Source organism: Enterobacter cloacae complex sp. IR5441 (genome assembly GCF_049238215.1).
Lineage (GTDB): Bacteria > Pseudomonadota > Gammaproteobacteria > Enterobacterales > Enterobacteriaceae > Enterobacter > Enterobacter hormaechei_C.
In genome coordinates this window covers 1-93,669 of record NZ_JBMKIA010000016.1, presented here as the reverse complement: position 1 = coordinate 93,669, position 93,669 = coordinate 1, and the positions used below count along the sequence as shown (strand labels likewise).

86 protein-coding genes, 9 tRNA genes and 1 pseudogene are annotated in these 93,669 nt (G+C 56.0%); 27 read left to right on the top strand and 69 right to left on the bottom strand.

Annotated features, from left to right (window positions below; translation table 11 throughout):
* The 5 genes from ACOTX5_RS17215 to ACOTX5_RS17195 all read right to left on the bottom strand — a co-directional run.
* A partial coding sequence (locus ACOTX5_RS17215; RefSeq protein WP_421625545.1) for a GTP-binding protein occupies positions 1 to 679 on the bottom strand: 679 nt, incomplete at its 3' end.
* Positions 680 to 797: 118 nt separating this feature from the next.
* A tRNA-Thr gene (locus ACOTX5_RS17210) sits at positions 798 to 873 on the bottom strand.
* A 6-nt stretch (positions 874 to 879) separates the two neighbouring features.
* Positions 880 to 954, bottom strand: a tRNA-Gly gene (locus ACOTX5_RS17205).
* A gap of 116 nt (positions 955 to 1,070) precedes the next feature.
* Positions 1,071 to 1,155, bottom strand: a tRNA-Tyr gene (locus ACOTX5_RS17200).
* 8 nt (positions 1,156 to 1,163) lie between these two features.
* A tRNA-Thr gene (locus ACOTX5_RS17195) sits at positions 1,164 to 1,239 on the bottom strand.
* Positions 1,240 to 1,556: 317 nt separating this feature from the next.
* Here ACOTX5_RS17195 and coaA point away from each other — a divergent pair.
* Entirely contained in the window at positions 1,557 to 2,507 is a 951-nt protein-coding gene (gene coaA / locus ACOTX5_RS17190) for a type I pantothenate kinase (RefSeq protein ID WP_015569977.1), read from the top strand.
* Positions 2,508 to 2,549: 42 nt separating this feature from the next.
* Here the strand turns inward: coaA and dppF are convergent, their stop codons facing one another.
* The 9 genes from dppF to ACOTX5_RS17145 form a co-directional block, all read right to left on the bottom strand.
* On the bottom strand, positions 2,550 to 3,563 hold the full coding sequence (gene dppF, locus ACOTX5_RS17185) for a dipeptide ABC transporter ATP-binding subunit DppF (RefSeq protein ID WP_017383568.1): 1,014 nt from the start codon (positions 3,561 to 3,563) through the stop codon (positions 2,550 to 2,552).
* Entirely contained in the window at positions 3,560 to 4,543 is a 984-nt protein-coding gene (gene dppD / locus ACOTX5_RS17180; RefSeq protein WP_015569978.1) for a dipeptide ABC transporter ATP-binding protein, read from the bottom strand. The genes dppF and dppD overlap by 4 nt, the downstream gene beginning before the upstream one ends.
* 10 nt (positions 4,544 to 4,553) lie before the next feature.
* Positions 4,554 to 5,456: a dipeptide ABC transporter permease DppC gene (gene dppC / locus ACOTX5_RS17175; RefSeq protein WP_017383569.1), complete on the bottom strand. Its 903-nt coding sequence runs from the start codon at positions 5,454 to 5,456 to the stop codon at positions 4,554 to 4,556.
* Between the two features lie 9 nt (positions 5,457 to 5,465).
* Positions 5,466 to 6,485 carry a dipeptide ABC transporter permease DppB gene (gene dppB, locus ACOTX5_RS17170; RefSeq protein WP_006810536.1) on the bottom strand — a complete coding sequence of 340 codons (1,020 nt, stop codon included), beginning with the start codon at positions 6,483 to 6,485 and terminating at the stop codon, positions 5,466 to 5,468.
* Between the two features lie 177 nt (positions 6,486 to 6,662).
* Positions 6,663 to 8,270, bottom strand: a complete 1,608-nt coding sequence (dppA, locus tag ACOTX5_RS17165) for a dipeptide ABC transporter periplasmic-binding protein DppA (RefSeq protein WP_003860756.1) — start codon at positions 8,268 to 8,270, stop codon at positions 6,663 to 6,665.
* A gap of 621 nt (positions 8,271 to 8,891) precedes the next feature.
* Positions 8,892 to 8,968, bottom strand: a tRNA-Pro gene (locus ACOTX5_RS17160).
* A gap of 91 nt (positions 8,969 to 9,059) precedes the next feature.
* A complete protein-coding gene (gene eptB, locus ACOTX5_RS17155) occupies positions 9,060 to 10,754 on the bottom strand; it encodes a kdo(2)-lipid A phosphoethanolamine 7''-transferase (RefSeq protein WP_017383570.1) in 1,695 nt (564 codons plus the stop codon).
* Between the two features lie 238 nt (positions 10,755 to 10,992).
* Complete coding sequence (locus tag ACOTX5_RS17150; protein WP_045911850.1) at positions 10,993 to 12,195, bottom strand: L-lactate MFS transporter; 1,203 nt, start codon at positions 12,193 to 12,195, stop codon at positions 10,993 to 10,995.
* 237 nt (positions 12,196 to 12,432) lie between these two features.
* Entirely contained in the window at positions 12,433 to 12,975 is a 543-nt protein-coding gene (locus ACOTX5_RS17145; protein ID WP_047727044.1) for a lipase, read from the bottom strand.
* A 160-nt stretch (positions 12,976 to 13,135) separates the two neighbouring features.
* On the opposite strand from ACOTX5_RS17145, the gene tag reads away from it, so the two are divergent.
* Positions 13,136 to 13,717 (top strand): DNA-3-methyladenine glycosylase I, encoded by a 582-nt coding sequence (tag, locus tag ACOTX5_RS17140; protein ID WP_017383572.1) that lies wholly within the window; start codon positions 13,136 to 13,138, stop codon positions 13,715 to 13,717.
* Complete coding sequence (locus tag ACOTX5_RS17135) at positions 13,695 to 14,135, top strand: N-acetyltransferase (RefSeq protein WP_015569985.1); 441 nt, start codon at positions 13,695 to 13,697, stop codon at positions 14,133 to 14,135. Before tag ends, ACOTX5_RS17135 begins: the two co-directional genes overlap by 23 nt.
* Here the strand turns inward: ACOTX5_RS17135 and ACOTX5_RS17130 are convergent.
* A complete protein-coding gene (locus ACOTX5_RS17130) occupies positions 14,104 to 16,473 on the bottom strand; it encodes a molybdopterin guanine dinucleotide-containing S/N-oxide reductase (protein ID WP_044488942.1) in 2,370 nt (789 codons plus the stop codon). The genes ACOTX5_RS17135 and ACOTX5_RS17130 overlap by 32 nt on opposite strands.
* A gap of 122 nt (positions 16,474 to 16,595) precedes the next feature.
* On the opposite strand from ACOTX5_RS17130, the gene ACOTX5_RS17125 reads away from it, so the two are divergent.
* From ACOTX5_RS17125 to ghrB, 6 genes are all read left to right on the top strand, one after another.
* Positions 16,596 to 17,258: an OmpA family lipoprotein gene (locus ACOTX5_RS17125; RefSeq protein ID WP_015569987.1), complete on the top strand. Its 663-nt coding sequence runs from the start codon at positions 16,596 to 16,598 to the stop codon at positions 17,256 to 17,258.
* Positions 17,259 to 17,437: 179 nt separating this feature from the next.
* Entirely contained in the window at positions 17,438 to 18,454 is a 1,017-nt protein-coding gene (locus ACOTX5_RS17120) for a LacI family DNA-binding transcriptional regulator (RefSeq protein ID WP_015569988.1), read from the top strand.
* A gap of 102 nt (positions 18,455 to 18,556) precedes the next feature.
* Positions 18,557 to 19,306: a sugar phosphate isomerase/epimerase family protein gene (locus tag ACOTX5_RS17115; protein ID WP_040117075.1), complete on the top strand. Its 750-nt coding sequence runs from the start codon at positions 18,557 to 18,559 to the stop codon at positions 19,304 to 19,306.
* A 3-nt stretch (positions 19,307 to 19,309) separates the two neighbouring features.
* Entirely contained in the window at positions 19,310 to 20,248 is a 939-nt protein-coding gene (locus tag ACOTX5_RS17110) for a sugar kinase (RefSeq protein ID WP_045142457.1), read from the top strand.
* 117 nt (positions 20,249 to 20,365) lie between these two features.
* Entirely contained in the window at positions 20,366 to 21,646 is a 1,281-nt protein-coding gene (locus ACOTX5_RS17105) for an MFS transporter (RefSeq protein ID WP_001089079.1), read from the top strand.
* Positions 21,647 to 21,673: 27 nt separating this feature from the next.
* A complete protein-coding gene (gene ghrB / locus ACOTX5_RS17100; protein WP_045329437.1) occupies positions 21,674 to 22,648 on the top strand; it encodes a glyoxylate/hydroxypyruvate reductase GhrB in 975 nt (324 codons plus the stop codon).
* Positions 22,649 to 22,706: 58 nt separating this feature from the next.
* Here the strand turns inward: ghrB and cspE are convergent, their stop codons facing one another.
* On the bottom strand, positions 22,707 to 22,919 hold the full coding sequence (gene cspE, locus ACOTX5_RS17095) for a transcription antiterminator/RNA stability regulator CspE (protein ID WP_003860775.1): 213 nt from the start codon (positions 22,917 to 22,919) through the stop codon (positions 22,707 to 22,709).
* Positions 22,920 to 23,163: 244 nt separating this feature from the next.
* Complete coding sequence (locus ACOTX5_RS17090; RefSeq protein ID WP_017383576.1) at positions 23,164 to 23,874, bottom strand: DUF3053 domain-containing protein; 711 nt, start codon at positions 23,872 to 23,874, stop codon at positions 23,164 to 23,166.
* Positions 23,875 to 24,204: 330 nt separating this feature from the next.
* On the opposite strand from ACOTX5_RS17090, the gene ACOTX5_RS17085 reads away from it, so the two are divergent.
* Entirely contained in the window at positions 24,205 to 24,492 is a 288-nt protein-coding gene (locus ACOTX5_RS17085; RefSeq protein ID WP_003860776.1) for an HTH-type transcriptional regulator, read from the top strand.
* Between the two features lie 38 nt (positions 24,493 to 24,530).
* Here the strand turns inward: ACOTX5_RS17085 and ACOTX5_RS17080 are convergent, their stop codons facing one another.
* The 3 genes from ACOTX5_RS17080 to ubiD all read right to left on the bottom strand — a co-directional run bounded on the left by ACOTX5_RS17080 (position 24,531) and on the right by ubiD (position 28,604).
* Positions 24,531 to 26,150: an ABC-F family ATP-binding cassette domain-containing protein gene (locus tag ACOTX5_RS17080; RefSeq protein ID WP_045911853.1), complete on the bottom strand. Its 1,620-nt coding sequence runs from the start codon at positions 26,148 to 26,150 to the stop codon at positions 24,531 to 24,533.
* 216 nt (positions 26,151 to 26,366) lie between these two features.
* A complete protein-coding gene (gene fre / locus ACOTX5_RS17075) occupies positions 26,367 to 27,068 on the bottom strand; it encodes an NAD(P)H-flavin reductase (protein WP_003860778.1) in 702 nt (233 codons plus the stop codon).
* Between the two features lie 39 nt (positions 27,069 to 27,107).
* The gene (gene ubiD / locus ACOTX5_RS17070) at positions 27,108 to 28,604 is read right to left on the bottom strand and encodes a 4-hydroxy-3-polyprenylbenzoate decarboxylase (RefSeq protein ID WP_032652159.1); all 1,497 of its coding nucleotides are present in this window, start codon (positions 28,602 to 28,604) and stop codon (positions 27,108 to 27,110) included.
* A gap of 169 nt (positions 28,605 to 28,773) precedes the next feature.
* Between ubiD and rfaH the strand changes: the two genes are divergently transcribed.
* Positions 28,774 to 29,265, top strand: a complete 492-nt coding sequence (gene rfaH / locus ACOTX5_RS17065) for a transcription/translation regulatory transformer protein RfaH (protein WP_003860779.1) — start codon at positions 28,774 to 28,776, stop codon at positions 29,263 to 29,265.
* Here rfaH and tatD read toward each other — a convergent pair.
* The 9 genes from tatD to udp all read right to left on the bottom strand — a co-directional run bounded on the left by tatD (position 29,262) and on the right by udp (position 37,171).
* Positions 29,262 to 30,044 carry a 3'-5' ssDNA/RNA exonuclease TatD gene (gene tatD, locus ACOTX5_RS17060; RefSeq protein ID WP_017694739.1) on the bottom strand — a complete coding sequence of 261 codons (783 nt, stop codon included), beginning with the start codon at positions 30,042 to 30,044 and terminating at the stop codon, positions 29,262 to 29,264. The genes rfaH and tatD overlap by 4 nt on opposite strands.
* Positions 30,045 to 30,085: 41 nt before the next feature.
* Complete coding sequence (tatC, locus tag ACOTX5_RS17055; RefSeq protein WP_015569997.1) at positions 30,086 to 30,856, bottom strand: Sec-independent protein translocase subunit TatC; 771 nt, start codon at positions 30,854 to 30,856, stop codon at positions 30,086 to 30,088.
* Between the two features lie 2 nt (positions 30,857 to 30,858).
* On the bottom strand, positions 30,859 to 31,401 hold the full coding sequence (gene tatB / locus ACOTX5_RS17050; RefSeq protein ID WP_003860783.1) for a Sec-independent protein translocase protein TatB: 543 nt from the start codon (positions 31,399 to 31,401) through the stop codon (positions 30,859 to 30,861).
* Positions 31,402 to 31,404: 3 nt separating this feature from the next.
* Positions 31,405 to 31,659, bottom strand: a complete 255-nt coding sequence (tatA, locus tag ACOTX5_RS17045) for a Sec-independent protein translocase subunit TatA (RefSeq protein ID WP_003860787.1) — start codon at positions 31,657 to 31,659, stop codon at positions 31,405 to 31,407.
* Between the two features lie 76 nt (positions 31,660 to 31,735).
* Positions 31,736 to 33,376 (bottom strand): ubiquinone biosynthesis regulatory protein kinase UbiB, encoded by a 1,641-nt coding sequence (ubiB, locus tag ACOTX5_RS17040; RefSeq protein ID WP_017694740.1) that lies wholly within the window; start codon positions 33,374 to 33,376, stop codon positions 31,736 to 31,738.
* Positions 33,373 to 33,978 (bottom strand): ubiquinone biosynthesis protein UbiJ, encoded by a 606-nt coding sequence (gene ubiJ, locus ACOTX5_RS17035; protein WP_045348415.1) that lies wholly within the window; start codon positions 33,976 to 33,978, stop codon positions 33,373 to 33,375. Before ubiJ ends, ubiB begins: the two co-directional genes overlap by 4 nt.
* 13 nt (positions 33,979 to 33,991) lie before the next feature.
* A complete protein-coding gene (gene ubiE / locus ACOTX5_RS17030; protein ID WP_003860790.1) occupies positions 33,992 to 34,747 on the bottom strand; it encodes a bifunctional demethylmenaquinone methyltransferase/2-methoxy-6-polyprenyl-1,4-benzoquinol methylase UbiE in 756 nt (251 codons plus the stop codon).
* Between the two features lie 66 nt (positions 34,748 to 34,813).
* The gene (gene rmuC / locus ACOTX5_RS17025) at positions 34,814 to 36,271 is read right to left on the bottom strand and encodes a DNA recombination protein RmuC (protein ID WP_017383581.1); all 1,458 of its coding nucleotides are present in this window, start codon (positions 36,269 to 36,271) and stop codon (positions 34,814 to 34,816) included.
* Between the two features lie 138 nt (positions 36,272 to 36,409).
* Positions 36,410 to 37,171: a uridine phosphorylase gene (gene udp, locus ACOTX5_RS17020; RefSeq protein ID WP_047727042.1), complete on the bottom strand. Its 762-nt coding sequence runs from the start codon at positions 37,169 to 37,171 to the stop codon at positions 36,410 to 36,412.
* A 259-nt stretch (positions 37,172 to 37,430) separates the two neighbouring features.
* On the opposite strand from udp, the gene ACOTX5_RS17015 reads away from it, so the two are divergent.
* Entirely contained in the window at positions 37,431 to 38,237 is an 807-nt protein-coding gene (locus ACOTX5_RS17015; RefSeq protein ID WP_045911856.1) for a dienelactone hydrolase family protein, read from the top strand.
* A 47-nt stretch (positions 38,238 to 38,284) separates the two neighbouring features.
* Here the strand turns inward: ACOTX5_RS17015 and metE are convergent, their stop codons facing one another.
* The gene (gene metE / locus ACOTX5_RS17010; RefSeq protein ID WP_045911857.1) at positions 38,285 to 40,546 is read right to left on the bottom strand and encodes a 5-methyltetrahydropteroyltriglutamate--homocysteine S-methyltransferase; all 2,262 of its coding nucleotides are present in this window, start codon (positions 40,544 to 40,546) and stop codon (positions 38,285 to 38,287) included.
* A 116-nt stretch (positions 40,547 to 40,662) separates the two neighbouring features.
* Here metE and metR point away from each other — a divergent pair, with 116 nt between their 5' ends.
* Entirely contained in the window at positions 40,663 to 41,616 is a 954-nt protein-coding gene (gene metR / locus ACOTX5_RS17005) for an HTH-type transcriptional regulator MetR (RefSeq protein ID WP_045333508.1), read from the top strand.
* Here metR and ACOTX5_RS17000 read toward each other — a convergent pair.
* The 3 genes from ACOTX5_RS17000 to pldB form a co-directional block, all read right to left on the bottom strand.
* On the bottom strand, positions 41,504 to 42,403 hold the full coding sequence (locus ACOTX5_RS17000; RefSeq protein WP_023295736.1) for a carboxylate/amino acid/amine transporter: 900 nt from the start codon (positions 42,401 to 42,403) through the stop codon (positions 41,504 to 41,506). The two genes, metR and ACOTX5_RS17000, sit on opposite strands and share 113 nt — an antisense overlap.
* Before the next feature lie 82 nt (positions 42,404 to 42,485).
* Complete coding sequence (gene yigL / locus ACOTX5_RS16995; RefSeq protein WP_015570001.1) at positions 42,486 to 43,286, bottom strand: sugar/pyridoxal phosphate phosphatase YigL; 801 nt, start codon at positions 43,284 to 43,286, stop codon at positions 42,486 to 42,488.
* A 31-nt stretch (positions 43,287 to 43,317) separates the two neighbouring features.
* Entirely contained in the window at positions 43,318 to 44,310 is a 993-nt protein-coding gene (gene pldB, locus ACOTX5_RS16990; RefSeq protein WP_045343862.1) for a lysophospholipase L2, read from the bottom strand.
* A 111-nt stretch (positions 44,311 to 44,421) separates the two neighbouring features.
* Here pldB and rhtB point away from each other — a divergent pair, with 111 nt between their 5' ends.
* Positions 44,422 to 45,042, top strand: a complete 621-nt coding sequence (gene rhtB, locus ACOTX5_RS16985; RefSeq protein ID WP_006812363.1) for a homoserine/homoserine lactone efflux protein — start codon at positions 44,422 to 44,424, stop codon at positions 45,040 to 45,042.
* On the opposite strand, the gene rhtC is transcribed toward rhtB, so the two are convergent.
* From rhtC to pldA, 3 genes are all read right to left on the bottom strand, one after another.
* Positions 45,039 to 45,659, bottom strand: a complete 621-nt coding sequence (gene rhtC / locus ACOTX5_RS16980; protein WP_006179256.1) for a threonine export protein RhtC — start codon at positions 45,657 to 45,659, stop codon at positions 45,039 to 45,041. The genes rhtB and rhtC overlap by 4 nt on opposite strands.
* A 61-nt stretch (positions 45,660 to 45,720) precedes the next feature.
* The gene (gene recQ, locus ACOTX5_RS16975; RefSeq protein WP_017694743.1) at positions 45,721 to 47,550 is read right to left on the bottom strand and encodes an ATP-dependent DNA helicase RecQ; all 1,830 of its coding nucleotides are present in this window, start codon (positions 47,548 to 47,550) and stop codon (positions 45,721 to 45,723) included.
* 90 nt (positions 47,551 to 47,640) lie between these two features.
* The gene (pldA, locus tag ACOTX5_RS16970) at positions 47,641 to 48,510 is read right to left on the bottom strand and encodes a phospholipase A (RefSeq protein ID WP_003860803.1); all 870 of its coding nucleotides are present in this window, start codon (positions 48,508 to 48,510) and stop codon (positions 47,641 to 47,643) included.
* Between the two features lie 160 nt (positions 48,511 to 48,670).
* On the opposite strand from pldA, the gene yigI reads away from it, so the two are divergent.
* Together yigI and rarD are read left to right on the top strand one after the other, a co-directional pair.
* Positions 48,671 to 49,138, top strand: coding sequence for an acyl-CoA thioesterase YigI (gene yigI, locus ACOTX5_RS16965; protein ID WP_006812366.1), 468 nt, complete (start codon positions 48,671 to 48,673; stop codon positions 49,136 to 49,138).
* 51 nt (positions 49,139 to 49,189) lie between these two features.
* The gene (gene rarD / locus ACOTX5_RS16960) at positions 49,190 to 50,086 is read left to right on the top strand and encodes an EamA family transporter RarD (RefSeq protein WP_017694744.1); all 897 of its coding nucleotides are present in this window, start codon (positions 49,190 to 49,192) and stop codon (positions 50,084 to 50,086) included.
* Between the two features lie 428 nt (positions 50,087 to 50,514).
* Here rarD and corA read toward each other — a convergent pair whose 3' ends face one another.
* The 8 genes from corA to lptM all read right to left on the bottom strand — a co-directional run bounded on the left by corA (position 50,515) and on the right by lptM (position 57,446).
* A complete protein-coding gene (gene corA / locus ACOTX5_RS16955) occupies positions 50,515 to 51,465 on the bottom strand; it encodes a magnesium/cobalt transporter CorA (RefSeq protein WP_126489830.1) in 951 nt (316 codons plus the stop codon).
* Positions 51,466 to 51,615: 150 nt separating this feature from the next.
* Positions 51,616 to 51,672, bottom strand: a complete 57-nt coding sequence (gene ysgD / locus ACOTX5_RS16950; protein WP_212743980.1) for a YsgD/CorL family protein — start codon at positions 51,670 to 51,672, stop codon at positions 51,616 to 51,618.
* 149 nt (positions 51,673 to 51,821) lie between these two features.
* Complete coding sequence (gene uvrD / locus ACOTX5_RS16945; protein ID WP_017383586.1) at positions 51,822 to 53,984, bottom strand: DNA helicase II; 2,163 nt, start codon at positions 53,982 to 53,984, stop codon at positions 51,822 to 51,824.
* Positions 53,985 to 54,063: 79 nt separating this feature from the next.
* Positions 54,064 to 54,780: a 5-amino-6-(5-phospho-D-ribitylamino)uracil phosphatase YigB gene (gene yigB / locus ACOTX5_RS16940; RefSeq protein WP_017383587.1), complete on the bottom strand. Its 717-nt coding sequence runs from the start codon at positions 54,778 to 54,780 to the stop codon at positions 54,064 to 54,066.
* Positions 54,780 to 55,682: a tyrosine recombinase XerC gene (gene xerC, locus ACOTX5_RS16935; RefSeq protein WP_015570006.1), complete on the bottom strand. Its 903-nt coding sequence runs from the start codon at positions 55,680 to 55,682 to the stop codon at positions 54,780 to 54,782. Before xerC ends, yigB begins: the two co-directional genes overlap by 1 nt.
* Positions 55,679 to 56,386 carry a DUF484 domain-containing protein gene (locus ACOTX5_RS16930; protein ID WP_015570007.1) on the bottom strand — a complete coding sequence of 236 codons (708 nt, stop codon included), beginning with the start codon at positions 56,384 to 56,386 and terminating at the stop codon, positions 55,679 to 55,681. Before ACOTX5_RS16930 ends, xerC begins: the two co-directional genes overlap by 4 nt.
* On the bottom strand, positions 56,383 to 57,207 hold the full coding sequence (dapF, locus tag ACOTX5_RS16925; protein WP_032672143.1) for a diaminopimelate epimerase: 825 nt from the start codon (positions 57,205 to 57,207) through the stop codon (positions 56,383 to 56,385). The genes ACOTX5_RS16930 and dapF overlap by 4 nt, the downstream gene beginning before the upstream one ends.
* Before the next feature lie 35 nt (positions 57,208 to 57,242).
* Positions 57,243 to 57,446, bottom strand: a complete 204-nt coding sequence (gene lptM, locus ACOTX5_RS16920) for an LPS translocon maturation chaperone LptM (RefSeq protein ID WP_003860815.1) — start codon at positions 57,444 to 57,446, stop codon at positions 57,243 to 57,245.
* 135 nt (positions 57,447 to 57,581) lie between these two features.
* On the opposite strand from lptM, the gene cyaY reads away from it, so the two are divergent.
* On the top strand, positions 57,582 to 57,902 hold the full coding sequence (cyaY, locus tag ACOTX5_RS16915; RefSeq protein WP_045910940.1) for an iron donor protein CyaY: 321 nt from the start codon (positions 57,582 to 57,584) through the stop codon (positions 57,900 to 57,902).
* Between the two features lie 278 nt (positions 57,903 to 58,180).
* Here the strand turns inward: cyaY and cyaA are convergent, their stop codons facing one another.
* On the bottom strand, positions 58,181 to 60,724 hold the full coding sequence (cyaA, locus tag ACOTX5_RS16910) for a class I adenylate cyclase (protein WP_017383591.1): 2,544 nt from the start codon (positions 60,722 to 60,724) through the stop codon (positions 58,181 to 58,183).
* 350 nt (positions 60,725 to 61,074) lie between these two features.
* Here cyaA and hemC point away from each other — a divergent pair, with 350 nt between their 5' ends.
* Genes hemC through hemY form a run of 4 tightly spaced genes read left to right on the top strand, consistent with a single transcriptional unit; the run spans position 61,075 to position 65,169 of the window.
* Positions 61,075 to 62,016, top strand: coding sequence for a hydroxymethylbilane synthase (gene hemC / locus ACOTX5_RS16905; protein ID WP_045910941.1), 942 nt, complete (start codon positions 61,075 to 61,077; stop codon positions 62,014 to 62,016).
* The gene (gene hemD / locus ACOTX5_RS16900; RefSeq protein ID WP_017383593.1) at positions 62,013 to 62,753 is read left to right on the top strand and encodes a uroporphyrinogen-III synthase; all 741 of its coding nucleotides are present in this window, start codon (positions 62,013 to 62,015) and stop codon (positions 62,751 to 62,753) included. Before hemC ends, hemD begins: the two co-directional genes overlap by 4 nt.
* Before the next feature lie 20 nt (positions 62,754 to 62,773).
* The gene (gene hemX, locus ACOTX5_RS16895; RefSeq protein ID WP_015570012.1) at positions 62,774 to 63,967 is read left to right on the top strand and encodes a uroporphyrinogen-III C-methyltransferase; all 1,194 of its coding nucleotides are present in this window, start codon (positions 62,774 to 62,776) and stop codon (positions 63,965 to 63,967) included.
* A 2-nt stretch (positions 63,968 to 63,969) separates the two neighbouring features.
* Positions 63,970 to 65,169 (top strand): protoheme IX biogenesis protein HemY, encoded by a 1,200-nt coding sequence (hemY, locus tag ACOTX5_RS16890; protein WP_026080629.1) that lies wholly within the window; start codon positions 63,970 to 63,972, stop codon positions 65,167 to 65,169.
* A 537-nt stretch (positions 65,170 to 65,706) separates the two neighbouring features.
* Here hemY and ACOTX5_RS16885 read toward each other — a convergent pair.
* The 17 genes from ACOTX5_RS16885 to trxA all read right to left on the bottom strand — a co-directional run bounded on the left by ACOTX5_RS16885 (position 65,707) and on the right by trxA (position 80,862).
* Positions 65,707 to 65,783: transfer RNA gene (locus ACOTX5_RS16885), tRNA-Pro, on the bottom strand.
* 44 nt (positions 65,784 to 65,827) lie between these two features.
* A tRNA-Leu gene (locus ACOTX5_RS16880) sits at positions 65,828 to 65,914 on the bottom strand.
* Between the two features lie 21 nt (positions 65,915 to 65,935).
* A tRNA-His gene (locus ACOTX5_RS16875) sits at positions 65,936 to 66,011 on the bottom strand.
* A gap of 67 nt (positions 66,012 to 66,078) precedes the next feature.
* Positions 66,079 to 66,155 (bottom strand) — tRNA-Arg (locus ACOTX5_RS16870).
* 102 nt (positions 66,156 to 66,257) lie between these two features.
* A complete protein-coding gene (gene thrP / locus ACOTX5_RS16865) occupies positions 66,258 to 67,643 on the bottom strand; it encodes a bifunctional threonine/serine APC transporter ThrP (RefSeq protein WP_017693946.1) in 1,386 nt (461 codons plus the stop codon).
* Positions 67,644 to 67,840: 197 nt separating this feature from the next.
* Entirely contained in the window at positions 67,841 to 68,581 is a 741-nt protein-coding gene (wecG, locus tag ACOTX5_RS16860) for a lipopolysaccharide N-acetylmannosaminouronosyltransferase (RefSeq protein ID WP_015570015.1), read from the bottom strand.
* A gap of 12 nt (positions 68,582 to 68,593) precedes the next feature.
* Positions 68,594 to 69,946: an ECA oligosaccharide polymerase gene (gene wzyE / locus ACOTX5_RS16855; RefSeq protein WP_045910942.1), complete on the bottom strand. Its 1,353-nt coding sequence runs from the start codon at positions 69,944 to 69,946 to the stop codon at positions 68,594 to 68,596.
* Entirely contained in the window at positions 69,943 to 71,022 is a 1,080-nt protein-coding gene (locus tag ACOTX5_RS16850; protein WP_045910943.1) for a TDP-N-acetylfucosamine:lipid II N-acetylfucosaminyltransferase, read from the bottom strand. Before ACOTX5_RS16850 ends, wzyE begins: the two co-directional genes overlap by 4 nt.
* Positions 71,019 to 72,269 carry a lipid III flippase WzxE gene (gene wzxE, locus ACOTX5_RS16845; protein ID WP_017383597.1) on the bottom strand — a complete coding sequence of 417 codons (1,251 nt, stop codon included), beginning with the start codon at positions 72,267 to 72,269 and terminating at the stop codon, positions 71,019 to 71,021. The genes ACOTX5_RS16850 and wzxE overlap by 4 nt, the downstream gene beginning before the upstream one ends.
* 1 nt (position 72,270) lies before the next feature.
* Complete coding sequence (rffA, locus tag ACOTX5_RS16840) at positions 72,271 to 73,401, bottom strand: dTDP-4-amino-4,6-dideoxygalactose transaminase (RefSeq protein ID WP_045910944.1); 1,131 nt, start codon at positions 73,399 to 73,401, stop codon at positions 72,271 to 72,273.
* Positions 73,402 to 73,405: 4 nt separating this feature from the next.
* Complete coding sequence (gene rffC / locus ACOTX5_RS16835) at positions 73,406 to 74,083, bottom strand: dTDP-4-amino-4,6-dideoxy-D-galactose acyltransferase (protein WP_032646798.1); 678 nt, start codon at positions 74,081 to 74,083, stop codon at positions 73,406 to 73,408.
* Positions 74,080 to 75,342: a UDP-N-acetyl-D-mannosamine dehydrogenase gene (gene wecC / locus ACOTX5_RS16830; protein WP_015570020.1), complete on the bottom strand. Its 1,263-nt coding sequence runs from the start codon at positions 75,340 to 75,342 to the stop codon at positions 74,080 to 74,082. Before wecC ends, rffC begins: the two co-directional genes overlap by 4 nt.
* The gene (gene wecB / locus ACOTX5_RS16825; RefSeq protein ID WP_006812390.1) at positions 75,339 to 76,469 is read right to left on the bottom strand and encodes a non-hydrolyzing UDP-N-acetylglucosamine 2-epimerase; all 1,131 of its coding nucleotides are present in this window, start codon (positions 76,467 to 76,469) and stop codon (positions 75,339 to 75,341) included. Before wecB ends, wecC begins: the two co-directional genes overlap by 4 nt.
* Positions 76,470 to 76,525: 56 nt before the next feature.
* Complete coding sequence (gene wzzE / locus ACOTX5_RS16820; protein WP_017693953.1) at positions 76,526 to 77,572, bottom strand: ECA polysaccharide chain length modulation protein; 1,047 nt, start codon at positions 77,570 to 77,572, stop codon at positions 76,526 to 76,528.
* A gap of 13 nt (positions 77,573 to 77,585) precedes the next feature.
* Positions 77,586 to 78,689, bottom strand: coding sequence for a UDP-N-acetylglucosamine--undecaprenyl-phosphate N-acetylglucosaminephosphotransferase (wecA, locus tag ACOTX5_RS16815; protein WP_047727040.1), 1,104 nt, complete (start codon positions 78,687 to 78,689; stop codon positions 77,586 to 77,588).
* A gap of 242 nt (positions 78,690 to 78,931) precedes the next feature.
* The gene (gene rho, locus ACOTX5_RS16810; RefSeq protein ID WP_001054528.1) at positions 78,932 to 80,191 is read right to left on the bottom strand and encodes a transcription termination factor Rho; all 1,260 of its coding nucleotides are present in this window, start codon (positions 80,189 to 80,191) and stop codon (positions 78,932 to 78,934) included.
* Between the two features lie 341 nt (positions 80,192 to 80,532).
* Positions 80,533 to 80,862, bottom strand: a complete 330-nt coding sequence (gene trxA / locus ACOTX5_RS16805) for a thioredoxin TrxA (RefSeq protein ID WP_006812392.1) — start codon at positions 80,860 to 80,862, stop codon at positions 80,533 to 80,535.
* A gap of 144 nt (positions 80,863 to 81,006) precedes the next feature.
* Here trxA and rhlB point away from each other — a divergent pair, with 144 nt between their 5' ends.
* The gene (gene rhlB / locus ACOTX5_RS16800; protein WP_006812393.1) at positions 81,007 to 82,275 is read left to right on the top strand and encodes an ATP-dependent RNA helicase RhlB; all 1,269 of its coding nucleotides are present in this window, start codon (positions 81,007 to 81,009) and stop codon (positions 82,273 to 82,275) included.
* A gap of 5 nt (positions 82,276 to 82,280) precedes the next feature.
* Positions 82,281 to 83,765, top strand: coding sequence for a guanosine-5'-triphosphate,3'-diphosphate diphosphatase (gene gppA / locus ACOTX5_RS16795; protein ID WP_047727038.1), 1,485 nt, complete (start codon positions 82,281 to 82,283; stop codon positions 83,763 to 83,765).
* Between the two features lie 51 nt (positions 83,766 to 83,816).
* On the opposite strand, the gene rep is transcribed toward gppA, so the two are convergent.
* Positions 83,817 to 85,841: a DNA helicase Rep gene (rep, locus tag ACOTX5_RS16790; protein ID WP_015570023.1), complete on the bottom strand. Its 2,025-nt coding sequence runs from the start codon at positions 85,839 to 85,841 to the stop codon at positions 83,817 to 83,819.
* An 85-nt stretch (positions 85,842 to 85,926) separates the two neighbouring features.
* Here rep and ppiC point away from each other — a divergent pair, with 85 nt between their 5' ends.
* Positions 85,927 to 86,208 (top strand): peptidylprolyl isomerase PpiC, encoded by a 282-nt coding sequence (gene ppiC / locus ACOTX5_RS16785; RefSeq protein WP_006812396.1) that lies wholly within the window; start codon positions 85,927 to 85,929, stop codon positions 86,206 to 86,208.
* Between the two features lie 54 nt (positions 86,209 to 86,262).
* On the opposite strand, the gene cysE is transcribed toward ppiC, so the two are convergent.
* From cysE to ACOTX5_RS16760, 5 genes are all read right to left on the bottom strand, one after another.
* Entirely contained in the window at positions 86,263 to 87,084 is an 822-nt protein-coding gene (gene cysE / locus ACOTX5_RS16780; protein WP_022646641.1) for a serine O-acetyltransferase, read from the bottom strand.
* A gap of 75 nt (positions 87,085 to 87,159) precedes the next feature.
* Positions 87,160 to 88,179: an NAD(P)H-dependent glycerol-3-phosphate dehydrogenase gene (gene gpsA, locus ACOTX5_RS16775; protein ID WP_006812398.1), complete on the bottom strand. Its 1,020-nt coding sequence runs from the start codon at positions 88,177 to 88,179 to the stop codon at positions 87,160 to 87,162.
* Positions 88,179 to 88,646 (bottom strand): protein-export chaperone SecB, encoded by a 468-nt coding sequence (gene secB / locus ACOTX5_RS16770; protein WP_014168079.1) that lies wholly within the window; start codon positions 88,644 to 88,646, stop codon positions 88,179 to 88,181. Before secB ends, gpsA begins: the two co-directional genes overlap by 1 nt.
* 31 nt (positions 88,647 to 88,677) lie before the next feature.
* A complete protein-coding gene (gene grxC / locus ACOTX5_RS16765; RefSeq protein WP_003860837.1) occupies positions 88,678 to 88,929 on the bottom strand; it encodes a glutaredoxin 3 in 252 nt (83 codons plus the stop codon).
* An 11-nt stretch (positions 88,930 to 88,940) separates the two neighbouring features.
* Positions 88,941 to 89,372, bottom strand: coding sequence for a rhodanese-like domain-containing protein (locus ACOTX5_RS16760; protein ID WP_017383604.1), 432 nt, complete (start codon positions 89,370 to 89,372; stop codon positions 88,941 to 88,943).
* Between the two features lie 248 nt (positions 89,373 to 89,620).
* Here ACOTX5_RS16760 and gpmM point away from each other — a divergent pair, with 248 nt between their 5' ends.
* From gpmM to ACOTX5_RS16745, 3 genes are read left to right on the top strand one after another with little or no spacing between them, the layout of a single operon-like run.
* Positions 89,621 to 91,165, top strand: coding sequence for a 2,3-bisphosphoglycerate-independent phosphoglycerate mutase (gene gpmM / locus ACOTX5_RS16755; protein WP_017383605.1), 1,545 nt, complete (start codon positions 89,621 to 89,623; stop codon positions 91,163 to 91,165).
* Positions 91,166 to 91,198: 33 nt separating this feature from the next.
* A complete protein-coding gene (gene envC, locus ACOTX5_RS16750; protein WP_026094345.1) occupies positions 91,199 to 92,458 on the top strand; it encodes a murein hydrolase activator EnvC in 1,260 nt (419 codons plus the stop codon).
* Positions 92,459 to 92,461: 3 nt separating this feature from the next.
* The gene (locus ACOTX5_RS16745) at positions 92,462 to 93,394 is read left to right on the top strand and encodes a divergent polysaccharide deacetylase family protein (RefSeq protein WP_017383607.1); all 933 of its coding nucleotides are present in this window, start codon (positions 92,462 to 92,464) and stop codon (positions 93,392 to 93,394) included.
* Positions 93,395 to 93,405: 11 nt separating this feature from the next.
* Here the strand turns inward: ACOTX5_RS16745 and ACOTX5_RS16740 are convergent.
* A pseudogene (locus ACOTX5_RS16740) lies at positions 93,406 to 93,561 on the bottom strand (glycosyltransferase family 2 protein); the annotation flags it as partial.
* Positions 93,562 to 93,669: the final 108 nt, after the last annotated feature.

The window sequence follows — 93,669 nt, the reverse complement described above, 5'->3', positions numbered from 1 at the left end:
CGGTACCACGACCGGAGATGGAGAATACGTCTTCGATTGGCAGCAGGAATGGCTTGTCAATCGCACGCTCTGGTTCTGGGATGTAAGAATCCAGGTAGCCAGCCAGTTCGATGATTTTCGCTTCCCACTCTGCGTCGCCTTCCAGCGCTTTCAGCGCGGAACCACGAACGATTGGAGTGTCGTCGCCTGGGAAATCGTACTGAGACAGCAGTTCACGAACTTCCATCTCTACCAGTTCCAGCAGCTCTTCGTCATCAACCATATCGCATTTGTTCAGGAACACGATGATGTAAGGAACGCCTACCTGACGACCCAGCAGGATGTGCTCACGGGTCTGAGGCATAGGGCCGTCAGTCGCAGCAACAACCAGGATCGCGCCGTCCATCTGCGCAGCACCGGTGATCATGTTTTTAACATAGTCGGCGTGGCCTGGGCAGTCTACGTGTGCGTAGTGGCGAGTCGGGGTGTCATACTCAACGTGAGAGGTGTTGATGGTGATACCACGAGCTTTTTCTTCTGGTGCGTTATCGATCTGGTCGAAAGCACGAGCAGCACCGCCGTAGGTTTTAGCCAGTACGGTAGTGATTGCAGCGGTCAGCGTTGTTTTACCATGGTCAACGTGGCCGATAGTACCGACGTTAACGTGCGGTTTTGTACGTTCAAACTTTTCTTTAGACATCGATTGTCCCTCTAAGACACGGATAAATCGGTGATATCACCACATCAACCAGGCGAAAATGCCTGAACTGTTGAATACATTTACATTGAAACAGAGAGAAAGGGAGGGAGAAGTGAAGTGGTGCTGATACCCAGAGTCGAACTGGGGACCTCACCCTTACCAAGGGTGCGCTCTACCAACTGAGCCATATCAGCACGTATTGGAGCGGGCAGCGGGAATCGAACCCGCATCATCAGCTTGGAAGGCTGAGGTAATAGCCATTATACGATGCCCGCATCCTGAAACTCGGCTACCCAGTTCTTTCTGTAACAAAAAAAGAGATTTCTCTCTTTTCTGTTCGAGCTGGTCAATTTTTCCAACCAGCTCCGGCGGCGTTGTCGCTGCCAGAAAGTGGTGGTGGGGGAAGGATTCGAACCTTCGAAGTCTGTGACGGCAGATTTACAGTCTGCTCCCTTTGGCCGCTCGGGAACCCCACCGGACTTGATGGTGCCGACTACCGGAATCGAACTGGTGACCTACTGATTACAAGTCAGTTGCTCTACCTACTGAGCTAAGTCGGCATCAAGTAGCGCGCATTCTATGGAGACCTGCGCAGTCATGCAACTAAAAAATTGCATAAAACGTTCTTTCGCTCACATTTTATTCGAAACCAGGGCTAACCGCTGTAAATTCATCCGCTCACGGTTAAAAATTCAACATGAACGCCTGATTTCGGCACGCTATAGCCCCAGGTGATGCCTGCCCGGTTAAGCATCGCTTTCCCATATTTTTTCTTATTATTCCTCTCATCTGGTGTTAACCTCCTGCCCATTGTCCAAAATTAACTATGTGATGAGCCCGCACCCGCCGTTTCGTGATGGTTCACAGAAGCATGCTTATGAGCAAAAAAGAGCAAACGTTAATGACGCCCTATCTTCAGTTTAACCGTAGCCAGTGGGCAGCCCTGCGTGACTCCGTCCCTATGACACTGACGGAAGGTGAAATCGCACGGCTAAAAGGGATAAACGAAGATCTCTCCCTGGAAGAGGTGGCAGAAATCTATCTCCCCCTCTCTCGCTTGCTTAACTTCTATATCAGCTCCAATTTGCGTCGTCAGGCCGTACTGGAACAGTTCCTCGGCACGAACGGTCAACGTATTCCTTATATCATCAGTATTGCGGGCAGCGTGGCAGTGGGTAAAAGTACCACCGCGCGCGTGCTACAGGCGCTGCTGAGCCGCTGGCCGGAACACCGCAGCGTGGAGCTGATCACCACCGACGGCTTCCTGCATCCCAACGAGGTGTTGAAAGAACGCGGCCTGATGAAAAAGAAGGGCTTCCCGCTCTCTTATGATATGCACCGCCTGGTAAAGTTTGTTTCAGATCTAAAATCGGGCGTACCTCACGTTACCGCGCCGGTTTACTCGCATCTGATCTACGACCGCATCCCGGATGGCGACAAAACGGTTGTGCAGCCCGACATCCTGATTCTGGAAGGCTTAAACGTCCTGCAAAGCGGGATGGATTATCCTCACGATCCGCATCATGTGTTTGTCTCTGACTTTGTCGATTTCTCAATTTATGTCGATGCGCCGGAAGATTTGCTGCAACGCTGGTATATCAACCGCTTCCTGAAGTTCCGCGAAGGCGCGTTCACCGACCCGGATTCCTACTTCCACAACTACGCCCAGCTCTCTGAAGAAGAGGCTATCAGCGTGGCGACCGGGCTGTGGAATGAGATCAACTACGTCAACCTCAAAGAGAACATCCTGCCAACGCGCGAACGCGCAAGCCTGATCCTCACCAAGAGTGAGAAACACGCCGTCGACCAGATTCGTTTACGGAAGTAGACCTCAGACGTAAAAAAACCGGCTTAACGCCGGTTTTTTTCTTTATGCCTGCGGCTTTTCGCCGTTTTCATCCTGATCGACCGCGAAGCAGGCCACCAGCTGTCCGCCATAATCCTTCAGCTGTGGCTGCAACTGCGTGCACGGGCCGAAGCGGCGACGGCAACGGGCGTTGAACGCACATCCCGGCGGTGGGTTAAGCGGGCTTGGCAACTCGCCGGTCAGCTTAATGCGCTCCCGGCGGTCATCCGGGTTCAGTCTCGGCGTTGCAGACAGCAGCGCCTGCGTATACGGATGACGCGGGTTAGTAAAGATCTGATCTTTCGTCCCCTTCTCCACGCAGCGTCCCAGATACATCACCATCACCTCATCGGCAATGTGCTCAACCACGGACAGGTCATGGGAGATGAAGACGTACGACAGTCCCAGATCCTGCTGTAAATCCATCATCAGGTTAAGCACCTGCGCACGAACGGACACGTCAAGCGCTGAGACCGGCTCATCGGCAATCACCACGTCCGGGTCAAGCATCAACCCACGGGCGATGGCAATACGCTGACGCTGGCCGCCAGAGAACATATGCGGGTAGCGATCGTAATGCTCGGTTTTAAGCCCCACCTTCGCCATCATCGCCAGCGCTTTTTCACGACGCTGCTCTTTGCTCAGATTGCTGTTAATCAGCAGCGGCTCTTCCAGAATTTGCCCGACTTTCTTCCGCGGATTCAGAGAGCCGTACGGGTTCTGGAATACGATCTGGATTTTCTGGCGGCGCAGCTTCTGCGCCTGCGGATCGTGCTTGAGCAGATCCTGACCCTGATAGTAAAGCTCGCCGCCGGTTGGCGTTTCGATCATCGTCAGCAGACGGCCCAGCGTGGATTTCCCACAGCCCGACTCCCCGACGACCGCCAGCGTTTTACCGCGTTCAAGGCTGAAGGAGACGCCGTCCAGCGCTTTCACCAGGCGCTCAGGGGCAAAAATCCCCTTCTTCACCGGGTAATGTTTTTTCAGGTCGATAGCCTGCAACAGCGGCTGTTGCGTGGTGGCCTCGTGCGTACTCATAGTGTTGGCCTCCCGGCATCATCGAGTGGGTAGTGGCATTTTGACTGCCGACCATCGGCCAGCAGATTCAGCTCTGGCTCCTCGGCGCGGCATTTGTCCGTCGCATACGGGCAGCGCGGATTCAGCAGGCAACCCTGTGGACGGTCATATTTACCCGGAACCACGCCCGGCAACGACGCCAGACGCGCTTTGTCCTGGGCAAACTCCGGCAGCGCGCGCAGCAACGCCTGCGTATACGGATGACGCGGCGCGCGGAAGATATCGTGCGAACTTCCGGTCTCCACCACCTGACCCGCGTACATCACGATGATTTTGTGTGCCGCTTCCGCCACCAGCGCCAGGTCGTGCGTAATCAGCACCAGCGCCATATTCTCTTTCTGCTGCAACTCCAGCAGCAGCTCGATGATTTGCGCCTGGATGGTCACGTCCAGCGCGGTAGTTGGTTCATCCGCAATCAGCAGTTTTGGTCGACAGGCAATCGCCATGGCGATCATCACGCGCTGGCTCATGCCGCCGGAAAGCTGGTGCGGGTAAACGTCCAGACGCGATGCCGGGTCAGGTATCCCCACCAGGTTCAGCAGATCGATAGCACGCTGGCGACGGGTTTTCTTATTCCCGCCCTGATGCACCTTAATGGCTTCCATAATCTGGAAACCCACGGTGTAGCACGGGTTCAGGCTGGTCATGGGGTCCTGGAAGATCATCGCCACTTCCGCGCCCACCAGCTGGCGGCGCTGTTTTTCGGAAATGCGCTTCAGATCCTGACCGTTGAACTCCAGATTTTCCGCCATCACGCGGCCGGGGTAGTCAATCAGCCCCATAATCGCCAGCGAACTCACTGACTTACCGGAGCCCGACTCTCCTACAATCCCGACCACTTCGCCCTGATTAACGCTGTAGCTGATGCGGTCCACGGCGCGAAACGGTGTGCCTTCGTCGCCAAAGTGCACGGATAATTTATCTACATTTAATAACGCCATCTCGTGCCTCTTACTGCTTCAGTTTGGGATCAAGTGCATCACGCAGACCGTCACCCATCAGGTTAAATGCCAGCACCGTCAGCAGAATCGCCAGACCCGGGAAGGTGACGACCCACCAGGCGCTTTGCGCGAACTGCAACACGTCGGAGAGCATGGTGCCCCACTCCGGTGTTGGCGGCTGCGCACCCATGCCAAGGAAGCCAAGAGCGGCCATATCAAGAATGGCGTTAGAGAAACCGAGCGACGCCTGAACAATCAGCGGCGCAAGGCAGTTTGGGAAGATATTGATAAACATCTGACGCATCGCACCGGCACCCGCCACGCGAGAGGCGGTAACGTAGTCGCGGTTCACTTCCACCAGCACCGCCGCACGGGTCAGACGCACGTAATGCGGTAGCGCAACAAACGTCAGCGCAAGCGCGGCGTTACCAATCGACGGACCAAAGATCGCCACCAGCACCAGCGCCAGCAGCAGGCTTGGCAATGCCAGCATAATGTCAACGACGCGCATGATGATGTTATCAACAATGCCGCCGAAGTAGCCTGCCACCAGGCCGAGTACGATCCCCATGATCAGCGACAGTACGACAACGAGGCAGCCAACCAGCAGCGACAGGCGTGCGCCGTACATCAGGCGCGACAGCACATCGCGGCCCACGTCGTCGGTGCCCAGCAGGTGCGTCAGACTTCCGCCGTCCTGCCATGCAGGAGGTGCCAGCAGCGCATCGCGGAACTGATCAGCCGGGTTATACGGCGCAAGGAAGTTCGCAAACACCGCAATCAGGATCATGATGGAAACATACACCAGCCCGACGACCGCGCCTTTGTTGCGCTTGAAGTAGTGCCAGAACTCCTGCATCGGCGTCATTGGCACCGGTGCGGTGACCACTTTATTTTGAGTAACTTGTGACATGATGGCCCCTTACTTCTTATGACGAATACGCGGGTTCACCACGCCGTACAGCAAATCGACCAGCAGGTTGACGAGGATAATCATCGTCGCGACCAGCAGTACACCGCCCTGCACAACCGGATAGTCACGGCGTTGCAGCGCATCAATCAGCCAGCGTCCAAGACCCGGCCAGGAGAAGATGGTTTCGGTCAGGATCGCCCCCGCCAGCAGCGTACCGACCTGCAAACCGATAACGGTTACCACCGGCAGCATAGCGTTACGCAGGGCATGAATGATGATGACGCGCATACGGGTCAGGCCTTTAGCGCGGGCAGTACGAATATAATCCTCGCCCAGCACTTCCAGCATGGAGGAACGGGTCATACGCACGATCACCGCCAGAGGGATGGTGCCCAACACCATTGCAGGCAGGATCATGTGCGCAACCGCATCAATGAAGTTGCCCTCTTCGCCCCAGATCGCCGTATCAATCAGCATAAAGCCGGTTAACGGGTTGGTGTCGTCAAGGAAAACCATATCGCTGACGCGTCCGGAGACCGGCGTCAGGTTCCACTGCACCGAGACCAGCATGATCAGCATCATGCCCCACCAGAAGATAGGCATGGAGTAGCCGGTCAGTGCCAGGCCAACAGCGGTGTGGTCGAAAATAGAGCCACGCTTAACGGCAGCCAGTACGCCAACGGGGATCCCTACTGCGGTCGCGAAGATCATGGCGCAGATACCGAGCTCCAGCGTCGCTTTAAAGCGCGGTACGAACTCGTCCCACACCGGAAGACGGCTTTTCAGTGAAATCCCTAAATCGCCGTGCAACACACCCCAGATATAGTGGAGATACTGCTGCCACATCGGCTTATCAAGGCCGAGCTCAGCCAGCAGTTGCGCATGACGTTCAGGGGAGATACCACGCTCGCCCGCCATAATCATTACCGGGTCACCCGGGATCATATGGACGAAGGCAAAAGTGAGAAGGGTGATACCGATAAACGTCGGGATAACCAGTCCCAGACGTCGGAGGATGAACTGCAACATAACCCGGATTCTCTCTGATGACGCACGCCCAGTGGCGTGACGTCTGTATTGCTCACAAATCTTATTCCCTCCCCTTTTAGAGAGGGAATAAAGCACTGCTGCCGGGTGGCGCTACGCTTACCCGGCCTACATACCGTAGGCCAGTGCAAGCGCAGCGCCGCCTGGCGTTGCTTTTAATTATTCAACAGACACGTTTTCGAAGTGGTGTTTGCCCAGTGGATCGACCACGTAGCCCTTCACTTCTTTACGCACTGGCTCGTACACGGTGGAGTGAGCAACAATCAGCGCCGGAGCCTGATCGTGCATGACAACCTGAGCTTGCTTGTACAGTTCGATACGTTTGTTGTGATCGTCGGTCGCACGCGCCGGCTGGATCAGATCTTCAAACGGCTTGTAGCACCAGCGAGAGTAGTTGGAACCGTCTTTCGCTGCCGCACAGCTGAACAGGGTCGCGAAGAAGTTGTCCGGATCCCCGTTGTCGCCGGTCCAGCCCATCATGACCGCCTGGTGTTCGCCCGCTTTAGCGCGCTTCAGGTACTCGCCCCACTCGTAGGTTACAATTTTGGCCTGTACGCCAATCTTCGCCCAGTCAGCCTGAACCATTTCCGCCATACGACGTGCGTTCGGGTTGTAAGGACGCTGTACCGGCATCGCCCACAGCTCGACGGTGAAGCCTTTGTCCTGGCCCGCTTCTTTCAGCAGCGCTTTCGCTTTCTCAGGATCGTAGGTGTAGTCCTTAATGTCGTCGTTATAACCCCACATGGTTGGTGGGATCAGGTTCTTGGCCGCAACGCCCGCGCCCTGGTAAACGGCTTTGATGATCGCTTCTTTGTTCACCGCGTAAGTCAGCGCCTGACGCACTTTCACGTCATCGAACGGTTTCTTCTCGGTGTTGAAGGAGAGATAACCCACGTTCAGGCCCGCCTGCTCCAGCAGGTTGATATTTTTGTCCTGCTTCATGCGCGCGATGTCAGCCGGGTTTGGATATGGCATCACCTGACATTCGTTTTTCTGCAATTTTGCGTAACGCACGGATGCGTCAGGCGTGATGGAGAAGACCAGACGGTCGATCTGCGGCTTGGTGCCCCAGTAGCCCGGGAAGGCTTTATACAGAATACGGGAATCTTTCTGGTACTGAAGCAGCTGGAACGGGCCGGTACCGATTGGGTTCAGGTCCACTTTTTCCGGCGTGCCGGCTTTCAGCATGTTGTCAGCGTACTCTTTAGAGAGAATCGAGGCGAAGTCCATCGCCAGGTCAGCCAGGAATGGCGCTTCCGGACGCGTCAGCACAAACTGAACGGTTTTATCGTCCACTTTTTTCACTTCAGCGATCAGGTCTGGCAGACCCATCCCTTCGAAGTATTCATAGCTGCCGCCAGACACTTTATGGTACGGGTTCTGGGCATTTTTCTGACGGTCGAAGGAGAACACAACGTCGTCGGCGTTAAAGTCGCGCGTAGGTTTAAATTCTTTGCTGTCCTGCCACTTCACGCCCTGGCGCAGGTGGAAGGTATAGGTTTTACCGTCTTCGCTGATATCCCACTTTTCAGCCAGGCCAGGAATTACTTCCGTGGTGCCGGTTTTAAATTCAACCAGACGGTTATAGATCGGTACAGAGCTTGCGTCGTAAGTCGTACCAGAGGTAAAGAGCTGTGGGTTAAAGCCTTCCGGAGAGCCTTCAGAACAGTAAACCAGGGTTTTTGCCTGTACGCTTGCTGCAACGGTCATGGCCACCAGGCTCAGACCAAGCTTCAGCATCCCTGACTTCTTCAAGGAAATACTCATTATTGTGCTCCAATGTGATGTTTTGCTTTGTTGTGTTACGCCGCCTGACCTTTATTTATTTTTTACCCGGTCCGGTCGGTGATGCCCGAAGGCGTTAAAAGGGATAGAGAATCCTTTCAGAAGAGCGTTTGAGTTGCAGCGCAGATCCTCCCTGAAATGCCCCTCGTGCCCTACAATCTGTCAACAGAATGTGAAAACGTCAATACAGGTGGCGGGGATTTACGTGGAGTGTGAGAAACCGCAAACAAAGATTAAAAAAACCCTGACCGTGAGTTTTCAGCAGAGAAATTTATGCTACTCGCCATGATGCAGCACAATTATCTTCATATTTCGCAACACTCAGTGATTAAGTTTTATTCAGAATGGGTAAATTTTCTTACAGAATGGTGATTATCTGAGCACTAAATACCGCGAACGTTAAAACGCACAGCGAAAAATGCTGAGGTTATCCATAAGCAACGCGAAAAAAGATCAAACTATATATAAAAAAATACAATGGATTATGTCACAAAACCGCAAGCAGGCAGGGGGAAGCAGGGCTAAGGGGTATTTTGAGGACTCGTGCGGGGTAACGCGTTAATGCAAAAAGGGCTAACCTTGCGGTTAGCCCTTTTTAGAATGTGGTCGGCGAGAGAGGATTCGAACCTCCGACCCACTGGTCCCAAACCAGTTGCGCTACCAAGCTGCGCTACTCGCCGAATGCGGAGCGCATCTTACTGCTGAGGTGCGCCCCCGTCAATCCCTTATTTTCAAAAAGCCATTCAACTGGCGATATTCTCGCCAGACCAGCTACTGCGCGGCTTTTGTGGTGTTATCAGGGAGTTTACACCAGTTGTTGTTTTCGTTAATCCCACCGTTCGGTGAGGTATAGCCGAGACAACCCATAATGGTGTCGTACAGCTCAACGTGACGGCGCGGTACCTTGATCTCTGCCTGCTGTTTCAGATGGGCAAACATTTTGGCTTTGTCCGGGTTTTCCAGGTACTTATCCGACATCCACATGATCATCGGCACGCGGAACTGCTCAGGCGGGGCCAGCTTACGCGGCGTGCCGTGTAAATGCTCTTTCTCGTTGATGGACTCGCCGTGGTCGGCCGCGTAAATCACAATCGCTTTCTTATCGCGAAGCTGGTCGATCACCCGGCTGAGGAAGGTATCCACATACAGAATCGAGTTATCATAGGCATTGATCAGCTCCTGCTTGCTACAGTTCTTGTTAATGCCGACGCACTCAGGCGTCCATTTGGCGAAATCGCGCGTGTAACGCTGATAGTAGCTGTAGTGTGAACCTTTGGTATGCAGAACAATAAGGTGCTTACCCTGCGGATGGTTTTTCAGCGACTGTTCCATCTCAGAGAGCAGCAGCATATCATCAACGTTCTTTCCGCGGTTACGCGGCTCGGCGCCAATCTGCTCGCGGTAGGCGATGTTATCCGCCATGGTGTTGGTGTAGAACCACATCTCACTTTGCATGGCGAACAGATCGGAGCTAAATCCAAGCTGCTTCAGAACAGCAAACACGTTTTGCTCTTTCAGCGTGCGCTGAGGATTATCACTCGCACCGCCCTCACGAACAAACATACAGCGCAACGAGAGCTTCGTGGCGGTATCGCAGGAGTAGCCGCGGTATGCCACCAGGTTCTTTTCCTGCGCCAGTTTCGGGGTGGTATCGCGGTCATAACCGAGAATACCCATATGATCCCAGCGCGTCGTTTCGCCGATAACGAAGACCACGTAAGTATCATCCAGTCCGTCAGCCGGAGCCTGGTAGGTGAACTTTTTGGTTGGGTTAATCAGCGATTTCACATCGCTGGATTCGTCCGCCTGAGCCCAGGCATAGAGACCTAACGCCGACAGCCAGTTAGACGGCAGATACGAGTTAGCCACCACGCCGCCGTAGCTTGGCATATCTACGCCTGTCGCTTTTTCGATCCGCTTTTGTTGTTTTTCCATCAGGCGAATAGGCGCCCATACCAGCAGACCCGCCAGAAGAACGACGGCGACGTTGCGGATGCGTTGCCCACGGGTACGCAGCTGGCGTAACAGGGTATAGCGACAGGTATTACTCCAGATAAAGAAGAGCGGGATCAGGCAGGTCAAAATCGTCCACATGATGAACCCTTGCCCCACCACCTCTTTCGAGAGGTCGATGTCCGTGGTCATCACCGAGGCCACAATACCGTAGCCAATGACCACATTCATGAATGTCATGTAATAGCTTGCGGCGGCAGAGATAATCACCACCAGCGAGGCCAGAACCTGCCATGTACGTCTGCCAAAAAGCGAGAGCAGACGTAGCAGGAAGAAGGTTGCCAGAATTGAGCCGAACACTTCAATCGCGGCGAAAATCCCGTTTCTTACGGTGAGGTGTTCAAAATAACCTTCCACTCTTCTGAACAGCACCGCGCCATTCAGAAACAAACCGATATAGACAGCCAGCATCAGACACAATCTTTGCTGGGTAAGAGACCTGATATATTTCATGCAAACAACCCTGGGGGAAGGGGTATAAAGACCCGCCGAATCTCATTGAGAAAGCAGACAGAGTAAGTAGGTGCGAGATAAACCGTTATCAGAAACGTCTACAAGCGCGATAAGTAGACCACAGCGAGGAAGAAAAGTGGCAGCAGAGAATGTGAATCGATGAAAATTTTTACAAAATAACAAGTCCGGAAGTGATATTGCGATAAAAAAAGAGGCCCTGCGGCCCCTTTTTATCGAATCATGCATGCGCTTCTTTATATACCTCGCGCTGCGGCTGACGAATCGTGGTGGACAGCGCCAGTGAAATAATCAGCAAGGCAAATATCACGCAGAATGTCACGTAGAAGCCACCAAACAGCGAGGCAATCAGCGATCCGCAAATACTGCCGATACCGAAGCCGAGATAAATCACACCGTAGTTTTTCGCCAGATTGTTCAGCCCGAAGAACTCGCTCACCAGCGACGGGAAGACGGTAATGGTGCCGCCAAAGTTAAAGGCTACGCAGGCTATCGCCGCAAAGAATGTCGCTTCGTTCAGCGGAGCGAACAGCAACGCTGCCATCCCCACCAGGGATATCACCTGCCCCAGCGTAATCACGCGGATCCTGGCGATTTTGTCAGACAGGATACCCAGTACCAGACGACCCGAGAGGTTAGCGATGGAGATGACCGTTACCGCGTTCGCCGCCGTCGCCGCGTCCAGTTTCACCATTCCCTGCGCGATATCTTTCGCCACGCCGATGACATACAGACCGCTCATGCAGGCCGTCAGGAACATCACCGCCAGCATCCAGTACTGCGGTTTACGCATGGACTGTGCGAGGGTGAAATCATTCTCCACCACACCGTTAACGGTTTTCACTTCCTGCTGCGGGGCATCTTTCATCAGCGTTGCGCCGAAGAGGATCATCACCAGCACAATCACGCCCCAGATCATAAAGGTTTTCTCAAGCCCCACCGAGGCCAGCAGTTGCGCATCGATGAATTTGAAGCCGAGGCTGCCCAGGCCATATGAACCAATGGCAAACGCGGAGATAAGCCCTTTACGCTCCGGGAACCACTTCACGCAGTTAGACAGCGTCAGCAGGTAACCTGCGCCGTCCGCCAGCCCCACCAGCACCCCGGCGCTCAGCCACAGCATCATCAGGTTGTCGGAATATGCCGTCAGGAAGAAGCCAACGCCCAGTAAGATCCCGGAGGCCATGGTTACACGCTTCACGCCGAAGCGCTCCTGAAGTTTACCCGCCACGGAAGAGGAAATTGCTAACCCAAGACTCAGCAAGCCGAAGGAGAACGCCACCTGGCTTATCGGCGCGCCGAGCTTATCAGACAGGGCGCTGTTAAACAGGCTCCAGGTATAGACCGATCCCAGTGCGAACTGAGTAACGATGGTGCCGAATAGCGTCAGCCAACGCGTGCGGTTATAAGTTGATGTGTTCATGGCAGTGTCCTGCAAGATAAATTAAGGAAATTCGCTGAGGACACGATAAACAAAACCTTAGTAGCGCTGAGGGAAAATGGCATGAAATGCAGAAGAAGCGGAATGAAATGCCTGGGAACCGGAATGAATGACCTTGCCGGGGAATGAAGCGCTGTCCTGTTAGTGAGTACTATCGCTCCAGACCCCGTCATCATTGTATGAAATATGTTATCGTAGCGTTTAAAAAAATAACAACCTTTAGAATTTGGCGCTCAATCCCAGCGTATATAAATATTCTTCTTCAGCTTGCTGGTTATAGCTGATCTTCGCCCAGGGATGTAAATCACCATACTGCGTATCGACACGCCACCCCAACGAGTTCACGCTGGCATGCCAGAGTGGATCGGTAAGCGACTGCGTGGTGGTTGTATCCTCAAATGCATTCACTGGTGCGGGGGGAGCGCCATCAGTGCGCCACGCCATGACGGGCCCAGTGGTGAAATGTCCCGCCACGGGAAAATTCCAGCCAACGCTCAGAACGGTTTCCGCATCTGAACCGGATGGGTCGTTCAGGGCAAACCCCGCAGCATTCTGCGAATGGTTAATACGCTCCGCGAGAATATCTTCATAACGAGGTTGGTGATCGGCGTCCCATGTATAGCGTTCCGTCGTATTACTTTTAGCATCTGAAACGATATATTCCTGTTGCCACGCAAAAGCGGTGTTACAAAAAAGCAGGCAGGCTGAAACACCCACCAGGCCAGAAGCAGCATGGCGACCACTGATTTTTTTTATCATCATCAAAGCGACTCCAGAAAGAGCCGAGTTCGGCGATATATGTCATTGTTCGAAGAGGTATTAGGGCGTATAGCCCTGTATTAACTATTGTCTCTTTAGCAGACACGTCAAGCCGGGCAGATTGAAATTTTTGCGTTTACCGTATCAGGAAGGGAGATGACCTATGCAACGTTGCGGCTGGGTAAGCCAGGATCAGCTTTATATCGATTATCACGACAAGGAATGGGGCGTACCGGAAACCGACGGTAAAAAACTGTTTGAAATGATTTGCCTTGAAGGCCAGCAGGCCGGACTGTCGTGGATCACCGTTCTGAAAAAGCGTGAGAACTATCGCAAAGCCTTCCACCAGTTCGATCCGGCTGCGGTTGCCGCCATGACCGACGACGACGTGGAAAGGCTGGTTCTGGATACCGGTATCATCCGCCATCGCGGTAAAATTCAGGCCATTATTGGTAACGCGCGTGCTTATCTGGCGATGGAGCAAAACGGCGAACCCTTCTCAGCATTCGTCTGGTCGTTTGTGGATAACGAGCCGAAGGTGACGCAGGCCGCCACGCTTGCAGAGATCCCAACGTCGACCCCCGCCTCAGATGCCCTGTCGAAAGCGCTGAAAAAACGCGGCTTTAAGTTTGTGGGCACCACCATCTGTTACTCCTTTATGCAGGCCTGCGGGCTGGTCAATGACCACATTACGGGCTGCTTCTGCCATCCGGAGGGCCACCATGATCCGCAAATGGCAAAGTGAGGACACCGCTCCGCTTTTGAGTCTGTGGCTGGAGAGCACCACCGAGGCGCATCCGTTTATCGACGCAAGTTACTGGCAAGCGAATGAAGCGGTAGTGCGGGATGAATACCTTCCCGCCGCCGAGACCTGGGTCTGGGAAGAAAACGGTACCCTGTGCGGTTTTATCAGCGTCATGCAGTTCCAGTTCGTGGGGGCGTTGTTTATCGCCCCGGCGTTCATCGGAAAGGGGATCGGGCGTGCGCTGCTGAACCACGTTCAGCAGCACTATCCGTATTTAACTCTGGAGGTGTATCAGAAAAACGTGCGGGCGGTGAATTTCTATCATGCTCAGGGTTTTCGCATCGAAGACAGCGCCTGGCAGGATGATACCCAACACCCGACGTGGATCATGAGCTGGCAGGCGGATCAAACGCCGTAAGGGTAAGCGCCGGCCCCTCATATTTCTCCACCCATGCCAGCGCCGTATTCCCCGCGCAGCCATTCCCCAGCTTCGAGCTGGGGAGATCTTTGGTCAGCACGTTTACGGCGCCGTTCTTACAAATACCGCCCTCGTCCAGCGCCAGATCCGGCCATGCGCCCTGATGAATGCAGAAAACGCCAGGGCGGATCCCGTCACTCACCACGGCGCCTGCCAGCACCTGCCCGCGCGCGTTCCAGACCCGAACGAGGTCGCCGTGGTTAATCCCCCGCGCCTTTGCGTCATCGCTGTTCAGCGCAATCGGCTCACGACCCGCCACCGCATACTGCTCGCGCAAAGCCGAATAGTTGAGCTGGCTGTGCAGACGATGGGCGGGATGGGCAGACAGCAGCTGAAGCTGCCCCGGCTGCGCATTGCCATGCCATTCGTCCGGCTCCAGCCACGCCGGATGTGGCGGACAGTCCGCGTAGCCAAAGCTGGCGATGCGTTCGCTGTAGATCACAATCTTCCCGCTTTCGGTTTTTAGCGGGTGATTCTCCGGATCGCGACGGAAGTCAGCAAAGCGCACAAACCGCGCATTCTGCTCGCTTTCCGGCATTTCGAAGAGTTGATTCGCCTCCCAGAACTCAGCGAATGGCGGCAGCGTCACGCCCTGCGCAGCCCCGCGCTGGCTGGCAATCTGGTAAAACGTTTCCAGCCATTGCAGATCGGTTTTGCCCTCGGTGAAACGCTCCCGACCGCCCGCTTCCCACATTTCACTCAGGTCGGCAAAGACATCAAAATCATCCCGCGCTTCATCCCGGGGAGCCACGACGCGCTTCATCGGCACCATATGCTGATTACTGTAATCCCCCGTCATGGTGAGATCGTTACGCTCGAACGAGGTCGTGGCGGGCAAAACGATATCGGCATGTTTCGCTGACGCGGTCCAGAAGCACTCCGAGATCACCACCAGCTCCGGTTTCTGCCAGGCGCGGATCAGGCGGTTAGTATCCTGGTGATGGGTGAAGTTGGCCCCACCCGCCCACCAGACAAACTTAATATCCGGGAAATGCCGATCCTGGCCGTTGTGCTGATAAAACCCGCCTGGGTTCTCCAGGGCTTCAACAATGCGTGCCACCGGAATTTTATCTACCGCGTCCACGCCACCCTGCACCGAGCCCTGCATGGAGGCCAGCACCGCGGCTTTTCGCGTCGGGTTGCCGCCGTTAGCAAAGTGATAGGAAAGCCCAAAACCGCCGCCGGGTGTGCCAATCTGCCCGAGCATCGCGGCGAGCGTCACCAGCATCCAGTGCTTCTGCTCGCCAAACTGCTGGCGCTGCATCCCCCAGCCGGACATGAGCATCGTGACACGGCTATGGAATAACGTCGCCAGTTCGCGGATTTTAACGGCATCAACGCCGCAAATCGCCGCAGCCCACTCTGCGGTTTTGGCGATACCGTCGGTTTGTCCCGTCAGGTAGTCGGCAAATTTATCGAAGCCCGTGGTGCAGCGCGCCAGAAATTCCGTATCGTGCCAGCCGTTCTCCACCAGGGTGTGGGCGATGCCCAGCATCATCGCCACGTCGGTGCCCATATGCGGCGCGATCCACTCGGCGCTGTCGCCGAAGAAATCCAGCGTTTCAGAACGCATCGGATCGATACAGATGATGCGCTTGCCGCTTTTGCGCAGCGCATCAAAGTAGGAAACGCCCTGCTCGTCGGACGCATTCCAGGCAATTTTCAGGGTATTGAGCGGGTTGGCGCTCCAGAGCACCACCACCTCCGCATGCTCCAGCACCAGCGGCCAGCTGGTCTGCTGCTGATAAACCTCATTCCCGCCCACGACATACGGCATGATTGCCTGCGCCGCGCCGGTCGAGTAATCGCCCAGATGGCCGGTGTATCCTCCGGCCAGGCTCATATAGCGTTGCAGCAGGGTTGCGGCCTTATGCAGCACGCCGTTCGAGCGCCAGCCATAGGAGCCGGCAAAAATGGACGACGGGCCATAGCTGTCGCGAATGCGTTTATGCTGGGTATGGATCAACGCCAGCGCGTCGTCCCAGCTCACGCGTACGAACTCATCCTGCCCACGAATACCCTGCGGCTTATCCGGTGACGCCAGAAAGCCTTTACGCACCATCGGCCAGCGGACGCGGGTTTTACTGTGTACCTGATCGCGAACGACGGTCTGTAAAGAGTTGAGATGGCGCGAAGGCAAAGCCCCGCGAGACGACAGCACAGTGTCGCCATCGGTTTCGACCAGCATCGGCCCCCAGTGGGCGGCGGTCAGAATGGTTTTTGTTGAGGTGCTCAAAGCGTGCGCTCCTGGTTGCGTGCAGGTGTTTCGGCCTTTCATTGAGGCAGTTTATCGTTTGTGACAAATTTCAGAGTTATACACTGAATTTTCTCCGTATCCGGACGTCATAATCCACTGCCACGTCCATCGTGGCAAAGAATAAAAAGGATTAAGGAAATAAGATGAAAAAACGCGTACTCGTTATTGCCGCTCTGGTGAGCGGCGCACTGGCTGTTTCTGGCTGCACAACCAACCCTTACACCGGTGAACGCGAAGCGGGCAAATCCGGCATTGGCGCGGGTATTGGTTCCCTGGTGGGCGCTGGCGTTGGCGCACTCTCCTCCTCCAAGAAAGATCGCGGCAAAGGTGCGCTGATTGGCGCAGCGGCAGGCGCAGCCCTGGGCGGCGGCGTGGGTTATTACATGGACGTGCAGGAAGCAAAACTGCGTGACAAAATGAAAGGTACGGGCGTGAGCGTAACGCGCAGCGGTGACAACATCATCCTGAACATGCCAAACAACGTGACCTTTGACAGCAGCAGCGCGACGCTGAAACCCGCAGGCGCAAACACCCTGACCGGCGTGGCCGCGGTGCTGAAAGAGTACAATAAAACTGCCGTGAACGTCATTGGCTACACCGACAGCACCGGCAGCCAGGATCTGAACATGCGTCTGTCCCAGCAGCGCGCCGATTCCGTGGCCAGCTCGCTGATCGCCCAGGGCGTAGAAGCGAACCGCATCCGCACCAGCGGCATGGGTCCGGCTAACCCGATCGCCAGCAACAGCACGGCGGAAGGCAAAGCGCAGAACCGCCGCGTTGAGATTACGTTAAGCCCGGTGCAGTAGGTAAAAGCAAAACGGCAACCCCGTTGCCGTTATTAGTGTTTGCGCCCTCTCCCGTGGGAGAGGGTTGGGGTGAGGGCATCAGACCGCAACCTCCGGTAAGCGCAGCGCCACCCGGCAAATAGCTTGATTCGCCAGATTTTCCCGCTAAGGTATTCTCACTAAATTCAGGGAAATCAGCGATGATCAAACCAACCCGGGCCACCATCAGCGACGTGGCGAAAGCCGCCAAAACCGGTAAAACCAGCATTTCACGCTACCTCAACGGCGAGAAACACCTGCTTTCCGATGCGCTGCTGGCGCGAATCGAACAGGCCATTGCCGATCTCGACTACCGTCCCAGCCTGATGGCGCGCGGCCTCAAGCGGGGCCGCACCCGTCTGATTGGCCTCATCATCGCCGATATCACCAACCCCTATTCCGTTAACGTCCTCAGCGGCATCGAAGCGGCGTGCCGTGAAAAAGGCTTTACCCCGCTGGTCTGTAACACCAATAACGAGGTTGATCAGGAGCTGCATTACCTCGATCTGCTGCGCAGCTATCAGGTGGAAGGGATTGTGGTAAATGCCGTCGGGATGCGCGAAGAGGGGCTAAATCGCCTGCAACAATCCTCTCTGCCGATGGTGCTTATTGACCGCAAAATCCCGGAATTTGCCTGCGATGTGGTCGGGCTGGATAACACCCAGGCGGCCACCACCGCCACCGAGCACCTGATTGAACAGGGTTTCGAAGCCATTCTGTTCCTGAGCGAACCGCTGGGCATGGTTAATACCCGCCGCGACCGCCTGGCGGCATTTCGTGCCACGCTGGCGCGATATCCCGGTGTGATCGCCGAAAATGCCGAAATCCCCCTGCATGAAGCCGGGCAGCTGGATAATACCCTGCGCCAGTTCCATACCCGTCATCGGGGTATGCGTAAAGCGGTGATCTCCGCGAACGGGGCGCTGACGCTTCAGGTTGCCCGCTCGCTTAAACGCATTGGCCTGCACTGGGGCAGCGACATCGGCTTACTCGGCTTTGATGAACTGGAGTGGGCAGAACTTGCTGGCGTAGGCATCACCACCCTCAAACAACCCACCTGGCAGATCGGCTATGCCGCGGTTGAACAAGTGGTTCGCCGCATTGAAGGCACCCGCGACGCCGTACGCGAGCAGGTTTTTTCCGGCGAGCTGATCGTTCGCGGCTCTACTGCCCGTTAATTTCCCCTTCGTGACAGCGATCATAAATTCAGCATCCCGATCTTTTCTTTGGAACCGGTTCCATCTAGCGTAATACTATCGATTACGCTCTGGAGTCAGGAAATGAGCAGGAAAATTATGGTGGTCACCGCCGCGTATGGTGCGGATCAGGTGCGACAGGCAGGCGGTCAACGGGCAATGCTTCCCGTTATTGCCGGCGCGGGAGCTGATGGCGTTGAAATCCGCCGCGAGCTCTTCAGCAACGACGAGTTAATGGCCCTGCCTGCGCTCGGCGAGTCCATTGAACTGCTGGGTTTACTGGCGTGCTACTCCGCCCCGGCCCCCCTGTTTATGCCCGATGGCACCCTCAACACAGATCTCCCGCGCTACCTTAGCGAAGCCAGCGCCCTGAACGCGCTGTGGCTTAAAGTCTCGCTGGGTCATTTCAGCGACAAACAGCCGCTTGAAGCCCTGCGCGCACTGCTGGATGAAAGCGGCATGACGCTGGTGGTGGAAAACGACCAGACCGACTGCGGGCAGCTCGCGCCGATGCAGCGCTTCAAAGCCGCCTGCCGGGTAATGGCGCTGCCGGTCACGCTGACGTTCGATATGGGCAACTGGCTGTGGGTTGGCGACTCCCCGGAAGAGGCTGCACGTCAGCTGGCTCCCGCCGTGAGCTATATTCATGTGAAGGCCGCAGTCCCGCATAAGGCGCAGTTCCGCGCCGTCGCACCGGATCAGACCGATTCTCGCTGGCGGGATCTGCTTAATCAACTCCCTGCCGATGCGCCACGCGGTATCGAATTTCCGCTGGAAGGGACGGATCTCACCGCCGTCACCCGCCATTACGTCAACCTGCTGCGCGAGGAGTAAACCATGCACAAGACGCTGGATGTCATCACCATTGGCGAGGCCATGGCGATGTTTGTCGCCACCGAAACGGGCGAGCTGAGCGCAGTGGAGCACTTCATTAAACGCGTGGCAGGTGCCGAGCTGAATGTTGCTACCGGACTTGCGCGGCTGGGGCTGAATGTCGGCTGGGTAAGCCGCGTGGGAAATGACAGCTTTGGCCATTTTGTTCTCGACTCGCTGAAAAAAGAGGGCATTGATGCCGCAGGCGTGACCCTCGACGGACGCTTTGCGACGGGCTTTCAGCTGAAATCTAAAGTTGAAAATGGAACCGATCCCATCGTGGAGTATTTCCGCAAAGGCTCAGCGGCAAGCCATCTCTCCGTGGATGATTATCACGCCGCGTATTTCTCCTCCGCGCGCCACCTGCACCTGAGCGGCGTGGCGGCGGCGCTCTCGGCCAGCTCGTACGATTTACTGGATCACGCGGCTTCGGCAATGAAAGCACAGGGCAAAACGATCTCTTTCGATCCTAACCTGCGCCCGGTGCTGTGGAAAAGCGAAGCGGAGATGGCTGAGAAACTCAACCGACTGGCGTTTCAGGCGGACTGGGTTCTGCCTGGCATAAAAGAGGGAATGATCCTTACTGGCGAAAGCACGCCCGAAGGCATTGCCGATTTTTACCTCAACAAAGGGGTAAAAGCCGTGGTGCTGAAAACCGGTGCCGACGGCGCATGGTTTAAAACTGCCGACGGCGAGCAAGGTGCCGTCGCTGCGGTAAAAGTCGACAACGTGGTCGATACCGTGGGCGCGGGCGATGGGTTTGCCGTCGGGGTCATCAGCGCTCTGCTGGAGGGCAAACCGCTGTCGCAGGCCGTGGCGCGAGGCAACAAAATTGGTTCGCTGGCGATTCAGGTGCAGGGCGACAGCGAAGGATTACCAACACGAGCAGAGCTCGGCGTCTAAATTCCCTCTCCCTGTGGGAGAGGGCCAGGGTGAGGGCAGCAATCCGCACCAGATAATTAAGCCACCGTGTACCCTACAGACAACGGCGGCAACAACCTCAACAACAGAGGCAAGCCTATGAACAGTTCGACCAATGCAGTAAAACGCTGGTGGTACATCATGCCAATCGTGTTTATCACGTACAGCCTGGCGTACCTGGATCGTGCCAACTTCAGTTTCGCATCCGCCGCCGGGATCAACGAAGACCTCGGGATCACCAAAGGGGTCTCCTCCCTGCTGGGTGCCCTCTTCTTCCTGGGTTATTTCTTCTTCCAGATCCCCGGCGCGATTTACGCTGAACGCCGCAGCGTGCGAAAGCTCATTTTCATCTGCCTGATCTTATGGGGTGCCTGTGCGTCGCTTACTGGCGTGGTGAATAACATTCCTGCTCTGGCGGCTATTCGCTTTATTCTCGGCGTGGTTGAGGCGGCCGTCATGCCAGCAATGCTGATTTACATCAGCAACTGGTTCACAAAATCTGAGCGTTCACGTGCTAATACGTTCCTGATACTCGGTAACCCGGTCACCGTGTTGTGGATGTCGGTGGTTTCCGGCTACCTGATCCAGTCCTTCGGCTGGCGCGAGATGTTCATCATCGAAGGGGTTCCCGCGATTATCTGGGCCTTCTGCTGGTGGGTGCTGGTGAAAGATAAGCCAGCCCAGGCAAAATGGCTTTCTGAGGACGAAAAAGCCGCGCTCCAGGCGCAGCTGGATAAAGAGCAGCAGGGGCTGAAAGCGGTGCGTAACTACGGTGAAGCCTTCCGCTCCCGGAACGTTATTCTGCTGTGCGCACAGTATTTTACCTGGAGTATTGGCGTGTACGGCTTTGTGCTGTGGCTGCCGTCGATTATCCGCAGCGGCGGTGAAAACCTTGGCATGGTGGAAGTGGGCTGGCTGTCATCGGTGCCTTACCTGGCTGCGACCATCGCGATGATTATCGTCTCCTGGGCATCGGACAAGCTGCAAAACCGTAAGCTGTTCGTCTGGCCACTGCTGCTGATCGCTGCTTTTGCCTTTATTGGCTCCTGGGCCGTGGGCGCGAACCACTTCTGGGCTTCGTATACGCTGCTGGTGATTGCGGGTGCGGCCATGTATGCCCCGTATGGTCCGTTCTTTGCCATCATCCCGGAAATGCTGCCGCGTAACGTCGCTGGGGGCGCGATGGCGTTGATCAACAGTATGGGTGCGCTGGGTTCGTTCTTTGGCTCGTGGTTTGTGGGCTATCTGAACGGCGCCACCGGCAGCCCATCGGCCTCTTACATCTTTATGGGGGTGGCGCTTTTTGCCTCGGTATGGCTTACTCTGATTGTTAAGCCTGCTAATAATCAACAGCTACCCGTCGGCGCACGCCACGCCTGAATCCTTTTAAAATCAACGGAGATTAGCATGAAGCCGTCCGTCATTTTGTACAAAGCACTGCCTGAAGATCTGCAAAAACGCCTGGAAGAACACTTTACCGTTACCCGGGTCAAGAACCTCAGCCCGGAAACCGTGGCGCAGCACGCCGACGCGTTTGCCAGCGCCGAGGGTCTGCTGGGTTCGAGCGAAAAGGTGGATGCAGCGCTGCTGGAGAAAATGCCGAAGCTTCGTGCTACCTCAACCGTTTCGGTGGGATACGACAATTTCGACGTGGATGCGCTAAACGCGCGCAGCATCCTGCTGATGCACACGCCGCATGCCTTGACGGAGACCGTCGCCGACACGCTGATGGCGCTGGTGCTCAGTACCGCGCGTCGCGTGGTGGAAGTGGCCGAGCGCGTGAAAGCGGGCGAATGGACGAAAAGCATTGGCCCGGACTGGTTCGGCGTGGACGTTCATGGCAAAACGCTGGGGATTGTTGGGATGGGCCGTATCGGTCTGGCACTGGCACAGCGCGCGCATTTCGGCTTCAACATGCCCATCCTGTATAACGCACGCCGTCACCACACTGAAGCTGAAGAACGTTTCAATGCCCGCTACTGCGAGCTTGATACGCTGTTGCGGGAAGCCGACTTTGTCTGCCTGATCCTGCCGCTGACGGATGAAACGCGTCATCTCATCGGCAAAGCGGCGTTTGAAAAGATGAAGAAATCGGCCATTTTCATCAACGCGGGTCGTGGTCCGGTGGTCGATGAGAAGGCGCTGATTGAGGCACTGCAAAACGGTGAGATCCACGCCGCTGGTCTGGACGTGTTTGAACAGGAGCCGCTGCCGGTAGATTCTCCGCTACTGACCATGCCGAACGTCGTCGCCCTGCCCCACATCGGCTCTGCCACTCATGAAACACGCTACAATATGGCGGCGACCGCCGTGGATAACCTGATTGCCGCGCTCGGCGGTAAAGTGGATAAAAACTGCGTTAACCCGCAGATACAGCAGTAGAAACGAAAAAACCCGCCAGAAGGCGGGTTTTTGAATTTTGTGCTACTGGGTTGGAAGCTTACAGGCTTACAACGTTACCAGCTGCTGGGCCTTTAGCGCCGCTTTCGATGGTGAAGGAAACTTTCTGACCTTCATCCAGAGATTTGTAGCCATCGTTCTGGATAGCAGAGAAGTGTACGAACACGTCTTTAGAGCCATCGTCAGGAGTGATGAAGCCGAAACCTTTATCAGCGTTGAACCATTTTACCAGACCAGTCATTTTAGCAGACATAGAAATTACCTTATTAACAAATATATTGTGCCTTCCGGCTTGATGGATTGCGTTACAGATTTTTAAGCGATGAAGGAAGGGTCACTACGAAGGGTATCTATGGATAACAATCTGGACTGCTTTACTAAACTGCTTTAGGTCTGTGTAACAAACCGACGGACATAGTTATACCGATGTGGTAGATGAATGACAAGCGTTATTTTCATCAAGCATAAAAAAAACCCCGCCGAAGCGGGGGTTTTTCTTATTCCGTAGCAGCGACCGCTGCGCTCCATGCCTGGCTAAAGGCCTGATGCTGGGACGCGAGCGGCCCGATCAGCGCGTTATACTGGCTCGCCTGCTGGGAGGTCGGGAACTGGATACCGTTAGAGACGAAGCTCACCTGCGTACCTTGTTCACTAATAAAGTCACCCACCTGAACCAGCTGCTGAGTAAAGACCTGCGCCGCCGGGATCAGCGGTTGCAAGGCGTTTGACGGCTTGGTCACGACTTTCTCATACACCTGGTCATAGACCGGTTTGAGATCCTCGCCCTGCTTCAACGCGGAACGCGACGCATCAGCCTGCATTTTGGCATTTTGCAGCTGCTGGCTCAGTACCCCAAGCGCGCCATTTGACTGGCGCAGCGGTTCGCGCTGGGTCATATAATCCTGTGGAACGCGGATGGCATTCACGCTATCCACTACCGGGCGAATACCGGAATCCATCGCCTGGCTTACCTGCTGTGAATAGCCATACAGAATGGCGTAATCCGACACGAATGGACCAAACTGTTTTTTCTGATCCGCAGTCAGCGTTGGTAAACGCTCGCCGCTACGCATCACTGTATTCTGTAGAAAATCGATAAACGCTTTGCGCTGATCGCCTTCTTTATCGAAACACCCACTCAGGCTAACAACCATCAACAACGCCGCAATAGGCGCAAACCAGCGAGAGCAGGACTTTCCTGTCGCCATTTTATTACTCCTTTCACCCAAAAAGCGCACACCGGCACACGCGTGCCCAACGCTGACAAGGATAGTCCAGGTCAGCCTTGCAAGATAGAGTTTTCATGCAAAACGGGTATTCCCGTTTTTGTACTGACTATTTACAAAAAAATACCTGTGCATCCCTACATATGACTTATCAGGTAATTAGCATAACTATCCATATAGCTGAAACGCGTAAAGCGATCGTTATCGCACAATTAATCACAGCCGTGACGATCCTGTGTCTGGTTTAGGGACTATTCTTAACAGGCTCTCTGATGTTCATGATCCCGATGTGTGATTTATGAGGAGTTCTCAATGGAATTAAAAGATCCTGAGTTTGAGCTGCTGAGCAGCCTGGAACAGATTATTTTTAAAGATGTACCGCCGACGGTTACCCTGAATCAAAAGTCCAATCCTTTTAGTGAATTTGAGCGTTTACGCAAAGGATCGGGCCTGAAAACAGATGAATTCGCAAGAGCGATGGGTGTCAGCGTAGCGATGGTGCTGGAGTGGGAGTCAAAACGTGAAAAACCAACCCCAGCCGAGCTAAAGCTGATGCGCCTGATCCAGGCAAACCCTGACCTTCGCAAGCAGTTAGCCTGATAAAGTTTGTTTGCCCCCGCCCTTGCGGGGGCTTGTGTTTACAGGCTTTCACATCGCCATCCCGTCTCTTCCCACACCAGTTCATGCGTCAACTTCAGCCCTGCCAGAAAGGCTTCATCATGCGACACCACCAGCAGCGCGCCGGGGTAATCGGCTAAGGCCGCTTCTATAGCCTGAACAGAGGCCAGATCAAGATGGTTGGTTGGCTCATCCAGAAGCAACAGCTGCGTTGCCGCTTCACGCCACAATACGCAGGCCAGCGCGGCCTTCAGGCGCTCGCCGCCACTCAGTTCGGCCAGTGGTAGTGTTACTTTCTCTGCGCCCAGCTGAAGCTGCGCTAAACGGGTACGCAGCGCCCCTTCTTCGAGCGGCGTATTGCCCTGGCTAAGGTGTGTCATCACCGACTGCGACAGATCCAGCCGGGAAAGATGCTGATCGAGATACGCACACCTGACGGAGACCTTACAGGTTCCCGTGACAGGGGCGGTTTCGCCCAACATCACTTTCAACAGCGTGGATTTTCCACAGCCGTTCGGCCCGCGTAGCGCCACGCGCATCGGGCCATCCATTCGCCAGTTTATCGGGGAGACAGGCACGTGCGGAAGCACCAGTTCTTCCAGCACCAGCACCTGTTTTCCTTCCGGGATTTCACTGCCCGGCAGGGTAAACATCACCGCGTTATCCTCTTCAACCCGCTCGCGTGCCTGGTTGACCGCAGCGTTCAGAGCATGATTTTGATCGCTATGCTGTTTTTTCCAGGAACCAATACGCTCTTTCGCCGCCCCTTTGTATTTGACCCGTTCAAACGAGGCGATGTTAAGGCTGTCGACCGTGCGAAGCGTTTTGGCTGAACGCCGCAGGCTGTCGTCATGCTCTTTATGCATACGGGCGCGGGTACGCTTGCGTTCGGTGGCAGCATGCTCCAGCGCGGCGCGGGCAGCCAGCTGCTCAGCATCACGCTGGGTTCGATAGCCAGCATAATTCCCACCGTAGCTGCGCAGGCCCAATGCGCTCAGTTCAAGGATACGCGATACCTGGGCCAGCAACTCACGGTCGTGGGAGGCCACCAGCACCCCGCCCTGATACCGGGAAAGCTGCTCGTAGAACCACACGCGGCCTTGCCTGTCGAGGTGGTTGGTCGGTTCGTCCAGCAGCAGGTAATCAGCATCTGCGGCGAATGCGCCGCACAGCAAGGCACGAATGCGCTCGCCGCCGCTCAGCTCTGCCGCGCGTTTATTCGGGTCAAAAGGGGGAAGTTTTGCAGTGATAAAAGCCTGGCTCAGCCGTTCAGCCAGATCCCAGTAACCATCGAGCGTGTCGAGATCGTCGGGTTCATAATGACCGCTGTCGATGCGCGTGCGCGCCGCAAAGATCGCGTCGTAACCAAGCAGTCCGGCAAGAGTCGTATCCGCAGAAATATCCTGCTGCTGCGCCACATAGACGTGTGTACCAAAGCGCTCAATATGACCGCTGGCGGGTTCATCAACCCCTGCCAGCAGCCGCAGAAGACGTGTTTTACCGCTGCCGTTGCGGCCAACCAGCGCGCACACTGACGCATCCAGAGAAAGATTCAGCGGACCAAAAAGGATATCGCCCGTCGCAAACTGACAGGTGACCTGATGCAAAATAAAAGAGGGGGACTGCGTAAAATGAGCCATAAGCACTCCTGAATGAAATCAAAACATCCCCTGCCGACGCGGTGCGTTGAGCAAGGATCGAAATTCATCAGTCGTGTTCGTTCATTTTTGGGGGGCGCTCCTGAGGGCGAAATTTAACGGGAACAAGAATAACGGCAATGCGCCGCCCATTTCAAGGTTAAATTTTCACCAGGCTAATGCCCGAGCGTAAAAAACCCGCCGAAGCGGGTCTCTCAATCAGATAAACGCAAACGCATCGCCAAACAGACGATCTTCCCGCGCGTCACGCTCGTTGCAGAACAGGTCGCGGGCAATTTTTGCCATTTCAAAGCGACCGGCAATATAGATATCGTGCCCGGCCAGCGTCCCATGATCCTGCAATACCGCAGTCAGCACCGTACCGCTGCGCCCGCGCCAGCCCTCTTCAGGCTGCTCGACAACCGGCTCGATGCGCAGGTTTGGATGATTTACGCTCAGCGCTTCCAGCTCAGACAGATCGTAAAGATGCTTCTCTTCACGGCCGCCCCAGTAGATGGTGATATCGCGATTCGGGTTGCGCGCCAGCGCGGTCAGCAGAATAGAGCGGACATAAGAGAAGCCCGTGCCACCGGCAATCAGGATCAGCGGACGGTCTTCGTCTTCACGCAGCCAGGCCTCGCCATGAGGAATATCGACCACGATTTCACGCTCTTTCAGGATGCGGTCCATCACGGCCATCGCGTACAGGTTAAGCTCAGACGCACCAATATGCAGCTCAATAAATTCCTTCTCTGCTGGCGTTGAGGCCATAGAGAAAGGACGCTTATCACGCTCGTCCATCACGACCATCAGGTACTGACCGGCACGGAATGAGAAGGCCGCTTCAGGAACCAAACGGACGCGATATACGGTGTCGGTAATAGCATCTACCGACGTCACTTTACAGCTTAAGGTTGTCATTCGCTCTCTCTGTCGGGAAGTCTATAGGGCTAAACGGTCTTATTCTGCCTTACCGTTATTCATTATGGCCAGCTCGTCCCAGATCGCGTCAATTCGCGCGGTCACGGCAGGATCTTTTTCGATCGGGCGACCCCATTCACGGTCGGTTTCGCCAGGCCATTTGTTCGTGGCATCCAGTCCCATTTTTGAGCCAAGGCCGGAAACCGGCGAGGCAAAGTCCAGATAATCAATCGGCGTGTTTTCCACTAACACCGTATCACGCGCCGGATCCATACGCGTGGTGATGGCCCAGATGACGTCATTCCAGTCGCGGGCATTGACGTCATCATCGCAGACAATCACAAACTTGGTATACATAAACTGGCGCAGGAAAGACCATACGCCCATCATCACGCGCTTAGCGTGACCGGCATACTGCTTCTTCATCGTCACCACCGCCAGGCGATACGAACACCCTTCCGGCGGCAGATAAAAATCAACGATTTCCGGGAACTGCTTTTGCAGGATCGGCACAAACACTTCGTTCAGCGCCACGCCAAGCACCGCCGGTTCGTCGGGTGGACGGCCGGTATAGGTGGAGTGATAGATGGCATCTTCACGCTGGGTAATGTGGGTGACGGTGAACACCGGGAAGTTATCCACTTCGTTGTAATAGCCGGTGTGGTCGCCGTACGGCCCTTCGGGCGCCAGCTCGCCCTGTTCAATGTAACCTTCCAGCACAATCTCTGCGCTGGCCGGTACTTCCAGGTCACTGGAGATGCACTTCACCACTTCGGTTTTGGTGCCGCGCAGCAGCCCTGCAAAGGCATATTCAGACAGCGTATCAGGAACAGGCGTCACCGCGCCCAGAATGGTTGCCGGATCGGCACCCAGCGCGACGGAAACCGGGAAGCGTTCGCCCGGATGGGCCGCGCACCACTCCTGGAAATCCAGCGCCCCACCGCGATGGGACAACCAGCGCATGATGAGCTTGTTCTTGCCAATCAGCTGCTGGCGGTAAATGCCGAGGTTTTGGCGCTCTTTATGCGGCCCACGCGTCACGGTTAGGCCCCAGGTGATCAGCGGTGCGGCATCGTCAGGCCAGCACTGCATGATGGGAATTTTGGTCAGATCCACCGCATCGCCTTCCAGCACTTTTTGCTGGCACGGCGCACCGCGCAGGCGTTTGGTGGGCATGTTCAGCACCTGCTTAAACTGCGGCAGCTTGTCGAACAGGTCGCGGAACCCTTTTGGCGGCTCCGGCTCTTTAAGAAAGGCCAGCAGTTTGCCCACTTCACGTAACGCCGTGACATCTTCCTGTCCCATCCCCAGCGCAACGCGGCGAGGTGTGCCAAACAGGTTGCACAGCACCGGCATGGCGTAGCCTTTTGGGTTTTCAAACAGCAACGCCGGGCCGCCCGCGCGCAGGGTGCGGTCAGCGATTTCTGTCATTTCCAGATACGGATCAACAGGAAGCGTAATGCGTTTGAGTTCACCCTGCTTTTCCAGCAGCGCCAGGAAGTCGCGTAGATCGTGGTATTTCATGCAGTTAATCATGGCCTCTCTGTAAGCGCTTCATTATACGGCGTAAGACCGCGTGATGCTGTAATTTTGTTAAATTAGCGTGAACTTCCACGACTTACTCTCTTTTTCGCCATTATAATCACCTTAGCGATCCCGCCAGGGTTTTGGTATGCTTGCGCCCCGAACAATGGGAAGAGTGATTATGCAGGCCTGGTATTTACTGTATTGCAAACGCGGGCAACTTCAGCGCGCGCAGGAACATCTTGAACGTCAGTCTGTTAACTGCCTGACACCCGTGATCACGCTTGAAAAAATGCAGCGTGGAAGACGCACGACCGTCAGTGAGCCTCTTTTCCCGAACTATCTGTTCGTCGAGTTCGACCCCGAAGTGATCCATACCACGACGATCAGCGCCACGCGCGGCGTCAGCCATTTTGTGCGTTTTGGCGCCCATCCGGCAAGAGTACCGTCATCGGTTATTCATCAGCTTTCTGTCTACCAGCAGCCTGAAGATATTACCGATCCGGAAACCCCTTATGCCGGCGACAGCGTGGTGATCACCGAAGGCGCCTTTGAAGGGTTACAGGCCATCTTCGCTGAGCCGGACGGTGAAGCGCGCTCCATGCTGCTGCTCAACCTGCTGAACAAAGAGGTGTTGCAGAGCGTTAAAAACACCGATTTCCGCAAAGTTTAGAACTGCACGCCGAACAGACGACGCACGTTATCATCGGTTTGTGCTGCCAGCCACTGGGCATCTTCTCCGCGCCAGTGCGCCACTCGCTCAGCAATATGCCCCAGGTAGGCCGGTTCATTACGTCGTGATGGCGGTTTGGGCTGCATATCCCGGGGCAACAGATACGGCGCATCCGTTTCCAGCAGCAAACGATCGGCCGGGATAACGGGTAACAGCTCACGCAGTTCCAGCCCACGACGCTCATCGCAGACCCAGCCAGTGATACCCAAATACAGCCCGCGGTTCAGGCAATCCAGCGCTTCCTGACGGGAGCCCGTAAAGCAGTGCAACACCGCGCCCGGCAGTTTCTCCAGCCAGGGTTCCAGTAGCGCCATAAAACGTTCATGCGCATCGCGACAGTGCATAAACACCGGCATCTCCAGCTCTGCTGCCAGCGCGAGCTGGGCGGTAAATGCCTTCTCCTGCTCTTCAGGCGTCGAGAAGTTACGGTTGAAATCAAGCCCGCATTCGCCAATGGCAACCACTTCTGGCGTTTGTGCCAGACGATGAAGCGCCTCAGCGCTTTCATGCGTCCACTGGCTGCTGTCATGGGGATGCACGCCTGCGGTGGACCAGCAGTGTTGATAGCGTTGCGCCAGCTGCCGTGCCTGCTCACTCTCATGCAGATTCGTTCCCGTCAGTAGCAGCCCACCCACGCCGGCGGCAAAGGCGCGCGCCACCACCTCATCGTGGTCTTTCGCAAACTGGGCGCTGGTGAGGTTAAGCCCGATATCAAACATACGTATCCCCATATGACAACCGCCCTGACGGGCGGTTGGTTTTATTCTTTAGTAGTCTCTTCAGACGGCTCGTCTTCTTCGTCCCGGGTACGCCCCTTTCCGACGTAGAAACGAGCGAAGAACACGCCGACTTCAAACAGGCAGTACATAGGTATCGCCAGTAAGGTTTGCGAGAAGACGTCCGGTGGCGTTAACAGCATACCTACGACAAATGCCCCCACCAGGATGTACGGGCGCTTCTTACGCAGATCGTCAGGCGTGGTCACCCCCACCCAGCAGAGCAGGACAATTGCTACGGGCACCTCGAAGGCGACACCAAAGGCCATAAACAGCGCCATCACGAAGCTGAGGTAGCTGGCGATGTCCGTCGACACCTGTACCCCTTCCGGTGCGGTATGCGTCAGGAAACCGAAGGCCAGCGGGAAGACAACGAAGTAGGCGAACGCCATGCCGATATAAAACAGCAGCGAACTGGACACCAGCAGCGGAATAACCAGCTTGCGTTCATGCTTGTACAGCGCGGGCGCCACAAATGCCCAGACCTGATACAGAATAACCGGCGCAGAGGCAATCAACGACACCCAGAAGGTCAGTTTGATCGGGGTAAAGAACGGTGAAGCAACGTCTGTTGCAATCATCGTCGCGCCCAGAGGCATCTGTTTAATCAGCGGCGCGGAAACCACCTGATAGATATCGTTGGCAAAATAGACCAGACATAAAAAAATGAGGAAAACCGCAATAATGCAGTTTAACAGGCGCTTACGCAGCTCAATGAGGTGCGTAATAAGCGGTTGAGTATCATCTACTGCCATGTTTACGCTTTATCACTCGACGAGGGGGATGATTCGGAAACGGGCGCGGCGGGTTTTACCTCAGCCGTTTTGACCACGGGCTCTTCCGGCGGCACCTGCTTTTTCACTTCGGGCTCCTGCGGCGATTGCTCTGGCGAAGCAGCCTGATGCTCCGCGCTGGAAGGCGTTACACCCTCGCGCTGCTCTTCGCTACCCTTCACCACCGGATTGTGGATGGTGTTTGCTTCATCGCTCGCCTTCTCAGGATCGTTAATGCTGTAAGAACGCTTCATGGATTCCGCCGCTTCGCGCAACTCATCCATTGATGCTTTCAGCTCCGGCGTCAGGTTGTCCATGCTCGCCTTTTCAACCTTTTTCAGGCTGTCCTGAAATTCCTGAAGCTTCAGCTCCTGCGCCAGTTCGTTCTGCACGGTAGTTGCCAGCGAGCGAAGCGCCCGCACCCAGCCCACGACGGTTTTCACCGCAACGGGTAAACGCTGCGGCCCCAACACAATCAGACCAATCACAAAGACCAGCAGTAACTCACCAAAACCAATGTCGAACACGAATTACACCTGCTCTTTATCGTGACGTTTAGCCTCTTCCTTTTTGGCTTCGTCCTGCTTATCGGCGATGGATTTAGCGGTAAAATCAGCATCCTGACTGGTTTTTTCCTGCTTATTCTCATCATCGCTCATGGCTTTCTTGAAACCTTTGATTGACGCGCCCAGGTCGGAACCAATCGATCCGAGTTTTTTCGTGCCAAACAGCAGCACAACGATGACGGCAATGATCACTAACTGCCAGATACTGATACCACCCATGCGTGTTCCCCAGTGATAGATGATTAATTAGTCAGATCGCATTATACGTATGCAATCTCTCGATAGCGACGCTAATTCAGCGCGTTTTTCGCCAGCCAGCAAGCCAGACAACCACACCGGCAGCCATAATCCAGGCTGGCATCATTTCCCAGTCCGGACGATTGATCAACAGCAACGTGCCGCTTATCAGCAGCGTCGCGCCAATTCCGAAGAGATAGCGGGACTGCCCCTGACGCACGCGACTGGATTGAAGCTCGTGCGCGATTTTATCCATGCTGTGCTGAAGGTTCTTGCTCTGACGCAAACTGTCGTAAACCAGTTCAGGAATTTCAGGCATTTTTTCAATCCAGAACGGGCCTTTCTCTTTAAGCGAGCGAACCAGGGCTGGAATACCGACCTGATCCTTAATCCAGGATTCGAGGAACGGTTTCGCGGTTTTCCACAAGTCTAACTGAGGATAGAGCTGGCGGCCTACGCCCTCAACGTAAAGTAATGTTTTCTGAAGTAAAACTAATTGTGGCTGCACTTCCATATTGAAACGGCGTGCGGTGTTGAACAGGTTGAGCAGGACGTGTCCGAAAGAGATCTCCGAGAGCGGCTTTTCAAAAATCGGCTCACAGACGGTGCGAATCGCAAATTCAAACTCTTCCACGTTGGTATCTGGCGGAACCCAGCCTGAATCCACGTGCAGCTCGGCCACCTTACGGTAGTCGCGATTGAAGAAAGCGATAAAGTTCTCAGCGAGGTAGCGCTTATCCTCTTTATTCAGCGAGCCGACAATACCGCAGTCGATGCCGATGTATTTCGGATCTTCCGGGTGCTCATAGCTGACGAAAATGTTGCCCGGATGCATGTCTGCATGGAAGAAGCTGTCGCGGAAAACCTGAGTAAAGAAGACCTGCACGCCACGCTCGGCCAGCAGCTTCATGTTGGTGCCCTGTTTTTCCAGCGCCGCCACGTCCGAGACCGGAATACCGTAGATACGTTCCATCACCATCATGTTCTGACTGCAATAGTCAGAATAGACTTCAGGAACATACAGCATCGGGCTGTCTTCAAAGTTTCGACGCAGCTGAATGGCGTTCGCCGATTCACGCAGCAGATTAAGCTCGTCAATCAGCGTTTTTTCGTATTCCCGAACCACTTCCAGCGGACGCAGACGGCGACCATCCGGCAACAGACGCGGCACCCAGCGAGCCAGGCGATAAATCAGCTTCATGTCTGCTTTGATAACCGGCAGGATATCCGGACGAATCACTTTGATGACCACCTCTTTGCCATTTTCCTTCAGGCGCGCGGTGTGAACCTGCGCAATAGAGGCAGAGGCCAGGGGCTGAATATCGAAATCATCAAACCAGGTCTCGATGGGGATATTGCCCATCGCTTCTTCGATTTGTTTCTTCGCTCTCTCTCCGTCAAACGGAGCAACGCGGTCCTGCAATAGCGCGAGCTGATCGGCAATCTGCGGTGGGAAAAGGTCGCGACGTGTTGAGAGCATCTGCCCAAACTTGATCCAGACCGGGCCCAGCTCCTGTAACGCAAGACGCAGGCGTGCGCCCAGCTCCTGATCCTTATGGCGATTCGGCATCCAGAACAGCGTGCGACGCCAAAGCCGAAGCGGCAGGGTGATACGCATTCTGGGGATAAGCTCGTCGAGCCCGTAGCTCAAAAAGGTGCGAACGATAAAATAGAGGCGCCGAATTTCACCAGGCGTCATTTGCCCTCCAGTTTTTCCAGCCGTTTGGTTAACGCATCAACTGCGCGCTCAACTGCCGCGGTCTCTTCTGCAAACCAGGCGACTTCTAAAGGCCCAGGCGCCATACGCCACTCTTCGGTCAGCACCTCGGCAGCGTAGCGCTGTTGACGGAGCAGACCTTTACGAAGGAAAGCGGAACCCGTGCGCAGCGTTTTGCTTATACCTTCAGCCGCGATGTCGCCGATATAGGGCGCCATCAGTTCCGCCGGGTCGAGTTCAGCCTGATCGCTGAGTGCAACGAAGTTCTGTACCACCTGAATATCGCCTTCGACCTCCAGCTCACCGCTGCGAATAAGCGCCGTCATCTGCTGACGGTCACGCAGTTTTGGCAATACGCTCATGTGCGTAATCACCGAGCAGTCAGCCTCGCCTTCCCACTCACCCAGAACGTCAAGCTGGCGTTCGCTGAAGACCAACACAAGCGGCGTCGAGAACTCCTTTAAAACGATGCGCAGCACCTTTCCGTTAAGCCGCTGACGTGCGGTTTTCAGCGCCGGAGCGCGATACAGAAAGGCATTCAGCACATTCTCGATGCCAGCGGTGACTAAGGGTTTAATGGGCACGGGAAACCTCCACTCAGAACTTGTAACCACGATGCAGCGCGACGACACCCGCCGTCATATTGAAGTATTCCACGTTTTCAAACTCCGCATCCTGCATCATCGCTTTCAGCGTGTCCTGATCCGGGTGCATTCGGATGGACTCGGCCAGATAACGGTAACTTTCTGCATCGTTTGCCACCAGCTCGCCGATGCGCGGCAGAACGTGGAAGGAATAGGCATCGTAAGCTTTGCTCAGCGGGTCGATAATCGGTTTAGAAAACTCGAGTACCAGCAGTCGACCGCCCGGCTTAAGCACGCGGTACATGGAGCGCAGCGCTTTATCTTTATCGGTCACGTTACGCAGACCGAAAGAAATGGTGATGCAGTCGAACGTATTATCCGGGAACGGCAGCGCTTCGGCGTTGGCCTGAACATATTCAACGTTGCCTACCACGCCGATATTACGCAGCTTTTCGCGTCCCATTTTCAGCATGGAGTCGTTGATATCCGCCAGCACCACGCGGCCGGTTTCGCCAACCAGACGGGAGAATTTAGCGGTCAGATCCCCTGTGCCTCCGGCTAAATCCAGCACCGTTTGTCCACGGCGCACGCCGCTGCAATCAATAGTGAAGCGCTTCCACAAGCGATGAATGCCAAATGACATCAAATCATTCATCACATCGTACTTCGCCGCCACGGAATGAAATACGTGGGCCACCATGTCAGCTTTCTGCGCTTTGGCGACAGTCTGAAAGCCAAAGTGCGTTGTGTCTTGTGAATCGTCAACCATCTCAGAGCCTGCTAATCAGTCAAATGTTCGTGAAGTGTAACAGATTGGGCGCATTTGCCCTACGTTTCAACCACCGTGAAAGAAACGCGCCGGCTGCGCTTCGGGGGATAAACTCGCCGCTAAATCGTTGTCTTCATTGCGGCTATTTTGCTTACCGTCGCCTTCACGCAGACGAAACTCTTCGTCCTGAGCGGTAGCCTGCTCCACCAGTTCCGGATTAATCTCGCGTTTAACTTCCACCCCCAGGCTGCGAAACGCCTCCGCCTGCGCCAGCAAATTGCCACGCCCGGAGGAGAGTTTTTTCATCGCCTGGCGGTAGTTATCCTGCGCGCGATCCAGGCTTTGCCCCACCGAGGACATATCGTCCACAAACAGCCGCATTTTGTCGTACAGCTTGCTGGCGCGATCGGCAATCTGCTGCGCGTTACGGCTTTGGTGCTCATAGCGCCACAGGTTGGCAATGGTACGTAACGCCACCAGTAGCGTGGTGGGGCTGACCAGCATAATGTTATTTTTCAGCGCTTCGGTGATCAGTTCGGGCTGTCTGTCGAGCGCCAGCAGGAACGCAGGCTCGACCGGAATGAACATCAGCACATAATCCAGCGATCGCAGCCCCGGCAACTGCTGATAATCTTTTCTGCCCAACAGACGGATATGGTTACGCACGGAGGCGATGTGCTCCTGCAACGCTGTTTCGCGGGTGTAGTCATCCTCAGCGTTGAAGTAGCGCTCATAGGCCACCAGCGTCATTTTGGCGTCGATAACCACATCTTTGCCCTGTGGCAGACGAACAATGACATCCGGCTGCATCCGCGAGCGCGCATCGTTCTCAATGCTGACCTGCGTTTCGTATTCGTATCCTTCGCGCAGGCCAGAGGCCTCCAGCACGCGCGTCATGACCACTTCGCCCCAGTTTCCCTGCGCTTTGTTATCACCTTTCAGTGCGCGCGTCAGGTTAACCGCCTCCTGCGCCATCTGCGCATTCAGCTGCTGGAGATTACGAATTTCATGCGCCAGCGTGTGGCGTTCGCGGGCTTCCTGACCAAAGCTGTCCTGTACCTGACGGCGAAAGCCATCCAGCTGTTCACGCAGCGGCGTCAGCAGGCTGTTCAGGCTCTGGCGGTTCTGCTCATCCACGCGGCGATTGCTGTGCTCAAAAATGCGGTTCGCGAGGTTCTCAAACTGCTCGCTAAGACGCTGCTCGCTGTTGATCATCTGACGGATTTTGTCTTCGGCGTGCAGTTGGGTGGACTCAAGACGGGTGGTCACTTCACGGAGATCGGCCTCCAGCGAGGTATTGATATCACGCAGATTGCGCAGTTCGTTATTGAGCAGTTCGCATTCGTCGCGCCAGTGGTCACTCAGCGCAAGCTGTTGTTTCGTCGCGCTAAGTTCAGCGACGATCTCCTCGCGCTCTGCCAGCTGTTCGGCTTTCTGCTGCGCATGCTGGTAGCCGGAAATGAGCCAGCCAATTCCCACGCTCACCAGCGCAATCACTGCATAAATCAGGATTGAGATATCCACAATGCCCCCTGCATCAACGTATTACCGCACAAAATAGAATTGTGCTGTATGAACGTCCAGTTTGAAAGGGTTTTCCTGCGAGGCGTTACGCAAAAAGAAAAGGCCGAGCATGTCGACCTTTCAGCACTGAAGAGAGAATTAGATCAGGCGGCGCGCCGCTTCAACCACGATTTTCACCGCATGGCTTTCAGTCTGCTTCATGGTTTCAGCGTTCGGGATCTCCTGCTGAGTACGGTTGACGATAACGCCCGCCACCATACCGGCACGCAGACCCTGGCTTGCGCACATGGTCAGCAGCGTCGCAGATTCCATTTCGTAGTTCATGACGCCCATCGACTGCCACTCTTCCATGGAGCCTTTGAAACGGCTCACCACGCGACCAGAGAAGGTGTCGTAACGCTCCTGGCCCGGGTAGAAGGTATCGGAAGAGGCAGTTACGCCCACGTGGGTGGTTGCGCCCACGGACTTCGCGGCTTCAACCAGCGCGGTGGTGCATTCGAAATCGGCCACTGCCGGGAATTCCATCGGTGCAAAGTGCAGGCTTGCCCCGTCCAGACGCACGGATGCGGTGGTAACCAGCACGTCGCCCACGTTGATGTGCGGCTGAATGGCGCCTGTGGTGCCGATGCGCAGGAAAGTACGAATGCCCAGCTGCGCCAGCTCTTCAACGGCGATAGAGGTAGACGGGCCACCAATACCGGTAGAGCACACGATCACCGCTTTACCGTCCAGCTCTGCGCGCCAGGTGGTGAATTCGCGATGCGCTGCCAGCTTAACCGGCTTATCCATCAGCGCGGCGATCTTTTCCACACGCTCAGGATCGCCAGGGACGATAGCAAGCGTAGCCCCTTTTAAATCGTTTTTAGTGAGGCCGAGATGAAAAACATCAGACTTAGACATAGGTGACTCCTCTGTGGGTCGGTTTGTCAGAAGAAGTAAAACGGTACTTTACAGAAGCAATGTGCATTATTTCGTGACACACCTCACCATGAATGAAAATGATTGCAGTTAATTTCCATAAAATAGTGATTCACATCACATTAACAAGTTATATCGCCGGGTGCTGCACAAAAGATAGACGCTATAAGGCACTGTGGATTGTTAACCTGGTGTCTATATTTATCTTTGCGCTAATCCATTCATTGGTACGGAGAATGCCATGACTGAAAAAACCGGTTTTGCACCTGCTGCGGCCCCGCATGCTTCAACCATCGTCTCAACCCATGAAGAGGCCATTACCGCAGGCGAGACCTCCATTCCCTCCCAGGGAGAGAACATGCCAGCGTACCACGCGCGGCCAAAATCCGCCGATGGCCCGCTGCCCATCGTGATCGTGGTGCAGGAAATATTTGGCGTTCATGAACATATTCGCGACCTCTGCCGCCGTCTGGCGCTGGAAGGTTACCTGGCCGTTGCGCCGGAACTCTATTTCCGTCAGGGCGATCCGAATGATTACAGCGACATCCCGACGCTGTTCAGCAACCTGGTCAGCAAAGTGCCGGACGCGCAGGTGCTGGCCGATCTCGACCACGTTGCCAGCTGGGCGGCGCGCAACGGTGGCGACCCGCACCGTCTGATGGTGACCGGCTTCTGCTGGGGCGGACGCATTAGCTGGCTGTATGCCGCGCACAATCCGCAGCTGAAAGCCGCTGTGGCCTGGTACGGTAAACTGGTGGGTGAAAAGACCCTGAACTCGCCGAAACATCCAGTTGATATCGCCACCGATTTAAATGCCCCGGTGCTAGGGCTGTATGGCGGCCAGGATACCGGCATTCCGCTTGATACCGTCGAGACCATGCGCCACGCGCTGCGGGCGGCAAACGCGAAGGCCGAAATCGTGGTGTACCCGGATGCGGGACACGCGTTTAATGCCGATTATCGTCCGAGCTATCACGCAGAATCGGCGAAAGATGGCTGGCAGAGAATGCTGGCGTGGTTCAGCCAGTACGGCGGGAAGAAAGCGTAATACAAAAAGCCCGGTGGCGGCTGCGCCAACCGGGCAATCCAGCCCCACTACGCCTGACGCAAATTCTGCGCCGCCTGCACCATGTTCGCCAGCGCCGCGCGGGTTTCAGGCCAGCCGCGAGTTTTCAGGCCGCAGTCCGGGTTTACCCACAGGCGTTCCGCCGGAATGCGCCGGGCGGCTTTTTGCAGCAGCGTTTCAATCCACTCCACGCTCGGCACGTTAGGGGAGTGAATGTCATACACGCCCGGCCCGATTTCGTTCGGGTAGTCGAACTCTTCGAACGACTCCAGCAGCTCCATGTCTGAACGCGAGGTCTCGATGGTGATCACATCGGCGTCGAGCGCGGCAATGGAGTCCATGATGTCGTTAAATTCGCAGTAACACATGTGGGTGTGGATCTGCGTGTCGTCCTTCGCGACGGCCGCGTTGAGGCGGAACGCCTCCACGCCCCACGTCAGATAAGCATCCCAGTCGCTGCGACGCAGCGGCAAGCCTTCACGCAGCGCCGGTTCGTCGATCTGAATGATGCCAATCCCCGCCGCTTCCAGATCCGCCACTTCATCACGCAGCGCCAGGGCGATCTGTTTGGCGATGGTTTCCCGGGATACATCTTCACGCGGGAACGACCAGCAGAGAATGGTCACCGGCCCCGTCAGCATGCCTTTTACCGGTTTGTCGGTCAGAGACTGGGCATACTTCGCCCACTCCACGGTGATCGCTTCCGGGCGGCTGACGTCACCGATCACCACCGGCGGCTTCACGCAGCGGGAGCCGTAGCTTTGCACCCAGCCGCTCTGGGTAAAGACAAAGCCGTCCAGGTGTTCACCGAAGTATTCCACCATATCGTTACGCTCGGCCTCGCCGTGCACCAGCACGTCCAGACCCAGACGTTCCTGCTCGACGATCGCCTGTTTGATGTGTTCCGCAATGCCGGTGCGGTAGTGATTCGCATCCAGATTGCCCTTTTTGAAGTCCAGGCGCAGGCCGCGGATCTCGGTAGTCTGCGGGAAGGAGCCGATGGTTGTGGTCGGCCATGCGGGCAGGTTAAAGCGCGCACGCTGGGCTTCGGCGCGCACTTTATACGGGCTCTGGCGCTGGCTGTCCCGGGCAGTGATGGCCGCCAGACGTTTTTCCACCGCCGGGTTATGCACGCGCGTCGAGTGACGGCGCGCCTGGATCGGCGCGCTCCAGTCAGTAATCGCTGCCGTGTCGCCGCTGTTCAACGCGTCGCGCAGCAGAGCCAGCTCCTCACACTTTTGCAGGGCAAAGGCAAACCAGCTTTTCACCTCAGGGTCGAGTCGGGTCTCCACGCTCAGGTCGATCGGGCTGTGCAGCAGGGAACAGGAAGAGGCTACCCACAATTCACGTTTACCGACAATGTCCTTGATTTGTGCATATTTCTCGGTGAGATCGGCACGCCAGACGTTACGACCATTCACCAGACCGGCAGAGAGCAGCCACTCCGCAGGCAGACGCTTGTGCAACTCTGACACATCGTCTTTGCCGTGAACGAGATCAACGTGCAGACCCTGAACCGGCAGCGCGGTAATGGTGTCGAGGTTCGGCGTTACGCCCTCGAAATAGGTGGTCAGCAGCAGCTTCACCTGGCCCGTGAGCGCGTCATACGCCGGTTTGAAGGCATCCAGCCACGCCTGCGGCAGCTCAAGCACCAGCGCCGGTTCATCGATTTGCACCCACTGAATACCGCGCTTACCCAGCTCAATCAGCACCTGCTTATAAACCGGCAGAATATCGTTCAGCAGGCTGAGGCGGTCGAACTGCTCACCTTTCACTTTGCCCAGCCACAGGTAGGTGACCGGCCCCAGCAGCACGGGTTTCACCTGGTGACCCAGCGCCAGCGCTTCGTCCACTTCATCCAGAAGCTGGGTCCAGGTCAGTTTGAACTGCTGGCCCTTAACGAACTCCGGCACCATATAGTGATAGTTAGTGTTAAACCACTTGGTCATTTCCGCCGCTGCCGCTGGCTCACCCGTTGGCGCGCGGCCACGGCCGATGCGGAACAGGGTATCGATATCCACCGATCCATCGTTGTTCTGATGACGAGCCGGCACGTTGCCAAGCAGCAGGCTGGTGGTCAGAACATGGTCGTACCAGGCGAAATCGCCCACCGGCAGCAGGTCTACGCCCGCCTGTTTTTGCTGATCCCAGTGACGCGCGCGCAGCTCGCGCCCCACCGCCAGCAGTTCTTCGCGGGTGGCGTTACCCGCCCAGTAGCTTTCTTGCGCTTTTTTCAGCTCGCGACGCAGGCCAACGCGAGGGAAACCGAGAGTGTGAGTGCGGATTGTCATGGCATACCCCTTGTAGAAATTCGTTATTTAGACGTCCAGATGTTTACACTTCTATAATTGGCAGGTACTGTATATTCCTCAAGCGCAAAATGTTCATGGCGAAGTGAAGGACTTTCATGATCGAGATAAAACACCTGAAAACGCTACAAGCGTTGCGGAACTGCGGTTCTCTTGCGGCGGCAGCGGCCACGCTGCACCAGACTCAGTCTGCCCTTTCTCACCAGTTCAGCGATCTGGAACAACGCCTCGGCTTTCGTCTTTTTGTGCGTAAGAGCCAGCCTTTGCGCTTTACGCCGCAGGGCGAAATTTTGCTTCAGCTGGCGAACCAGGTGTTGCCGCAGATTGCCAGCGCGTTGCAGTCCTGCAACGAGCCGCAGCAGACCACCCTGCGCATCGCCATTGAGTGTCACAGCTGTATTCAGTGGCTGACCCCCGCGCTTGAGAACTTCCGCCAGAAGTGGCCGCAGGTGGAGATGGACTTCAAATCCGGCGTCACGTTTGATCCGCAGCCGTCGCTTCAGCAGGGTGAGCTGGATCTGGTGATGACCTCAGATATTCTGCCGCGCAGCGGTCTGCACTATTCGCCAATGTTTGATTTTGAGGTGCGTCTGGTGCTGGCCCCGGACCATCCGCTGGCCGCTAAAACGCGTATCACGCCGGAAGATCTGGCAACGGAGACGCTGCTGATTTACCCGGTACAGCGCAGTCGTCTGGATATCTGGCGCCATTTCCTGCAACCCGCGGGCATCAGCCCACAGCTGAAAAGCGTGGATAACACGCTGCTGTTAATTCAGATGGTGGCGGCCAGAATGGGGATTGCGGCGCTGCCGCACTGGGTGGTCGAGACGGTTGAACGCCAGGGTCTGGTGGTCACCAAAACCCTGGGTGAAGGACTGTGGAGCCGGCTGTACGCCGCCGTGCGCGACGGCGAGCAGCGTCAGCCGATTACGGAAGCGTTTATTCGCTCAGCGCGGAACCACGCGTGCGACCATCTTCCGTTTGTGCGGAGCGCGGAGCGACCCAGCGGCGATGGACCCACAGCGAAGCCAGGATCACCGTTCCCCCAATAAGGAAACTCGGCCAGTGCGGCTGCTCCTGCCAGATGGCGAGGTTCACCAGTAGCCCCGCCGGCACGTGCACGTTGTTCATGATCCCCAGCGTCCCGGCGTCTACCTGCGTAGCGCCGTAGTTCCACATAAAATAGCCCAGCCCCGACGCCACCACGCCCAGCCAGACCAAAACGCTCCACTGCACGGAGGTAGTCGGCAGCTTTTGCGGATTGCCGAGCAGAAACCACGCCGCTACCGCGACAATCGCCGCGCCCATATAGAACCACGCAAACGCGTTATGCTGCGGCATAGGGCGGGTCTCCATCAGGCGTTTGTAGCCCACCATGCCGATGGCGAAACTAATGTTGGCGAGCTGGACGAACATCAGCCCGGTCCAGAAGTGATCGCTTACCTTGTCATAGCGAATAATCGCCGCGCCAATGACTGCCAGCGCAGCGCTCAGCAGATATCCCCAGCGCAAACGGCGCCTGCTGAGCAAGTCATAAATCAGCGTGATGTAGAGCGGCGTCAGCACGGTGAAGAGCAGAAATTCCGAGACGGACAGGTAAACGTAGGCCCGGAAGCTGAACAGGTACATGATGCCGAGCTGCATCGCGCCTACCAGCATGTACAGCAGTATCGTTTTTAGCGACTGCCCGCGGGTACGCAGGAACGGCAGGAACACCAGCGCCGCCAGCCCCACGCGCATCAGTACCGAGAAGTAGCTGTCGACCGATCCGGCAAGGTATTCGCCAATCAAACTAAAGGAGAAGGCCCACAGGATAGTGGTGATAATGAGTAGCGCCACAATGCTTGTCTCTCAGAAAGAAGGAGAGGCATTGTAGCGAACTCTTTAGTTGACATCTGAACAATAAACAATCAATTGAAGATTATTCAAGGAACAGTTTGCGCAGATACTTAGGCACGGCGTTATCGCCGTTGGTGCCGATCACTTCCAGCTCCGGGTGCAGATCTTTCAGGCGCTGGTGCGCGTTCTGCATGATGCAGCCTTTACCCGCCATGGAGAGCATCTCGGCATCGTTCATGCCATCGCCAAAGGCAATACAGTCTTTCAGATCAAAGCCCAGCCGTTTCGCTACCGCTTCCAGCGCGTGACCTTTGGACACCCCGCCCGCCATCACTTCCAGACAGGTCAGCGTGGAGAAGCTCACGTTCACGCGGTCGCCCCAGCGGGCGTTGATCGCCTGCTCCAGCGGCAGTAACTCCTCATGATTTACACAGGTGAAGAACACCTTACTGATCCCTTCCGGCTCCAGCAGACCCGGCTCGTACAGTGAGTACTGGAATACGGCTTCCTTGAAAAAGCGCATCTCTTCCGGGCGGTGGCGGTTCATAAACCACTCGTCGTCGCGGTAAACGTTAGTGACGATATCCGGGTTGTTATGCACAATGCCGAACAAATCGGTGGCGATGTCGCGATCGAGATTGTGGGTAAAAATCAGGTTGCCGTCCGTGTCATGTACGCGCGCACCGTTGGAGGTGATCATGTACGACTTGATCTCCAGGTTATCGCGGATCTGCCCCACGTCCACGTGGTGGCGGCCAGTGGCGAAGACAAAGTTCACGCCACGGGCAGTCAGGAGTTTTAAGGTCTCTTTCGCATAAGGCGACAGGGTGTGGTCGGGGGAAAGCAGCGTGCCATCTAAATCAGATGCAACAACCTGGTACATAGGGATTTCAACCTCTGGTGGAAAACAATAATCAGTTATGCCTGTTGAAAAATTCAACAATGGCGTTGAGCGCGACTGAGCGCATAGCGTCCTTTTCAAAAAGGATCTCATGGTACGCACCGTTGATGACCAGCGGTTTACCCCCTTCACAGGGATGGCCCGCAGCGGCGCGAAGTTCACAATAGCGGTCATGCATGCGGTTATCCACCACACGCTCTTCTTCCGCCTGGATCAGGAGCGTCGGCGTGTCATCATCGCCTACGCCCGCCAGCACCTGCTCACCGGCATGAATACCTTCCCGCACCCAGTGCCAGGTAGGGCCGCCGACCCGCAGACGCGGTTCATCGGCATAAAAACGCAGGTTGCGGCGATAACGCTGCCGACTGTGGGTTAAGACGTTGATGGCAAACGGCAATGCCCGCCAGCGTCCTGTTCCGATGGCATAGCCTTCTCGAATGCGCTGATGGCCCTCAGCCCAGTCGAGAAGATGGCGCACCATCCAGTCAGGAAAACGTATCACAATGCCGTACATCGGCGCGGTCAGCGCAATGGCGTCACACTGGTGCTTATGGCGCTGCAAAAACAACGTCGAGATCGCGCCCCCCATGGAGTGGGCAAGAATATAACGCTTGCGCCACGGTCCGGGCTCCACTTCCTGCTGCCAGAACGCGGCCAGATCGTCGACGTAATCGCTGAAGTTATCCACGTGGCCGCGATGGGTATCCGGCAACATCCGGCCGGAAAGCCCCTGCCCGCGATGGTCGATAATTAACACATCAAAGCCCAGATGGAACAGGTCATACGCCAGCTCGGCATATTTGATATAGCTTTCGATGCGCCCGGGGCAGACCACAATCACCCGGTCATTTTTTTCATCACGGAAACGAACGAAGCGTACCGGGATTTCCCCGACGCCCATAAACTCATCTTCCTCACGCTGGCGCCAGAAATCGGTCAGCGGCCCCATGGAGAAAGCAGCAAATGCGTTTTCTCGTGTTTCCCAGTCCTTTTTCTGCTGAAACATTGGGTTTCCACCCCCCGTAATTCAGGGAATATCGTTTTTTTCGTCACCGGTCACAAAATGACTCAACAATAGCGTATTGTGGCATAAAAACAGACGATCCGGGAGTTTCAAATGACCTTCGAATGGTGGTTCGCCTACCTGCTGACATCCATCATCCTCAGCCTTTCACCTGGCTCGGGCGCAATCAACACCATGACCACCTCCATTAATCACGGCTATCGCGGCGCGGCGGCGTCAATCGCCGGTTTACAGACCGGGCTTGGCATTCATATTGTGCTGGTGGGGATTGGTCTGGGCACGCTGTTCTCCCGTTCGGTGCTGGCCTTCGAGGTGCTGAAATGGGCTGGCGCAGCGTATCTTATCTGGCTGGGTATTCAGCAGTGGCGCGCCGCAGGCTCGATTGATCTGCATACGCTCTCCCGGACGCAAACACGCGGCCACCTGTTTAAACGCGCGGTGTTCGTTAACCTGACCAACCCGAAAAGCATCGTGTTCCTCGCCGCCCTGTTCCCGCAGTTTATCGTGCCGCATCAGCCACAGGTGATGCAGTACGTGGTGCTGGGCGCGACTACCATTATTGTCGATATCATTGTGATGATTGGTTACGCGACGCTGGCGCAGCGAATTGCGGCGTGGATCAAAGGGCCTAAACAGATGAAGGCCCTGAACAAAGTCTTTGGTTCGCTGTTTATGCTGGTTGGCGCGCTGCTTGCGTCAGCGCGTCATGCTTAGCGAGAAATGATGAGATGAATGCCGAAGCCGGCGAACAGCGCGCCGGCAAAGCCGTCGATCCACTTCGCGATGCGCTGGTAGCCGCGACGCATCGCCGGTAAGGCAAACAGGCTTGCCACAACGGTAAACCAGGCGAACGTCTCAACAACGATCAGCAGGAAGATCCCCCAGCGCGCGCCCGCGCCGACGTTATCCCCCACGAACAGCGAGAATACCGAGCCGAAGTAGATAATCGCTTTCGGGTTCGCCAGGTTGGTCAGCAGCCCTTTCACAAAGCTACGGCCGCCCGTTGCCAGCTCAACCTTTGGCTCTTCCGGCTTTTTCTCTTCTTTCTTCAGCGCCCCGCGCAGCATCTGGTAGCCCATCCAGCACAGGTACAGACCGCCGCCGACCATGATGATGTTATGCAGCCACGCCATTTTCGCCAGGATCAGGTTCAGACCGAGCAGCGCAACCGCCGCCCAGACCATGACGCCCATGGTAATACCGAGCACACCCATCATTGCCTCTTTGCGGGAGCGGCTGACGGCCGTTTGTGACACGAAGAAAAAGTCAGGGCCAGGGCTCATCAGCGCCACGATGTGCACTAACGCCACGGTGAGAAATAGCATTAACATAATTAGCTCGCGGGGAAATAATGTAGTGAGTCACCATCCTGGCACTTTTTCGCCCGGCTGACTACTCCTCATCATCACCATCAGCGTGGGAACGGATGAGCGCCATAAACTCTTTACCGAAGCGCTCCAGCTTGCGCGTGCCAACGCCGTTGACGCTGAGCATCTCACTGGCGCTGAGCGGCATTTGCTCGGCCATCTCGATCAGCGTCGCGTCGTTGAACACCACGTATGGCGGGATGTTCTCTTCATCCGCAATGGCTTTACGCAGCTTACGCAGCTTGGCGAACAGCTTGCGGTCGTAGTTGCCGCCGTAGGATTTTTGCATCACGCGCGGCTTCAGGGCGACGACGCGCGGAACGGCGAGCTTCAGTTCAACCTCGCCACGCAGGACCGGTCGCGCCGCTTCGGTCAGCTGAAGCGCAGAGTGCTGGGCAATGTTCTGCGTGGCAAAGCCGAGATGGATCAGCTGGCGGATGATACTCACCCAGTGCTCATGGCTCTGGTCTTTCCCGATGCCGTAAACCGGCAGCTTGTCGTGACCCATATCGCGGATACGCTGGTTGTTAGCCCCGCGCAGCACTTCAACGACGTAGCCCATCCCAAAGCGCTGGTTCACGCGTCCGATAGTCGAGAGCGCCTTACGCGCGTCCATCAGGCCATCGTACTGCTTCGGCGGGTCGAGGCAGATATCGCAGTTGCCGCACGGCGCCTGACGCCCTTCACCAAAGTAGTTGAGCAGCACCAGACGGCGGCAGGTTTGCGCTTCGGCGAAGGCCCCCATCGCGTTAAGCTTGTGGCGTTCGATATCCTGCAACTGCCCCTGCGGTTTCTCCTCGAGACAGCGGCGCAGCCACGCCATATCCGCCGGATCGTAAAACAGCATCGCTTCCGCAGGCAGGCCGTCACGCCCGGCGCGGCCGGTTTCCTGATAGTAGGATTCGATATTGCGCGGAATGTCGAAATGCACCACAAAGCGCACGTTGGGCTTGTTGATCCCCATCCCGAACGCCACCGTTGCGACCACGATTTGCAGGTCGTCGCGCTGGAATTTCTCCTGCACGTCGGCGCGGATATGGTTCTCCAGCCCGGCGTGATAGGCCGCGGCGCTAAAGCCACGGTTTTGCAGACGGGCGGCGGTGTCTTCCACCTTCGCACGGCTGTTGCAGTAGATGATGCCGGACTTACCGCGCTGCTCCTGCACGTAGCGTAAGAGCTGATCCAGCGGCTTGAACTTCTCCATCAGCATATAGCGGATGTTCGGGCGGTCGAAGCTGCTGACCTGAATATACGGGTCGTTTAGCCCCAGCAGGCGAACGATGTCCTGACGCGTGGTGTCGTCCGCCGTGGCGGTAAGCGCCATAAACGGCAGCTCGGGGAAGCGCTGACGAAGCTGGCCAAGAGCGGCGTATTCCGGGCGGAAATCGTGCCCCCACTGGGAGATACAGTGCGCTTCATCCACCGCCAGCAGCACCGGATTCCAGTGCGCCAGATGATCGAGGAAGTTGTCCAGCATCAGGCGTTCTGGCGCGATATACAGCAGGCGGATCTGCCCGGTGCGGCACCCGGTCATTACCTCTTGCTGTTGCTCGCGGGTCTGCGTCGAGTTCAGGCAGGCCGCCGCCACGCCGTTGGCAATCAGCTGGTCGACCTGGTCTTTCATCAGGGAAATAAGGGGCGATACCACGACCGTCAGGCCATTAAGCACCAGCGCGGGCACCTGATAGCAGAGCGATTTTCCGCCGCCGGTCGGCATGACCACCAGGCAATCGCGGCCTTCCAGCACGGTTTCAATGATGGTTTCCTGGCCAGGGCGGAACTGCTGGTAGCCAAAGGTTTCCTGCAAAACCTGTTTAGCCAGCGATTCCTGATTCAATACTTCCGCCTGCGCCACGTTAACCCCATATGCCAGAAATGAAACAGGCGCTATTTTCAGCGCCTGAGAGAGAAACTTCAACGTTTAACGCAAAAACATTCGAGCAGCTTAGAAAATATCGTTCAGCATGACGCCCACACCGACGCGGGTCTGATTGAAATTGTAGTCGATCAGCGATTCGCCATACCCGCTATACACCTGAGTATAAAGACGAACGTGTTTCGTTACCGGGTAGCTCAGGCCCAGCTCTGCACCGCCGTAGCCGGTATTCCAGTTGTACTGGCCTTTGGCGCTCAGCACCGCGTCACCCAGCTGATAGCCCACTTTAAGCTGATAGTAGCCCATATATTTGGTGATATCCGGGTTGTCATCGGTGCTGCCCACCACGTACCACGGCTTCACTTCCACCATGAAATTGCCGTTCTGCGCCATCAGACGCGTATATATGCGGTTCCAGCTGCGTGAGGTTGGGTCGGAACGACCGTTGGAATCGTGGTTATAGCCCACCTCCACGTCTCGCAGCGTCCAGCCTGCAAACTCATAATCGGTGGCGAAACCGAGGAACAGCTGCGGTTCATAGTTGGTTTCGCGAAACGGTGAAGATTCCCCGCTGTTGGAGAGCTGCCACCATGACTTCTGCGTGTAAGACGCGCCAAGCACCGAGTTCGGCCCCAGGATGCCGCGCCAGAACGGGAAGGCGAGGCTGAGCTGGAACTTCACCTCATCTTTACGCGCATTATCAGACCAGTTATAGGAGCTTATCGCCTCTTTGTTGAGATCGCTGGTCTGGGTGTAGATCACGTAGTTTGTATCATAAGGGTACAGCGTGAACGGATTGTCATGCTCCTGAAGCATATTGGCGATGATGCTGCCCTTAACGGCAGGTTTATCATGCACCTCTTTGATCGTCGCTTCCTGCGCATATGCTGTGAGGGGCAGCGCAACCGCCGCCAGTAACCAACCCAGATACGTCCGCATCGGTGGTGTTCTCCTGAAATGGTGACATTTAATGAATAGTTTTGTCCGGGCATTCTACAGACTTCTGCGATAACTTCCGCTTCCTCGTTTCTTAAAGTGGCATTCCTTTATCCCGAAGCATAAAATCAACATTTTGTTAACAACAAGGATGCCACGTCAGATGTCAGCCACACTCACCGCCGAAGAAACCTTAAAGCTCGTGGGCGAGATTTTTGTGTACCACATGCCGTTCAACCGTGCACTGGGTCTTGAGCTGGAGCGATACGAAAAAGACTTCGCTCAGCTGAGTTTCAATAATCAGCCAATGATGGTCGGTAACTGGGCGCAAAGCATTTTGCACGGCGGGGTCATTGCCTCCGCGCTGGACGTGGCGGCCGGTCTGGTGTGCGTGGGCAGCACGCTGACGCGCCATGACACCATCAACGAAGATGAGTTACGCCAGCGCCTGTCGCGCATGGGCACCATCGATTTACGCGTCGACTACCTGCGTCCGGGACGCGGAAACCGCTTCACCTGCACCAGCAGCCTGCTGCGCGCCGGGAATAAAGTTGCCGTCGCCCGCGTTGAGCTGCATAACGAGGAGCAGGTTTATATCGCCAGCGCAACCGCCACTTATATGGTGGGTTGAGACGGCAAATTCGGGTAAAATTACTTCACTTTTTTGTAACGGATTTTCCCGATGGATGCTAAACAGACGCGGCAGGGCGTTTTACTCGCCCTTGCCGCTTATTTTATTTGGGGTATCGCACCGGCGTACTTCAAACTTATCGCCTATGTCCCGGCGGACGAGATCCTCACTCACCGCGTCATCTGGTCCTTTTTCTTCATGATTGCGCTGATGAGTATCAGCCGTCAGTGGTCAGGCGTCAAAACGCTGCTGAAAACCCCGAAGAAGGTCTTCCTGCTCGCTCTCTCTGCGGTGCTGATTGGCGGAAACTGGCTGCTGTTTATCTGGGCGGTGAATAACCATCACATGCTCGAAGCCAGCCTGGGCTACTTTATTAACCCGCTGGTCAATATTTTGCTGGGGATGATTTTCCTTGGTGAGCGCTTTCGCCGGATGCAGTGGGTGGCGGTGATTCTGGCCTTCTGCGGCGTGCTGGTACAGCTGTGGACCTTCGGCTCACTGCCGGTTATCGCCCTGGGGCTGGCGTTCAGCTTTGCCTTCTACGGCCTGGTGCGTAAAAAAATTGCCGTGGAAGCGCAGACGGGAATGCTATTTGAAACCCTGTGGCTGCTGCCTGTCGCCGCGATCTACCTGTTCGGTATTGCCGACAGCGCCACCAGCCACATGGGCAGCAACCCATGGTCGCTGAACCTGATGCTGATGGCCGCAGGCGTGGTCACAACGATCCCCCTGCTGTGCTTTACCGGCGCGGCAACGCGTCTGCGCCTCTCCACGCTGGGCTTCTTCCAGTACATTGGCCCCACGCTGATGTTCCTGCTGGCGGTGGTGTTTTACGGCGAGGTGCCGGGTGCGGATAAGATGGTGACGTTCGCCTTTATCTGGGTGGCGCTGGCCATCTTCGTTGCGGATGCGATTTATACCCAGCGCAGGGTGCGCAAAGGGCTGTGATGTTGCCCTCACCCTAACCCTCTCCCACAGGGGAGAGGGTTCCCCAGTAATTTGAAAGCAAAAGCGATAACGTTGCCTCAGAATAACTGAGGGCTTTACAGGGATGTTACCTCCGCCCGTCCCCGATAAGCCGGAAGGAATAAGCCGAAGGCACCGCGAAGCGGCGATTTTCCGCCGGAAGCCCGGGTCGCCAGGGTGGTGGCGACTGAGCCACCCTGGCACGTTCACCGGTCATGTCGTGACAGAGTAGCAAGGAACATAAAGTGAACGGAATGACCACCAGAGCCGTATGTTCCCCCTCACCCCAGCCCTCTCCCTCAAGGGAGAGGGGGCCGTCTGTGCAGGCATTATTTTGTGGGGAACCCTCTCCCACAGGGAGAGGGAATTCGATCGTAGGGCGGGTAAGCGCAGCGCCACCCGCCAGATTTTTACAGCCAGTTCTTCCGCTTGAAGTACAGATACGGCGCCAGCCCGGCGAGGATCATAAAGATAATCGCCCCCGGGTAGCCAAAGCTCCACTTCAGTTCCGGCATAAACTCAAAGTTCATCCCGTAGCTGGACGCCACCAGCGTCGGCGGCAGGAACACCACGGACACCACCGAGAAGATCTTGATGATACGGTTCTGCTCGATGTTGATAAAGCCCATCGCCGCCTGCATCAGGAAGTTGACCTTCTGGAACAGGGATTCGTTGTGCGGCAGCAGGGATTCGATATCGCGTAAGATCTCACGCGCCTGCTCCAGCTGACCGCCCGGCAGACGCGCCTTGCGCACCAGGAAGTTCAGCGCGCGCTGGGTATCCATCAGACACAAACGCACCTTCCAGCCGATATCTTCCAGCTCAGCCAGCGTGGACAACGCTTCGTCGTACTCATCGCCCTGATGGCCTTCCATGATCACGCGGCTCAGCTTTTCCAGGTCGCTGTAGATGTTTTCGATTTCATCCGCCAGCTGTTCGATTTTGGTTTCGAACAGATCCAGCAGCAGCTCATAAGCGTTGCCGTCCATCATCGCCTGGCTGCGGGCACGCATACGGTAGAGACGAAACGCAGGCAGTTCGCGCTCGCGCAGGGTGAATAGGCGGCCATCGCGGATGGTAAACGCCACGGTGGAGTTCCCCGCGTGGTCTTCGGCATCTTCGAAAAAGAAGAAGGAGTGAATGTGCAGGCCGTCTTCGTCTTCAAAAAAACGGGCGGATGCTTCGATGTCTTCCAGTTCCGGGCGTGTCGCCAGGCTTTGCCCCAGTTCAGATTGTACGCGAAGGCGCTCATCGTCGTCCGGCTCGAGCAGATCCACCCATACGGCATCAATGAGGGGCTGTGACTCTTCGGCTTCAAGCCGAGTCAGTCGGTTATTTTCGAGTTGAAATGCGCTCAACATGACCGGGACTCCCAATGCAAAAAATATCGGACAGTTCGGTGGGCACACAGAAACAAATTGGGTTTCAGACCATTAAACAGCCTGACTCAGCGCGACGGGAATGATGCAGTCGCTGACAACCACTAAGGCCATCAGCAAGAGGAGATAGCCTTAGGAGTTGTTCCTGGATGACAGGGAATTGAGCCAGTATCTACTGGGTGTGTCCAAGGCGAATGTCCTCTTAGCGTAATCGTGCGCGCATGTTACGCCAGCAATAACTGTGGCGTCAACACGCAACGGAACGCTGAAGGGCATTAATTGACCTTCAACGTATAAGGCTAGCAGATTATTACAAAATAGTGATATTTTTCTGAAAGTTACACACTTTCCAGCTTGGCATAGGCTGCCACCAGCCATTTGATCCCCTGCCCCTGGAACGCTACCTGCAAACGGCTGTGCTCGCCGCTGCCTTCCAGGTTGACGATGGTGCCTTCGCCAAACTTCGAGTGGCGCACGCGCTGGCCCAGCTTGTAACCGGTGTCGGTTTCAGAGATCGGCGAGCCCATACGCTGATGGCTGACCGGACGGCTGATGCTGGCGCGCAGGCGCACCTCTTCCACACACTCTTCCGGCAGTTCGCCGATAAAGCGCGACGGACGGTGATAAACCTCTTTCCCGTACAGGCGGCGAGTTTCCGCGTAGGTCAGGGTCAGTTTCTGCATCGCACGGGTCACGCCCACGTAGGCCAGACGACGCTCCTCTTCCAGACGCCCGCCTTCATCCAGCGACATCTGGCTCGGGAACATCCCCTCTTCCATCCCGACGATGAACACCTGCGGGAACTCCAGACCTTTTGCGGAGTGCAGGGTCATCAGCTGAACCGCATCCTGCCAGGTATCGGCCTGCCCTTCACCCGCCTCCAGCGCGGCGTGAGAGAGGAATGCCTGCAACGGCATCAGGTCTTCGTCTTCTTCGTTGTAGCTGAACTGGCGCGTTGCCGTCACCAGTTCCTCTAAGTTCTCAATACGGGTCTGGCCCTTCTCGCCTTTTTCCTGCTCGTACATGGTGCGCAAGCCGGAATCTTTGATCACCCGGTCGGTCTGGACGTGCAGCGGCATGTCGGCCGTTTCCTGCGCCAGCGCGTCGATTAACTCCAGGAAGCGCTGCAATGCGCTGGCGGCGCGCCCGGCAAGGGCTTTTTCCTGTAACAGCTCGCGGCACGCCTGCCACAACGTGAGCTGACGATCGCGCGAGGCCTGACGCACCACGTCCAGCGTACGATCGCCGATGCCGCGCGTCGGCGTGTTCACCACGCGCTCAAACGCTGCATCGTCGTTACGGTTGGCAATCAGACGCAAATACGAGAGCGCATCTTTGATCTCCTGACGTTCGAAGAAGCGCATACCGCCATAAATGCGGTACGGCATGCTCACCTGCAACAGCGCCTCTTCCAGCACGCGCGACTGGGCGTTGCTGCGATAGAGAATGGCACACTGCTCCAGCGCGCCGCCGTTCTCCTGCCAGGTTTTAATGCGGTTCACCACGAAGCGGGCTTCGTCGAGCTCGTTGAAGGCGCAGTAAATCGAAATCGGTTCGCCGTCGACGCCATCGGTCCACAGCTTTTTACCCAGGCGCCCGTTGTTGTTCTCAATCAGGGCGTTGGCCGCGCTCAGAATGTTGCTGGTAGAACGGTAGTTCTGCTCCAGACGGATGGTTTGCGCGCCGGGGAAATCGTTGAGGAAGCGCTGGATGTTCTCCACCTGCGCGCCGCGCCAGCCGTAGATAGACTGATCGTCATCGCCTACGATCATCACCTTGCCGGTATCCCCGGCCAGCAGGCGGATCCAGGCGTACTGGATGTTGTTGGTATCCTGGAATTCGTCCACCAGGATGTTGGTAAAGCGTTCACGGTAGTGTTGCAGGATATGCGGTTTGTTCAGCCACAGCTCGTGGGCGCGCAGCAGCAGCTCGGCGAAATCCACCAGACCGGCGCGATCGCACGCTTCCTGATAGGCCTTGTAGACGTTCTGCCAGGTCTGCTCGACCGGGTTACCGAAGCTCTGAATATGATGCGGACGCAGCCCTTCGTCTTTCTGACCGTTGATGTACCACATCGCCTGACGCGGCGGCCACTGCTTCTCATCGAGGTTCATCGCCTTGATCAGGCGTTTCAGCAAGCGCAGCTGATCTTCGCTGTCGAGGATCTGGAAATCCTGCGGCAGGTTAGCGTCCATATGGTGCGCGCGCAGCAGACGGTGCGCCAGGCCGTGGAAGGTGCCAACCCACATGCCGCCCTGGCTGGTGCCCATCAGCTGCGCGATACGGTGGCGCATCTCCGCCGCCGCCTTGTTGGTGAACGTCACGGCCATAATCGAGTACGGCGAGCAGTTCTCCACGCTCTGTAGCCAGGCGATACGGTGAACCAGCACGCGCGTCTTACCACTGCCCGCTCCAGCCAGTACCAGCAGGTTTGTACGCGAGGCGGCAACCGCGTCACGCTGTTTATCATTAAGGCTGTCGAGCAGGTAAGAAACGTCCATTGGCACCGTCACGTCATGTCGGGCAGGCAAATGTTTCCATTCGCCAAAACCCTGTTAATTTATACAGAACAATTGATGATTATATCAGCGTCGTGAGGGATGCCAACCGTGAAATTTCCACGTGCGGCAGAAGACGGCTATCCGGGGTAGTCATCAGATCGGCATTTTCCGGCTTGATCCAGCAGGCCTGCATGCCGCAGCGGATCGCCCCGGCGACGTCTGTGGTCAGGTCGTCGCCCACGTGCAGGATCTCACCGAGCGGCAAATCCAGTTTTTCCGCTGCCAGATGATACATATCGTTGAACGGCTTCGAGCGTCCGTGCGGGCCCGCGCGCAGCACGAACTGAAAATAGTTCCCCAGACCAAACAGTTCAGGCTGAGCGTTGCCGTTGGTGATGGCCACCAGCGGCCACTTTTCGGCGAGCTTCGCCAGCGTGTCGTGGGTCTCCTGCGGCACGTCGATCCGACTGCGCCATTTGGCGAAGTTTTCCATGGCCGCTTCGGCACCCGTGGCCGCGTCCTGCGCGCTCAGGCCGGCATTGAGCATCGCCTGCTCAACCGCACGGCGGCGCCATTCGGTCACGTCATGGTAAATCTCCGGTTCGGTTTCCCGCAGGGACTGACGCAGCTGCTGGAAGTCTTTGTTCTGCATCGCTTTCAGCGCAGGATGGTAGTTCTGCACAAACGCCAGCGACTCCTGCTCGGTACGCAGGATCACCGGGCGGTTATCGTAAAGAGTGTCATCAAGGTCAAACGTCAGGGCTGATATCTGACCGAGTGGGCGGTAAAAACGCATTATTTCCCCCGTTTGGCGCGTGGATGCGCCGCGTCATACACCGAGGCAAGGTGTTGGAAGTCTAAGTGGGTATAGATTTGGGTGGTCGACAGATTCGCGTGACCAAGCAGCTCCTGTACGCCGCGCAGGTCGCCGCTTGATTCCAGCATGTGCGTCGCAAAGGAGTGGCGCAGCTTGTGGGGGTGAACGTGGCTGTTCAGCCCCTGCTTAATGCCCCACTCCGCAAAGCGCTTCTGCACGTTACGCGCCGAGATCCGCTTGCCGAGTTTCGACAGGAACAGCGCATCTTCGTCGGCGCCAAACAGCCCGCGCAGGTCCAGCCAGTGCTCAATCCAGGAGACCGCGTTGCGGCCGATCGGCAGGCGGCGCTCTTTGCTGCCCTTGCCCATCACCCACACCTCGCCGGATTCCAGATCGAGGTGCTTTAAGTCGAGGTTCACCAGTTCAGAGAGACGCAGGCCCGCGCCGTACATCACCTCCAGCATCGCGCGGTCGCGCACGGCCAGCGGATCGTTAAGATCGATATCCAGCAGGCGGTTTACGTCGTCGACGTCGATATTTTTCGGCAGATGACGCGGGGCTTTCGGCGTGGCGATCCCTTTTGCCGGGTTGGCTTTCAGACCGCCCTGACTGACCAGCCAGTCGAAGAAACTGCGCAGGGCAGAGAGCCGGAGCGCCAGGCTCGCCGGGCTGAGATTTTTTTTACGGCTACGCACGACGAACCCGCGTACCGTGGCGGCGTCACATTGTTGCCAGCTTTTCAGGCCGATTTCATCGGCAATCTGCATGATGGCATCAAGCTGACGCTGATAGTTGAGCAGCGTAATAGGGCTGAGCTGGCGTTCCACGCCCAGATAGCGCAGAAAGCGGTTGACGTCAGTGGCGAGCAATCCGTCCGTCATACGCGCTCAATCCAGCGCTCCAGCAGCTCAGGCAGCATCAGGGCGATCTCCTGCAACAGTTGCGTGCCCTGCCCCTGTTCATAATGATGCGCGTCGCGGCTGGTAAATAACATCACGCCCAGGTCACCATCGCGCCCCATCAGCGACATCGCCACCGAGCCGATAGCTTTGGCTTCCGGCAGCACCACCAGCAGTTCTGGCCCGTTAAGCGGCCCCAGATAGTGGTGCTCATGGCCCAGACGCTGAATGCGCAGCGGCTCAAACGCCTGACGGCTCAGCGCCAGATGGGTAAACCCGGACGGCGCGCCAATGCGCCAGCGGTCAGGGAAGAGACGGATCGTCGCGCCTGCCAGCCCCAGCTCGCGCGCCCAGCGGTGGAAGCGGTTGAGGAACTCTTCGAGACTGTGCGCGGAAGCCAGACGCGCCTGAAGGTGCAGTAGACGGTAGAACAGGCTTTCGTTATTGCTGGCCTGCTCCATCAGCAGCGTCATGTTCTCTTCGAGCTGATTGATGTGGTTGCGCGAGCGCGCCATGTGCCATTCAACCAGCGACACGGTCTCGCGAACCGGATGCGGCACGCGCATCCGTTCGACGACGCGTGCATTGCGGATAAAAAACTCAGGATTGTGCAGCAGGTAATCCACAACAGCGCTGTCGTCCAGCTCTGATACAGGTTCCCGCAGTTCTTCCCCTGGTTGCTTCATAGATGGATAAACCCGTCATAAACATGTGTCGCCGGGCCAGTCATGTACAGTGGATGACCCGCTCCTTTCCAGGCGATATCAAGACGTCCGCCCGGTAATTCCACGCGAACCTCTTCTGCCAGTAACCCCTGTGAGATACCGACGGCCACCGCCGCACAGGCACCGCTTCCGCAGGCCTGGGTTTCGCCCGCGCCGCGCTCGTAAACCCGCAGGCGAATGTGTTCACGCTTCACCACCTGCATGAAACCGATGTTCGCCCGCTCCGGGAAGCGCTCGTGGCTTTCCAGCACCGGGCCGAGCGTTTCAACCGCCGCGGTTTGCACATCATCCACCTGAATCACGCAGTGCGGGTTACCCATCGAGACGACGCCGCACAATACTGTCTGCTCGGCGGCACGCATAATATAGGTCTTTTCCGCTTTGTTGGCGCGAAACGGCACGGCAGAGGGTTCGAAGTTCGGCTCGCCCATGTTCACGCGCACCAGTTCGTCGTCGGTGACGCTGAGCACCATCCGGCCGTTGGCGGTGCTGACGCGGATATCGCGCTTGTTGGTCAGCCCTTTCAGCCGAACAAAGCGGGCAAAACAGCGCGCGCCGTTGCCGCACTGGGAAACTTCGCTGCCGTCGGCGTTAAAAATGCGGTAGTGAAAGTCCAGGTCAGGATCGTAAGGCGGCTCCACCACCAGCAGCTGGTCAAACCCCACGCCTATGTGTCGATCCGCCAGGCGACGGATCAATTCCGGGGAGAAAAAGACATTCTGCGTTACCGCGTCGACGACCATAAAGTCGTTGCCAAGGCCATGCATTTTAGAGAACTGCATCATTTGCTCCATTGCGCGGGTACAGAACGTAATTGTCAGAGATTGACCTGAGTCGGGCCGCCGTTATTGCCGCGATCGTTGGTATCCGGCGTAGATGACTCGATACCACTTTGCACCGGTTTTGTCGGCGGTGGTGCGTTTTTATCCTCTGGCGGGAAGTACAGTGGTCCCTTCAGTCCACAGCCGGTCAGGCTAAACAGAGTGACAAGAACGACAAGCGTTCGGAAGACGTTTTTCATGTAGAGGTTGCCCGTAAGTTCAAATCTGTTTCTATCATCGCAGGAGAAGACACAAAAGCAAGAGTTTGCCGCTTTCCTGCAACGGGAATTATTTAGCGTTATACTGCCGCCATCACGAAAAACAGGAATAAAACCATGAACGACAGTGAATTTCATCGCCTTGCCGATACCCTGTGGATGACCATCGAAGAGCATATCGACGACTGGGACGGCGACAGCGATATCGATTGTGAAATCAACGGCGGGATCCTGACCTTAAGCTTCGAAAACGGCAGCAAGATTATTATTAACCGTCAGGAGCCGCTTCACCAGGTGTGGCTGGCGGCGAAACAGGGCGGCTATCACTTTGATCTGAAAGGTGACGAGTGGGTCTGCGATCGCAGCGGCGAAACGTTCTGGGATCTGCTGGAGCAGGCAGCGACGGCGCAGGCGGGCGAGGACGTGAGTTTCAGGTAGTTGCGTTGCCCGGTGGCGGCTACGCCTTACCGGGCCTACAACGGCTCGAACCGTAGGCCGGGTAAGCGTCAGCGCCACCCGGCAACAGCGGCTCGGACCGTAGGCCGGGTAAGCGATAGCGCCACCCGGCAACAGCGGCTCAAACCGTAGGCCGGGTAAGCGATAGCGCCACCCGGCAACAGCGGCTCAAACGTAGGCCGGGTAAGCGTCAGCGCCACCCGGCAACAGCGACTCGGACCGTAGGCCGGATAAGCGATAGCGCCACCCGGCGAAAAGCCTCAGGAAAAATACTGCTGCAACAGCGGCGCAGTTTCCTGGTTAGCGGGCGCCGCCGGGGTAATCGCCTGCGTACGGAACGGGATCACCTGCGCTCGCCCATCCACATTCACAATCTGGTAGAACTGCGGCAGGTTGAAGTTGATAAAGCTTGAGCCGTAGGTAAAGCGATCGTGCGAGGACGAATAGAAGCGGCTGACGTCGCGCACCAGCTCCTCTTTGCTGCCTTCGCAGTGGTGATACACCTCGGCACGGTTGGTTTCATCCAGAATGTAGATGTTAAACCCGGCGTTATCGCCCGACTCTTCGAAGAAGAACTGAATAATCCCTTCACTCGCAAAGCCATCCACCACCTGCGGCAGCTTAACGTGATTGGTTTCCACCTGAACCGACAGGCCATGCAGTTTGTTGTGTGAAATCGCACCGTAGAATTCAATGGCGTTTTCCAGCTTCTGCACCGACACGTTCAGGCGCTCAAAGAACAGCCCCCAGGTCTGGCCGGAGACGCGTAGCGCTTTAAAGCGCCCGGTTTCCTGTCGGGTGCTGGAGAGACGCAGTTCGATGCACTCAGACACCAGCTGCTGAACGCGGGTACGAATCAGGCCGCGCAGGTGCTGACTGTAGCAGAACACCTCCACGCTGTCCGGCGGCGCGGCGTCCTGGTGCATCTTGCCGAGGATCGTTTTCAGCGCCTCGATCATCGCCTGCTCGCCGTTAAAGTGCAGGGTACGCACTTCGTTCCACGAGTTGCGGTACAGCAGATCCACGCTGCCCACCAGGCAGTTTTGCTGCTCGCCAAAGCTAAAGACGTCCAGCTTGCGGAAGTCAAAGTGAACCACCTGATTACGGAAGGCCGCCGTCGGGTCGTATTCCAGGTTGACGATGATCGCCAGATGGCGAATCTCACACGGGCTGTAGAGCGCTTTTGGCGTCGGCGCAGGCAGACGCAGCGGGAAGTGGTGCGAGACATCCGCCACCATCTCCTGCAACTTGGCTAAATCGACCACCTCGTTGCCTTTGATAAACAACCGGGTACGTGAGGTGAGAAGGCCGTTAAACCAGGCCCAGGCCACCAGCTTGTTCAGGTAGCGGTTATATTCCAGCGGCTGATGGCTGATGATCGAATCCATGCTTGGCGCACGGTTGTACAGATACCACCCGGTGCGGTTCGCGCGGCCCGGCGGCACGTAGATAAAGGTCAGATTCGGTTCAGACAGGTCAGGCGAAATCTGTGGGTTAACCAGCGTTACCTTGCCCGGCAACGCTTCAAACGCGGCGTACAGTTTGCGGGTCAGCACCCCGATATCCTGTGGGCTGGCAGAAACGCTAAGGTTGTTACGGCGGGCAAAGCGGATCAGGTTGCGGTAGCTCTGCATCATCGCATCAAGCAGTTCGTTGTGCGCCTCACGCACCTGATCGATCTTCCAGTTGGCGCGGTTGTCGAGCATGGCGAGACGCTCTTCGTCCCATCCCCACTCTTTGACTAACTGGCTGACGACTTCACGACGCCAGCCCACGCAGGCGCGTTCGCGGCTCAGTTTTTCACAGACTTTGAGATAGAAACATCGACGCACCAGGTCAAGACGCGTGGCGTCCTCAATGGCTGTCAGGTATTCGGTGACGCGTTCCAGCATCATGCAGTAGGCATCAAGACCGTAGGAGACGATCTCCCCGTCGTGCAGACGCTGTTTAATATCTTTCGCCAGCAGGCGCGGCGTGGGGTATTCCCAGGAGTAGGCTTCCAGCAGCAGGGTTTTCAGCACCGCTTTGTACGGTGAATCAATGCTCTTATAAAGCTGCCAGAGGCTTGCGCCAAAGTACTCTTCGGCGGACAGGGAGCTCAGGCCGCCCAGATCCAGCCACTCGTTTGGCGTCAGAACGCCCTGCGAGTAAAGCGACATGACGTAGTCGTCATAATTCTCTTCTTCATCGCACGGCACCATATTCCACAGAATACGTTTCCCGGCCAGGCGAACGGCAGTACGGTAAAACTCATCCAGCAACAGGATGTGCTGAGTCGAGCCGCAGTCTTCACCACCCAGACTGCCGCTTTCGTTATGGCGGAAACGGTTTTCATCAATCAGGAAGAAGCTCACTTCCACGCCGAGCGACGCCGCCCAGCTCTCCAGCAGGCTGCATTTACGCTGCAACAGCTGGCGCTCTTCATTGTCGAGCCAGGACTGATGGCAGACCCAGATATCCAGGTCAGAAGAGCAACTTTGCCCAACCGATGACGTGCTGCCCATGGAGTAAACCCCGGTAATCGGCAGCTCGCCTTTCGGCGAATCCTGCGGCGGCATACCACGGTAGAGTTCAAGTTCAGTCAGGTAATGCTGTTGGGTTTCATCAGGCGTGAAGAGGCAAATGCCCTGGGGAACGTTACCATCAAGGTAACCCGGCATCAGCGGATGGTGATAGTGCAACAATGTTGGCAGTAGACTGTATACCTGCTGGAAAGCAGGGCCCATGGCAGCAAGCGCGCGATCCACACGCAATTGATTGATGGCATCCAGTCTCTGTTTCAGAGTCTCAATATAGAGGTACAAGACGTATCGCCTGATGTTTCCGGGTGTCGCACGCCAGTCAGAACACAAAAAGCAGCGGACCCGCAGTATTTCAAAAAATAACCGTTACCCTTTTTTCGCCTTTTGCTTTTCTGGTGGTACAGACGAAAAAATGGTCTAAAACGTGATCAATTTAACACCTTGCCGGTTGACCGTAAAGAAAGATGCGCTACATACAAGTGTAGCACCGTTCTGTACGTGTAAATTCCTGAATACGGCGATGGCTGACTAATACGCCGCCCTGTCCCTCTCACTCTTCATCAACCGTAAAACTGCCATCCGAGTGTCAACAATGTTAGGATGGTTAGCGATTGATAATGACGGTAACAAGCATGTTAGACAATGTTTTGAGAATTGCCACACGCCAAAGTCCTCTTGCGCTCTGGCAGGCACATTATGTTATGCAGCGCCTGGAAGCCTGCCACACCGGATTACGCGTTGAGCTGGTGCCAATGGTCACGCGTGGCGATGTCATTCTTGATACGCCGCTGGCCAAAGTGGGCGGAAAGGGTCTGTTTGTCAAAGAGCTGGAGCTGGCATTGCTTGAGAACCGCGCCGATATCGCCGTGCATTCGATGAAGGATGTGCCCGTTGAGTTCCCGGAAGGGCTGGGGCTGGTGACCATCTGCGAACGCGAGGATCCGCGCGATGCGTTTGTCTCTAATCGCTATGACTCGCTCGATGCTTTGCCGGCAGGCAGCGTGGTCGGCACGTCAAGTTTACGCCGCCAGTGTCAGCTGGCTGAACGTCGCCCGGATCTGGTGATCCGTTCGCTGCGCGGGAACGTCGGCACACGTCTTGGCAAGCTGGATAACGGCGACTACGATGCCATTATTCTTGCGGTTGCGGGCCTGAAACGCCTGGGGCTGGAAGAACGTATTCGCGTCGCGTTGCCGCCGGAGCTGTCGCTGCCCGCCGTCGGCCAGGGCGCCGTTGGCATTGAGTGTCGTCTGGATGATGCGCGCACTCAGGCACTGCTCGCGCCGCTGAATCATGACGATACCGCCGTTCGCGTAAAAGCCGAGCGCGCGATGAATACTCGCCTCGAAGGAGGCTGTCAGGTGCCAATTGGCAGCTATGCTGAATTAACTGACGGTGAGCTGTGGCTGCGTGCGCTGGTTGGCGCGCCGGACGGCTCGCAGATGGTTCGCGGTGAACGTCGCGGCAAACCGCAAGATGCCGAGGAGCTTGGCGTATCGCTGGCGGAAGAGCTGCTGAATAACGGCGCGCGTGAAATTCTGGCCGAGGTCTATAACGGAGAGCCCCCTGCATGAGCATACTTGTCACCCGCCCTTCTCCCGCAGGAGAGCAGTTAGTGAGCCGTCTGCGCGCACTGGGGCAGGTGGCCTGGAGTTTTCCGCTGATTGAATTCTCCCCCGGTCGCGAGCTGCCTGAGCTCGCTGACCAGATGCGTCTCTTGCAGGAAGGCGATCTGCTCTTTGCGCTGTCGCAGCATGCCGTGGAGTTTGCCCATGCGCAGCTGCAACAGCATGCCGTTAGCTGGCCTCACGCCCCCCGCTATTTCGCCATCGGGCGCACCACGGCGCTGGCCTTACATACCGCGAGCGGAATCGATGTTCGTTACCCGTTAGATCGGGAAATCAGCGAAGTCTTGCTACAATTACCTGAATTACAAACCATTGCCGGAAAGCGCGCGCTCATTTTGCGCGGCAACGGTGGCCGCGAACTGCTGGGCGAAACGCTGCGCGAACGCGGCGCAGACGTGACGTTTGTGGAGTGCTATCAGCGCTGTGCGAAACACTATGATGGCGCGGAAGAAGCAATGCGCTGGCACGCCCGCGGTATTAATACGCTGGTGGTCACCAGCGGTGAAATGTTACAACAGCTTTGGTCGCTGATTCCGCTTTGGTATCGCGAAAACTGGTTACTCCGCTGTCGGCTTCTGGTCGTCAGTGAGCGTCTGGCGAACCACGCCCGGGAACTGGGCTGGCAGGATATTCGGATCGCTGAAAACGCCGACAACGATGCGCTGCTGCGCGCATTACAATAACTCTCAAATGGGAAGCCATAATGACGGAACACGAAAAATCCTCCGCCGTGGTTGAAGAGACCAGGGAGACTGTGGACACCACGTCACAGCCAGAGACGACAGACACAACCGTTGAGAAGAAAAACGGCAGCAACAAAACCAGCCTCACGCTGAGCGTGATTGCCATCGCGATTGCGCTGGCCGCAGGCGTGGGACTCTACGGACTGGTGAAGAAACAAGGCACCAACCAGACGGCCACCAGCGACGCGCTGGTTAACCAAATCACTGCCCTACAGAAAGCGCAGGAGACGCAAAAAGCTGAGCTGGAAGGCGTGATCAAACAGCAGGCTGCCGCCCTCGCCGACGCGAATAGCAAACGTGAAGAGTTGACCAAACAGCTGAGCGAAGTGCAGGAAAAAGTCGCCACAATTTCGGGAACCGATGCCAAAACCTGGCTACTTTCACAGGCCGATTTTCTGGTGAAACTGGCCGGGCGCAAGCTCTGGAGCGATCAGGATGTCACCACCGCCGCCGCGCTGCTGAAAAGCGCCGACGCAAGCCTGGCGGACATGAACGATCCGAGCCTCATCAACGCTCGCCGCGCTATTACGGAAGATATCGCCAGCCTGTCCGCGGTTTCTCAGGTCGATTACGATGGTATCATCCTTAAGGTAAATCAGCTCTCCAACCAGATTGATAACCTTCAGTTGGCCGATAATAACGACGATGACTCCCCGATGGATTCTGACGGCACCGAGCTGTCCAGCTCCCTGAGCGAATGGCGTATCAACCTGCAAAAGAGCTGGCAGAACTTTATGGACAGCTTTATTACCATTCGCCGCCGCGATGAAACTGCCGTGCCGCTGCTGGCGCCGAACCAGGACGTCTATCTGCGTGAAAACATCCGCTCCCGCCTGCTGGTGGCTGCCCAGGCCGTACCGCGTCACCAGGAAGAGACCTACAAACAGGCGCTGGATAACGTTTCAACCTGGGTACGTGCTTACTACGATACCAATGACGCAACCACGACCGCGTTCCTTGAGGATATCGACAAGCTGAGCCAGCAAAACATCACCATGAACGTGCCGGACAAGCTGGAAAGCCAGCCGATTCTGGAGAAGCTCATGCAGACGCGCGTGCGTAACCTGCTGGCCCAGCCGGGCGTTCCGGCAGAGCGTCCGGCTGAAGCACCTGCCGCCGCGCCAGCGCCTGAAAGCGCGCCGCAAGGAGAGTAATGATGCTAAAAGTCTTCTTACTCTTCATCCTGCTGATCGCCGGGATTGTACTGGGGCCGATGCTCGCGGGTCACCAGGGTTATGTATTGATCCAGACCGATAACTACAATATCGAAACCAGCGTAACAGGGCTGGTAATTATTCTGATCCTGGGTGTGGTCGTTCTGCTGGCAGTGGAGTGGCTCCTGCGTCGTATTTTCCGTACCGGCGTACATACGCGCGGCTGGTTCGTTGGCCGTAAGCGCCGTCGCGCCCGCAAGCAGACCGAGCAAGCGTTGCTGAAGCTGGCCGAAGGCGACTATCAGCAGGTTGAAAAGCTGATGTCGAAAAATGCCGACCATGCAGAACAACCGGTTGTTAACTATCTGCTGGCCGCTGAGGCGGCGCAACAGCGAGGCGATGAGGCCCGCGCCAATCAGCATCTTGAACGCGCGTCTGAGCTCTCTACTAAAGATCCGATTCCGGTTGAGATCACCCGCGTTCGTCTGCAACTGGCGCGCAATGAAAACCATGCCGCCCGTCACGGCGTTGACCGTCTGCTGGAAATTACCCCTCGTCACCCGGAAGTGCTGCGTCTGGCTGAGCAGGCATATATTCGGACCGGTGCCTGGGGCTCGCTGCTGGACATTATCCCTTCCATGGCGAAAGCCGACGTGGGCGATGATGAACATCGTGATGAACTTCAGCGTCTGGCCTGGATTGGCCTGATGGATCAGGCGCGCGCCGATCTCGGCAGCGACGGCCTGAAAACCTGGTGGAAAAACCAGAGCCGTAAAACGCGCCAGCAGGTTCCTCTTCAGGTGGCGATGGCAGAACATCTGATTGAGTGTGACGACCATGACACCGCGCAGGAGATCCTCCTCGACGGTCTCAAGCGACAGTATGATGACCGCCTGGTGATGGTCATCCCGCGTCTGAAAACCAACAATCCGGAACAAATTGAAAAAGCACTGCGCCAGCAGATCAAAACCGTGGGCGATCGTCCGCTGCTGTGGAGTACGCTGGGCCAGTCTCTGATGAAACACGGCGAGTGGCAGGAGGCGAGTCTCGCCTTCCGCGCCGCGCTGAAGCAACGTCCGGACGCATTTGATTACGCCTGGCTTGCTGATTCGCTGGACAAGCAGCATAAGCCGGAAGAGGCCGCAGCTATGCGCCGTGATGGGCTGTTATTGACGTTGCAAAATAACGGAACGCAGCAGTAATTAACAGGAGGCCAGATGGCCTCCTTTTTTACGCCCATAAAAAAACGCCTGCTATAAAAGCAGGCGTTAAAACAGGTCTGTAAGACAACATATTTGGTGCTTCACTCAACGTTGTGTCCATGGTGTCTGATGAGGCCGAAGCGACATCTGTCAGTGGACGATAAGCACCGTAAACGGCTCTGCGTCATTCCTGAGTTTATGAGGCCTTAAGGCGAACATAAGAGATGGAATGAGCATCTACACGCATATTATTGCATGTAATGTGCCAGGTTTACACGCAGAACTTTTACATCGCGCAACATTTTAAGATAAAAGGAAATTATGCTGTTTAGAACCGCCTGAAGCCATACAACATCGCGCTGAAGGCGGCGATATGTCGTCACCAGGAGACAGGTTAAGAGGTAAAATAATAAATTCTTTAATATTAACGGGTTATATGTCGCTGAATCGCGACAAGGATATAGAGTGTTGTCGGGGAAAGGCTACAGGATAAAAAACGCAGAAAACAAAAAACCCCGCCGAAGCGGGGTTCAAAATTGGTCGGCGAGAGAGGATTCGAACCTCCGACCCACTGGTCCCAAACCAGTTGCGCTACCAAGCTGCGCTACTCGCCGATGTACTGCTTTTTTGAATTTTTAGTTCAACTCATTAAAAGTCGTGGTGCGAGGGGGGGGACTTGAACCCCCACGTCCGTAAGAACACTAACACCTGAAGCTAGCGCGTCTACCAATTCCGCCACCTTCGCAATTCACAACTCTTTCAATAATGGGGTGGCTAATGGGATTCGAACCCACGACAACTGGAATCACAATCCAGGGCTCTACCAACTGAGCTATAGCCACCACTGTATTCTTTCACGCGGTTCTGACTACTTCTCAGACCACCGCAGCTCTAGCGCCGGGACTAAAATGGCGCGCCCGACAGGATTCGAACCTGAGACCTCTGCCTCCGGAGGGCAGCGCTCTATCCAGCTGAGCTACGGGCGCTTAGCGCCGTTGCGGGGCTGGATATTACGTACCTCCGTCCCCGCTGTCTAGTGCTTTTTTGAAAAAAATGCGCGTTTGGTTATGGTTTGCACATTTTGCCGCTTATTCCTCCACTTTATGGGCGGAGCCACGGCGGCCCAGGCCAAAAAGTTTATATGCAGCTGTGACGGCAGCCAGGAAGATCATCCCGACAAACAGCGACATGCGGGTATCTTCATTAAAGTACATTCCAATTAATACGCAAATCAGGAACGCCATCGTCAAATAGTTCGCATACGGGAACAGAATGGAGCGGAACGGATGGCTGGCGATCGCTTTTTTGTGCGCCTGTCGGAAACGCAGCTGGCTAATCAAAATGACAAACCACGGTACCATTCCCGGCAGCACGCTGGCGCTATAGACGTAAACAAACACGCGCTGCGGATTCGGGATGATGTAGTTCAGGCAAGAGCCAATCAGCAGAATCACAATCGACACCGCTACGCCCGCCACCGGTACACCCACGCGGGAGACTTTACCCATCACCGCCGGCAGCTGTTTGTTTTGCGAGAGCGCGTAAAGCATACGCCCGCAGCTGTACATCCCGCTGTTACAGCCGGAGAGCGCCGCCGTCAGCACCACAAAGTTGATAATGGCGGCCGCCGCCGTGATGCCAATCTTAGCGAAGGTTAAGACAAACGGGCTGCCGGTGGTGCCGATCTCGTTCCATGGGAAAATGGTCACGATAACGAAGATCGCGCCCACATAGAAAATCAGGATACGCCACAGCACCTTGCCTACCGCGCTACGCAGCGTGACCTGCGGGTTTTTCGCCTCACCTGCGGTAATGCCGATCAGCTCAACGCCCTGATAAGAGGCGACAACGATACAGAGCGCGGTCAGGAAGCCTTTCCAGCCGCCGGCAAAGAAGCCGCCGTGTCCGGTCAGGTTACCGAAACCAATCGCGTGCCCGCCGTTACCGAAACCAAAGAAGATGACACCCAGACCCACAACAATCATCACGATAATGGTGGTGACTTTGATCATCGCAAACCAGAACTCGATTTCACCGTAAAGGCGAACGGCGGCAAGGTTCGCCAGCGCCACAAGCCCTACGGCGATGAGCGCGGGTATCCACTGGGCCATCTCCGGGAACCAGAACTGCACGTAGACCCCGATGGCGGTGATCTCCGAAATCCCGACGGCCATCCACATAAACCAGTACGACCAGGCCGTGAGATAGCCAAAGAACGGGCTCATATAACGGTGGGCGTAAACGGCGAAAGAGCCCGTTACCGGCTCCAGAAACAACATTTCGCCCATTGAGCGCATGATGAAGAAGACGAACAGCCCGGCAATAATATACGCCAGCAGGACGGAAGGCCCCGCCCATTTCAGCGTGCTTGCCGAGCCCATAAACAGGCCAACGCCGATAGTGCCGCCCAGCGCGATCAATTCAATATGTCGAGCTTCCAGCCCACGCTGAAGCTCCGGTTTTTTCTCTGCCATAAATCCTCGGTTGTGTTTGCTGTTTCCCGACTTATTGCCGGGTATTGTTTTGAGGGGTACTGAAATACGGAGCGAATGGTTTCTTAAATTCTGGCAAATGGCAAACAATGCATTAAAAAAATGAATGCATTGTACAGAAATCCAGCAGTTTTACAGGGGGGGTTGCAGCGCGAACAGCAGATCGCGCTGCATATTGATTACATTTTCCCGGTGTAGTGCCAGGCGAGGTAGCGCAGCAGACGAATCTGTCGTTTGATACGCGTCGGTTGAGAGAGCAGGCGGTAGAGCCACTCCAGCCCCAGGTTTTGCCAGACTTTGGGCGCCCGCTTAACGTGGCCGGTAAAGACGTCGTAGGTGCCGCCAACGCCCATATAGAGCGCATCCGGGCTGACCAGACGGCAATCGCGCATCAGAATTTCCTGCCGCGGCGACCCCATGGCGACAGTGACAATTTTCGCCCCGCTGTCGCGCACGCGCTCATATAACGCCTGGCGATCTTCCGGCCTGAAATAGCCATCCTGGCTGCCCACGATGTTAACATTCCACTGGCTACGCAGCTTTTGTTCGGTCTGCGCCAGCACCTCTGGTTTGCCGCCAATCAAAAATACCGGCGTGCCTTCAGCGCCTGCGCGTTCCATAAGTCGCTCCCAAAGGTCAGCACCCGCCACGCGAGACACATTAGCGTCAGGAAACTTTTTACGAATTGAACGCACCACGCTAATACCGTCGGCATATTTAAACTCCGCGGCTTCAATCAGGCTTTTCACTTCCGCATTATCTTCAACCGCCAGCATTTTTTCTGCGTTGATGGCCACCAGCGTGCCCGATTTCATCTGCCCGTCCGCGAACAGGAAATCCAGCGCGTGTTGCATGTCACGCCAGCCAATAAGCTGTAGCCCACGCAGCGCATAACGCGGGGCTGAAGTTGTATCCGTCATGATAATCCCTACTCAGACTTGCGACAGCGTTGTGCTGCCCTGTGGCTCACGTCTGTGCACAAGCCCTGCACTGTCAAACAACCAGTACAGCAGTTTTGCCAGCAGCAGACAGAGACCGAAAACGACCATAAAAAACACCACGCGTGAGACGAACGAATCCAGTCCCTCGCGCGCCAGAACGATCATATTGAAAATGGCACCGAAACAGAAACTGTGCAAAACAGCGGCTTTGTAGCGGTTGGTCTCTTCGTTACCCAGCGTATATAGCCAGTCGAACCATTTTATTATCAACCCGACCGCGATCGCGCCCGGCAGGATAAACCACGTTCCGCCCATCACTACCAGCGAGCCAATCAGGGTTGGGGAAATCGCCAGGCCCGAATGGTTGTTCAGCACTTCCCAGGTAAAGTAGTTCGCCGTATTCAGGACAATACCGGGACGGTCGGGCCACAGCCACGTCGGTATAAAGACATAGAAATCGCGAACAATCGGCGCCAGCCCCTGGAATTCGATTTTGTCGTAGTTTTGCAGCAGTAAAGCCAGGTTTTCCCACGGCGAGAAGGTATCGCGCGTCAGATACAGGAAGGTATAAAACGCTTCGTCGCCGGCCACGTTCAGTCCGTAGCGCTTCAGCGCCAGCCAGAACATCCCCACAATGCCAAAGACGCCTGCCGCCGCCAGCATCCACAGCGAGATCCAGCCGCGAATAATGCCGATAAACAGGAAAATCGCGAAGGCGATAATGATGTTGGCGCGGGTGCCGCCGACGATCATGTAGGTCAGAATGCCAAATGCGACGGTGCTGACCAGGAAGAACAGCCAGGCTTTGCTGTCCTGACGCAGGAAAAAGACCACCAGCATCGCCGGAATGAAGAAATAGAAGAAACGCTTGAGCGCGACGCCGGAGACTTCGGCGGAGAAAATCTGGCTATAGGACTGCAACTTAAACAGTAAAAAGCCGTTATGCATGAAGAAAATCGCCACGCTGACGAGGGCGATGGTCATCAGCATAACCCACGTCAGATGGGTTTCTACCCGGTTCATGGTAAACAGCGGACGACGGGGTGTGGTGTCTTTCGCCGCGCGCAGGCGCGTTTTATAGGTGATGTAATACACCGCGTAGAAGCAGGTCGCAGAGAGCAGCGCCTGCAACAAGATTTCCGGCGGAGCGACGCCAACATCAAAGCGGAACACGAGGATGCTGGTCAACGGGAAGCCAAAGAAAAAGGTCAGCAAAAACAGCAGCGAGAAGAATACGTTGAAGTTAAAACGTACGCGCCGGAATTCAAACCATGTGAGCGTGGCGATAAACAGCGTGCTCAGCAGCCAGACCACCAGCAAGCCGCTAAATTGCAACTGGCTCATGCGTTGTCTCCTGAAGCAATACGCAGCGCGCGGTGCCACGGCGTGAGATAGTTCGGGCTGAAAAAGTCGATGCTATTTTTATCCACCAGCGTGAGCTGACGCTGCGCTTCCCGTACCACCTCGACATTAAGCGTGTCAGAGGTAAACAGCACCGGAATATACTGTTCGGCCATGTCCTGCCAGAACGGGTTTTCGCGGTTGAGCACGCACGGTACGCCCGCCTGAATCAGCAGACACAGCGTACCAATCCCCTGCTGACGGGCAAAGATGAAATAGCCCAGATCGCATTTTCGCAGCAGCGCGAGATAGTCATCAAATTCCAGCTTATCGCTGAGAATGTGCAGATTTTCCGCGCTAAACAGCCCAAGCCCCTGCTGGCGAACGTCATCGATGTAGGCGTCGTTATTGGCGGGATAGCCCATCGGCACCACCACGTTCACCGTATCGCCAAACTGCTGATGCACCGCCCGCAGCGCCGCGACATGCTCGTTACTGCGATCGCCGGAATTTCCCACCAGGATAGTCAGTTTGCCCTCACGAACCGCGTCATTCGCCATGGTATTCAGTGCCGGATCCATACGGGTCGGAAAATAGAGCAGTTCCCCGCGAACCTTCGGGTGCTGTTGAGCAAAATAGTTGAGGTCGCCACGGGTAGCAAAAACGCAGCCCACGCGCGCCTGCGCCAGACGACGCAGCGGATAGAAAAGACGGAACTTCCAGCCGTGGGAGACTTCGTAGAGATCCGCTCCCCAGATATGCCAGCTGAACTGGGAAGGTTTTATCCCGCCGCTTAACAGCGCCAGCCACAGCCCGGTATTGAATTGTCCGTGGAAGAAGAAACGCTGGCTTCGGTCCGCTTTGGCTTTCGCGACAACGGCTTTGGTCAGGGCCGCTTTGTCTGGCGAGAAGGTGATGTGCAATGCCGGACACGCCGCGCTCAGGCCGTTATCGCGTCCAACGACCATAAACTCGCGCGCATCGGGCGTGCCGGATGCCAGTTCATCGTTGAAGAACCGCAGAACGGTCTGGTTATGATGCGGGATATCCGATCCCAGTATGTGTATCAGTGCAGTCATGCGCGTTTACGCCAAAGTAAAAATACGCCGCAACAGGCAGCGAAATAAACGATATAAGTTGCCATATAGGCCTGAGCCGCCCCCAGCGCACCGTGGGTGGGGATCAGCCAGTGAGAAAATGCCGTCAGCAGCGCAAACTGGCCGATCTCTGCCAGGATATACAACCGCAGCGAAGCCTTCGCAATCACCAGATAGCCGAAAACGTATGCCCCCACTTTCAGCACATCGCCGACCAGTTGCCAGGCAAACAGATCGCGCATGGCGGTAAACTTCGCCGAAAACAGCAGCCAGATGGCGAAATCACGCAGTAACCAGACGGTAAAGCTGGCGATCGCAACCGCCGGCAATACAAAACGCAGGGAGCGAAAAATCTCGCGGGTAATATCCTGCCTGGAAGTCAGGCGCGATAAGGTTGGCAGTAAATAGACGCTAAAGGAAGCCGTAATAAATTGGAGGTAAGCATCTGAAATGCTGCTCACGCCCTGCCAGATCCCCACTTCATCCCAGCTGTAATGCGCTGCCAGCAGGTTTCGCATCATCACGTAGGCAACGGGAAGCGTTACTGAAGTGATGAGCGCCATCAGGGTAAACTTTCCTAGCTGCCCCGCCAGCATCTTGTCCCACTGCGGTTTCAGGTAATTCAGCGGGACATTGCCTCTGCGCATCAGCATAAACGCTGCCGGAATGACAACGAGCGCAGGCACCAGCGCCAGCCCCAGCAGCGCGCCTTCATAGCCGCCCAGCCGATAGCAAAAGTAGTAGGCGATAACGCCGATGATGCTGCCGAGGATCAGCGCCAGCGCATTCCCGGCGGCATCACGGAAGCCTTTCATCAGCGCCAGCAGCAGGTTTGCCCAGGCGATCCCCATCTGAACGAGCGCCACCAGGCGCACCAGCCCCTGATAATGCGTGTGTCCGAACAGCCCCTGGCTGATGGGTGCCGCCGCCAGCAAAAAGACGACGGCCAGCAACGTAGAGAAGCCCAGCACCATAGCAGAGGAGGTGCCCACCACCGTGCGGAGCTTTTCGGCATCGTCATGATGCTGCGCGACGTATTTGGTGACGCCATTGAATATCCCGGCTCCCGCCAGCACGCCAAGCACCGTGACCAGCTGGCGGAAGTTCCCTGCCAGCCCAACGCCTGACGGACCAAATGAGACGGCCAGCAGCTTGACGACCAGTAACCCGGCGCCAATTTTTACAAGCGTGGACGCTGCCGTCCACACCGACGCTTTTGCCAGAGACATATCAGGCGAAATAACTCAGAAGCGAATTGATCACCGTACGCTGGTTCACCGGCGCGAGGTTGTAGAACAGGGGCAGGCGGAGCAGACGTTCGCTCTCTTTGGTGGTGTAGCGGTCTTCACCGGCAAACATCCCGAAGGCTTCGCCAGCCGGGCTGGAGTGCAGCGGAATATAGTGGAATACCGCCATAATTTCCGCCTCTTTCAGCCAGGCAATCAGCTTGCTGCGATCGTCGTTATCGCGCAGCTTGATGTAGAACATGTGAGCGTTGTGGATGCAGTCTGCCGGAATAGTCGGCAGTTCAATACGTCCGGCTTTTGCCAGCGGCTCCAGCGCGTCGTAGTAGGTTTGCCACAGGGAGAGGCGTTGCAGATTGATGCGCTCTGCCGCTTCCAGCTGCGCCCAGAGATACGAGGCCTGCAAATCCGCCATCAGGTAGCTTGAGCCGATATCGCGCCAGGTGTACTTATCCACCTGACCGCGGAAGAACTGGCTGCGGTTGGTCCCTTTTTCACGGATCACTTCCGCACGCTCCACCAGGGCACGATCGTTAATCAGCGTCGCGCCGCCTTCGCCGCCTGCGGTGTAGTTTTTGGTTTCGTGGAAGCTAAAGCAGCCGATATGGCCAATGGTGCCCAGCGCGCGCCCTTTGTAGGTGGACATCACGCCCTGCGCGGCGTCTTCCACCACAAACAGGTTGTGCTTTTTAGCGATGGCCATGATGGTGTCCATCTCACAGGCCACGCCCGCGTAATGCACCGGCACAATCGCCCGCGTTTTATCGGTGACCGCCGCTTCAATCAGCGTTTCGTCGATGTTCATAGTATCCGGACGGATATCCACAAACACTATTTTCGCCCCGCGCAGGACAAACGCGTTCGCCGTGGAGACGAAGGTGTAGCTCGGCATGATCACTTCATCGCCGGGCTGGATATCCAGCAACAGCGCCGCCATCTCAAGCGATGCGGTACAGGACGGCGTCAGCAGTACCTTGGCACTGTGAAAACGTTGCTCCATCCACTGCTGGCAGCGGCGGGTAAAACCGCCATCGCCACAGAGCTTGCCGCTGCCCATAGCAGACTGCATGTAATCAAGTTCAGTGCCCACAACGGGAGGCGCGTTAAATGGAATCATCTTGTCACCTGTATAACCAGTAGGCGGTGGCGTCGATGCTGGCACCACTCGCAATATAACGTTTAAGCGCAGCGGTGTTGCCCATCTGGGTTGCGACCCGCAGCGTCGATACCTGTTGTTGCTCCGCCCAGTGCAGCGCCGCCTGCATGAGTTTCTCGCCCATGCCGCGCCCGGCTAACAAACCGATGCGCGCCTCGTGCTCGTTGAGCCTGCGAAGCGAAACAAAACCCTGAATCTGCCCCCCGGCAGTACGGAACACCAGACAGACATGGTCAAACGTACCTTTGACCGCATTCTCTATCCACTGGGCATAAAAGCGGCCGCTGTCATCGGGCGCATACCAGGGCGCCCGGAAACGGCTCTGAGCGAAGGCCAGCGCCGCCATCTTGCGCAGCGCGGGGATATCCTGCTCCGTTGCAATTTCCGCGCCCGGTGAGGCGTGGAGAGCCACGGTAACAGAGAGATCAACCTCACCCTCGACCAGCCGGAATCCGTGCTGCTGGAGGGCGTCCAGCAGATCGGCGCGGTCCGCCGGGATCTTAGCCTGTACGCGCTGCCAGGCGCTGAAGTCTGCTTCCTGCAACGCAGGGGCATTGTCGCGCAGACGCACTATCGCTGAGGGACGCGCAAAGAATGCGCTTTCCCACTCAAGGGACTCCAGCACGCCGTTGAGGATACTCAACGCCACACGCCTTTGGTATCAACAACATACTGCTGACGTACGGCATCACCGGAAACCGCTTTGAACGCATTGTGATCCACCAGCAGCACCAGCACATCCGCCGTCGCCAGCGCGTCATCCAGGGCGGTAAGGGTGCAGTGACCGGCAAGTTTTGCCGGCAGCGCATGAATATTCGGCTCAACCACCAGCGTTTCACCGCTGTGCCAGGCAGCGATCATTTCGGCAATTTCCATCGCCGGGCTTTCGCGCAGATCGTCAATATTCGGTTTGAATGCCAGACCAAAGCAGGCAATTTTCAGCTCACTGGCGCGTTTGCCGCTGTCGGCCAGGCAATCCGCGACCGTGGCTTTGACCTGGTTGATAACCCAGTGCGGTTTGTGGTCGTTTACTTCGCGTGCGGTGCGAATCAGGCGTGCCTGTTCCGGGTTCTGCGCCACGATAAACCACGGATCGACCGCGATGCAGTGCCCACCCACGCCCGGCCCCGGCTGAAGGATGTTCACGCGGGGGTGACGGTTGGCAAGGCGAATAAGTTCCCAGACGTTAATCCCCTGATCGGCGCAAATCAATGACAGTTCATTCGCAAACGCGATGTTAACGTCGCGGAAGCTATTTTCGGTCAGTTTGCACATCTCGGCGGTGCGGGAGTTGGTCACCACACATTCGCCTTCAAGGAAAATTTTATACAGCTCGCTGGCGCGCGCGGAGCAGACTGGCGTCATGCCGCCAATCACGCGGTCGTTTTTAATCAGTTCCACCATCACCTGGCCTGGCAGTACGCGCTCAGGGCAGTAGGCGATATTGATATCGGCCTGGTCGCCCGCCTGCTGCGGGAAGCTAAGATCGGGACGCGCCTCGGCCAGCCACTGCGCCATCTGCTCGGTAGCCCCAACAGGTGAAGTGGACTCAAGAATAACCAGCGCCCCTTTCTTCAGCACAGGCGCAATGGATTTTGCCGCCGCCTCGACGTAAACCATGTCAGGCTCATGATCGCCTTTAAAGGGCGTTGGAACCGCAATCAGGTACGCATCGGCTTCTACCGGCGTGGTGCTGGCGCGCAGGAAGCCACCGTCCACCGCCTTTTTCACCACACGATCGAGATCGGGCTCCACGATATGAATTTCGCCACGGTTGATGGTTTCCACCGCGTGCGCGTTGATATCTACGCCAACGACCTGCTTTTGACGAGAGGCAAAGGCCGCCGCAGTAGGCAGCCCGATATAGCCAAGACCAACAACAGAGATGGTAGAAAAACTCATAGCGTTACCCGATTGTGTTTAAGTGCGTGCAAAATACGACCACAAGCCTGCCCGTCACCGTACGGATTGTGGGCCCGGCTCATCGCCTGATACTCTTCATCGTCATGCAGTAAGCGCGTGACCTCTTCGACAATACGACGCGGATCCGTTCCAACCAGACGCACGGTACCGGCAGTAACCGCTTCCGGGCGTTCGGTGGTTTCACGCATCACCAGTACCGGCTTACCGAGGGAGGGCGCCTCTTCCTGAATGCCGCCAGAATCGGTCAGGATCAGCCAGGCGTGGTTCATCAGCCAGACAAATGGCAAATAGTCCTGCGGCTCGATCAGGAGCACGTTTTCCACGTGGCCCAGGATACGGTTGACCGGTTCGCTGACGTTCGGGTTGAGGTGCACCGGATAGACAATCTGCACATCCTCGTTCTGCGCGGCGATTTCAGCCAGCGCGTGGCATATTTGCTCAAAGCCACGGCCAAAGCTTTCGCGGCGGTGGCCCGTCACCAGAATCGTTTTCTTGCCGTTGTTCAGGAACGGATAGCGCGCAGCAAGTTCTGCCTGAAGCTCGCTGTTAGCCAGCACGCGATCACGCACCCAAATCAGCGCATCAATGACCGTATTGCCGGTGACGAAGATCTTGCTGTCGCTGATATTTTCGCGCAGCAGGTTCTGACGTGAGTTCTCGGTTGGCGCAAAATGGTACATCGCCAGGTGACCGGTGAGCGTACGGTTGGCCTCTTCCGGCCACGGGGAATAGAGATTGCCGGTACGCAGACCCGCTTCAATATGACCAACGGGGATACGCTGATAGAACGCGGCCAGGCTGGTCGCCACGGTGGTGGTGGTGTCGCCGTGCACCAGCACCACATCCGGCTTGAACGACTCCAGAATAGGCTTTAATTCTTGCAGAATACGGCAGGTGATTTCCGTCAGTCCCTGTCCCGGTTTCATTATATTGAGATCGTAATCCGGGACGATAGAAAAGAGGGTTAAGACCTGATCGAGCATCTCACGGTGCTGGGCAGTCACGCACACTTTCGCTTCAATATCAGGATCTCTGGCCAGCGCATGAACCAGAGGCGCCATCTTGATGGCCTCCGGCCTGGTGCCAAATACGGTTAGTACTTTCACATCGATTCTCTTCGATTAGACGATGAAGGCCGCAGCCTTCATCGTAGACGGCGTTCTTAGTTTGTGCGGCGACGCAATAACGCTACGCCAGCGCCAGTCAGTGCGCCCACAATCCCCCACATGATCATCAGGAATGCGCGACGCGGACTATCGCGTTTTACAGGCTCTTCAGGCGTTCTTAAATAACGATAGGTCTGAAAACGCGGGTCCAGCGTTGGACCGACGTTGAGCGTATTGAGCATGGCGCGGTTTTGGTCGTAATCAAGGTCAAAGTCAGGGCCAACGGCCTGGATATTTTCCAGACGTGCCTGAAGCATTGGGCGACCAAGAAGGAACATTTCTGAATCCGGGAGTTCGTCAGCCGGAACATCCGTTTCGCTACGGGAAATATTGTGCTGTTCCGCAATCTTCAGCGCCTGCTCAATATTATGTACGCGACGGGCGAAGATGGCCTTAGCGACCTCTTCCTGGCGTTTGACCTGCGCTTTCATCTGAATAGTACGCGCAGCCCAGGCGCCTTTCAGCTCGTCATTCAGATGACTGGCCGCGCGCTGGCTGGCAAAAGCAACGTACTGACGCAACAGGTTATTGGCGTCCGGCGCCGTTTCCGCAATCAGCTTCACGCTGTCGCTAACGTTACGGAGCACATCGCCAGGCATAAACTGAATGTTATTAATCAGGTCATCCAGCAGCGCGGCATCCGCTTTGCTGTTACCGACCATGCGCTGCTTGTAGTAGTCCGTCTGGGACCAGAAATCGCGACGTGTATCCCACGACGCCAGCTGCATCACAAACTCTTTGTAGGATTCATCCATCACCGAAGCCTGATCCGGGGTCGCCAGATTGGCCTTGATATCAAGATTACGCAGGAATTGCTGCTGGGAGTAGTAGCCTCCAAGCATATTCACCGTTGGTCGGTCTGTGATCGCCGTGGCGCTCCACTCTTGTTTTGCAAAGAAGGTGTAGGCAAGCGCTAACAGCGCGAACCCCAGGGCAATCCCCACAATCCACAGTTTGCCCTGCCATAACACGCGAAACAAACCACGAATATCCAGCTCGTTCTCAGTGCCCACTGATTTCGCTCCCGCCAACGGTTGAGTCATCATAGTCCCGGTTTTACTTAGTTAATGTTGTGTTTTTGCCACTGTTCCGACGCATCCTGCGTTTTAAACGTTTAATAAAACGCGCGACTTTCCATGCACGCTTGATGCAGTAACCGTACATGAAAAATGCTAGCAAGAATAATACCAACATTACCCATTCAGGAATGAAATGTGCGTATTCCGCGGCTACGCCAATCGCAGCCAGAATAGCAGCCGCAAGCGTAATCAACACAAATGCCTGACGAGACGTGAAGCCGGCGCGCATAATCAGGTGATGAATATGCTGCCGATCGGGAGAAAACGGGCTCATCCCTTTACGCAGACGGCGGTACATTATAGCGACCATGTCCATCAGCGGGATGGCGATAATCCAGAGAGCCGTTACCGGGCTGATAGGGTGCGTTTTACCCTGCGTGGTTTCCAGTAGGACCCAGATAACCGTAAAGCCAATCAGGGTACTGCCCGCATCGCCCATAAAGACTTTATAGCGACGCCCTAACACACCCAGATTCAGGCAGATGTAAGGCAGGATGGCGGCAATCATGGCAAAGCACCACATTGACAGGCTGTACTGGCCGTCAAACCATAAGATGATGCCGATAGCGCCAAACGAAACAGAGGACAGCCCACCGAGCAGACCGTCTATACCGTCAACCATGTTAAAGGCGTTGATAGCCGCCCACACGGCAAACAGCGTCAGGAAGAAGCCGAATGGCCCAAGCACCAGCTCCCAGGGACCAAACACGTAGCCCAGGCTTCTTAGATAGAGGCCGCCTACCACCATCATAATGATGCCAATGGCCGCCTGTACCGTCGCGCGGAACTTCACGCTGATATCAAAACGATCATCAAGGGCGCCGATCAGTACCAGCACACCGGCACATGCCAGGTAGAGTGCGGCATGGGGGATATAGTAATCCGCGATCCCGAATGTGAAACAGATGCCTGCGTATACCGAAATGCCGCCCACCAGCGGAATAAGCCCCTGATGACGTTTACGGAAGTTCGGTTTGTCCACTAACCCAATTCTTTTTGCTACCTTGCGCGCAATGAACAAAAAACAGGTTGTGAATAAAAAAATACTGATCAGCTCAGTTACAGCAGTGAGTAGATTCACAATGGATTGCTCTCAACAAATGTTAGTCCCGGAAGTATAACCATGAAGCCTCTGCCTCAGAAGGATTAAAGATGGCTCATCACAACTCCCTTTGTATGTTTTTCAATCAATTATTTCTTTGACTGTGCAAACCTTCTTATTGTCGCACCGACAGGTCTAAATTGGGAGTGTGTGGTAATAGCGTATAGTCCATAAATAAAAAACGCCACGTAAAAACGTGGCGTTTACTGGGATTATTTGCGTTACGAGCGTTTCATCATGTCGAAGAAATCGTCGTTCGTTTTGGTCATCGCCAGTTTGTTAATGAGGAATTCCATTGCGTCGATTTCGCCCATTGGATGGATGATTTTACGCAGGATCCACATTTTCTGAAGCTCTTCCTGAGTGGTAAGCAGCTCTTCTTTACGGGTACCGGAACGGTTGTAGTCGATCGCCGGGAAGACGCGTTTTTCTGCGATTTTACGAGAAAGGTGCAGTTCCATGTTGCCTGTACCTTTGAACTCTTCGTAGATAACCTCGTCCATTTTGGAGCCGGTATCGATCAGCGCCGTCGCGATAATGGTCAGGCTACCGCCCTCTTCCACGTTACGCGCCGCACCGAAGAAACGCTTCGGACGATGCAGGGCGTTAGCATCCACACCACCGGTCAGTACTTTACCGGAAGCCGGCACCACGGTGTTGTAGGCACGCGCCAGACGGGTAATGGAGTCGAGCAGGATGATCACGTCTTTCTTGTGCTCAACCAGGCGTTTCGCCTTCTCGATAACCATTTCCGCAACCTGAACGTGGCGAGAAGCAGGCTCGTCGAAGGTAGACGCAACCACTTCCCCTTTCACCAGACGCTGCATCTCGGTCACTTCTTCCGGACGTTCGTCAATCAGCAGCACCATCAGCACACAGTCTGGATGGTTGTAAGCAATGCTCTGCGCGATGTTTTGCAGCAGCATGGTTTTACCGGCTTTTGGCGGCGCCACAATCAGACCACGCTGGCCACGACCAATTGGCGATGCCAGATCCAGCACACGCGCAGTTAAGTCTTCAGTAGACCCGTTACCACGCTCCATGCGCAGACGAGAGTTCGCGTGCAGCGGCGTTAAGTTCTCGAACAGGATCTTATTGCGGGAGTTTTCCGGTTTGTCGTAGTTAACTTCGTTAACCTTCAACAGCGCAAAGTAGCGTTCACCCTCTTTTGGAGGACGAATCTTACCTGAAATGGTGTCACCAGTGCGGAGGTTGAAACGGCGGATTTGGCTAGGGGATACGTAGATGTCGTCAGGGCCGGCGAGGTAGGAGCTGTCTGCGGAGCGGAGGAAACCAAATCCGTCTTGCAGTATCTCCAGCACACCGTCGCCAAAGATATCTTCGCCACTCTTAGCGTGCTGCTTCAGGATGGCGAAAATGATGTCCTGCTTGCGCATACGAGCCTGGTTTTCCAGTCCCATATTTTCGCCGAGAGTGATCAGCTCAGAAACCGGCGTATTCTTTAATTCGGTAAGATTCATAATGGTGTGGGTTCTTAAACTCGGGGTGATTCTCGAACTTAATGTTGTGAATGGTATGGCAGGGTCATCCATGCCTGTTTAGCGGCCATCACCTCATGTCTGTTCGCTGTCTGGTCACAGGGAAAGAACGCAGAACTGAAACGACAAGACGGATTGAGTGACAAGCCCGGAATCTAGCAACTTCACGCACTGTTTAAGTTAACAACGGGAAGTATCGGGTAAAACAAGATTCAAACAACAAGATATGTTTAAAACGTAGTCATAGCTAACTTAGCACGACTAAAGCCGGGCGTCCAGATCTCGCCGTTAATTAGGCGCTCTGGACGCTCAGCTGAGAAACCTTACGCCAGGTTAGCGTCCAGGAACTCTTTCAGTTGACCTTTGGACAGTGCGCCCACTTTGGTCGCCGCCACGTCACCGTTCTTGAACAGCAGCAGGGTCGGGATGCCACGGATACCGTATTTTGGCGCGGTGCCCGGGTTCTGGTCGATGTTCAGCTTGGCAACGGTCAGTTTGCCCTGATATTCGTCAGCGATTTCATCCAGAATCGGAGCGATCATTTTGCAAGGACCACACCATTCAGCCCAGAAATCAACGAGGATCAGCCCGTCAGCTTTAAGTACGTCCGTGTCAAAACTGTCGTCAGTCAGGTGAATAATTTTATCGCTCATATATAACTCCACAGGAATAAGCCTGGTACGTTGGTTTTGTCTCCACCAACGACGTGTTGATGTCGCATTAACCAACTAAAGGTTGACTTTATTTCACCGGATACGCTTTCGTAAAGCAATAGTAAGCTGATATTCTACCACACTATGAGCAAAACACATTTAACAGAACAGAAGTTTTCCGACTTCGCCCTGCACCCAAAGGTGATCGAAGCCCTTGAAACTAAAGGGTTTCATAACTGCACGCCCATTCAGGCTCTCGCCCTGCCGCTGACGCTGGCCGGTCGCGACGTTGCAGGGCAGGCGCAAACCGGTACTGGCAAAACGATGGCGTTTTTAACGTCAACGTTTCATTATTTACTTTCTCACCCGGCGATTGCAGACCGCAAAGTTAACCAGCCGCGCGCGCTAATTATGGCCCCGACGCGAGAACTGGCGGTACAGATCCACGCAGACGCTGAGCCCCTGGCGCAAGCCACCGGCCTGAAACTTGGCCTGGCCTATGGCGGCGACGGCTACGATAAACAGCTGAAAGTGCTGGAAAGCGGCGTCGATATCCTGATTGGGACCACCGGCCGTCTTATCGACTACGCCAAACAGAACCATATCAACCTCGGCGCAATCCAGGTCGTGGTACTTGATGAAGCAGACCGCATGTACGATCTGGGCTTCATTAAAGACATCCGCTGGCTGTTCCGCCGTATGCCTGCGGCAAACCAGCGTCTGAACATGCTGTTCTCCGCTACCCTGTCATACCGCGTACGTGAACTCGCATTCGAGCAGATGAACAATGCGGAATATGTTGAAGTAGAACCGGAGCAGAAAACCGGGCACCGCATTAAAGAAGAGCTCTTCTATCCTTCTAATGAAGAGAAAATGCGCCTGCTGCAAACCCTGATCGAAGAAGAGTGGCCGGATCGCGCGATTATCTTCGCGAACACCAAACACCGCTGTGAAGATATCTGGGGTCACCTGGCGGCAGATGGTCACCGTGTGGGCCTGCTGACCGGCGACGTGGCGCAGAAAAAACGCCTGCGCATTCTCGACGAATTTACTCGTGGCGACCTTGATATTCTGGTCGCGACCGACGTGGCGGCCCGTGGCCTGCACATTCCAGCCGTGACGCACGTCTTTAACTATGACCTGCCAGATGACTGTGAAGACTATGTACACCGTATCGGTCGTACCGGTCGTGCCGGCGCAAGCGGTCACTCCATCAGCCTTGCGTGTGAAGAGTATGCGCTGAATCTTCCGGCCATTGAGACCTACATCGGTCACTCTATTCCACAGAGCAAATACAATCCGGACGCGCTGTTGAGCGAGCTGCCGCCACCTAAGCGCCTTACCCGTCCACGCTCCGGCAATGGTCCGCGTCGTTCCGGCGGTGCACCGCGTAATCGTCGTCGTTCAGGTTAAAAAATATGCTCAGCTCCACCTCGCTTTATGCGGCAATTGATCTCGGTTCGAATAGTTTTCATATGCTGGTTGTGCGCGAGGTGGCGGGAAGCATACAAACGCTGACGCGCATTAAGCGCAAGGTCCGCCTCGCGGCGGGCCTGAGCAGCGACAATCACCTCTCCCCGGAAGCCATGGAACGTGGCTGGCAGTGTCTGCGTCTGTTTGCAGAACGTTTGCAGGATATCCCGCTCAGTCAAATTCGCGTTGTTGCCACGGCGACCCTTCGTCTGGCGATTAACGCTGGCGATTTCATTGCCAGAGCACAGGAAATTCTGGGCTGCCCGGTGCAGGTCATCAGCGGTGAAGAAGAAGCGCGTCTGATTTATCAGGGTGTGGCGCATACGACCGGCGGCGACGATCGTCGTCTGGTGGTCGATATCGGTGGCGCCAGTACCGAACTGGTCACGGGCACAGGCGCGCAGGCGACGTCACTGTTCAGCCTGTCGATGGGCTGTGTGACCTGGCTGGAACGCTACTTTACCGATCGAAACCTTGCCAAAGAGAATTTTGACGAGGCGGAAAACGCGGCGCGTGCGGTCCTGCGCCCGGTCATGGACGAACTGCGCTATCACGGCTGGAAAGTGTGTGTCGGCGCGTCCGGAACCGTTCAGGCGTTGCAGGAAATCATGATGGCACAGGGAATGGACGAGCGGATCACGCTTGCCAAACTCCAGCAGCTTAAACAGCGCGCCATCCAGTGTGGTCGTCTGGAAGAGCTTGAAATAGAAGGGCTGACGCTCGAACGCGCGCTGGTTTTCCCCAGTGGGCTCGCCATTCTGATCGCCATTTTTACTGAACTGAATATCCAGTGTATGACCCTGGCAGGCGGTGCGCTGCGCGAAGGTCTGGTCTACGGAATGCTGCACCAGTCGGTCGATCAGGACATCCGTAGCCGTACGCTGCGTAACGTTCAGCGCCGCTTTATTGTTGATATCGACCAGGCACACAGAGTGAGTCAACTGGCGTCACTGTTTGCCGATCAGGTGAAAAAAAGCTGGGATATTGAACCGTTAAGCCGCGATCTGCTGCTAAGCGCCTGTGCGCTACATGAAATTGGTCTTAGCGTGGAGTACAAGCAGGCACCGCTGCACGCGGCCTGGCTGGTGCGTAATCTCGATTTACCGGGCTATACGCCCGCCCAGAAGAAGCTGCTGGCCACCCTGCTGCTAAATCAGACTAACGCCGTCGATCTCTCTTCCCTTCACCAGCAGAACGCTGTACCGCCGCGCGTGGCGGAGCATCTGTGTCGTCTGCTTCGCCTGGCGATCCTGTTTGCCAGCCGGCGTCGTGATGATTTGCTGCCAGCCATTACGCTGGCGGCAGACGATGAGAAACTGACGCTGACGCTACCGGAAAACTGGCTTGAGGATCATCCGCTTGGGGCGGAACTGATTGAGCAGGAGTACCAGTGGCAGAGCTATGTGCACTGGGCGCTTGATGTGAAGTGACCCTTTGAAGCGTGCCGGGTGGCGGCTTCGCCTTACCCGGCCTGCAAATAGTTATCCCTTCTCTTTGGCTTTTGCCAGCATCGCGCGAATGTTTGCCACGTTTGCCTGCCCTTTGTGCATACGCTCTTCAGCGGTAATGACTTTACGCTCCTGCTCCCAGATAAGATCGTCCTGAGGCAACTCCAGCAGAAAACGGCTCGGCTCCGGGCGCACCAGCTCACCATACTGACGGCGCTCTTTGCACAGCGTAAACGTCAGCTCCTTCTGCGCACGAGTGATCCCCACGTAGGCCAGACGGCGCTCTTCGTCAACGTTATCTTCATCAATGCTGCTCTGGTGCGGCAATAAGCCCTCTTCCATCCCCACCAGATAGACATACGGGAACTCCAGCCCTTTCGAGGCATGTAACGTCATTAGCTGAACCTGATCGGCCTCTTCTTCGCTTTCGCCGCGCTCCATCATATCGCGCAGCGTGAAGCGGGTGACCACCTGCGTCAGGGTCATGGGCTCGTCAATCTCAGATCCTTCAAGCATTTCGGTCATCCAGCTGAAGAGCTGGTTAACGTTTTTCATCCGCATCTCGGCTGCTTTCGGGCTGGCAGAGGTTTCATACAACCAGGATTCGTAATCAATGCCGTGGATCAGATCGCGTACTGCCGCCACAGGCTCGCGCTCTGCCAGACGCTGCACCTCACCCAGCCAGTGGGTAAAGCGGGTTAAGGCATCATAGCCGCGCCCGGTCAGGGTCTGGCTCAGCCCCATATCGAAGCTGGCGGTGAACAGGCTTTTGTTGCGGGTCATCGCCCATTCACCCAGTTTTTGCAGCGTCGCAGAGCCAATCTCGCGTTTCGGCGTATTCACGATGCGCAGGAAAGCGCTGTCGTCATCCGGGTTGGTCAGCACGCGCAGATAGGCCAGCAGATCCTTGATTTCGGGACGCGAAAAGAACGACGTACCGCCGGAGATTTTGTAGGGAATGCGGTTCTGCATCAGCATCTTTTCAAAGACGCGCGACTGGTGGTTTCCGCGATAGAGGATCGCGTAATCCTTGTATTCAGTTTTGTTGACGAAGTGATGGGCAATCAGCTCGCCCGTTACGCGCTCCGCTTCGTGCTCTTCGTTGTTGGCGCTGAGCACTTTCAGCTCGGTGCCGTAACCCAGTTCGGAGAACAGGCGCTTCTCAAAGACGTGCGGGTTATTGGCAATCAGGATGTTCGCCGCCTTCAGGATGCGCCCGGAAGAACGGTAGTTCTGCTCCAGTTTAATTACCTGCAACGCCGGGAAGTCTTTGCTCAGTAGCACCAGGTTTTGCGGACGTGCGCCACGCCAGGAGTAAATCGACTGATCGTCATCGCCTACGACGGTAAAGCGCGCACGCTGCCCTACCAGCAGCTTCACCAGCTCGTACTGGCTGGTGTTGGTATCCTGGTATTCATCCACCAGCAGGTAACGAATTTTGTTCTGCCAGCGCTCGCGCACCTCTTCATTCCGCTGAAGCAGCAGCGTCGGCAGCAGGATCAGATCGTCGAAATCCAGTACGTTACAGGCTTTCATATGCGCGTCGTACAGACCGTAGCAGTGGGCAAAGATGCGGTCGCGCTCGCCTTTGGCGCTTGCCGCTGCCTGGGCCGGCGTCATCAGATCGTTTTTCCAGTTCGAGATCGTCGAGATCAGCTGTTGCAACAGCACTTTGTCATCTTCGATCAGCCCTTCCGTCAGCTCTTTAAGCAGCGCCACCTGGTCGGTGTCATCGAAGAGAGAAAAGTTGGACTTCATGCCCAGCGCCGCGTATTCGCGCTTGATAATATCCAGACCCAGCGTGTGGAAGGTGGAGATCATCAGCCCGCGCGCCTCTTTACGGCCCAGCGTCTGGCCGACGCGCTCTTTCATCTCACGCGCCGCTTTGTTGGTAAAGGTGACCGCCGCGATATGGCGCGCCTGGTATCCACAACCCCGAATTAAGTGGGCGATTTTGTTGGTGATCACGCGTGTTTTACCGGATCCCGCTCCCGCCAGCACCAGGCAGGGTCCGGTGACGAATTCGACAGCTTGTTGTTGTCCGGGGTTTAAACGCATAAATGATCACTCAATGAAAGTCGGGAGAGGAGGAAAAACGCGTGGTAGTATACCGATCGTAAACTAGTCGACTCAAGGCACGATCATGGCAAAAACAGCAGCAGCACTGCATATCCTTGTTAAAGAAGAGAAACTGGCACAGGATCTGCTCGAACAGATTAAAAACGGCGCCGACTTCGGCAAACTGGCGAAGAAACACTCGATTTGCCCGTCAGGCAAACGCGGTGGTGACTTAGGCGAGTTCCGCCAGGGCCAGATGGTTCCGGCGTTTGATAAAGTGGTCTTCTCCTGCCCGGTGCTGGAGCCAACCGGCCCACTGCATACGCAGTTCGGCTATCACATTATCAAAGTGTTATACCGCAACTAATCAAAAGCCCGGTGCATTGACTCACCGGGCTTTTTTATTTGGCTGTTCCGGGGTTCAGATGCCGTCGCCGTATTCGAAGGTGTGGTGAATACCGTTGAAGTGCTGATCCATATCCATCGACGGCTTATCGCTGTCTGGCTTACCGACGATGCGCGCCGGGACGCCAGCGGCGGTGGTGTGCGGCGGTACAGGCTGGAGCACAACCGACCCCGCGCCAATCTTCGCGCCGCGTCCGACTTCAATATTGCCGAGGATTTTAGCGCCCGCGCCAATCATCACCCCTTCACGAATTTTCGGATGGCGATCGCCGCTGGTTTTACCGGTACCGCCCAGCGTAACGGATTGCAGGATCGACACGTCATCTTCGATCACCGCCGTTTCACCAACAACAATGCCGGTGGCGTGATCGAGCATGATCCCGCGGCCAATTTTCGCCGCCGGGTGAATATCGACCTGGAAGGTCACGGAAACCTGGTTTTGCAGGAAGATGGCCAGCGCGCGGCGTCCCTCATTCCATAACCAGTGGCCGATGCGGTACGCCTGTAAGGCGTGGAAGCCTTTGAGATACAGCAGCGGCGTGGAATATTTATCCACCGCCGGGTCTCGCGTGCGCACAGCCTGGATGTCGCAGGCGGCAGAAGCAATCATCTCCGGATCTGCGGCGTAGGCCTCTTCCACCACCTCGCGAATCGCAATAGCAGGCATGATAGGGGAAGCCAGTTTATTGGCGAGCATATAGCTCAGGGCGCTGCCGAGATTTTCGTGCTTAAGTAGCGTCGCGTGATAGAAACTGGCCAGCATGGGCTCACAGTCGGCCAACGCTCGGGCTTCGGCTTTAATATTATTCCAGACGATATCCAGTTCTTCACACGGCATTGCTTGCTCCAGACGATAGTTAATGACCAGCCAGTTCTGCGCTGGCTGGGTCATTCAGGTGACGATACTTCCCGGCTAATTGCTGCTGCGCTCGTCCTTGCGCGCACGACCTAATAAGGTCAATGCTGCCTCGCGCGCATTTTTTCCGCAATACAATACCTGATAAATTTCCTCGGTTATTGGCATTTCAACACCGAAACGGTGCGCCAGTTCGCGAACTTCTTTGGTATTGCGATAGCCTTCAACCACCTGACCAATCTTCTCCTGCGCGCTTTTTACATCGCTGCCCTGTCCGAGCATCATGCCAAAGCGGCGGTTACGGGACTGGTTATCGGTGCAGGTCAGCACCAGGTCGCCCAGCCCTGCCATTCCCATAAAGGTGGCCGGATCGGCACCCAGCGCTTCGCCCAGGCGGGACATTTCGGTCAGGCCACGGGTGATCAGCGCAGTACGCGCATTCGCGCCGAAACCGATGCCGTCAGACATCCCGGCCCCGATGGCAATGACGTTCTTCACCGCGCCGCCCAGCTGCACGCCGATAAAATCGGGGTTGCTGTACACGCGGAAGCTTTTGCCGCAGTGCAGCAGTTGCTGAAGATCGTCGGAAAATGCCTGGTCGGTGGACGCCAGCGAAATCGCCGTCGGCAAGCCCGCAGCCAGCTCTTTGGCAAACGTCGGCCCGGAGATCACCGCCAGCGGGATCGCTGTTCCCAGCGCTTCGCGGGCAACGTCCTGCAACAGACGTCCGGTTTCCGCTTCCAGCCCCTTCGTCGCCCACACAATACGCGCATCCGCACGCATCAGCGGCTTAATCTGACGCAGGACTTCGCCAAACACATGGCTTGGCACCACAATCAAAATATTGCGGCTGGCCGCCAGCGCGGTCGCGAGGTCGCTTTCCAGATACAGGGAGTCAGGGAACGGAACGTCCGGGAGAAACGCCACATTGCAGCGGTCGTGTTGCAACGTCGCGATATGTTTTGGATCGTGGCCCCACAGGACCACGTCGTGACCATTTCTTGCCAGGGTGATGGCAAGAGCGGTGCCGTAAGAGCCGGCACCGATCACAGTCATTGACGCATTAACAGTGCTCATCAGGCATCCTGATGTTGTTCGGTACCTTCGCCAGCCTGCTGCTGTAGATAGTTCATGAACAGCGCATCAAAGTTTACTGGCGCAAGGTTCAGTTGCGGGAATGTACCGCGAGAAACCAGGCTGGTGATGCATTCACGGGCATACGGGAACAGGATGTTCGGGCAGTATGCACCCAGGCAATGCGCCATCTGGTTGCCTTCGATGCCGCCGATGGAGAAGATACCGCCCTGCTGAACTTCGCACAGGAATGCGGTTTCTTCGCCCAGAGAGGCGGTCACGGTGACACGCAGTACGACTTCATACACATCATCCGCCAGCTGGGTGGATGCGGTATCCAGATCAAGTTTAACCTCTGGCTGCCAGTCTTTCTGGAAAACGTGCGGCGCATTTGGCGCTTCGAAAGAGACATCCTTGGTGTAGATGCGCTGGATCTGGAAAGTCATCTCGGTGTTGTTTTGTTCTGACATGGAAAAACCCTTTTTAATTGTCCTAAAGTCTCTAGCTCAGCAGCGGATCGAGTCCGCCACGAGCGTCGAGCGCATACAAGTCATCACAGCCGCCAATGTGCTGCGCATCAATAAAAATCTGTGGAACCGTTGTGCGACCACTGCGTTGGATCATCTCTTCGCGTTTAATCGCGTCACCATCGATCGGCAGTTCCTTGAACGTTACGCCTTTGCTGGACAGCAGCGCTTTCGCTCGGTGGCAGAACGGGCACGTTGCTTTGGTGTAGATCTCAATATTGGCCATCACTTAACTCCTTATTTACCGCGCACTAAAGGAAGATTCTCCCCGCTCCAGCCGGAGATGCCTTCTTTCAGCACCGTTACGTTTTCAAAGCCTGCTTTATGCAGTGCGCTGGCAGATTCCTGCGCCTGCATGCCAGTGCCGTCAACAACAATAATCGGCTGGGCTTTATGCTTCTCCAGCTCACCAATGTTGTTCGCTTTAATTTCCGCTGGCAGCAGGTTGATAGCACCTGCGATGTGGCCCTTGCGGAAATCGTCGCGCTGACGCAGATCGACAACCACGGCGTCCTCTTTGTTGATCAGACGTGTCGCTTCACCGCGGGTGATCACCTTAATTTTAGACGTCAGTCCCTTAAATGTGGTGAACAGTACAGCGACCAGCAGGCCAATCCACGCGATGCTCAGAACCGGGTGGCGGCTAACGAATTGCATAATTTCTTGCATGGGGGGTAACAACTCCCGACTAAGTGATTAAAAAAACCAGGACAGGAGTATACCTGTGCGCTGTGGCAAATACAGCCAGCGACATAAAGCTAATCTATTTTCTGCGGCATGCCACGTAAAAAAAGCCTCAAAATGGCCTGAGAACAGCATTGCCCCCGCGCTTTCTTTGATCTTCTGCGGCTATTTTATCGATTCAGCTGTAGTAAAATTACGCAAATTTTTTGTCTCTTGAGCATGAGGTTGTCGCAATGTCGGTTTCTAAAAAACCTATGGTACTGGTGATTCTGGATGGCTATGGCTACCGTGAAGATCAACAGGATAACGCCATTTTCAACGCCAAAACCCCGGTTATGGATGCGCTATGGGCAAAACGTCCCCACACCCTGATTGATGCGTCTGGCCTGGAAGTGGGTCTGCCGGATCGTCAGATGGGCAACTCTGAAGTGGGTCACGTTAACCTGGGTGCGGGCCGTATCGTTTATCAGGACCTGACGCGCCTGGACGTTGAAATCAAAGAACGTACATTCTTTGCCAACCCAACGCTCACCGGAGCGGTTGATAAAGCCGTTGCCGCAGGTAAGGCCGTTCACATTATGGGTCTGCTCTCTGCGGGCGGCGTTCACAGCCACGAAGATCACATCATGGCGATGGTAGAACTGGCCGCCGAGCGCGGTGCGGAAAAAATCTATCTGCACGCCTTCCTGGATGGTCGCGATACGCCGCCACGCAGCGCAAAAGGTTCTCTTAAAGCGTTTGAAGATAAATTTGCCGCACTGGGCAAAGGCCGCGTGGCGTCCATCGTTGGCCGTTACTATGCCATGGACCGTGACAACCGCTGGGACCGCGTTGAGCAAGCCTATGATCTGCTGACCCTGGCAAAAGGTGAGTTCCAGTTCCCGACCGCCGTTGAAGGCCTGGAAGCGGCTTACGCGCGTGATGAAAACGACGAATTTGTGAAGGCAACCGTGATCCGCGCTGAAGGCCAGGCCGATGCCGCCATGGAAGATGGCGATGCGCTGATCTTCATGAACTTCCGTGCTGACCGCGCGCGCGAAATCACCCGCGCCTTCGTCAACAGCGATTTCGACGGTTTCGCCCGTAAGAAAGTGGCGAAGATCGATTTCATCCAGTTGACCGAGTATGCAGCGGATATCAAAGCCCCATGCGCGTATCCACCCGCTTCCCTGGAAAATACCTTCGGCGAGTGGATGGCGAAAAACGATAAAACGCAGTTGCGCATCTCCGAAACTGAGAAGTATGCGCACGTGACCTTCTTCTTTAACGGCGGCGTAGAAGAGCCGTTTAAAGGCGAAGACCGCATCCTGATTAACTCGCCGAAAGTCGCCACTTACGATCTCCAGCCAGAAATGAGCTCTGCGGAGCTGACCGAAAAACTGGTGGCCGCGATCGAAAGCGGTAAATACGACACCATCATCTGTAACTATCCGAATGGCGACATGGTGGGCCACACCGGCGTGATGGAAGCAGCCGTTAAAGCGGTTGAAGCGCTGGACCACTGCGTTGAGCAGGTCGCGAAAGCGGTTGAATCCGTGGGCGGCCAGCTGCTGATCACCGCTGACCACGGTAACGCAGAACAGATGCGTGATCCGGCAACCGGTCAGGCGCATACCGCCCATACCAACCTGCCTGTTCCACTGATTTATGTAGGTGATAAATCAGTGAAAGCTGTGGAAGGCGGCAAGCTTTCCGACATCGCGCCAACCATGTTGTCGCTGATGGGTATGGAAATCCCTGAAGAGATGACTGGCAAGCCGCTGTTCATCGTGGAATAATCGCTCCCCATGAGGGGAAAGGCGATTTTTTCAATCACATGGGTCGTGAAGCCGCTTCGGTTATCAGTCAGACCTCTGCTTTGCGCCAGCGCACTCAGCGCTGGCGTATTGCTGTGCGCCGCATCCGCCCACGCGGATGACCGCGATCAGCTTAAATCCATTCAGGCCGATATCGCCGCCAAAGAGCGTGCGGTACGTCAGCAACAGCAGCAGCGCGCCACCCTGCTCGCCCAGCTTAAAAAGCAGGAAGAGGCCATTTCCGCCGCCGCGCGTAAGCTGCGTGAAACACAAAACACCCTTGCCCAGCTCAATAAGCAAATCGATGAAATGAACGCGTCGATTGCGAAACTGGAGCGTCAGCGCGATGCCCAGGAGCGGAACCTTGCTGCACAGCTTGATGCTGCTTTCCGTCAGGGTGAGCACACAGGCCTTCAGCTGATCCTCAGCGGTGAAGAGAGCCAGCGTGGTCAGCGTTTACAGGCCTATTTCGGCTATCTAAACCAGGCGCGTCAGGAGACCATTGCGCAGCTGAAACAGACGCGCGAAGAAGTCACCACGCAAAAAGCCGAGCTGGAAGAGAAGCAGAGCCAGCAGCAAACGCTGCTCTACGATCAGCAGGCGCAGCAGGAGAAGCTTGAGCAGGCGCGCAATGAGCGTAAGAAGACGCTCGCCGGGCTGGAGTCCTCTATCCAGGCAGGACAAAGCCAGCTGAGCGAAATGCGCGCCAACGAATCCAGACTGCGTAACAGCATTGCCCGGGCAGAAGCCGCGGCCAAAGCGCGCGCCGAAAAAGAAGCGCGTGAAGCGCAGGCGGTGCGTAATAAGCAGCAGGAAGCCTCCCGGAAAGGCACCACCTACAAACCGACTGAAAATGAACGTTCCCTGATGTCGCGTACCGGCGGCCTCGGCTCCCCGCGTGGTCAGGCTTACTGGCCCGTTCGCGGTACGATCCTGCATCGCTATGGCGAACAGTTGCAGGGTGAGCTACGTTGGAAGGGGATCGTTATCGGTGCGTCTGAAGGTAGCGAAGTGAAAGCCATCGCCGATGGCCGCGTGATCCTGGCCGACTGGCTACAGGGTTATGGGCTCGTGGTGGTGGTTGAACACGGTAAAGGCGACATGAGTCTTTACGGCTACAACCAGAGCGCGCTGGTCAGCGTTGGCACCCAGGTGCGCGCGGGTCAACCCATTGCCCTTGTGGGCAGCAGTGGCGGTCAGGGCCGCCCGTCACTCTATTTCGAAATTCGTCGTCAGGGTCAGGCGGTCAATCCACAGCCGTGGTTGGGAAGATAGGTTTTGCTTCAATTTCGTCGAATTGTTGTTTCCGTAGTCAGCGCACTGGCGCTGGCTGCACCGGTTTATGCAGGCAAACTCGCGATTGTGATTGATGACTTCGGTTATCGTCCGCACTATGAAAATCAGGTGCTGGCGATGCCGTCAGCCATCTCTGTCGCCGTCCTGCCTAATGCGCCTCACGCGCATGAAATGGCGACCAAAGCGCACAATGGCGGCCATCAGGTCCTCATCCATCTGCCGATGGCCCCCCTCAGCAAGCAGCCGCTGGAAAAAGATACCCTGCGCCCGGACATGAGCAGCGACGAGATCGATCGCATCATCCGCGATGCGTACAATAAAGTGCCGTATGCCGTGGGTCTGAATAACCATATGGGCAGCGCGATGACCTCCAGCCTGTACGGTATGCTGAAAGTGATGCAGGCGCTGGAGCGTTACAATCTCTATTTCCTCGACAGCATGACCATCGGCAACAGCCAGGCGATGCGTGCCGCTCAGGGGACAGGTGTAAAAGTCATCAAGCGCAAAGTATTCCTGGACGACTCCCAGAACGAAGCGGATATCCGCGTGCAGTTTAACCGCGCGGTACAGCTGGCGCGCCGTAACGGTTCGGCGATTGCCATTGGGCATCCGCATCCGTCTACCGTTCGCGTTTTGCAGCAAATGTTGCCGGGCTTACCCGCCGATATTACGCTGGTGCGTCCGAGCGATCTGCTCAATGAACCTCAGGTGGATACTTCTCGTCCGGGTAGCGCGCAACCACCCGCAACGCAGCCGCGTAATCCATTCCGCGGCGTGAAGAACTGCACGCTGAAACAGCCGCCTGAACCGGTCTATGCAACCCGCTTCTTCTCGGTGATTGGCGAAAGCATCAGCAGCAGTACACTGGTTAAATACGTCCAGCAACAGTGGCAGGGTTGGGGAAAAAAAGCCTGATCGGCTAACGCCTATTCTGCCAGATAAGAGTCCGACTGCTCTTTTGCAACGGACTCTCTCTTTTCCCGATCCTGATACCAAGCCTTGAAATACTTCAAAAAACTGTACGCCGTGGCATAAAACCCTGTCACCACACCCACTTTTCCCTGACGCCAGGCACTGATGAATCCCCTAATGATTTTGGTAAAAATCATTAAGTTAAGGTGGATACACATCTTGTCATATGATCAAATGGTTTCGCGAAAAATCAATAATCAGACAACAAGATGTGCGAA

Excerpts from the sequence above, each read along its gene's own strand:
- rfaH (WP_003860779.1), top strand. The coding sequence starts at position 28,774 with ATGCAGGCCTGGTATTTACTGTATTGCAAACGCGGGCAACTTCAGCGC.
- tatD (WP_017694739.1), bottom strand. The coding sequence starts at position 30,044 with ATGTTTGATATCGGGCTTAACCTCACCAGCGCCCAGTTTGCGAAAGAC.
- eptB (WP_017383570.1), bottom strand. The coding sequence starts at position 10,754 with ATGAAATATATCAGGTCTCTTACCCAGCAAAGATTGTGTCTGATGCTG.
- ACOTX5_RS17105 (WP_001089079.1), top strand. The coding sequence starts at position 20,366 with ATGAACAGTTCGACCAATGCAGTAAAACGCTGGTGGTACATCATGCCA.
- ghrB (WP_045329437.1), top strand. The coding sequence starts at position 21,674 with ATGAAGCCGTCCGTCATTTTGTACAAAGCACTGCCTGAAGATCTGCAA.
- yigI (WP_006812366.1), top strand. The coding sequence starts at position 48,671 with ATGTCAGCCACACTCACCGCCGAAGAAACCTTAAAGCTCGTGGGCGAG.
- gppA (WP_047727038.1), top strand. The coding sequence starts at position 82,281 with ATGCTCAGCTCCACCTCGCTTTATGCGGCAATTGATCTCGGTTCGAAT.
- hemX (WP_015570012.1), top strand. The coding sequence starts at position 62,774 with ATGACGGAACACGAAAAATCCTCCGCCGTGGTTGAAGAGACCAGGGAG.
- rho (WP_001054528.1), bottom strand. The coding sequence starts at position 80,191 with ATGAATCTTACCGAATTAAAGAATACGCCGGTTTCTGAGCTGATCACT.
- hemY (WP_026080629.1), top strand. The coding sequence starts at position 63,970 with ATGCTAAAAGTCTTCTTACTCTTCATCCTGCTGATCGCCGGGATTGTA.
- dapF (WP_032672143.1), bottom strand. The coding sequence starts at position 57,207 with ATGCAGTTCTCTAAAATGCATGGCCTTGGCAACGACTTTATGGTCGTC.
- wecC (WP_015570020.1), bottom strand. The coding sequence starts at position 75,342 with ATGAGTTTTTCTACCATCTCTGTTGTTGGTCTTGGCTATATCGGGCTG.
- rhtC (WP_006179256.1), bottom strand. The coding sequence starts at position 45,659 with ATGTTAATGCTATTTCTCACCGTGGCGTTAGTGCACATCGTGGCGCTG.
- ubiD (WP_032652159.1), bottom strand. The coding sequence starts at position 28,604 with ATGATTAACTGCATGAAATACCACGATCTACGCGACTTCCTGGCGCTG.
- lptM (WP_003860815.1), bottom strand. The coding sequence starts at position 57,446 with ATGAAAAACGTCTTCCGAACGCTTGTCGTTCTTGTCACTCTGTTTAGC.
- ubiB (WP_017694740.1), bottom strand. The coding sequence starts at position 33,376 with ATGACGCCTGGTGAAATTCGGCGCCTCTATTTTATCGTTCGCACCTTT.
- corA (WP_126489830.1), bottom strand. The coding sequence starts at position 51,465 with ATGTTGAGCGCATTTCAACTCGAAAATAACCGACTGACTCGGCTTGAA.
- ACOTX5_RS16850 (WP_045910943.1), bottom strand. The coding sequence starts at position 71,022 with ATGACTGCACTGATACACATACTGGGATCGGATATCCCGCATCATAAC.
- ACOTX5_RS17110 (WP_045142457.1), top strand. The coding sequence starts at position 19,310 with ATGCACAAGACGCTGGATGTCATCACCATTGGCGAGGCCATGGCGATG.
- rffA (WP_045910944.1), bottom strand. The coding sequence starts at position 73,401 with ATGATTCCATTTAACGCGCCTCCCGTTGTGGGCACTGAACTTGATTAC.
- wzxE (WP_017383597.1), bottom strand. The coding sequence starts at position 72,269 with ATGTCTCTGGCAAAAGCGTCGGTGTGGACGGCAGCGTCCACGCTTGTA.
- tatA (WP_003860787.1), bottom strand. The coding sequence starts at position 31,659 with ATGGGTGGTATCAGTATCTGGCAGTTAGTGATCATTGCCGTCATCGTT.
- dppF (WP_017383568.1), bottom strand. The coding sequence starts at position 3,563 with ATGAGTACGCACGAGGCCACCACGCAACAGCCGCTGTTGCAGGCTATC.
- wzyE (WP_045910942.1), bottom strand. The coding sequence starts at position 69,946 with ATGAGCCAGTTGCAATTTAGCGGCTTGCTGGTGGTCTGGCTGCTGAGC.
- rhtB (WP_006812363.1), top strand. The coding sequence starts at position 44,422 with ATGACCTTCGAATGGTGGTTCGCCTACCTGCTGACATCCATCATCCTC.
- fre (WP_003860778.1), bottom strand. The coding sequence starts at position 27,068 with ATGACAACCTTAAGCTGTAAAGTGACGTCGGTAGATGCTATTACCGAC.
- wzzE (WP_017693953.1), bottom strand. The coding sequence starts at position 77,572 with ATGACTCAACCGTTGGCGGGAGCGAAATCAGTGGGCACTGAGAACGAG.
- dppA (WP_003860756.1), bottom strand. The coding sequence starts at position 8,270 with ATGAGTATTTCCTTGAAGAAGTCAGGGATGCTGAAGCTTGGTCTGAGC.
- ACOTX5_RS17080 (WP_045911853.1), bottom strand. The coding sequence starts at position 26,150 with ATGGCTCATTTTACGCAGTCCCCCTCTTTTATTTTGCATCAGGTCACC.
- dppD (WP_015569978.1), bottom strand. The coding sequence starts at position 4,543 with ATGGCGTTATTAAATGTAGATAAATTATCCGTGCACTTTGGCGACGAA.
- tag (WP_017383572.1), top strand. The coding sequence starts at position 13,136 with ATGCAACGTTGCGGCTGGGTAAGCCAGGATCAGCTTTATATCGATTAT.
- trxA (WP_006812392.1), bottom strand. The coding sequence starts at position 80,862 with ATGAGCGATAAAATTATTCACCTGACTGACGACAGTTTTGACACGGAC.
- udp (WP_047727042.1), bottom strand. The coding sequence starts at position 37,171 with ATGTCTAAGTCTGATGTTTTTCATCTCGGCCTCACTAAAAACGATTTA.
- pldB (WP_045343862.1), bottom strand. The coding sequence starts at position 44,310 with ATGTTTCAGCAGAAAAAGGACTGGGAAACACGAGAAAACGCATTTGCT.
- dppB (WP_006810536.1), bottom strand. The coding sequence starts at position 6,485 with ATGTTGCAGTTCATCCTCCGACGTCTGGGACTGGTTATCCCGACGTTT.
- wecG (WP_015570015.1), bottom strand. The coding sequence starts at position 68,581 with ATGACGGATACAACTTCAGCCCCGCGTTATGCGCTGCGTGGGCTACAG.
- rep (WP_015570023.1), bottom strand. The coding sequence starts at position 85,841 with ATGCGTTTAAACCCCGGACAACAACAAGCTGTCGAATTCGTCACCGGA.
- uvrD (WP_017383586.1), bottom strand. The coding sequence starts at position 53,984 with ATGGACGTTTCTTACCTGCTCGACAGCCTTAATGATAAACAGCGTGAC.
- secB (WP_014168079.1), bottom strand. The coding sequence starts at position 88,646 with ATGTCAGAACAAAACAACACCGAGATGACTTTCCAGATCCAGCGCATC.
- cysE (WP_022646641.1), bottom strand. The coding sequence starts at position 87,084 with ATGCCGTGTGAAGAACTGGATATCGTCTGGAATAATATTAAAGCCGAA.
- metR (WP_045333508.1), top strand. The coding sequence starts at position 40,663 with ATGATCGAGATAAAACACCTGAAAACGCTACAAGCGTTGCGGAACTGC.
- ACOTX5_RS17125 (WP_015569987.1), top strand. The coding sequence starts at position 16,596 with ATGAAAAAACGCGTACTCGTTATTGCCGCTCTGGTGAGCGGCGCACTG.
- ubiE (WP_003860790.1), bottom strand. The coding sequence starts at position 34,747 with ATGGTTGACGATTCACAAGACACAACGCACTTTGGCTTTCAGACTGTC.
- metE (WP_045911857.1), bottom strand. The coding sequence starts at position 40,546 with ATGACAATCCGCACTCACACTCTCGGTTTCCCTCGCGTTGGCCTGCGT.
- pldA (WP_003860803.1), bottom strand. The coding sequence starts at position 48,510 with ATGCGGACGTATCTGGGTTGGTTACTGGCGGCGGTTGCGCTGCCCCTC.
- ACOTX5_RS17085 (WP_003860776.1), top strand. The coding sequence starts at position 24,205 with ATGGAATTAAAAGATCCTGAGTTTGAGCTGCTGAGCAGCCTGGAACAG.
- ACOTX5_RS17120 (WP_015569988.1), top strand. The coding sequence starts at position 17,438 with ATGATCAAACCAACCCGGGCCACCATCAGCGACGTGGCGAAAGCCGCC.
- ACOTX5_RS17015 (WP_045911856.1), top strand. The coding sequence starts at position 37,431 with ATGACTGAAAAAACCGGTTTTGCACCTGCTGCGGCCCCGCATGCTTCA.
- tatC (WP_015569997.1), bottom strand. The coding sequence starts at position 30,856 with ATGGCAGTAGATGATACTCAACCGCTTATTACGCACCTCATTGAGCTG.
- thrP (WP_017693946.1), bottom strand. The coding sequence starts at position 67,643 with ATGGCAGAGAAAAAACCGGAGCTTCAGCGTGGGCTGGAAGCTCGACAT.
- ACOTX5_RS17135 (WP_015569985.1), top strand. The coding sequence starts at position 13,695 with ATGATCCGCAAATGGCAAAGTGAGGACACCGCTCCGCTTTTGAGTCTG.
- ACOTX5_RS17090 (WP_017383576.1), bottom strand. The coding sequence starts at position 23,874 with ATGGCGACAGGAAAGTCCTGCTCTCGCTGGTTTGCGCCTATTGCGGCG.
- dppC (WP_017383569.1), bottom strand. The coding sequence starts at position 5,456 with ATGTCACAAGTTACTCAAAATAAAGTGGTCACCGCACCGGTGCCAATG.
- ACOTX5_RS16930 (WP_015570007.1), bottom strand. The coding sequence starts at position 56,386 with ATGAAGCAACCAGGGGAAGAACTGCGGGAACCTGTATCAGAGCTGGAC.
- hemC (WP_045910941.1), top strand. The coding sequence starts at position 61,075 with ATGTTAGACAATGTTTTGAGAATTGCCACACGCCAAAGTCCTCTTGCG.
- ACOTX5_RS16760 (WP_017383604.1), bottom strand. The coding sequence starts at position 89,372 with ATGCAAGAAATTATGCAATTCGTTAGCCGCCACCCGGTTCTGAGCATC.
- ACOTX5_RS17130 (WP_044488942.1), bottom strand. The coding sequence starts at position 16,473 with ATGAAAGGCCGAAACACCTGCACGCAACCAGGAGCGCACGCTTTGAGC.
- coaA (WP_015569977.1), top strand. The coding sequence starts at position 1,557 with ATGAGCAAAAAAGAGCAAACGTTAATGACGCCCTATCTTCAGTTTAAC.
- ACOTX5_RS17115 (WP_040117075.1), top strand. The coding sequence starts at position 18,557 with ATGAGCAGGAAAATTATGGTGGTCACCGCCGCGTATGGTGCGGATCAG.
- gpmM (WP_017383605.1), top strand. The coding sequence starts at position 89,621 with ATGTCGGTTTCTAAAAAACCTATGGTACTGGTGATTCTGGATGGCTAT.
- ppiC (WP_006812396.1), top strand. The coding sequence starts at position 85,927 with ATGGCAAAAACAGCAGCAGCACTGCATATCCTTGTTAAAGAAGAGAAA.
- cspE (WP_003860775.1), bottom strand. The coding sequence starts at position 22,919 with ATGTCTGCTAAAATGACTGGTCTGGTAAAATGGTTCAACGCTGATAAA.
- gpsA (WP_006812398.1), bottom strand. The coding sequence starts at position 88,179 with ATGAGCACTGTTAATGCGTCAATGACTGTGATCGGTGCCGGCTCTTAC.
- yigL (WP_015570001.1), bottom strand. The coding sequence starts at position 43,286 with ATGTACCAGGTTGTTGCATCTGATTTAGATGGCACGCTGCTTTCCCCC.
- cyaY (WP_045910940.1), top strand. The coding sequence starts at position 57,582 with ATGAACGACAGTGAATTTCATCGCCTTGCCGATACCCTGTGGATGACC.
- xerC (WP_015570006.1), bottom strand. The coding sequence starts at position 55,682 with ATGACGGACGGATTGCTCGCCACTGACGTCAACCGCTTTCTGCGCTAT.
- hemD (WP_017383593.1), top strand. The coding sequence starts at position 62,013 with ATGAGCATACTTGTCACCCGCCCTTCTCCCGCAGGAGAGCAGTTAGTG.
- ACOTX5_RS17150 (WP_045911850.1), bottom strand. The coding sequence starts at position 12,195 with ATGAACACATCAACTTATAACCGCACGCGTTGGCTGACGCTATTCGGC.
- ACOTX5_RS17145 (WP_047727044.1), bottom strand. The coding sequence starts at position 12,975 with ATGATGATAAAAAAAATCAGTGGTCGCCATGCTGCTTCTGGCCTGGTG.
- yigB (WP_017383587.1), bottom strand. The coding sequence starts at position 54,780 with ATGCGTTTTTACCGCCCACTCGGTCAGATATCAGCCCTGACGTTTGAC.
- grxC (WP_003860837.1), bottom strand. The coding sequence starts at position 88,929 with ATGGCCAATATTGAGATCTACACCAAAGCAACGTGCCCGTTCTGCCAC.
- rhlB (WP_006812393.1), top strand. The coding sequence starts at position 81,007 with ATGAGCAAAACACATTTAACAGAACAGAAGTTTTCCGACTTCGCCCTG.
- rarD (WP_017694744.1), top strand. The coding sequence starts at position 49,190 with ATGGATGCTAAACAGACGCGGCAGGGCGTTTTACTCGCCCTTGCCGCT.